At 73.0% G+C, this 115,343-nt stretch carries 92 protein-coding genes, 1 pseudogene and 1 riboswitch (1 of these 94 cut by a window edge); of the genes and pseudogenes, 58 read left to right on the top strand and 35 right to left on the bottom strand.

Annotation, left to right across the window (positions count from 1 at the left end; genetic code table 11):
- The 5 genes from ACF08W_RS11190 to ACF08W_RS11210 all read left to right on the top strand — a co-directional run.
- Positions 1–489, top strand: partial view of a serine/threonine-protein kinase gene (locus tag ACF08W_RS11190; RefSeq protein ID WP_392279098.1) — the end only. 1,473 nt of this gene lie to the left of the window's left edge; only the last 489 of its 1,962 coding nucleotides appear in the window; its start codon lies beyond the left edge, outside the window; it ends in the stop codon at positions 487–489.
- Between the two features lie 223 nt (positions 490–712).
- Positions 713–3,304, top strand: a complete 2,592-nt coding sequence (locus tag ACF08W_RS11195; protein WP_392279099.1) for a serine/threonine protein kinase — start codon at positions 713–715, stop codon at positions 3,302–3,304.
- Positions 3,305–3,452: 148 nt separating this feature from the next.
- A complete protein-coding gene (locus tag ACF08W_RS11200; RefSeq protein WP_392279100.1) occupies positions 3,453–5,147 on the top strand; it encodes a serine/threonine-protein kinase in 1,695 nt (564 codons plus the stop codon).
- 114 nt (positions 5,148–5,261) lie between these two features.
- Positions 5,262–6,890 carry a succinic semialdehyde dehydrogenase gene (locus tag ACF08W_RS11205; protein WP_385208370.1) on the top strand — a complete coding sequence of 543 codons (1,629 nt, stop codon included), beginning with the start codon at positions 5,262–5,264 and terminating at the stop codon, positions 6,888–6,890.
- A gap of 52 nt (positions 6,891–6,942) precedes the next feature.
- Complete coding sequence (locus ACF08W_RS11210; protein ID WP_392279101.1) at positions 6,943–8,772, top strand: GMC oxidoreductase; 1,830 nt, start codon at positions 6,943–6,945, stop codon at positions 8,770–8,772.
- 322 nt (positions 8,773–9,094) lie between these two features.
- Here ACF08W_RS11210 and ACF08W_RS11215 read toward each other — a convergent pair whose 3' ends face one another.
- Positions 9,095–9,424 carry a chorismate mutase gene (locus ACF08W_RS11215; protein WP_392279102.1) on the bottom strand — a complete coding sequence of 110 codons (330 nt, stop codon included), beginning with the start codon at positions 9,422–9,424 and terminating at the stop codon, positions 9,095–9,097.
- A 344-nt stretch (positions 9,425–9,768) separates the two neighbouring features.
- Between ACF08W_RS11215 and guaA the strand changes: the two genes are divergently transcribed.
- From guaA to ACF08W_RS11240, 5 genes are all read left to right on the top strand, one after another.
- Positions 9,769–11,355, top strand: coding sequence for a glutamine-hydrolyzing GMP synthase (guaA, locus tag ACF08W_RS11220; protein ID WP_352273581.1), 1,587 nt, complete (start codon positions 9,769–9,771; stop codon positions 11,353–11,355).
- Positions 11,356–11,481: 126 nt separating this feature from the next.
- The gene (locus ACF08W_RS11225) at positions 11,482–12,090 is read left to right on the top strand and encodes a Uma2 family endonuclease (RefSeq protein ID WP_392279103.1); all 609 of its coding nucleotides are present in this window, start codon (positions 11,482–11,484) and stop codon (positions 12,088–12,090) included.
- Between the two features lie 111 nt (positions 12,091–12,201).
- Positions 12,202–12,984 (top strand): class II aldolase/adducin family protein, encoded by a 783-nt coding sequence (locus ACF08W_RS11230; RefSeq protein ID WP_352273580.1) that lies wholly within the window; start codon positions 12,202–12,204, stop codon positions 12,982–12,984.
- Between the two features lie 112 nt (positions 12,985–13,096).
- Positions 13,097–14,365, top strand: a complete 1,269-nt coding sequence (locus ACF08W_RS11235; RefSeq protein ID WP_352273579.1) for a hypothetical protein — start codon at positions 13,097–13,099, stop codon at positions 14,363–14,365.
- Positions 14,366–14,450: 85 nt separating this feature from the next.
- Complete coding sequence (locus tag ACF08W_RS11240; RefSeq protein WP_352273578.1) at positions 14,451–14,960, top strand: DoxX family protein; 510 nt, start codon at positions 14,451–14,453, stop codon at positions 14,958–14,960.
- Here the strand turns inward: ACF08W_RS11240 and ACF08W_RS11245 are convergent.
- Positions 14,867–15,130, bottom strand: coding sequence for a hypothetical protein (locus ACF08W_RS11245; protein WP_392279104.1), 264 nt, complete (start codon positions 15,128–15,130; stop codon positions 14,867–14,869). The genes ACF08W_RS11240 and ACF08W_RS11245 overlap by 94 nt on opposite strands.
- Positions 15,117–16,454: a PspC domain-containing protein gene (locus ACF08W_RS11250; RefSeq protein ID WP_352273576.1), complete on the bottom strand. Its 1,338-nt coding sequence runs from the start codon at positions 16,452–16,454 to the stop codon at positions 15,117–15,119. The genes ACF08W_RS11245 and ACF08W_RS11250 overlap by 14 nt, the downstream gene beginning before the upstream one ends.
- A 154-nt stretch (positions 16,455–16,608) precedes the next feature.
- On the opposite strand from ACF08W_RS11250, the gene ACF08W_RS11255 reads away from it, so the two are divergent.
- Together ACF08W_RS11255 and ACF08W_RS11260 are read left to right on the top strand one after the other, a co-directional pair.
- On the top strand, positions 16,609–17,904 hold the full coding sequence (locus ACF08W_RS11255; protein WP_392279105.1) for a PspC domain-containing protein: 1,296 nt from the start codon (positions 16,609–16,611) through the stop codon (positions 17,902–17,904).
- Positions 17,888–18,586: a response regulator transcription factor gene (locus ACF08W_RS11260; protein ID WP_352273574.1), complete on the top strand. Its 699-nt coding sequence runs from the start codon at positions 17,888–17,890 to the stop codon at positions 18,584–18,586. Before ACF08W_RS11255 ends, ACF08W_RS11260 begins: the two co-directional genes overlap by 17 nt.
- Positions 18,587–18,608: 22 nt before the next feature.
- On the opposite strand, the gene ACF08W_RS11265 is transcribed toward ACF08W_RS11260, so the two are convergent.
- The gene (locus tag ACF08W_RS11265) at positions 18,609–19,370 is read right to left on the bottom strand and encodes a GNAT family N-acetyltransferase (RefSeq protein ID WP_392279106.1); all 762 of its coding nucleotides are present in this window, start codon (positions 19,368–19,370) and stop codon (positions 18,609–18,611) included.
- Positions 19,371–19,448: 78 nt separating this feature from the next.
- Positions 19,449–20,495, bottom strand: coding sequence for an NlpC/P60 family protein (locus tag ACF08W_RS11270; protein ID WP_392279107.1), 1,047 nt, complete (start codon positions 20,493–20,495; stop codon positions 19,449–19,451).
- Positions 20,496–20,811: 316 nt separating this feature from the next.
- Here ACF08W_RS11270 and ACF08W_RS11275 point away from each other — a divergent pair, with 316 nt between their 5' ends.
- Entirely contained in the window at positions 20,812–21,165 is a 354-nt protein-coding gene (locus tag ACF08W_RS11275; protein ID WP_385208400.1) for a hypothetical protein, read from the top strand.
- Between the two features lie 100 nt (positions 21,166–21,265).
- Here ACF08W_RS11275 and ACF08W_RS11280 read toward each other — a convergent pair whose 3' ends face one another.
- A complete protein-coding gene (locus ACF08W_RS11280; protein ID WP_392279108.1) occupies positions 21,266–22,420 on the bottom strand; it encodes an NlpC/P60 family protein in 1,155 nt (384 codons plus the stop codon).
- 169 nt (positions 22,421–22,589) lie between these two features.
- A riboswitch (cyclic di-AMP (ydaO/yuaA leader) is annotated at positions 22,590–22,731 on the bottom strand.
- Positions 22,732–22,968: 237 nt separating this feature from the next.
- Here ACF08W_RS11280 and pcrA point away from each other — a divergent pair.
- Positions 22,969–25,410 (top strand): DNA helicase PcrA, encoded by a 2,442-nt coding sequence (pcrA, locus tag ACF08W_RS11285; RefSeq protein WP_392279109.1) that lies wholly within the window; start codon positions 22,969–22,971, stop codon positions 25,408–25,410.
- Positions 25,411–25,469: 59 nt separating this feature from the next.
- Here the strand turns inward: pcrA and ACF08W_RS11290 are convergent, their stop codons facing one another.
- Both ACF08W_RS11290 and ACF08W_RS11295 read right to left on the bottom strand, forming a co-directional pair.
- Positions 25,470–27,110 carry a M23 family metallopeptidase gene (locus tag ACF08W_RS11290; protein WP_392279110.1) on the bottom strand — a complete coding sequence of 547 codons (1,641 nt, stop codon included), beginning with the start codon at positions 27,108–27,110 and terminating at the stop codon, positions 25,470–25,472.
- A 321-nt stretch (positions 27,111–27,431) separates the two neighbouring features.
- Positions 27,432–28,346 (bottom strand): lipase family alpha/beta hydrolase, encoded by a 915-nt coding sequence (locus tag ACF08W_RS11295; RefSeq protein WP_392279111.1) that lies wholly within the window; start codon positions 28,344–28,346, stop codon positions 27,432–27,434.
- A 331-nt stretch (positions 28,347–28,677) separates the two neighbouring features.
- On the opposite strand from ACF08W_RS11295, the gene ACF08W_RS11300 reads away from it, so the two are divergent.
- Positions 28,678–29,091 (top strand): cobalamin B12-binding domain-containing protein, encoded by a 414-nt coding sequence (locus tag ACF08W_RS11300; protein ID WP_352273566.1) that lies wholly within the window; start codon positions 28,678–28,680, stop codon positions 29,089–29,091.
- Between the two features lie 394 nt (positions 29,092–29,485).
- Here ACF08W_RS11300 and ACF08W_RS11305 read toward each other — a convergent pair whose 3' ends face one another.
- Both ACF08W_RS11305 and ACF08W_RS11310 read right to left on the bottom strand, forming a co-directional pair.
- Complete coding sequence (locus ACF08W_RS11305; protein ID WP_392279112.1) at positions 29,486–31,078, bottom strand: DUF5691 domain-containing protein; 1,593 nt, start codon at positions 31,076–31,078, stop codon at positions 29,486–29,488.
- 78 nt (positions 31,079–31,156) lie between these two features.
- Positions 31,157–32,557, bottom strand: coding sequence for an SWIM zinc finger family protein (locus tag ACF08W_RS11310; protein ID WP_392279113.1), 1,401 nt, complete (start codon positions 32,555–32,557; stop codon positions 31,157–31,159).
- A 133-nt stretch (positions 32,558–32,690) separates the two neighbouring features.
- Between ACF08W_RS11310 and ACF08W_RS11315 the strand changes: the two genes are divergently transcribed.
- From ACF08W_RS11315 to sucD, 6 genes are all read left to right on the top strand, one after another.
- A complete protein-coding gene (locus ACF08W_RS11315) occupies positions 32,691–33,182 on the top strand; it encodes an MmpS family transport accessory protein (protein ID WP_392279114.1) in 492 nt (163 codons plus the stop codon).
- 162 nt (positions 33,183–33,344) lie between these two features.
- Positions 33,345–34,451, top strand: a complete 1,107-nt coding sequence (locus ACF08W_RS11320) for an AAA family ATPase (RefSeq protein WP_392279115.1) — start codon at positions 33,345–33,347, stop codon at positions 34,449–34,451.
- Positions 34,448–36,907, top strand: a complete 2,460-nt coding sequence (locus ACF08W_RS11325) for a DUF5682 family protein (RefSeq protein WP_392279116.1) — start codon at positions 34,448–34,450, stop codon at positions 36,905–36,907. The genes ACF08W_RS11320 and ACF08W_RS11325 overlap by 4 nt, the downstream gene beginning before the upstream one ends.
- Complete coding sequence (locus ACF08W_RS11330) at positions 36,904–38,112, top strand: vWA domain-containing protein (protein WP_392279117.1); 1,209 nt, start codon at positions 36,904–36,906, stop codon at positions 38,110–38,112. The genes ACF08W_RS11325 and ACF08W_RS11330 overlap by 4 nt, the downstream gene beginning before the upstream one ends.
- 347 nt (positions 38,113–38,459) lie before the next feature.
- Positions 38,460–39,641 (top strand): ADP-forming succinate--CoA ligase subunit beta, encoded by a 1,182-nt coding sequence (gene sucC / locus ACF08W_RS11335; RefSeq protein ID WP_352273559.1) that lies wholly within the window; start codon positions 38,460–38,462, stop codon positions 39,639–39,641.
- Between the two features lie 21 nt (positions 39,642–39,662).
- On the top strand, positions 39,663–40,547 hold the full coding sequence (sucD, locus tag ACF08W_RS11340) for a succinate--CoA ligase subunit alpha (RefSeq protein WP_385208433.1): 885 nt from the start codon (positions 39,663–39,665) through the stop codon (positions 40,545–40,547).
- Positions 40,548–40,662: 115 nt separating this feature from the next.
- Here sucD and ACF08W_RS11345 read toward each other — a convergent pair whose 3' ends face one another.
- Positions 40,663–41,634 (bottom strand): sigma factor-like helix-turn-helix DNA-binding protein, encoded by a 972-nt coding sequence (locus ACF08W_RS11345; RefSeq protein WP_392279118.1) that lies wholly within the window; start codon positions 41,632–41,634, stop codon positions 40,663–40,665.
- 116 nt (positions 41,635–41,750) lie between these two features.
- Between ACF08W_RS11345 and ACF08W_RS11350 the strand changes: the two genes are divergently transcribed.
- Positions 41,751–43,292, top strand: a complete 1,542-nt coding sequence (locus ACF08W_RS11350; protein ID WP_392279119.1) for a DUF6350 family protein — start codon at positions 41,751–41,753, stop codon at positions 43,290–43,292.
- On the opposite strand, the gene ACF08W_RS11355 is transcribed toward ACF08W_RS11350, so the two are convergent.
- Positions 43,282–44,085 (bottom strand): hypothetical protein, encoded by an 804-nt coding sequence (locus tag ACF08W_RS11355; protein WP_392279120.1) that lies wholly within the window; start codon positions 44,083–44,085, stop codon positions 43,282–43,284. The two genes, ACF08W_RS11350 and ACF08W_RS11355, sit on opposite strands and share 11 nt — an antisense overlap.
- 333 nt (positions 44,086–44,418) lie before the next feature.
- On the opposite strand from ACF08W_RS11355, the gene purN reads away from it, so the two are divergent.
- Positions 44,419–45,075, top strand: coding sequence for a phosphoribosylglycinamide formyltransferase (purN, locus tag ACF08W_RS11360; protein ID WP_352273554.1), 657 nt, complete (start codon positions 44,419–44,421; stop codon positions 45,073–45,075).
- Positions 45,062–46,615 (top strand): bifunctional phosphoribosylaminoimidazolecarboxamide formyltransferase/IMP cyclohydrolase, encoded by a 1,554-nt coding sequence (gene purH / locus ACF08W_RS11365; protein WP_392279121.1) that lies wholly within the window; start codon positions 45,062–45,064, stop codon positions 46,613–46,615. The genes purN and purH overlap by 14 nt, the downstream gene beginning before the upstream one ends.
- A 67-nt stretch (positions 46,616–46,682) precedes the next feature.
- Here the strand turns inward: purH and ACF08W_RS11370 are convergent, their stop codons facing one another.
- Positions 46,683–47,414 carry an RDD family protein gene (locus tag ACF08W_RS11370; RefSeq protein WP_392279122.1) on the bottom strand — a complete coding sequence of 244 codons (732 nt, stop codon included), beginning with the start codon at positions 47,412–47,414 and terminating at the stop codon, positions 46,683–46,685.
- Between the two features lie 225 nt (positions 47,415–47,639).
- On the opposite strand from ACF08W_RS11370, the gene ACF08W_RS11375 reads away from it, so the two are divergent.
- From ACF08W_RS11375 to ACF08W_RS11385, 3 genes are all read left to right on the top strand, one after another.
- Positions 47,640–48,503 (top strand): bifunctional methylenetetrahydrofolate dehydrogenase/methenyltetrahydrofolate cyclohydrolase, encoded by an 864-nt coding sequence (locus tag ACF08W_RS11375; protein WP_352273551.1) that lies wholly within the window; start codon positions 47,640–47,642, stop codon positions 48,501–48,503.
- A 20-nt stretch (positions 48,504–48,523) separates the two neighbouring features.
- Entirely contained in the window at positions 48,524–49,165 is a 642-nt protein-coding gene (locus ACF08W_RS11380) for a DUF3017 domain-containing protein (protein WP_392279123.1), read from the top strand.
- Positions 49,166–49,640: 475 nt separating this feature from the next.
- On the top strand, positions 49,641–50,630 hold the full coding sequence (locus tag ACF08W_RS11385) for a malate dehydrogenase (protein ID WP_352273549.1): 990 nt from the start codon (positions 49,641–49,643) through the stop codon (positions 50,628–50,630).
- A 184-nt stretch (positions 50,631–50,814) separates the two neighbouring features.
- Here ACF08W_RS11385 and ACF08W_RS11390 read toward each other — a convergent pair whose 3' ends face one another.
- Both ACF08W_RS11390 and ACF08W_RS11395 read right to left on the bottom strand, forming a co-directional pair.
- Positions 50,815–51,579: an isocitrate lyase/phosphoenolpyruvate mutase family protein gene (locus ACF08W_RS11390; protein ID WP_392279124.1), complete on the bottom strand. Its 765-nt coding sequence runs from the start codon at positions 51,577–51,579 to the stop codon at positions 50,815–50,817.
- A gap of 32 nt (positions 51,580–51,611) precedes the next feature.
- The gene (locus ACF08W_RS11395) at positions 51,612–52,130 is read right to left on the bottom strand and encodes a carboxymuconolactone decarboxylase family protein (RefSeq protein ID WP_352273547.1); all 519 of its coding nucleotides are present in this window, start codon (positions 52,128–52,130) and stop codon (positions 51,612–51,614) included.
- Between the two features lie 47 nt (positions 52,131–52,177).
- Between ACF08W_RS11395 and ACF08W_RS11400 the strand changes: the two genes are divergently transcribed.
- From ACF08W_RS11400 to ACF08W_RS11410, 3 genes are all read left to right on the top strand, one after another.
- Positions 52,178–53,608 carry a PLP-dependent aminotransferase family protein gene (locus ACF08W_RS11400; protein WP_392279125.1) on the top strand — a complete coding sequence of 477 codons (1,431 nt, stop codon included), beginning with the start codon at positions 52,178–52,180 and terminating at the stop codon, positions 53,606–53,608.
- A gap of 110 nt (positions 53,609–53,718) precedes the next feature.
- A complete protein-coding gene (locus tag ACF08W_RS11405) occupies positions 53,719–53,994 on the top strand; it encodes a hypothetical protein (RefSeq protein ID WP_352273545.1) in 276 nt (91 codons plus the stop codon).
- 5 nt (positions 53,995–53,999) lie between these two features.
- Positions 54,000–55,181 carry a glutathionylspermidine synthase family protein gene (locus tag ACF08W_RS11410; RefSeq protein WP_385208459.1) on the top strand — a complete coding sequence of 394 codons (1,182 nt, stop codon included), beginning with the start codon at positions 54,000–54,002 and terminating at the stop codon, positions 55,179–55,181.
- Positions 55,182–55,201: 20 nt separating this feature from the next.
- Here ACF08W_RS11410 and ACF08W_RS11415 read toward each other — a convergent pair whose 3' ends face one another.
- Both ACF08W_RS11415 and rocD read right to left on the bottom strand, forming a co-directional pair.
- Positions 55,202–55,960: an SMI1/KNR4 family protein gene (locus ACF08W_RS11415; protein WP_392279126.1), complete on the bottom strand. Its 759-nt coding sequence runs from the start codon at positions 55,958–55,960 to the stop codon at positions 55,202–55,204.
- 74 nt (positions 55,961–56,034) lie between these two features.
- Positions 56,035–57,240, bottom strand: coding sequence for an ornithine--oxo-acid transaminase (rocD, locus tag ACF08W_RS11420; protein ID WP_392279127.1), 1,206 nt, complete (start codon positions 57,238–57,240; stop codon positions 56,035–56,037).
- A gap of 186 nt (positions 57,241–57,426) precedes the next feature.
- On the opposite strand from rocD, the gene trpS reads away from it, so the two are divergent.
- Entirely contained in the window at positions 57,427–58,440 is a 1,014-nt protein-coding gene (trpS, locus tag ACF08W_RS11425) for a tryptophan--tRNA ligase (protein ID WP_352273541.1), read from the top strand.
- A 115-nt stretch (positions 58,441–58,555) separates the two neighbouring features.
- Positions 58,556–59,146: a 2'-5' RNA ligase family protein gene (locus ACF08W_RS11430; RefSeq protein WP_352273540.1), complete on the top strand. Its 591-nt coding sequence runs from the start codon at positions 58,556–58,558 to the stop codon at positions 59,144–59,146.
- A gap of 34 nt (positions 59,147–59,180) precedes the next feature.
- Here ACF08W_RS11430 and ACF08W_RS11435 read toward each other — a convergent pair whose 3' ends face one another.
- On the bottom strand, positions 59,181–60,005 hold the full coding sequence (locus ACF08W_RS11435; protein WP_385208470.1) for a decaprenylphospho-beta-D-erythro-pentofuranosid-2-ulose 2-reductase: 825 nt from the start codon (positions 60,003–60,005) through the stop codon (positions 59,181–59,183).
- Positions 60,006–60,105: 100 nt separating this feature from the next.
- Positions 60,106–61,467 carry an FAD-binding protein gene (locus ACF08W_RS11440; protein WP_392279128.1) on the bottom strand — a complete coding sequence of 454 codons (1,362 nt, stop codon included), beginning with the start codon at positions 61,465–61,467 and terminating at the stop codon, positions 60,106–60,108.
- Positions 61,468–61,624: 157 nt separating this feature from the next.
- On the opposite strand from ACF08W_RS11440, the gene ACF08W_RS11445 reads away from it, so the two are divergent.
- A complete protein-coding gene (locus tag ACF08W_RS11445) occupies positions 61,625–62,650 on the top strand; it encodes a YihY/virulence factor BrkB family protein (RefSeq protein WP_392279129.1) in 1,026 nt (341 codons plus the stop codon).
- Here ACF08W_RS11445 and ACF08W_RS11450 read toward each other — a convergent pair.
- On the bottom strand, positions 62,598–63,863 hold the full coding sequence (locus ACF08W_RS11450; RefSeq protein WP_385208479.1) for a D-alanyl-D-alanine carboxypeptidase family protein: 1,266 nt from the start codon (positions 63,861–63,863) through the stop codon (positions 62,598–62,600). The two genes, ACF08W_RS11445 and ACF08W_RS11450, sit on opposite strands and share 53 nt — an antisense overlap.
- A 121-nt stretch (positions 63,864–63,984) precedes the next feature.
- On the opposite strand from ACF08W_RS11450, the gene ACF08W_RS11455 reads away from it, so the two are divergent.
- The 3 genes from ACF08W_RS11455 to ACF08W_RS11465 all read left to right on the top strand — a co-directional run bounded on the left by ACF08W_RS11455 (position 63,985) and on the right by ACF08W_RS11465 (position 67,353).
- Positions 63,985–64,230: an SCO4848 family membrane protein gene (locus ACF08W_RS11455; protein ID WP_385208481.1), complete on the top strand. Its 246-nt coding sequence runs from the start codon at positions 63,985–63,987 to the stop codon at positions 64,228–64,230.
- A gap of 60 nt (positions 64,231–64,290) precedes the next feature.
- Positions 64,291–65,607, top strand: a complete 1,317-nt coding sequence (locus ACF08W_RS11460) for a metallophosphoesterase (RefSeq protein ID WP_392279130.1) — start codon at positions 64,291–64,293, stop codon at positions 65,605–65,607.
- 189 nt (positions 65,608–65,796) lie between these two features.
- On the top strand, positions 65,797–67,353 hold the full coding sequence (locus tag ACF08W_RS11465) for an ABC transporter substrate-binding protein (protein WP_385208487.1): 1,557 nt from the start codon (positions 65,797–65,799) through the stop codon (positions 67,351–67,353).
- Positions 67,354–67,447: 94 nt separating this feature from the next.
- Here ACF08W_RS11465 and ACF08W_RS11470 read toward each other — a convergent pair whose 3' ends face one another.
- The 7 genes from ACF08W_RS11470 to ACF08W_RS11500 all read right to left on the bottom strand — a co-directional run bounded on the left by ACF08W_RS11470 (position 67,448) and on the right by ACF08W_RS11500 (position 73,104).
- Positions 67,448–68,176, bottom strand: a complete 729-nt coding sequence (locus ACF08W_RS11470) for a TetR family transcriptional regulator (protein WP_392279131.1) — start codon at positions 68,174–68,176, stop codon at positions 67,448–67,450.
- Between the two features lie 49 nt (positions 68,177–68,225).
- The gene (locus tag ACF08W_RS11475; RefSeq protein WP_352273531.1) at positions 68,226–68,747 is read right to left on the bottom strand and encodes a hypothetical protein; all 522 of its coding nucleotides are present in this window, start codon (positions 68,745–68,747) and stop codon (positions 68,226–68,228) included.
- Between the two features lie 206 nt (positions 68,748–68,953).
- Positions 68,954–69,712, bottom strand: coding sequence for a succinate dehydrogenase iron-sulfur subunit (locus tag ACF08W_RS11480; protein ID WP_352273530.1), 759 nt, complete (start codon positions 69,710–69,712; stop codon positions 68,954–68,956).
- Positions 69,712–71,466: a succinate dehydrogenase flavoprotein subunit gene (gene sdhA, locus ACF08W_RS11485; protein ID WP_352273529.1), complete on the bottom strand. Its 1,755-nt coding sequence runs from the start codon at positions 71,464–71,466 to the stop codon at positions 69,712–69,714. Before sdhA ends, ACF08W_RS11480 begins: the two co-directional genes overlap by 1 nt.
- Positions 71,467–71,495: 29 nt before the next feature.
- On the bottom strand, positions 71,496–71,972 hold the full coding sequence (locus ACF08W_RS11490; RefSeq protein WP_352273528.1) for a succinate dehydrogenase hydrophobic membrane anchor subunit: 477 nt from the start codon (positions 71,970–71,972) through the stop codon (positions 71,496–71,498).
- A 5-nt stretch (positions 71,973–71,977) separates the two neighbouring features.
- Positions 71,978–72,358: a succinate dehydrogenase, cytochrome b556 subunit gene (sdhC, locus tag ACF08W_RS11495; RefSeq protein ID WP_266913134.1), complete on the bottom strand. Its 381-nt coding sequence runs from the start codon at positions 72,356–72,358 to the stop codon at positions 71,978–71,980.
- Positions 72,359–72,585: 227 nt separating this feature from the next.
- Positions 72,586–73,104, bottom strand: a complete 519-nt coding sequence (locus tag ACF08W_RS11500; RefSeq protein ID WP_352273527.1) for a 2-oxo-4-hydroxy-4-carboxy-5-ureidoimidazoline decarboxylase — start codon at positions 73,102–73,104, stop codon at positions 72,586–72,588.
- 377 nt (positions 73,105–73,481) lie between these two features.
- On the opposite strand from ACF08W_RS11500, the gene ACF08W_RS11505 reads away from it, so the two are divergent.
- Positions 73,482–75,071, top strand: a complete 1,590-nt coding sequence (locus ACF08W_RS11505; protein ID WP_392279132.1) for a glycoside hydrolase family 20 protein — start codon at positions 73,482–73,484, stop codon at positions 75,069–75,071.
- 129 nt (positions 75,072–75,200) lie between these two features.
- Entirely contained in the window at positions 75,201–75,980 is a 780-nt protein-coding gene (locus ACF08W_RS11510) for a DUF4328 domain-containing protein (RefSeq protein ID WP_392279133.1), read from the top strand.
- A gap of 52 nt (positions 75,981–76,032) precedes the next feature.
- Here ACF08W_RS11510 and ACF08W_RS11515 read toward each other — a convergent pair whose 3' ends face one another.
- From ACF08W_RS11515 to ACF08W_RS11525, 3 genes are read right to left on the bottom strand one after another with little or no spacing between them, the layout of a single operon-like run.
- Entirely contained in the window at positions 76,033–83,262 is a 7,230-nt protein-coding gene (locus ACF08W_RS11515) for a MupA/Atu3671 family FMN-dependent luciferase-like monooxygenase (protein WP_392279134.1), read from the bottom strand.
- Positions 83,259–86,630, bottom strand: coding sequence for a type I polyketide synthase (locus ACF08W_RS11520; protein ID WP_392279135.1), 3,372 nt, complete (start codon positions 86,628–86,630; stop codon positions 83,259–83,261). Before ACF08W_RS11520 ends, ACF08W_RS11515 begins: the two co-directional genes overlap by 4 nt.
- Positions 86,630–87,892 carry an MFS transporter gene (locus ACF08W_RS11525; RefSeq protein ID WP_392279136.1) on the bottom strand — a complete coding sequence of 421 codons (1,263 nt, stop codon included), beginning with the start codon at positions 87,890–87,892 and terminating at the stop codon, positions 86,630–86,632. The genes ACF08W_RS11520 and ACF08W_RS11525 overlap by 1 nt, the downstream gene beginning before the upstream one ends.
- Before the next feature lie 330 nt (positions 87,893–88,222).
- Here ACF08W_RS11525 and ACF08W_RS11530 point away from each other — a divergent pair, with 330 nt between their 5' ends.
- Positions 88,223–88,480 carry a hypothetical protein gene (locus ACF08W_RS11530; RefSeq protein ID WP_392279137.1) on the top strand — a complete coding sequence of 86 codons (258 nt, stop codon included), beginning with the start codon at positions 88,223–88,225 and terminating at the stop codon, positions 88,478–88,480.
- Positions 88,481–88,563: 83 nt separating this feature from the next.
- Here ACF08W_RS11530 and ACF08W_RS11535 read toward each other — a convergent pair whose 3' ends face one another.
- Entirely contained in the window at positions 88,564–89,145 is a 582-nt protein-coding gene (locus ACF08W_RS11535; protein WP_392279138.1) for a Uma2 family endonuclease, read from the bottom strand.
- A 342-nt stretch (positions 89,146–89,487) separates the two neighbouring features.
- Here ACF08W_RS11535 and ACF08W_RS11540 point away from each other — a divergent pair, with 342 nt between their 5' ends.
- Both ACF08W_RS11540 and ACF08W_RS11545 read left to right on the top strand, forming a co-directional pair.
- Entirely contained in the window at positions 89,488–90,267 is a 780-nt protein-coding gene (locus tag ACF08W_RS11540; protein WP_385208513.1) for an RNA polymerase sigma factor, read from the top strand.
- Entirely contained in the window at positions 90,246–91,400 is a 1,155-nt protein-coding gene (locus ACF08W_RS11545; RefSeq protein WP_392279139.1) for a hypothetical protein, read from the top strand. The genes ACF08W_RS11540 and ACF08W_RS11545 overlap by 22 nt, the downstream gene beginning before the upstream one ends.
- Positions 91,401–91,558: 158 nt before the next feature.
- Here the strand turns inward: ACF08W_RS11545 and ACF08W_RS11550 are convergent, their stop codons facing one another.
- Positions 91,559–92,485 (bottom strand): L,D-transpeptidase family protein, encoded by a 927-nt coding sequence (locus ACF08W_RS11550; RefSeq protein WP_392279231.1) that lies wholly within the window; start codon positions 92,483–92,485, stop codon positions 91,559–91,561.
- A 217-nt stretch (positions 92,486–92,702) separates the two neighbouring features.
- Here ACF08W_RS11550 and ACF08W_RS11555 point away from each other — a divergent pair, with 217 nt between their 5' ends.
- The 6 genes from ACF08W_RS11555 (at position 92,703) to ACF08W_RS11580 (ending at position 100,887) form a co-directional block, all read left to right on the top strand.
- Positions 92,703–94,283 carry a methylmalonyl-CoA mutase gene (locus ACF08W_RS11555; RefSeq protein WP_392279140.1) on the top strand — a complete coding sequence of 527 codons (1,581 nt, stop codon included), beginning with the start codon at positions 92,703–92,705 and terminating at the stop codon, positions 94,281–94,283.
- An 83-nt stretch (positions 94,284–94,366) separates the two neighbouring features.
- Entirely contained in the window at positions 94,367–95,068 is a 702-nt protein-coding gene (locus ACF08W_RS11560; RefSeq protein WP_392279141.1) for a class I SAM-dependent methyltransferase, read from the top strand.
- A 110-nt stretch (positions 95,069–95,178) separates the two neighbouring features.
- Complete coding sequence (gene leuE / locus ACF08W_RS11565; RefSeq protein ID WP_385208528.1) at positions 95,179–95,838, top strand: leucine efflux protein LeuE; 660 nt, start codon at positions 95,179–95,181, stop codon at positions 95,836–95,838.
- A gap of 448 nt (positions 95,839–96,286) precedes the next feature.
- Entirely contained in the window at positions 96,287–97,804 is a 1,518-nt protein-coding gene (locus tag ACF08W_RS11570; RefSeq protein WP_392279142.1) for a hypothetical protein, read from the top strand.
- Positions 97,801–100,152: a glycosyltransferase gene (locus tag ACF08W_RS11575; RefSeq protein ID WP_392279143.1), complete on the top strand. Its 2,352-nt coding sequence runs from the start codon at positions 97,801–97,803 to the stop codon at positions 100,150–100,152. Before ACF08W_RS11570 ends, ACF08W_RS11575 begins: the two co-directional genes overlap by 4 nt.
- 276 nt (positions 100,153–100,428) lie before the next feature.
- Positions 100,429–100,887, top strand: a complete 459-nt coding sequence (locus ACF08W_RS11580; RefSeq protein WP_392279144.1) for an NUDIX hydrolase — start codon at positions 100,429–100,431, stop codon at positions 100,885–100,887.
- A gap of 59 nt (positions 100,888–100,946) precedes the next feature.
- Here the strand turns inward: ACF08W_RS11580 and ACF08W_RS11585 are convergent, their stop codons facing one another.
- Positions 100,947–102,344, bottom strand: coding sequence for a polysialyltransferase family glycosyltransferase (locus tag ACF08W_RS11585; protein WP_392279145.1), 1,398 nt, complete (start codon positions 102,342–102,344; stop codon positions 100,947–100,949).
- Positions 102,341–103,321, bottom strand: a complete 981-nt coding sequence (locus ACF08W_RS11590) for a glycosyltransferase family 2 protein (protein WP_392279146.1) — start codon at positions 103,319–103,321, stop codon at positions 102,341–102,343. The genes ACF08W_RS11585 and ACF08W_RS11590 overlap by 4 nt, the downstream gene beginning before the upstream one ends.
- Before the next feature lie 208 nt (positions 103,322–103,529).
- Here ACF08W_RS11590 and ACF08W_RS11595 point away from each other — a divergent pair, with 208 nt between their 5' ends.
- The 10 genes and pseudogenes from ACF08W_RS11595 to ACF08W_RS11640 all read left to right on the top strand — a co-directional run bounded on the left by ACF08W_RS11595 (position 103,530) and on the right by ACF08W_RS11640 (position 113,622).
- Positions 103,530–104,870, top strand: a complete 1,341-nt coding sequence (locus ACF08W_RS11595) for a DUF6716 putative glycosyltransferase (protein WP_392279147.1) — start codon at positions 103,530–103,532, stop codon at positions 104,868–104,870.
- Between the two features lie 20 nt (positions 104,871–104,890).
- Positions 104,891–106,126: a cytidylyltransferase domain-containing protein gene (locus ACF08W_RS11600; protein ID WP_392279148.1), complete on the top strand. Its 1,236-nt coding sequence runs from the start codon at positions 104,891–104,893 to the stop codon at positions 106,124–106,126.
- A 50-nt stretch (positions 106,127–106,176) separates the two neighbouring features.
- Positions 106,177–107,109 carry an N-acetylneuraminate synthase family protein gene (locus tag ACF08W_RS11605; RefSeq protein ID WP_352273507.1) on the top strand — a complete coding sequence of 311 codons (933 nt, stop codon included), beginning with the start codon at positions 106,177–106,179 and terminating at the stop codon, positions 107,107–107,109.
- Between the two features lie 11 nt (positions 107,110–107,120).
- The gene (locus tag ACF08W_RS11610; RefSeq protein WP_352273506.1) at positions 107,121–108,176 is read left to right on the top strand and encodes a hypothetical protein; all 1,056 of its coding nucleotides are present in this window, start codon (positions 107,121–107,123) and stop codon (positions 108,174–108,176) included.
- A 132-nt stretch (positions 108,177–108,308) separates the two neighbouring features.
- A complete protein-coding gene (locus ACF08W_RS11615) occupies positions 108,309–108,632 on the top strand; it encodes a hypothetical protein (RefSeq protein ID WP_352273505.1) in 324 nt (107 codons plus the stop codon).
- A gap of 192 nt (positions 108,633–108,824) precedes the next feature.
- Positions 108,825–110,636, top strand: coding sequence for a LamG-like jellyroll fold domain-containing protein (locus ACF08W_RS11620; protein ID WP_392279149.1), 1,812 nt, complete (start codon positions 108,825–108,827; stop codon positions 110,634–110,636).
- Positions 110,637–110,868: 232 nt separating this feature from the next.
- A pseudogene (locus ACF08W_RS11625) lies at positions 110,869–110,976 on the top strand (nucleotidyltransferase domain-containing protein); the annotation flags it as partial.
- An 89-nt stretch (positions 110,977–111,065) separates the two neighbouring features.
- Complete coding sequence (locus tag ACF08W_RS11630) at positions 111,066–111,494, top strand: nucleotidyltransferase domain-containing protein (RefSeq protein WP_392279234.1); 429 nt, start codon at positions 111,066–111,068, stop codon at positions 111,492–111,494.
- A gap of 280 nt (positions 111,495–111,774) precedes the next feature.
- Positions 111,775–112,758: an RHS repeat-associated core domain-containing protein gene (locus tag ACF08W_RS11635; protein ID WP_392279150.1), complete on the top strand. Its 984-nt coding sequence runs from the start codon at positions 111,775–111,777 to the stop codon at positions 112,756–112,758.
- Between the two features lie 447 nt (positions 112,759–113,205).
- Entirely contained in the window at positions 113,206–113,622 is a 417-nt protein-coding gene (locus ACF08W_RS11640; RefSeq protein WP_392279151.1) for a hypothetical protein, read from the top strand.
- A 180-nt stretch (positions 113,623–113,802) separates the two neighbouring features.
- Here the strand turns inward: ACF08W_RS11640 and ACF08W_RS11645 are convergent, their stop codons facing one another.
- Positions 113,803–114,309: a MarR family winged helix-turn-helix transcriptional regulator gene (locus ACF08W_RS11645; protein ID WP_392279152.1), complete on the bottom strand. Its 507-nt coding sequence runs from the start codon at positions 114,307–114,309 to the stop codon at positions 113,803–113,805.
- Positions 114,310–114,373: 64 nt separating this feature from the next.
- Here ACF08W_RS11645 and ACF08W_RS11650 point away from each other — a divergent pair, with 64 nt between their 5' ends.
- Positions 114,374–114,901, top strand: coding sequence for an SgcJ/EcaC family oxidoreductase (locus tag ACF08W_RS11650; protein ID WP_392279153.1), 528 nt, complete (start codon positions 114,374–114,376; stop codon positions 114,899–114,901).
- Positions 114,902–115,343 lie beyond the last annotated feature (442 nt).

The following is a 115,343-nucleotide window of genomic DNA, read 5'->3' on the forward strand; positions in this document are numbered from 1 at the left end:
GGCAAGGAGGACGGCAAGCAGGGCGACGCGCTGCCGGACGACTACCGCAAGGTCACCAGCAAGAAGTTCCACTTCAGCCTGGCCATGCCCGAGGAATTCCGGTTCGACAAGATCGCGGGAGCCAACTCCGGCGCCATCTACAACGAGGACGGCGACTACCCCCGCATCCAGATCGACTTCACCCGTTCCCCCGGCGGCGACGCGGCCGGGGCCTGGAACGCCGCGCGGGCCGGTGTCGCCGCCACCAGCAACGGCTACCGCCACCTGGGCATAAAGAAGGTCGACTACAACGGCTACCCGACCGTCGCGGACTGGCAGTTCGAGCGCAACCAGCAGGGCCACCGCATCCGGGTGCTCAACCGGGGCTTCAAGGTCGACTCCTCCCACGGCTACGCGATCATGATCAGCTGCAAGGCCGACAAGTGGAACGACGAGGAGTGCCGGACGCTGCGCAGGACCGCGTTCGACACCTTCAAGCCCCTCGACTGACCGGGGCCCGCCCGCAACGGGCGGGTGGCGGCGGCCGGGATACGGGGACCCGGCGGCACGGCCGCCGCTCGCCCCGTATCGTGGGGGCCGAGGGCCGCATGCGGCCGACCGGCCGTACCGACAAGTCAACCGCGGGGTGTGCCGCCCCTGTTGACGGGTAGACCGCGGCCAGGGACCGGCACGGTCTTCGTGGCTGGGGGACAGCGCGCTCTGGGGAGGCGTCGTGGACGACTACGCGGGTCGGGTGCTCGCCGACCGCTACCGCCTTCCGCTGTCTTCGGACGACCTGTACGAAACGGTCGAGACCCGGGCGTTCGACACCTACAGCGGGCAGGAAGTCCTGGTCCGGCAGGTGCCGTTGCCCGAGGTGGTGGACGCCGAGGTGCTCGACGCCGACGGCCCGGCCCCGGCCGCCGGTCGGCCCGGTGCCCGGGGCGCGGGCGGGCCCGTCGATCCGGTCGTCCGGCGTGCGGTGGAGGCGGCGCGGGAGGCGGCCCGGGTCCCCGACCACCCCCGGCTCGACCAGGTCTTCGACGTGTTCGCCCAGGAGGGCTCGCTCTGGATCGTGAGCGAGCTCGTCGAGGCCCGCCCGCTCGCCGCCCTGCTCGCCGAGCGCCCGCTCACCCCCTTCCGGGCCGCCGAGATCGGCTCCGACGTGCTGGCCGCCCTGCGGGTGCTCCACGCCCACGGCTGGACCCACCGGAACATCACCGTCCGTACGGTGCTGATCTGCGACGACGGCCGGGTGGTGCTGACCGGGCTGGCGGCCGGGGCGGCCGAGGAGGCGCTCTGCGGATACGTGTCGACCCCGGCCACCGAGGACGACGGATACGGCGCGTACGACGACGAGCGCGGCACGTACGACGAGTACGGCGACGCGTACGACGCCGAGGGCGAAGGCGCCGACGGTGACGACGGCGGCGGGTTCGACGAGCGGGACGGCGGGCTCCGCGACGGGAGCGGGTTCGCCCGCCCGGCGCCCGACGCCGGGCCGGCCGGGATCTTCGCCCCGCCCCGGCCGCTGGTGCCGCCCGCCCCCGCTCCGCCGGCCGAGATGCCCGCCCCGCGCGACCCGGCGGCGATAGAGCCGTCCCGGCCGGAGACGGGCCGGGGCGCGCCCGAGGACGGGGCCGCGCCGGCCCGGGCCGGGCGCCCCGGAGCCATCGCCGCGTACCGGGCCGGTGCCCTGGCCGCCGCCCGGGTCAGCGAGGACCGGCGGCGCGCCGAGTCGGAGGAGACCGGCAACCTGCCGGTGCAGCGCTCCGTGCGACCGGCGGAGGCGGACCGGACCGACCAGTTCCGGAAGATCCCCGCGGGCGGCTCCCAGGCCCTGCCCGTGCAGCGGACCGCGCAGCCTCCCGCCCGGCCTGCCGCCCCGCCTTCCGCGCAGCCGGAGCGGGCGGGCGGCTGGGACGAGGACGGCACGGGCGGCCGTACCGGCTCCGGCTACCGGGGCCCCGCCACCCCGCTCGCGGCCGAGCGCGCCCGGCAGACCAGGATCGCCGTGGTCGGCGCGGTCACCGAGCGCTGGGCGCCCGAGCAGGGCGGCCCGGTCCACGAGAACTGGCGGCTGGCCCCGCCGATCGGCCCCGCCACCGACCTCTGGGCGCTGGGCGCCCTGCTCTACCGCGCGGTCCAGGGCCATGCCCCGTACCCCGAGGAGAGCGCCGCCGAGCTCGTCCAGATGGTCTGCGGCGAGCCGCCCGCCTTCGCCGAGGAGTGCGGTCCGCTGCGCCCCGTCGTCGAGTCCCTGCTGCGCCAGGACCCCACCGAGCGGCCCGACGTCGAGGAGCTGAGCGGCTGGCTGCGCTCCCTGGTGCGCTCGGCGCCCGAGCCGGAGGCCGGGCTGGACGTCGTACCGCTGCCCTCCGCCGACACCGGCCGGCTCCCCGTCGTGCGGCGCCGGGGCGAGCTGGTCCGCCGGCGGCGCGGCAAGGGCGCCGCCCACGGCCGCCACCGGCACGCCCGGGGGAGGGCCGAGCGGCAGGAGACGCCGCTCAGCGAACTGCTCGACCAGCCCGCCCGGCCCCCCGAGCCGCCCCACCCCTCGTACGAACCGCGCGAGCCCAGGCCCTCGAAGGCGCCGCGCACCCCGTCCCGCTCCCGTTCCGGGGACGACGACGGCGGGCGCTCGCCCCGGCGGCTCGGGCGGCTGCTCCTGGTGCTGATCCTGCTGGTGCTCGTCGCCGCCGTCGCGTACGCCGTGGTGTTCATGCCGAAGGCGGGCGAGTCCGGTCCCGGCGCGGCCGCCCCGGGGGTCTCCGGTACGCCGGAGCCGGGCACCGGCGGGCAGGACGGCGACACCTCCCCGGCCACGCCCGGCGAGCAGCAGCCGCAGACCAGCCGCTCCGCCGCCGCCCTCGCCTCCGGCTACACCCTCCGCAAGGACCCCGAGGGGTTCGAGGTCGGCGTCCTCAAGGGCTGGCAGCGCACCCCGGCCAACGCGGACCGTCAGATCCGCTACGGCAGCGGCGGCTTCAGCCTGCTCGTCGTCCCCGGCCGGGACGCCGTCGAGTCCGCGGGCGGCGACCCGCTGGCGTACCAGGCGGACAAGGAGCGGGAGTTGCAGCAGTTCCGCGACTCCGAATGGTCCGGGTCGAGCGGGCTGCGCCGGATCGACGTGGGCCGACAGGCGATGGCGGAGGGCCAGTTCACCTGGCGCGACGCGGCCGGCCGGTCGGTGTACGCCCGCAATCTGGTGATGGTGGTCAACGGCCGCTACCACGTCGTCCAGGTCATCGGCCCGGAGGGCGAGCGCGACAAGGTGACGGAGATCTACGAACAGGCCATCGCCTCCTACCGGGTGACGGGCTGACGCCTCTGCGTACACCGCGCGCCCCGATCCGGGCCACCGGCGGAGCGACAAGCATCACAGTGCGGTCTCTTGGGTGGTGCGAGGTTCCGTGGCCGCTGGTCCGCTCCGTAATCTGGCAGCCGAGTAAACGGGGCGGGGCGGGGATGACGTGGACCGATCACAGAGCACGGAAGCGGGACTGCTGCTGGCCGGGAGGTACCGGCTGGGCGAGGTTCTCGGGCGCGGCGGCATGGGGAAGGTCTGGCGCGCACACGACGAGCTCCTGCACCGTACGGTCGCGGTCAAGGAGCTGACCGCGGCGCTCTACGCCGCCGAGGCCGACCGGGCCGTGCTGCACGCCCGTACGCAGAAGGAGGCGCGCGCGGCCGCCCGGATCACCCACCCGGGCGTGGTGACCGTGCACGACGTCCTGGAGTACGACCAGCGGCCCTGGATCGTCATGCAGTACGTGGACGGTCCCTCGCTCGCCGACGCCGCCAAGGAGAGCGGCGAGGTGGAGCCGCGCGAGGCCGCCCGGATAGGTCTCCACGTCCTGAGCGCCCTGCGCGCCGCGCACGCGGCGGGGGTCCTGCACCGCGATGTGAAGCCGGGGAACGTGCTCCTCGCCAAGGATGGCCAGGTGCTGCTCACCGACTTCGGGATCGCCGCCATCGAGGGCGACTCCACCATCACCCGGACCGGCGAACTGGTCGGCTCCATCGACTACCTGGCGCCCGAGCGGGTCCGCGGCGCCGACCCCGGCCCCGCCTCCGACCTGTGGTCGCTGGGCGCCACGCTCTACACCGCGGTCGAGGGCGGCTCGCCGTTCCGCCGTACGTCCCCGATCTCCACCATGCAGGCGGTCGTCGCCGAGGAGCCCCCGCCGCCCCGCCGGGCGGGCGCGCTGGGCCCGGTGATCACCGCGCTGCTGCGCAAGGAACCGGACGAGCGCCCGTCGGCCGCCGAGACGGAGCGGATGCTGCTGGACGCCATGGAGGGGCGCGAGCCCGTTGCGGCGCAGGCGTACGTGCCGACGCAGGTCGTTCCGGACGAGATGCTGCGCTCCCTGGGGCCGGACGGCTCCGGCACCACGCGGCTGCCGCAGCAGGCGGCCGAGGCCCCGCCCGCCGTCCCCACGCCGACCGCCGTCGGCCCGGCCGCGGCCCCGGCCCAGGCACCCCGGCGCGGCCGCTGGCGCACTGCCGTCCTGGTCGTGCTGGCCGCGGCGCTGGTCGGCGGCGGGGCGGGGCTCGCCGCGATGAAGCTCTCGGACCGTGCGGACAGGAGCACCGAGCGGGGCGCGGCGGCCGCCGGCCCCGTCGACATCGGGGACCCCGCGCCGCCGAAGTCCCAGTCGCCCGAGCCCGGCAAGAGCCCGGAAGGCACGAAGAAGCCCAAGGCCGTACCCGACGGCTGGCACCGGGTGGACGACCCGGAGGGCTTCAGCCTGGCCGTGCCCGACGGCTGGGAGCGCCGGACGGAGGGCAACCAGATCGACTACACCCCGGACGGCGGGCTGCACTACATCCGGATCAGCGTCGACCCGTCGCCCGACTTCGACAACCCGTACGCACACGCGCAGAACCTGGAGCGGCAGCTCGCCGAACGGCTCCCCAGCTATCAGCGGCGGGCCCTGGAGTCCAACATCTACCGGGACCAGCCGGGGGCGGTCTGGGAGTTCTCCTGGACCGAGACCAAGAACCACTCCGGTCCGCGCCACGCGATCGACCAGCTCTACTTCGGCGAGAACGGCGGCCCGGAGTACGGGCTGTACATGACGGGTCCGGAGGAGGACTGGGAGACGACGCGGGAGCAGTTCGACACGATCCTGCGCAGCTGGCGCGCCCCGGAGGGATCCGGCTGAGATCCCGCTGATCAGGGGCTTTGTTGCCAGTGATCGCTGGCTCGTTTGTGGGGAGTGTGAAAACCCGTTACCCACGGGTACCCAAAGCGTGCGGCTGGACGTACTCTCGCCCTCATGACGGACTCGCAGGCCCCTACGTCCACCTCCGCCGCCCCGCTCGGCACCAACCCGGTGGCCGCCGCCCCCAAGGGCGCGCGCACCGCCGCCGATGTGGTGACCCCGGAGGTGGTCGCCCAGCTGACCCGGGGGGTGGCCGGTTCGGGCCGCACCGCCAACCACACCCCCTTCACCGGGGAGAAGCTGGCCGACCTCCCGGAGTCCACTCCCGAGGACGTGGCGGACGCCTTCGCGCGGGCCCGCGCCGCCCAGCCCGCCTGGGCCGCGACGCCGGTCCGCGCCCGCGCCGCCGTCCTGCTCCGCTTCCACGACCTGGTGATCAGCCGCCAGGCCGAGGTGCTCGACCTGATCCAGCTGGAGACCGGCAAGGCCCGGCTGCACGCCCACGAGGAGGTGCAGGCCGTCGCCGTCGCGGCCCGCCACTACGGGCGCCGGGCCGCCGCCTACCTGAAGCCGAAGCGGCACACCGGGGTCGTCCCGACCCTCACCAAGGTCACCGAGCTGCGTCAGCCGCGCGGCGTCGTCGGCCAGATCGCGCCGTGGAACTACCCGCTGGAGCTGTCCGTGGGCGACGCGCTGCCCGCGTTCGTCTCCGGCAACGCCGTCGTGATGAAGCCGGACACCGAGACCGCGCTGACCGCGCTGTGGGCCCGCGACCTGCTGATCGAGGCCGGGCTGCCCGCCGAGGTCTTCCAGGTGGTCATCGGCGAGGGCCCGGTGGTCGGCCCCGAGGTCGTCAAGCACGCCGACTACGTCTCGTTCACCGGCTCCACCCGCACCGGCCGCGAGGTCGCGCAGGGCGCGGCGGCCCGGCTGGTCGGCGTCTCGCTGGAGCTCGGCGGCAAGAACGCCATGCTGGTCCTGGAGGACGCCGACGTGGAGAAGGCCGCGGCGGGCGCCGTCCGCGCCTGCTTCTCCTCCGCCGGGCAGCTCTGCATCTCCATCGAGCGGCTCTACGTCCACGAGTCGATCGCCGACGACTTCGTGGCCCGCTTCGCCGCCCGCACCAGGGCCATGCGGCTCGGCAGCTCCCTCGCCTACGGGGCCGACATGGGCTCGCTGGTCGGCGAGCGCCAGCTGGAGACCGTCACCCGGCATGTCGAGGAGGCCGTCGAGAAGGGCGCCACGCTCGTCGCGGGCGGCGTCGCCCGCCCCGACATCGGCCCGCTGTTCTACGAGCCGACCATCCTCGACGGCGTCGAGGCGCCGATGGCCGTCTGCGGCGAGGAGACCTTCGGCCCGGTCGTCTCCGTCTACCGCTTCACCGACGAGGACGAGGCCGTCGCGCAGGCCAACGCCACCCCGTACGGCCTGAACTCCAGCGTCTGGACGAAGGACTCCCGGCGCGGCCACCGGGTCGCCGCCCGGCTGCGGACCGGCACCGTCAACATCAACGAGGGCTACGCCCCCGCGTACGGCAGCGTCCAGTCACCGATGGGCGGGATGAAGGACTCCGGTCTCGGCCGGCGGCACGGCTCCGAGGGCATCCTCAAGTACACCGAGGCGCAGACCGTCGCCCAGCAGCGGCTGATGCCGCTCGCCCCGTCCTTCGGCATGGACGACGAGAAGTACGCCGCGTTCATGAGCACCAGCCTCAAGGTGATGAAGGCGTTCCGTCTGCGCTGACCCCGCGCCCCTCCCCGCCGCACCGCCCGCCCGTTCCGCACCGAGGAGAGCCATGTCCCAGGACAGCCCTGCCCAGAACCGGTCCGCCGCTCCGGAGGCGGGCGGTGACGACGCCGCCTACGACTACGACGTGGTCGTGATCGGCTCGGGCTTCGGCGGCGCGGTGTCGGCCCTCCGGCTGACCGAGAAGGGGTACCGCGTCGGCGTGCTGGAGGCGGGCCGCCGCTTCACCCGCTCCGAACTGCCCAGGAACTCCTGGGACCTGAAGAACTTCCTGTGGGCCCCCACGCTCGGCCTGTACGGCATCCAGCGCATCCACCTGCTGGGCAACGTCATGGTGCTGGCGGGCGCGGGCGTCGGCGGCGGCTCGCTGAACTACGCCAACACCCTCTACGAGCCGCTCGCCCCGTTCTTCGACGACCCGCAGTGGAAGGACATCACCGACTGGCGCGAGGAGCTGGCCCCGTACTACGACCAGGCCAAGCGGATGCTGGGGGTCCGGATCAACCCGACCATGACCCCCTCCGACGTCCATCTGAAGGCCGCCGCGCAGACCATGGGCATCGGCGACACCTTCCACCTGGCACCGGTGGGCGTCTTCTTCGGGGACGGCGAGGACGGCGACGGCACGGCGCGGGCGAAGCCCGGCGGCGAGGTCCCCGACCCGTTCTTCGGCGGCGCCGGCCCCTCCCGCAAGGCCTGCACCGAGTGCGGCGAGTGCATGACCGGCTGCCGGCACGGCGCGAAGAACACCCTCAACGAGAACTACCTCCACCTCGCCGAGCGGGCGGGCGCGGTCGTCCACCCGATGACCTCGGTCGTCGCCGTCACCGAGAACACCCGGGGCGGCTACGCCGTCAGGACCCTCCCCACCGACAACCGGAAGAAGGGGAAGGGGCGGACGTTCACCGCCCGCAAGGTCGTCGTCGCCGCGGGCACGTACGGCACCCAGACCCTGCTGCACCGGATGAGGGACACCGGGCTGCTGCCCCTGATCTCGCCCCGGCTCGGCGAGCTGACCCGTACCAACTCCGAGGGCCTGGTCGGCGCGCAGACCACCGACCGCCGCTACCGGAAGAAGCACGGGACCGCCCGGGCCGACTTCACCAAGGGCGTCGCCATCACCTCCTCGGTCCACCCGGACGAGAACACCCACATCGAACCCGTCCGGTACGGCAAGGGCTCCAACTCGATGGGCGCGCTGACCGTCCTCCAGGTGCCGTACGGCGCGCACCGGGTCCGCCGCTGGCTGCTCGAACTGGTCAAGCACCCCACGCTCGCCGCCCGGTCGCTCTCCAACCGCCGCTGGTCGGAGCGGACCATCATCGGGCTCGTCATGCAGTCGCTCGACAACTCCCTGACGACCTACCGCAAGCCCCGCGGCCTCGGGAAGGGGCTGCTCACCGCCCGGCAGGGACACGGCGCCCCCAACCCGACGCAGATCGAGGCGGCGACCCGCGGCGCCACCCTGATCGCCCAGGAGATCAACGGCTTCGCCGGGTCCAACGTCGGCGAACTGATGGGCACCCCGCTCACCGCGCACTTCCTCGGCGGCTGCCCGATCGGCGCCAGCGCCGAGGACGGGGTCATCGACCCGTACCACCGGCTCTACGGGCACCCCGGCATCTCCGTCGTCGACGGCTCCGCGGTCTCCGCGAACCTCGGGGTCAACCCCTCGCTCACCATCACCGCCCAGGCCGAGCGCGCCATGTCCTTCTGGCCCAACAAGGGCGAGGCCGACCAGCGCCCGGCCCAGGGCGAGGCGTACACCCGGCTGACCGCCGTCGAACCGCGCTCCCCGGCCGTGCCGAAGGACGCCTTCGGCGCGCTGCGGCTGCCGTTCCTCGGAATACCGGCCGTGCCGCCGAAGAAGAAGCCGTAGCCCGTTCCGTACGGCCCTGCGGATGAGGCCATGGCCCCCGCGCATGCGGAAACGGCCGGCCCCGGGCGTCCCCGGAGCCGGCCGTTTCCTGGGGTGACCGGACTGCTGTCCCCTGCCGACCGGTCACGCACGCCGGGGCGCGGTCCCACGGCGCACCTTTCGAATGCGCCACACGCTCCGGCGGAGTCACGCGTGGTGCGCCTCCCGGGGCTGTCCCCGGTCGGCACCGTCACACACCGGGACCAACGAATCCGCGCCGGAACCGGTCACGCGCCGTACGGGTGAGAGCCCGTCCGAACGCCCGCCCGAACCCCTCGGACGGTCAGGCCCGGCCGCGGCACAGCTCCAGCAGCGTCATGGCGAGCGAGGTGCCGGGCTTGCCGAGCGCGTTCCGGTACGAGCCGAGGATCTCCATCTCGCGGGAGAGGTTGATCCGGCGGCCGCCCGAGGTGATCCGGGCCTCCTGGATCACCGCCGAGACGGCCATCCGCTCCTGGACGAGCCCGATGATCCGGTCGTCGAGGATGTCGATCCGGGCCCGCGCGTCGTCGATCAGCGCGGCGGCCTCCTCGGTGTGCGCGCCGGTCTTCTCGGCAGTGGCCTTCCCAGTGGCCGTCTTCTCGCCGGTGGCGGTGGTGGTGATGCTGCTCATGGTGGTGGCTCCTCGATGGGTGCGGGCCCCGAGCCGAACGGTCCGTAACGCCAAGACGCCCCGGGCCTTTCGGCCCGGGGCGCCTGGAACGTTGCTGGGATCAAGCAACACGACCATGGCAGCCGGCGGGCCGGGTGCCATAGGTAAAGACGAAGGTCGTGTGCTGAAGCATGCGACCAGTATGGCCCGCCCGGCGCGGCCGGACCAACACGGCGCCCGGATGCTGAGACGCCCCGTCCGGGGTGCGGCCAGGGGCGGCCCTGGACGGGCGGGAAGAAGCCGGACCCGGCGACCCCGGTAGAATCGACCTATACAGACCCCCTTTCACCGCCGGAAGGCCGCCCGTGCCAGCAGCACCCCCCGCCGCCCCCGACACCGCCACCGACGTGGTGCTGGTCGTCGACTTCGGCGCGCAGTACGCCCAGCTCATCGCCCGCCGTGTCCGTGAGGCCCGGGTCTACAGCGAGATCGTCCCGTCCACCATGCCGGTGGCCGAGATGCTGGCCAAGAACCCCCGGGCGATCATCCTCTCCGGCGGCCCCTCCTCGGTGTACGCCGAGGGCGCCCCCTCGCTCGACCGCGCGATCTTCGAGGCCGGCGTCCCGGTCTTCGGCATGTGCTACGGCTTCCAGCTGATGGCCACCACCCTCGGCGGCACTGTCGACGACAACGGTGCCCGCGAGTACGGCCGCACCCCGCTCACCGTCTCCAAGAGCGGCTCCACCCTCTTCGAGGGCACCCCCGCCGAACAGTCGGTCTGGATGTCGCACGGCGACGCCTGCTCCGCCGCCCCCGAGGGCTTCACCGTCACCGCGTCCACCGACGTGGTCCCGGTCGCCGCCTTCGAGAACGACGAGAAGAAGCTCTACGGCGTCCAGTACCACCCCGAGGTCCTGCACTCCACCCACGGCCAGCAGGTCCTGGAGCACTTCCTCTACCGGGGCGCCGGCATCGAGCCGAGCTGGACCACCGGCAACGTCATCGAGGAGCAGGTCGCCGCGATCCGTGCCCAGGTCGGCGACAAGCGCGCCATCTGCGGCCTCTCCGGCGGCGTCGACTCCGCGGTCGCCGCGGCCCTCGTCCAGAAGGCCATCGGCTCCCAGCTCACCTGCGTGTACGTCGACCACGGCCTGATGCGCAAGGGCGAGACCGAGCAGGTCGAGAAGGACTTCGTGGCCGCCACCGGCGCCAACCTGAAGGTCGTCGACGCCAGCGAGCGCTTCCTGAAGGCCCTCGCCGGGGTCTCCGACCCGGAGACCAAGCGCAAGATCATCGGCCGGGAGTTCATCCGCGTCTTCGAACAGGCGCAGCTGGAGATCCTCCAGGAGGACGGCCCCGAGGTCGCCTTCCTCGTGCAGGGCACCCTCTACCCGGACATCGTCGAGTCCGGCGGCGGCACCGGCACCGCCAACATCAAGTCGCACCACAACGTGGGCGGCCTCCCCGACGACATCGAGTTCCAGCTCGTCGAGCCGCTGCGCCAGCTGTTCAAGGACGAGGTCCGGATGGTCGGCCAGGAGCTCGGCCTGCCCGACGAGATCGTCCAGCGCCAGCCGTTCCCCGGCCCCGGCCTGGGCATCCGGATCGTCGGCGAGGTCACCAAGGACCGGCTCGACCTCCTTCGCGAGGCCGACGCCATCGCCCGCGAGGAGCTGACCGCGGCCGGTCTGGACCGCGACATCTGGCAGTGCCCGGTGGTCCTGCTCGCCGACGTCCGCTCGGTCGGCGTCCAGGGCGACGGCCGCACCTACGGCCACCCCATCGTGCTGCGCCCGGTCTCCTCCGAGGACGCCATGACCGCCGACTGGTCGCGTCTGCCGTACGAGACCCTCGCCCGGATCTCGACCCGCATCACCAACGAGGTCGCCGACGTCAACCGCGTGGTGCTCGACGTGACGAGCAAGCCGCCGGGGACCATCGAGTGGGAGTGACCTCCGCCTGAGGTCGTTCCTCCAGGTCAACGCCGATGCCGTCGCCCATTCGTCTGGGCGGCGGCATCGGTGTTTGAGCTGGGTACGCCGGCTGAGGAGACGAGACTCTGCCCCATGGGAGCAATCATGAGCGCCGCACCCGGGCCAAGCCTTGAGCAGCAGCGGTACCGGTGGCCCGTCCCGCCCGAAGGTGGATGGAAAGCGGACGACCTCGACCGGATTCCGGGCCTCCCGCCCCACACCGAGCTGATCGACGGGAGTCTCGTTCTCAGGAGTCCGCAGCGGAAGTTCCACACCCGAACGATGTGGTTGCTGGAGCAGGCGCTGCTCGCCCATCTGCCGCCCGACCTCGATGTCGACCGGGAGATGACGATCAGGATCGACGAGCGGAACCGTCCGGAGCCCGACCTGCTCGTCCATCGGGCCGACGCGGACACGGGAGCCGACCGGATCTGGTACGAGCCCGAGGACGTCGTCCTGGCCGTCGAAGTGGTGTCGCCCGATTCGCGGGACCGTGATCGCGACGTCAAGCCGCGCAAGTACGCCGCCGCCGGAATCCGGCACTTCTGGCGTGTGGAGGCGGACGCCAGCGGGCTGCCTACCGTGTACGTGTACGAGTTCGACCCCGCGCTGAAGGCGTACACACCGACCGGCATCCACCACAACAGGCTCAAACGGGATGTTCCTTACCTGATCGACGCGGACCTCACCGGGATCTACCGCCGAGGCAGGTAGCCGGCCGCTCCGCCCCAGGTTCCGCGCGGGATCCGCGGCCCCGGCCCTGGTCACTTGGGGAGACCGGCGGTACCTTCCGGTTTCCCACGACCGGGATTCCGAGGAGCCGCCATGACCGAGTCCGCACCCGCCCCCGCCCCCGTACCCGTGGACCGGCTCCACTTCGCGATGCCGCCCGTGCACGGCTCCCCGGCCGAGGAGCGCGCGTACCGCAAGGAGCGGCTGGCCGGGGCGCTGAGGCTGTTCGGGCAGTACGGCTACGAGGACGGCGTCTCCGGGCACATCACCGCCCGCGACCCGGAGTTCCCCGACTGCTTCTGGGTCAACCCCTTCGGGGCCCCGTTCGACGGACTCGCGCCGGACGAGCTGATCCTGGTCAACGGCGACGGGCAGGTCGTCGAGGGCCGCCGCCACGTCAACCAGGCGGCGTTCGCCGTCCACGCCGCCGTGCACCGGGCCCGCCCGGACACCGTCGCCGTCGCGCACACCCACTCCGTGCACGGCCGGGCGCTGGCCGCCCTCGGCGAGCTGATCGAGCCGATCACCCAGGAGTCCTGCGCCTTCTACGAGGACCACGTCCTGTACGACGCCTACACCGGGGTCGTCGTCGACGAGGAGGAGGGACGCCGGATCGCCGCCGCGCTCGCCGGGCACAAGGCGATCGTGCTGCGCAACCACGGACTGCTCACCGTCGGCGACTCGGTGGACGCGGCCGCCTGGTGGTTCATCTCCCTGGAACGCGCCTGCCAGGTCCAACTGGCCGCGCGGGCCGCCGGGAAGCCGGTGCGGATCGGCCACCGGGAGGCGCTCGCCACCCGGGACCAACTGGGCAGTGACCTGGTCGGGTGGATCAACTACCAGCCCCTCTGGCAGCGGATCAGTCGCACATTCTGACGGTACGCCCCCGGAGCGTGCCCCGATGCGGCCCGGAGTCCCGCCGTACGGCACAATTCGCTGCAATAGCAGCCGAGTTGGCTGCACCGGGCTGGAGAGGGCGGCGTTCCCAGTGGTGTTGGACGAGGCGAGGGCGGGCGGCGCCCACCGGGGCGGCTGCACCTGCGGCGACTGCCCGCACGGGGCGCGCGAGGGCCACCGGCGCGCGGTGGCCGCCTTCCTGGCCAAACGGGACGGGTTCGCCGCCGGTCAGGGGCTGCCGCCCGGCGTCGCGCAGTCCGTCTCCGCGACCCGCCAGTGGGTCTCGGACGAGCTGACCCAGTCGGCCAGGACCGTCGCCGAACGCGGCCGCGAGGAGGGCGACGCCTGGCTGTACCGGGTCTGGCGGCGCACCCTGATCACGGTCTGGGGCGCCCTCGTCCTCCTCCTCGTCGGGGAGTCGGTCACCGCCATCGGCGCGGGCTGGACCAACGCCCGTACGGCGGGGCTGCTCGCCGGGCTCGTCACCGCCGCCCTGCTCACCGGCGCCGCCCACCTCCACCGCGCCCGCGGCGGCCTCCTCGCCCCGCTGATCGGCGAGGACAACCGGCTCTCCACCTCCCGGGCCGTCGCCGTCTCCTGGGTGCTGCTCGCCGTCTTCTCCGTGCTCGTCCTGGCGCTCCAGCTGGCCGGTGCCTCCGGGCACGCCGAGCGCGACGCGCTGATCGAGGGGCTGGACCTGGCCCGGAGCGCGGGGGTGGTGACCGTGCTGGCGCTGGTCTGCGCCGTCGCCGTCGTCGTCCGCCGGGTGGTGACGGTACGGACGCTGTCCGGGCGGCTGCAGAAGCTGCGGGCGGACCGGCCGCGCGCCGCCGACCCGTTCACCGACGACTCGGGGCGGGCCAGCTTCACCGATGTGCAGTACCTGCTGATCAGCACCGTCGCCGTGGTGTTCGCCGCGGTCCGGCTGGCCCGGCGGCCCGAGCAACTGCCGGACCTGCCCTGGGGACTGGCGCTCCTGGTGACCGTCTCGGCGCTCGCCTACTTCGCCGGGAAGTACGTGGAGGGCGGCCGGCCGGTGATCCTCTCGGTGGTCCGGGCCCGGGAGGCCGGGGACCTGGACGCGCCGGTGCGCACCGGCGACGACATCGAGATCCGGGGCGCGGGCTTCGTACCGCCCGGCGCCGGCACACCGGACCGGCTGGCCCGGATGGTCGTCCGGATCGGCCGGGTCCATGTCCACGTGCCGCTGATCCCGGTCACCGGTGGCTTCGCCAACCCGACGGACGGGGTCCTCACCGTGCCGGTCCCGGTCGAGGTCGAGCCGGGCGTGGTGGAGGTGCAGGTGGTCACCGCCGCCGGGGTGGAGACCAACGCGGTCGAGATCGAGGTGACGGACTGACACCGCCTCCGACGACGCGTTCCCCGCGCACGCTGCGTAAGGTCGGGGGTGCGGGGACAGGCCCCGGGGAAGGCGGAGCAGGCACATGCAGGGATACGGAGCGGGCGTACGCGGCCTCGGTGAGCGGCGGGGGCTCAGGGAGACGGCACGGGAGCACGCCCTGCTGCCGCTGCGGTTCTTTCTCGGCATCACCTTCGTCTACGCCGGGCTCGACAAGCTGACCGACCGTTCCTTCTTCCGGGCCACCGGCCCCGGCTCCATCGGCGAGACCATGCACGCGGTGCGCGACTCGTCCGCGATCCCGGCCCTGGTCGACCTCGCGCTGAAGAGCCCCGGCACCTTCGGCTACGCCATCGCCATCGGGGAACTCCTCGTCGGCCTCGGCACCTTCTTCGGGCTGTGGGGGCGGCTCGCCGCGCTCGGCGGTGCGCTGATCTCGCTGAGCCTGTGGCTGACCGTCAGCTGGGCGATCACCCCGTACTACTTCGGCAACGACCTGGCCTATCTCATGGGCTGGCTGCCGCTGGTGCTCGCCGGGTCCGGGGCGTTCTCCCTGGACGCCGTCCTGGCGGCGCGGCGGCGACGGATCAGGTAGCTCGCCCAGGTCACCAGGGTGGCCAGCCAGAGCCCGCCGAAGAACAGCGGGAGGAAGAACGTCCAGGGGGCGTCCCAGTAGCCCGCGGCGTCCGCCGCGTACCCCACCGCCAGGGCGATCATGACCAGGCCCGCCACCGCCCGTCCGGGGCGGATCTCATGAATCGGCACGGGTGACCTCCAGCTCTCCGATGCTCATGTCGAGCCGCAGCTCGACCGTACCGGCCGGTTTGCCGCCGGGGGGCGGGGGCAGGGTCCGGTGCACCTCCTGGGCGGGGTTGATGCCCGCCTCGTGGCCGATCCCGTCCGCCAGCCCGCCGAACCGGTTCACCGGCAGCGCGATGTCGCCCACGGCCACCCGCGCCGCCACCTTCACCGTCACGTCCTTCGGTACGACGACGACCGCGCGGCCGGCCCCGACCTTCACGGCGGTGGTGACCGTCTCGCCCTCGGGGACCGTGAGCCCGGTGAGGTCCAGCCGGGCGTCCCCGGTGCCCAGCCGGTACTGCGGCTGGACCGCCGCCACCGAGGCGGGCCGCCAGGTCTCGCGCACCCAGTGGGTGCTGATGTCCTTGGGCAGCGCGGCGGAGCCCACCAGCAGGACGGCGGTGACCATCGCGAGCAGCACCGTGCCGAACCCGGTCCGGCCCAGGAACGAGCTGACCACCATCCCGAGGCCGAACACCGCCAGCGCGGCGGCCAGCCCGAACTGCAGGCTCGTACCGAACGGCCGGCCCTCCCAGGTCAGCCCCGTCCCCAGCCCGCCCGCGATCAGCGCGCACAGGAAGACCGCCCCGCCGATCGAGGCCGGGCCGCGGGTGCCGCGCTCCGGCCGGGGCGTGCGGAACGGGGAGTCCGGCGTGCCCGCCGGGCGGTCCGCGCGCGGCGGCAGCACCGCGTCGGCCGGCCCCCACAGATAACCGGCGCCGACCGGCCCCGTCGTCCCGTCCTTGACGATCGGGTCGCGCCACCACGACGGGCTGCCCGGCGACGGGGGGGCCCGCACCTCCGGCGGCGCGTCCGGCACCGCCTGGGCCGCCGCCGGCCGGTGCGGATCCTCGGCCGCCGCGGTCCTGCGGTTCTGCGTCCACACGGCGAAGCCGACGACCGCCAGCGACAGCAGCGCGGAGAACGACAGGGTGCCGCCGTTGCCCAGCATCGACAGGAAGAGGCCGCAGCCGATCAGCGCGAGGAGCACCGCGACCAGCGAGGCGCCCTCCACCCGGCCGGACAGCAGCCTGCGCGCCTCGTTCTCCTCCTCGCCGTCCGCCGGGATCAGCAGCCAGGCGAAGCCGTAGAAGATCAGCCCGATGCCGCCGGTCACCGCGAGCACGCCGAGCACGATCCGGAAGATCACCGGGTCGACGTCGCAGTACCGCCCGAGCCCGCCGCACACCCCGGCCACGACCTTCTGCCGCGGGGTACGCCGCAGCAGGGGCGGAGGAGCGGGGGGCGGCGGCGCGGCACCGGGGGCGGCGTCCTGGGGAACGGTCATGGCTCCATGGTGACCGCCCGCCGCCCCGACCGGGACCGGGACCGACCCTGGCCGATCCCTGATATTGGTCCCGGGCCCCGCCAGCCCCGAGGGCCAAGACCTTAGGGGGCCGACCCTGATGCCCCGGCCCGCGCGGGCATGTGACGATCGGTGCATGCCCGCCACCACCCGAGCCCCCGGCTCCCGCCCCGCAGACCTTGAGGAGCCGCCGCCGCGGAAGCTGTACCGCAGCGCCGACGGGCGGTTCCTGGGCGGGGTCGCGCGCGGCCTGGCCGGACATGTCGGGCTGCCCGTCGTCTGGGTGCGGTTCTTCTTCGTCGGCCTGTTCTTCGCGGACGGGTTCGGCGCGGTCCTCTACGCCGTGTTCTGGATCGTCGTCCCGCTCGGGGTCGGCGGGGTCGAGGCGCCCCGCCCGGTCTTCGAGACCGGCCCGGACGGCCGCCGCCGATTCCGCAAGCCCGACAAGGGCCAGGTCTTCGCACTGATCGCGCTGTTCTTCGGCGGTCTGGTCTTCGTCGGCAACGTCGACATGAGCAGCGGCGCCAACCGCTACGTCTGGCCCGCCGTGCTGATCGGCGGCGGCTCCGTCCTCGTGTGGCGGCAGGCCGACAACGCCCGCCGCGCCCGCTGGATGGAGGTCGGCCGCCGCCGCCGGGTCCTGCACCTGGCCCGGGGGCTCGCCGGGGTCGCCCTGGTCGGGGTGGGCCTGGCCGTCTTCGTCGTCGTCCGTGGCTCCGCCGCGCAGCTCGGCAACGTCCTGACCGCCGCGATCGCCGTGCTCACCGGCATCGCGCTGCTGGCCGGCCCCTATCTCGTCCGGATGACCCAGGACCTCTCCGAGGAACGCCTGATGCGCATCCGGGCCCAGGAACGGGCCGAGGTCGCCGCCCACGTCCACGACTCGGTGCTGCACACCCTCACCCTGATCCAGCGCCGCGCGGAGGACGCCGGGGAGGTCCGCAGGCTCGCCCGCGCCCAGGAACGGGAGCTGCGCAACTGGCTGTACAACCCCGAGGGCACCGGCAAGGACGAGGACGACGAGCCCGAGACCCTCGCCGAGGCGGTCAAGCGCGCCGCCGCCGAGGTCGAGGACAAGCACGGCGTCCCGCTGGAGGTGGTCGTCGTCGGCGACTGCCCGCTCGACGAGAAGCTCGTCGCGCAGATGCAGGCCGCGCGCGAGGCGATGGTCAACGCCGCCAAGTACGGTGGCGAGGGCGGTGCCGTACAGGTCTACGCGGAGGTCGAGGGCCGCACGGTCTTCGTCTCGGTCCGCGACCGGGGGCCGGGCTTCGACCTGGACGCCGTACCGGGGGACAGAATGGGCGTACGAGAATCAATCATCGGCCGGATGCAGCGCAACGGGGGCACGGCGCGGCTGCGTTCGGTGCCCGGCGGGGGCACGGAGGTCGAGCTGGAGATGGAGAGGGCGAGCGATGACCATGACCACTGAGGGGGCGGCCGGCGGCCCGGAGCGCCGGGTACGGGTCGTGCTCGTCGACGACCACCGGATGTTCCGCACCGGCGTCCAGGCCGAGATCGGCCGCACGGAGGAGACCGGCGTCGAGGTGGTCGGCGAGGCCGCCGACGTCGACCAGGCGGTCACCGTCATCACGGCGACCCGCCCCGAGGTCGTCCTCCTCGACGTCCACCTGCCGGGCGGCGGCGGCGTCGAGGTGCTGCGCCGCTGCTCCTCGCTGATGGGGGCCGTCGACAACCCGGTGCGGTTCCTGGCGCTGTCCGTGTCGGACGCCGCCGAGGACGTCATTGGGGTCATCCGGGGCGGTGCCCGGGGCTACGTGACCAAGACCATCACCGGCGCCGACCTGGTCGACTCGGTCTTCCGGGTCCAGGAGGGCGACGCGGTGTTCTCGCCCCGGCTGGCCGGTTTCGTCCTGGACGCCTTCGCCTCCACGGACGCGCCGCCGGTCGACGAGGACCTGGACCGGCTGACCCAGCGCGAGCGCGAGGTGCTGCGGCTGATCGCCCGCGGCTACGCGTACAAGGAGATCGCCAAGCAGCTGTTCATCTCGGTGAAGACGGTCGAGTCGCACGTCTCGGCGGTGCTGCGCAAGCTCCAGCTCTCCAACCGGCACGAGCTGACCCGGTGGGCGACGGCCCGGCGGCTGGTCTGAGCCGCCGGACCCCACCGCGACATCAGGCCGGGTCGAGCGAGATGTTCAGCTTCTCGCCGATCCGGTCGAAGCCGATGCCCGCGTAGATCCGCTCCACGGCGTCGTCGGCCGGCTCCAGCCAGACCACCCGGCAGCCGCGCTCGAACGCGGTGGCCGTCAGGTGGGCGGAGAGCGCGGCGCCGATGCCCCGGCGGCGGTAGGCGTCGGCGACGGCCAGCCCGGCCAGCTCGGTGAGGCCGTCGACCGCTACGGAGCAGCCGCCCGCGCCGACCGGTACGCCGTCGAGCGTGGCGAGGGCAGCGACGCCGCCGCCCTCGGCCGCCGTGCGCAGCCACCGCGCCGTGCCCTCCTCGGGCTCGCCGGTGCCGCCGTAGCCGTGGTGCTGGACGAGCGCGGCGGTGGCGAACCCGTCGTCGGTGGACGGCTCGTCGATCGCGAGCTCCGGCACCGGCTTCGGCATCCGCAGCCCGCCCGGGACGCAGGCCATGATCGGGGCCCGGTTCTCGACGGTGAACCCGGCGGCCAGCAGCGCGGGTTCGACCGCGGGCGCCGAGCCGGGCAGGAACTCCAGCCGGGGCAGCCGGTCGTGCGCCCGGAAGGCGGCGATCAGCGCGTCGATGTCCTCGGCGGTCGGCTCCGCGTCCTGGTCGGGTATGGCGTAATTGGCGTACTTGAGGGACCAGTCGGGGTTGTACCGCACGGTGAACGGCCCGACCCGGAGGTGGTCCGGGGAGCGCTGGGCGAGCGTGCGGGCGTGGGTCTGGACGTCGGCGTCCACGGGCATGTCGGTTCGTCCTCGGGCCGGTTGATCGGTGGTGGGCCGCCGCCGTGGCGGCGGACGGCCCGGACCGGCGTCGGGAGCCTATGCCACCCGGGTCGCCCCGGCGAAGGGCATCTGGTCGATCGGGGCGACCCGGACCGGGGTGCCGGGGCGCGGGGCGTGGATCATCTGCCCGTTGCCGATGTAGAGCCCGACATGGCTGATGCCGGAGAAGAAGAACACCAGGTCCCCTGGGGCGAGTTCGGAGCGGGAGACCCGCCGCCCGGCGTTGATCTGGGTGTACGTCGTCCGGGGCAGCGAGACCCCGGCGGAGCGCCAGGCGGCCTGGGTGAGCCCGGAGCAGTCGAAGGAGGAGGGGCCGGTGGCGCCCCATACGTACGGCTTGCCGAGCGCCCCGTACGCGAAGGCGACGGCCGCGGCGGCGCGGGCGCTGGGTGCCTGGACGGAGCCGCGCGGCAGGGAGCGGGAGGCGCGGCCCGCCGAGCCGTGGTCGCTGTTCTCGTACGAGGAGCGCTCGGTCGGGGTCAGGCGGTCGAGGAGCCGCCGGGCCTCCGTCAGCCGGGCGGTGATCGTCGCCTTGCTCTTCCTCAGCTCGGCGCGGCGGGCGGTCAGGTCGGCGAGCCGGCCCTTGGCCTCGGCGCGGAGCGTGGCGATCCGGGCGACCTGGTGGCGGACCCGGTCGAGCGCGACGGACTGGCGGTCGGCGATCCGGTCCAGGTAGGAGGCGCGCTCCAGGTACTGGTCGGGGTCGGAGGAGAGCGCCAGCTGCACGGACGGGCCGAGGCCGCTGGTGCGGTACTGCGCGGCGGCGAAGGCGCCCAGCGCGTCGCGGGAGGCGTTGAGGCGCTCGGTGCGGCGGGCGGCCTCGTCGCGCAGGTCGTCGAGGGCCTTCTCCGCGGCGGTGGCCTTCTCCTTCGCCCCGTTGTACCGCTCGGTGGCGATCTCGGCCTCGTGGTACAGCCGGTCCACCTCGGACTTGACCTGGGCGGGGGTGCGCTGCGGTTCGGCGTGGGCCGCGGGGCCGGGCAGTGCGGCGGCGGTGGCGGCCCCGGTGAGGGCGAGGGTCGCCGCGGTGCGGGCAGCAGGGCCGGTGTACAGGCGCTGCTTGGGTTTTCGATGCGCTGCCACGGGGGCGTGCGTCCTTCCTGACGACTGCCCGACGGGGGGTACCGGCGGGCCCGCCGGTACGTTCGGCGGAGTGGCCGGTCCCGTCGGGGCGGGGCGCCCGGTCCGTCAGTGACGCTAAACCCGGGACACGGGCCGGAGTCGTAATGACGCATATTGCTCGTTTTTGGCGTGGCAATGCCGTCGATTGATCGGAAAAATTACGCCAGAGTCACGCAATTGGTACAGGTGTGAGTCAAGCGACACGGAGGCGTGTTTGCCCGGTGAAGGTGGACCTGCCTGTCGGGGGGTGGTATAGCCCTGGCTAGGCTGCGGCCTCATGGACGTACTCATTCATGTCTTCGTCGCCCTGCACATCATCGGCATCGCCTCCCTGCTGGGTGGATTCCTCACCCAGATGAAGGCGATGGGCGCGGGCGCGGCCCGATTCGTCCCGGCGATGCTGCACGGTGCGCTGACCATGCTGGTCACCGGTATCGCGCTCGTCGGGATGCGCGAGGCCGACGGCGGCCACGTGAACAACATCAAGATCGGAGTGAAGCTGCTGATCCTGGTCGTCATCCTCGCGCTCGTCTACATCAAGCGGGACGAGGAGAAGGTCGACAAGGGCGCCTTCGCGGCGGTCGGCGGGCTGACGCTCGCCAACATCTTCATCGCCACGCTCTGGGTCTGACCCCGCTCCCGGCTGCCGGGCGGACCCGGCAGCCGGTGCACGGTGCGCGCGCCTCCGTCATGGAAGCCGCCACGGAACCCGTCGTGGGCCCCGCGGTGGACTACGCCGGGCGCACGCTGCCGTAGATCGGCATGTAGTAGATCGACTCCTCGCGCACGTTCGCCCCGGGCTTCGGCGCGTGGATCATCATCCCGTCGCCCTTGTAGATGCCGACGTGGCTGATGTCGTCGTAGAAGAAGACCAGGTCACCGGGGCGCAGATCCGCCGTCGCGACCCGGGTGCCGATCTTGACCTGGTCCCAGGTGGTGCGCGGGATGTCCACACCGGCGGCCTTCCAGGCGGCCTGGGTGAGCCCGGAGCAGTCGTACGACGCCGGGCCCGTCGCGCCCCACACGTACGGCTTGCCGATCTGGGCGCGGGCGAAGGCGAGGACCTGCTCCGCCTTGCTGCTGGTGCCGCTGCCCGTGCCGGATCCGGTGCCCGTTCCGGTCCCCGTGCCGCCGGACTTCTTCGCGTCCTCGGCGGCCTTGCGGTCGGCCTCGGCCTTGGCGGCGGCCTGCCGCTTCGCCAGCTCCTCGGCCTTCCGTGCCGCCTCCGCCTCCTTCTTCCGCTCGATCTGCGCGAGCCGCGCCTTCTCCTCGGCGGTCAGCTTCGACAGCAGTGTGCGCGCCTCGGACAGCTTCGTCCGGACGTTCTGCTTGCTGGTGCGCAGATCGGCCTGGGCCGTCGTCAGCGTCTCCAGGCTCCGTACCGCCTCGGCCCGCTTCTTCGCGGTCTTCTCCTGCTGGACGCGGAAGTCCGTGACCGCCTTCTGCTGGCGATCGGTCATCCGCCGCATCAGCTGGCTCTGGTCGAAGTACGACTGCGGGTCGTCGGCCAGGAAGAACGTGGCGGTCGGCGCGATGGAGCCGTTGCGGTACTGCGCGGCCGCGAAGGCGCCCAGCGTCCTGCGGGCCTCGTTGAGCTTGTCGGTGCGCTGGGCGACGTCCTCCAGCAGGGCGTCGACCCTGGCGCGCTGGGCGGAGGACGCCTCCTTCGCCTGGTTGTACTTCTGGGTCGCGGTGCCCGCCTGCCGGTAGAGGTCGTCCACCTGCTTCTGGACGTCCTCGACGCTCGGCCTCGGATCCGGCGCGGCCACCGCGCTCTGCGTGGAGAGCAGAGTCACGGACGCCAGGGCCGCGGTGGTGAGCCCGACGGCCGGTGCGGTGGAACGCACCCGGGCGCGCGGTTTGCGGTGCGATGCCAAGAGGGGCATCTCCTTCCGTGGACCGCCTGCCGGGACAGGGCGTTTCGTTTGGATCAGGCCGGGCTCGCGTGCCCCGGTGCTGCGCCTCGCCGCGTTGTCGTCACTCGCCGACGCTCCGCGTCGACTCCCTCCTCCGCCTTGCGATCCACAGCACCGGACCCCGCTCCCTGATCCGGCCTGATCCAAACGAAACGCCCCGGCTGTCGGGTTCGGGCGAACGGAAGGCTGCCCTACGGTCCGCGTGGGGGTTATGGACCGATTCACCCCGATAGTGCATGGTGGGTCCCCGGCTCCGGACTCCCGTACGGGCAGCCCGGATTCGGCGCGGGCGCCCGTTCGGCGTGGGTCGCCGCAAGGGGGTCGGGCCGCCCGGTCGAGCACGCTAGCCAACCCGTGGTGCCACTGGGAAGGTTGATGTTCGAAATGCCCGATACATTTTCGTGACCTGCGTGACAGGGGTCCGGATGCTCACCCCGCGTGGGCCCCCGCTGCCGCTCCGTACCGTCTCCCGGAACGCCCGCCGGGCGCCGGGGGCCAGCCCGTAGACTCGACAAGCGATGAGCAGCCTCTTTGACGACAGTTTCCTGGCCGGCCTCCAGCACTCGGAGGAAGAGCCCCCGCCGCCCCCCGAGGACACCGCGCCCGAGGTGGTGCCGGAGGGGCTGTTCGAGGGCGTGTTCGATGGTCCGCCGCCCCGGGACGCCTACTACCGCGACGGCGCCCCCCGCCCCGTCATCGACCCCGAGGCACTCCTCGACGGGCTGAACACCGAGCAGCGCGCCGCGGTCGTCCACGCCGGCTCCCCGCTGCTCATCGTCGCCGGGGCCGGCTCGGGCAAGACCCGGGTGCTGACCCACCGGATCGCCCACCTCCTCGCCGAGCGCGGGGTGCACCCCGGCCAGATCCTGGCGATCACCTTCACCAACAAGGCCGCCGGCGAGATGAAGGAGCGCGTCGAGCAGCTCGTCGGACCGCGCGCCAACGCCATGTGGGTCATGACCTTCCACAGCGCCTGCGTCCGCATCCTGCGCCGCGAGTCCAAGCGGCTCGGCTTCACCTCGTCGTTCTCGATCTACGACGCGGCCGACTCCAAGCGGCTGATGGCCCTGGTCTGCCGCGATCTGGACCTCGACCCGAAGCGCTTCCCGCCGAAGTCGTTCACGGCCAAGGTCTCCAACCTGAAGAACGAGCTGATCGACGAGGAGACCTTCGCCGGCCAGGCCGCCGACGGCTTCGAGAAGACCCTCGCCCAGGCGTACGCGATGTACCAGTCCCGGCTGCGCGAGGCCAACGCGCTGGACTTCGACGACATCATCATGACGACGGTCCACCTGCTCCAGGCGTTCCCCGACGTCGCCGAGCACTACCGCCGCCGCTTCCGCCACGTCCTGGTCGACGAGTACCAGGACACCAACCACGCCCAGTACACCCTGGTCCGCGAGCTGGTCGGCCCGACGGGCGAGAACGACGCCCCGGCCGAGCTGTGCGTCGTCGGTGACGCGGACCAGTCGATCTACGCCTTCCGCGGCGCTACCATCCGCAACATCCTCCAGTTCGAGGAGGACTACCCCGACGCGACGACGATCCTCCTGGAGCAGAACTACCGCTCCACGCAGACGATCCTCTCCGCCGCCAACGCCGTCATCGAACGCAACGAGAGCCGCCGCCCCAAGAACCTCTGGACCAACGCCGGCACCGGCGCCCGGATCACCGGCTACGTCGCCGACACCGAGCACGACGAGGCGCAGTTCGTCGCCGACGAGATCGACCGGCTGACCGACGCGGGCGACGCCAAGGCCGGTGACGTGGCGGTCTTCTACCGCACCAACGCGCAGTCCCGCGTCTTCGAGGAGATCTTCATCCGCGTCGGCCTGCCCTACAAGGTCGTCGGCGGAGTGCGCTTCTACGAGCGCAAGGAGGTCCGCGACATCCTGGCCTACCTGCGCGTCCTCGCCAACCCCGAGGACACCGTCCCGCTGCGCCGCATCCTCAACGTGCCCAAGCGCGGCATCGGCGACCGTGCCGAGGCGATGATCGACGCGCTCTCCCTGCGCGAGAAGATCACCTTCCCGCAGGCGCTGCGCCGGGTCGACGAGGCGTACGGCATGGCCGCCCGCTCCGCCAACGCCGTCAAGCGGTTCAACACGCTGATGGAGGAGCTGCGCACGATCGGCGAGTCGGGCGCGGGTCCCGCGGTGGTCCTGGAAGCGGTCCTGGAGCGTACCGGCTACCTCGCCGAACTCCAGGCGTCCACCGACCCGCAGGACGAGACCCGGATCGAGAACCTCCAGGAACTCGCCGCGGTCGCCCTCGAATTCGAGCAGGAGCGGGGCGAGGCGGGCGAGGAGGGCGCGGGTACGCTCGCCGACTTCCTGGAGAAGGTCGCGCTCGTCGCCGACTCCGACCAGATCCCCGACGAGGACGAGGACGGCTCCGGCGTCATCACGCTGATGACCCTGCACACGGCGAAGGGCCTCGAATTCCCGGTCGTCTTCCTGACCGGCATGGAGGACGGCGTCTTCCCGCACATGCGGGCCCTGGGGCAGACGAAGGAGCTGGAGGAGGAGCGGCGCCTCGCCTACGTGGGCATCACCCGGGCCCGCGAGCGGCTCTACCTGACCCGGGCGGCGATGCGCAGCGCGTGGGGCCAGCCGTCGTACAACCCGCCGTCCCGCTTCCTGGAGGAGATCCCGGACCAGCACCTGGACTGGCGGCGGAAGGGCCCGATGGCCGCCTCGGCGGGTCCGACCTCGGGGATCACGTCCTCGCTCTCCGCCTCCCGCGCCCGCTCCGGCCCCTCGGGCTTCGCGACCCGGCGGACCTCGGACAAGCCGACGATCACGCTGGCCGTCGGGGACCGGGTCACGCACGACCAGTTCGGGCTCGGCACGGTGACGGCGGTCGAGGGCGTCGGCGACCAGGCGAAGGCCACGGTCGACTTCGGTGACGAGCGCCCGAAGAAGCTGCTGCTGCGCTACGCCCCGGTCGAGAAGCTGTAGGCGGAGAAAACGCGGAGGGGGCCCGAGCGTGTTCGCTCGGGCCCCCTCCGCGTTGCGGTTCAGGTCGGGTTGACGCCGTGGCTGCGCAGCCACGGCAGCGGGTTCACCGCGGCGCCGCCGCCGGGCCGTACCTCGAAGTGCAGATGCGGGCCGGTCGAGTTCCCGGTGTTGCCCGAGTACGCGATGACGTCACCGGCCTTGACCGGGCCCGAGCGGATCCGGGTGCTGCTGAGGTGGCAGTACCAGGTCTCGGTGCCGTCGGCCATGGTGACGATCGCCATGTTGCCGTACGCGCTGTTCAGCTGGGTGCGCACGGTGCCGTCCGTCGCGGCCATCACGGGCGTGCCCTCCAGCACCGGGAAGTCGATGCCGGTGTGCACGGACATCCAGTTGATGCCCGCCTGACCGAAGTACGCGCTGAGTCCGTGCTGCTTGACCGGCAGCACGAACTTGGGACGCAGCGCCTCCTTGCGGGCGGCCTCCTCCTCGCGCTTCTTCTTCTCGGCGGCCTGCCGTTCGCGCAGGTCGATGCGCTCCTGGGTGCGGCTGGCGCGGTTGGCGAAGTTCTCCGCGTTGGCGCTGAGCTTGGCGAGCTGGGTGTCCAGCTTGTTGTTGGCCTCGGCGGGCTTGACGGAGTCGGCCGCCGCCAGCGCCGTGGTGTCGTCCTTCTTTTCGTCCCCGCCGAGCCCGCCGACCGAGGCCGCGGCGATCCCGGCCACGCTCATCACGCACGCGGACGGAATGGCGACGGTCAGCAGCGCGGAACGCTTCGCGGGCGTACGACGACGGCCGCGGCCACCGCCCCGGGTGGCGGGGCGGTCGGGGGAGCGGCGCGGACCGGACGCGAGCTCGGTGCTCTCCAGCCCGTCGGGACCGTCCGCCGCATCGAGGTCGTCGGCGCCGCCGTCCGTCCCGTGGGTGCCGTCCGTGATGCCGTCCGTGGCGTCGGTGTCGCTCGCGCCGTCCGGGGCGTAGGGGGCGTACGGGTCGTACGCGTAGGAGGCGGTCCGGTCGGCGTAGGGCTCGTACTCGGCGTAGTCGTCGCCGTGCGCGGGGTGTGCCTCGGGTGCGGGGTGTGCCTCGTGCGGCAGCCGCGCGGTCTCCATGGTCTGCGTGAGCTGCTGGTCGAAGGCGGGCTCGGGCGCGGGCACGGTCGCGGCGCCGGTGTTCCAGGCGGTGGCGTCGTAGGCGCCGGTGTCGTACGCGGCCGTGCTGTTCATCGCCGCGTCGTTCATGGCCCAGTGGCCGTCCGTGGACCAGCTGCCGGTGTCCCACTGCCCGGTGCTCTCCGGGGAACCCCCCTGGGCCGGGATGCCGGGGAAGACTGCGGTGGAGGTGGTGGCGTCCGTGCCGTAGTCGGCGGTCGTCCAGACGGCCGTGGTGCCGTAGGCCGGGCCCGTCGTGTACTGCGGCTCCGCGTGCTGCGGCTCCGGGTAGTGGGGCTCCGGGTACTGCTGCGCCTCGGGCTGTGTGGCGTACGGGGCGTAGCTGTCGTACGAGGCGGTCGGGTGCGCTCCCGTGTCCCACTGGGTGGAGTCGTACTGGCCGCTGTACCCGTCGACATGGCCGACGCCGTAACCGCCGCCGTACGTGCTGTCGTGACCGGCCTGGAACGAGCCGAAGAGCGGATCGCCGTGGAAGCCGCCGGTCGCTCCGCCGTCGTGCCCGGCGTACCCGGCGTCGGGGTGCTGGTCGTTCACCAACTTCTCTCTCGCCTCGGCAGCAGGACCTGTGCTCGGGGGTCCGGTGGGGGAATCCCAGGGGGAGCAGTGGCCGCGACTGTACCCGCCGCTACCTGGCGTCGACAATCTTCCACGGGTCCCGGCGGCTCAGGAAACGGGCAATCGGCCGCCTTTCGGCGGCCCGCGCACAGACCCTTGGCTCTATGTTCGAAGGCTGTTCTATTTGCAGCGTCACTGTCGGTTGCGAAGGCAGGGTCGGCGACGGGGTCCGGACGTTCCTGCGGCCTGCGTGGCCTGTGTGGTCCATGGGACTGGTGGGGTCTGTGGGGTCTGTGCGGCTCAGGCTGCTCCCGCGTCCTTGGCGGGGCCGGTCGCCGGGCCGCCGGATTCCTCCAGCGCCTCGCGGATCGCGGCGACCACGGTCGGGTGCACCGGCAGTGCGAGGTGGCCGATGCCGGTGACGCGTACGTTCTCCGCGTCCAGGTCGGGGTGGTCGATGCGGGCGGCCTCGGGCGGGACGATCACCCGGTCCAGCTCGCCCCAGAAGCTCACGAAGCGGGTGCGGCAGCCGGGTGCGGGCAGGCGCAGCTCCTCGATCGGCGCGGACCCGGTGCGCATCTGCCGCACGATGGGGTGGGCGCTCGCCAAGGGGGCGACGGCGGTGCCGCTGTGCGGGGTGCCGAGCGTGACCAGGGTGCGGACCCGCTGGTCGCCGCCGAGCCGCTGGACGTAGTAGCGGGCGATCAGCCCGCCGAGGCTGTGCCCGACGATGTCGATCTCCTGGTGCCCGGTGCGGGCGCAGATCTCCTCGACATGCCGCCCGAACAGCTCGGCCGCAGTCCGGATGTCGCAGGTCAGCGGGGAGTAGTTGAGCGATTCCACATGGCGGTGGCCGCGCTGGGCGAGGGCCCGGCGCAGCAGGACGAAGACCGAGCGGTTGTCGATGAAACCGTGCACCAGGACGACCGGGGGAGGCTCCTCGCCGGCGGGCGGGGCGGGGGCCCGGGCGGGCGTTCTGGCGGAGGCGCGGCCGGTGGCGGCGGGGCCGGTGGTGGCGGTGGAGGGTTCGGCCGGGCACGGTGCGTTCCGCCGTTCACCGGTGATGCCGGTCGGGTAGAGGAGTACATGAGCCGTGAGGGCCACCAGCTCCAGGGCGGTGGCCTTCAGCAGCGCGCCGGACGGCCCGGTGGGACGCGGCCCCGGACCGAGCGGCGGGGGGAGCGGCAGTGACGGAAGAAAAGGCAGGACCTTCATGGCCGACCTCCGGCTTCGACGAGCGGGGGAGGCGGCTGTGCGGTCACCGGCGCGCGGTACGGACGGACCGGCGGACCGGGCCGGCCGTACCACCGCGCCGTGCGGCTGACGGCACGCTGGTACGGGCGACCTCGTCGCGGCTCCCCTGGCGACCGGACCCCGCACGGCTGGCGTGCCGTGTGCGTACGGGGGGCGGTGCCCGGTGAACATGTCCCACTGTGTGATTTCCCCCTCCCCGTCCACCGCGAAACGACGGCTTGCGGGATGCTGTAGATAACGTTCGTTCACATCCCCGGCCCTTCAGGCGCGGGAGAGGTATGTGGAGGCAGTGATGGGTGTGACCGGTCCGATCCGTGTGGTGGTGGCGAAGCCGGGGCTGGACGGCCATGATCGCGGGGCCAAGGTGATCGCTAGGGCGCTGCGCGACGCGGGTATGGAGGTCATCTACACCGGGCTGCACCAGACGCCCGAGCAGATCGTGGACACCGCGATCCAGGAGGACGCCGACGCGATCGGCCTCTCGATCCTCTCCGGCGCGCACAACACCCTGTTCGCCAAGGTCATCGAGCTGCTGAAGGAGCGCGAGGCGGAGGACATCAAGGTCTTCGGCGGCGGCATCATCCCGGAGGACGACATCGCCCCGCTGAAGGAGCAGGGTGTCGCGGAGATCTTCACCCCGGGCGCCACGACGACCGCGATCGTCGAGTGGATCAACGCGAACATCCGCCACCACGCGGAAGCCTGACCTTCCCGGGCCGGGCCCTCGCCTGGGCCTTTCCCCGGCCCGGGCCCTGATTCGGCCCGGCCCGGCCCGGTCCCGGGGCCCGCTCATGGCTCGTCCGGTCCCGTTACTGGACGGTCCTGGTCGGACCCGGTCGGATCCGTCCGGTCTTGGTTCCCGGCGGGGTATGCCCTCGGCCTCGGCCGTGTGCCCGGCGGGATCAGTCCTCGGGCTGTTCCCGCCGGTCCGGCCCGGCCTGATCGGGCCTGGCCGGATCCGGTTCGCCTCGGCCCGTGCTTGGGCCCTCGCGCCGGCCATTACTCCGTCCCGCCCGGTGCCTGTTCCGCCTGGTTCCTGTCTCGCCCGGTCCTTGGTCTGGCCGTACCGGTACCGGCAGACCAAGGACCGGGCGTGATCGTCAGGGCGGGGTCAGCTCCGCCACCATCTCGGCGCGCATTCGCAGCGTGGAGACGAGCCGCTGGAAGGCCTCGGACCAGTAGCCGCCCGCACCCGGTGAGGCGTCCGCCGACTCGTCGGGCGTGGTCGTCAGGACCTCCAGGCGGTCCGCCTCCGCCGGGTTCAGACAGCGCTCGGCCAGGCCCATCACACCGCTGAAGCTCCACGGGTAGCTGCCCGCGTCCCGGGCGATGTCCAGCGCGTCCACGACCGCGCGGCCCAGCGGACCGGCCCAGGGGGTCGGGCAGACGCCCAGGAGCTGGAACGCCTCGGACAGTCCGTGCGCGGCGATGAACCCGGCGACCCAGTCTCCCCGCTCGGCCGCCGGGAGTATGCCGAGGAGCTTCGAGCGCTCGGCCAGCGACGACGTTCCCGGGCCGCTCGACGGCGGGGCGGCCGGGGCGCCGAGCAGCGCGCGGGCCCATGCGGCGTCCCGCTGCCGTATCGCCGCCCGGCACCACGCCGCGTGCAGCTCCTCGGCCCAGCCGTCCGCGACCGGGAGGGCGACGATCTCCCGGGGGGTGCGGTGGCCGAACCGCGCGGACCAGGTGGCGAGCGGCGTCGCCTCGACGAGCTGGCCGAGCCACCACGACCGTTCCCCCCGGCCGGACGGCGGCACCGCCACCACACCGTCGCGCTCCATCGCCCCGTCGCACTCGTGCGGGGCCTCCACGGCGACCGATGGTTCGTCGCCGGTGAGATCCGGGCTCACGCAGGACAGCGCCCGGGACGCCATCCGGGCCCCGAGCGCCGACTCCGGCAGGGCGGAGAGCAGCTCGGCGGCGGTGGAGCGGACATTGCGGCTGCGGTCGGAGAGCGCCTGCTCCAGGAAGGGCTCGTCCACGGGGGACAGCCCGGTGCGCAGCGAGTCGACGAACATCAGCCGGTCCTCGGCCCGCTCGGTGGCCCAGGTGGAGGTGAGCAGCGTCAGCGCTCCGGCGGGGTCGCGTGCCCTCAGGGCCGCGAGCAGCGCGACCCGCTCGGCGAACAGTCCCTCCTCCCACAGCCGGACGACCGCCCCGGAATCCGCCGGGAGGGGGCGCGGCGCTCCGGCGGACGCGCCGCGCAGGGCGAATCGCCACTCGGGATTCAACCGGGCCAGCCACAGCCCGCGCGGGCCCGCGAAGGCCAGCACCTGCGGCCGCAGGTCGGTCCGGGCCCGGGCCGCGTCGAGCAGGGCCGGGAGCAGTTCGGCCGGGGCCCGGAAACCCCGGCGGTTGGCGGCGGCCAGCCACTGCGGGATCAGCTCCGTGAGGTCGGGGGCCGCGCCGCGCCGCCCGCCCGAGCCGCCCGGTGCCGATCGGTCGGCCAGCAGCTGGGCGAGTCTGCGCCGCGCGGCCGGGGGCGGTGTGGGCCGTGGGTCGGCGGGCGCCGTTCCGGGCCGGTCGGCGGCCGGGGCGGGCAGCAGCCCCGCCCGCCGCCGCACGGTGTGGGCCGCTGCCGCGTCGAGCAGTCCGGCGGGCCCGCCGCCCCCGGTGGGCGGGCGGCGGTCGGTACCGAGGAGCGCCGTGGTGACGAGCTCCTCCCACGGGGCGGATGCGATGGTGCCGGGCATGGATGGTCCCCCTTCTCGTCCTCGTCCTCGTTCGTGTTCATTCGGTCGTGGTCACTCGGTCGTGCTCGACCGGTCGGGTCAGACGAGCGGTACGGGCCCGCCCGTGCCGTCGTCATCGACCCCTTTGGGCCAGGCCGCGTACGGGTCGAAGCCGCGGTGGCCGCACTCGCCGAAGACCGTGACCGGGGAGCCGCCGGAGAGCGCGGCGAGCTTCCACAGCCCGGGCCGCGACAGGGCGGCCGGGGCGACCGGCAGCCCCCCGCCGCCCGCCGCGTCCAGCAGTTGCCAGCCGTCCCCGGACGGGACGGGTATGACCGCGCGCAGCGTCACCGGCCAGGCGTCCAGCCAGGGATCCTCCCGCAGCGCCTCGCCGTACGCGCCGACCGCCTCGGCCGCCGTGCCGCCCGGCGGGGGCGTGGCTGCCCGCTCCACCACCGTGAACTCCCCGGCCGGCTCGGCCCGGAGCCGGCCGGTGCCCGGGCGGAACATCAGCCCGGCGTCGACCGTGGCGCCCACCGGCAGGGTCAGATCGGGGGAGCGGCCGGCCGCCCCGAAGGAGAGCAGCAGTGCCGTGCGGCCCGTTCCCCTTCCGTGCAGCCAGACGCGACGCGTGACGATCCTGCCGTCGGAGGTGTCGTACTGGGCGAGGACCAGCCACTCGTCCCGGACCGGCGGGCCCTCGGCGGGAGCCGTCAGCCCCACGCGCGTACGGACCGTGGCGGCCAGCGGTCCGGGCAGCCGGTCGACACCCAGCCAGGCTCTGTCCAGCAGATGCAGCAGCGCGCACTCCTCCAGCAGGCGCACCGGCCAGTCCGGGCCGGAGGCCGGGACGGCCCCCAGCTCCCGCACCCGGGCCGCCAGCCCCGGGGCCTGGGCGTCGACCATCCGGGCCGCCGTCTCCTCCCAGAACGCGTAGCCCGGCCGACCGGCCCCCGCCAGGCCGGTCCGCAGCAGATCCGCCAACCGCTCCTCCAACTCCTGGGCTCCGCCGGTGATCCGCGCGGCCCGGCGCTCGGCCCGCCGTCCGGCGGCCTCCGGGTCGGCCGGGCCCGTGGCCGGGGCGGTGCCCGCCGCGCTCCGCTCCGGCCGCCCGGCCGACCGGTCCCGGCGCCCGGCCAGCCACTCGGCCGCCCAGTCCGGCACCTCGCCCCCGGGCGGCACCGATCCGTCCGACGCCCAGACCAGCAGCAGACCCAGCGCGTGCTTGCACGGGAACTTCCGGCTCGGGCAACTGCACGCGTACGCCGGGCCCGTGGTGTCCACCACCGTCCGGTACGGCGTGCTCCCGCTTCCCTCGCACAGCCCCCACACCGCCCCCGACCCGTCGCAGCCGTGACCCGACCACGGACCGGCCGCACCGAGCTTCGTCCCCGCCCGGCGCGACGCGTCGTCAGGAGCGAGGGCCAGTACCTGCTCCACCGTCCAGCGCGCCACCGGCCCGGCGGTGCGCGTGGTTTCTCCCCCGTGAGATAGCAGCATGGCAACGACGGTAGAGCGCCCCACTGACAATCGCCCTGACCTGCTGATTCGCCGTCATGCACGCCACTTGACTTGACCTTTCCTTTGCGATTCTCTGCGGGTATCAGACCCATCGATCCGGGGGGATCCAGCCATGAGCCGCACCATTCGCCCCATCCGCACCACGGCCCGCACCACGGCCCGCACCACGGCCCGCGCCGCCGCCTGCGCGGCCGTCGTCCTCGGTCTCGGAATCGGCCTCACCGCCTGCTCGGACACGGCCGAGAAGGTCGACAGGTCCGTCGACGAGGCCGTGGGCGACGCCGTGGACGAGGTGGTCGACGAGAAGTACGAAGTCACCTACGAGGTCACGGGATCGGGCGTCGACGAGATCCAGTTCCATGTCGGCGGCGGCAAGGCCATGGACCCGAAGATCGAGAAGGTCGCATCGCCCACGCTGCCCTGGCGCAAGACCGTCACCCTGCGCGGGATCACGCCGCCCGGCGTCACCCCGATCGTCCTCGACGCGGACGGGGCCGGGGTCACCTGCTCGATCACGTACAAGGGCAAGGTGATCGAGGAGGGGAAGGGGAAGGACATGCTCGCCGCCGGCGGCTGTGTGGCCGTGTCGCCGGTCGTCGGCTGACCGCGGGTCAGCAACGCTGCGGCCGACCCCGATCCGGTCCGGCGGCCGGTCGGGGCCGGCTGTCCGGGCCGGTCCGGCGGCCGGTCGGGGGCGATTGTCAGTGCCGTGGTGCACGGTGGAGAACGCATCGGGTCGACCGACCCGGAGGGGGGATCCACGACCGTGTCCGAATCCACTGCCACCGCCGGCGCCCAGGCTCTCCGACCGCATGCCGAGGACGCCTTCGCCGACGAGCTCAAGGCCCTCGCCGCAGCCGACGACCGCCCGCGCCCGGCCCGTTGGCGGCTCTCCCCGTGGGCCGTCGCCACCTACCTCCTCGGCGGCACCCTGTCCGACGGCACCGTGATCACCCCTAAGTACGTGGGCCCGCGCCGCCTCGTCGAGGTCGCCGTCACCACCCTCGCCACCGACCGCGCCCTGCTGCTCCTCGGCGTTCCCGGAACGGCCAAGACCTGGGTGTCGGAGCATCTGGCCGCCGCCGTCAGCGGCGACTCGACCCTGCTCGTCCAGGGCACCGCGGGCACCCCCGAGGAAGCCCTCCGCTACGGGTGGAACTACGCCCGGCTCCTCGCGCACGGCCCCAGCCGCGACGCCCTGGTGCCCAGCCCGCTGATGCGCGCCATGTCCGAGGGGATGACGGCGCGCGTCGAGGAGCTGACCCGCATCCCCGCCGACGTGCAGGACTCGCTCATCACGATCCTGTCCGAGAAGACGCTCCCCGTGCCCGAGCTGGGCCAGGAGGTCCAGGCGGTCCGCGGATTCAACGTCATCGCCACCGCCAACGACCGCGACCGCGGGGTCAACGAACTGTCCAGCGCCCTGCGCCGCCGGTTCAACACCGTCGTGCTCCCGCTGCCCGCCACGCCCGACGCCGAGGTCGACATCGTGTCCCGCCGGGTCGACCAGATAGGCCGCTCGCTCGACCTCCCGTCCGCCCCCGACGGCGCGGCCGAGATCCGCCGCGTCGTCACGGTCTTCCGCGAACTGCGCGACGGGGTCACCACGGACGGGCGCACCAAGCTCAAGTCCCCGTCGGGAACGCTGTCCACGGCCGAGGCGATCTCCGTCGTCACCAACGGCCTCGCCCTCGCCGCCCACTTCGGGGACGGGGTGCTGCGCCCCGGGGACGTCGCGGCGGGCATCCTCGGCGCGGTCGTCCGCGACCCGGCGGCCGACCGGATGATCTGGCAGGAGTACCTGGAGACGGTGGTCCGGGAGCGGGACGGGTGGAAGGACTTCTACCGCGCCTGCCGAGAGGTCTCCGCATGACCGGGACCGGGCACCCCGCGGCGGGGACCGTGCGCCCTGCGGAACGCCCGCCCGGGCCGCTGCTGTTGGGCGTCCGGCACCACGGTCCCGGATCGGCGCGGGCCGTCCGGGCGGCGCTGGACGCCGCCCGCCCGCGGGCCGTGCTGATCGAAGGCCCCCCGGAGGCCGACACGCTGCTGCCGCTCGCCGCCGACGAACGGATGCGGCCACCGGTCGCCCTGCTCGCCCATGTCGTCGGCGACCCGGGGGAGGCGGCGTTCTGGCCGATGGCCGCGTTCTCGCCCGAGTGGGTCGCCCTGCGCTGGGCCCTCGACCACGGCGCCGAGGTCCGGTTCATCGACCTTCCGGCGGCACACTCCCTGGCCATGAACCGGGCCGAGGCGGAGGCGGCGGACGGCCCCGGGCGCGTCCCCGTCGACCCCCTCGCGGTGCTCGCCGAGGCGGCGGGCTACGACGACCCCGAGCGCTGGTGGGAGGACGTCGTCGAGCACCGCACCGGGGGCGGCGGAACGGCGGACCCCTGGGCCCCGTTCACGGTCCTCGCCGAGGCGATGACCGCCCTGCGCGAGGCGTACGGCGACGGCGGCCACCCCCGCGACGCCGTGCGCGAGGCGTACATGCGCGTCCAACTGCGCAAGGCGGCCAAGGAGTTCGGCGAGGACATCGCGGTCGTCTGCGGCGCCTGGCACGTCCCCGCGCTCGCCGCGCGGACCACGCTCACCGCCGACCGCGCCCTGCTCAAGGGCCTGCCCAGAGTCCGGGCCGAGCTGACCTGGGTGCCCTGGTCGCACCGCAGGCTCGCCCGCAGGAGCGGCTACGGGGCGGGCATCGACTCGCCCGGCTGGTACGGGCACCTCTTCGAGGCCGGGGACCGCCCGGTCGAGCGGTGGATGACCAAGGTCGCCGGCCTCCTGCGCGGGGAGGACCGGTTCGTGTCGTCCGCCCATGTCATCGAGGCCGTCCGGCTCGCCGCCGCCCTGGCCGCGCTCCGCGGCCGCCCGCTCGCCGGTCTGACCGAGACGACCGACGCGGTCCGGTCCGTGATGTGCGACGGCTCCGACGTACCGCTCGCGCTCGTCCACGACCGGCTGGTCGTCGGCGAGGCCCTCGGCGAGGTGCCGGACGACGCCCCCGTCGTCCCCCTCCAGCGCGACCTCACCCGCCAGCAGCGCACCCTCCGGCTCAAACCGGAGGCGCCGGAGCGGGAGCTGGAGCTCGACCTCCGCAAGGACAACGACGCGGCCCGCAGCCGACTGCTGCACCGGCTCCGCCTCCTCGGCGTCGACTGGGGCGAGCCCGCCACCGGCCGGGGCGCCACCGGCACCTTCCGGGAGAGCTGGCGGCTGCGCTGGGAGCCCGAGCTGTACGTACGGGTGGCGGAGGCGGGCATCTGGGGCACCACCGTGCTCACGGCCGCCACCGCGAGGGCCGGGGCCAGGGCCGCCGGGGCGACCGCGCTCGCCGAGATCACCGCGCTCGCCGAGCAGTGCCTGCTCGCCGGGGTCCCCGACGCGCTGCCCGGCGTGATGCGGGCCCTCGCCGACCGCGCCGCGCTCGACGCCGACGTCGGCCGCCTCGCCGAGGCCCTGCCCGCGCTCGCCCGTACCCTGCGCTACGGCGACGTGCGGTCCACCGACACCGCGGCGCTCGCCGAGGTCGCGGCCGGTCTCGCCGAGCGGATCTGCGTCGGGCTGCCCCCGGCCTGCACCGGCCTGGACACCGAGGGCGCCGCCACCATGCGGGACCGTCTCGACGGCGTCCACGCCGCGATCGGCCTGCTCACCGGCGCCGCCGCCACCCGCACGGACGCGAAGCCGGACACGGCGGAAGGCGCGGGGGAGGACGGGCTGCGCGAGCGCTGGACGGCCGTGCTGCACCGGCTCGCCGCCCGGGACACGGTCGCCGGAACCGTCCGGGGCCGCGCCGCCCGCCTGCTCCTCGACGAGGGACGGCTCGCGGAGGGCGAAGCGGCCCGGCTCATGGGGCTCGCCCTCTCGCCCGGCACACCCCCGGCCGACGCCGCGGCGTGGATCGAGGGCTTCGTCGGCGGGGCGGCGGGCGGCGGCATGCTGCTCGTCCACGACGAACGGCTGCTCGGCCTGGTCGACGCCTGGCTCACCGGCGTGCCGGCCGACCTCTTCGCCGATGTGCTGCCCCTGCTGCGCCGCACCTTCTCCGCATACGAACCCGGCGTCCGCCGCACCCTGGGCGAGCTGGTGGCGCGCGGCCCCCGCGCCGGGAGAGCCGGGGGAGCGCCGGGCGCCGGTGCCGGGGCGACGGTGCCCGGATTCGGGCCGGAGACGGACGCGGCCAGGGCCGACGCGGCCGAGGACGTGGTCCTCCTGCTGCTCGGCACCGGCACCGGCACGGCCACCCCCTCCGACACCCCCGCCGGGACCGCTTCCGGCACCGGCACCGACACCGACACCGAGGAACAGTGGGGGGCGACGGCATGACGACGAACACGAACACCCCTGACGCCACGAACACCGCGAACGACGAACGGCTGCGCCGCTGGCGGCTGGTCCTGGGCGGGGACGGCGCCGAGGGCACCGGCCGCGCCCTCACCGGCCGCGACGCCGCGATGGACGCCGCGCTGAGCGCGCTCTACGGCGACGGGGGAGCCACCGGCGCCCGGAACAGGACCGGCCGCGCGGCCGGGCTCGGGGCGTCCGCCCCCTCCGTGGCCCGCTGGCTCGGCGACATCCGTACGTACTTCCCGAGCACCGTCGTCCAGGTCATGCAGCGCGACGCGTTCGACCGGCTCGGCCTCGCGGCGCTGCTGCTGGAGCCGGAGATGCTGGAGGCGGTCGAGCCCGACGTCCACCTCGTGGGCACGCTCCTCTCGCTCGGCAGGGCCATCCCCGAGACGACGAAGGAGACCGCGAGAGCGGTGGTCCGCAAGGTCGTCGAGGACCTGGAGAAGCGGCTCGCCTCCCGCACCCGGGCCACGCTCACCGGCGCGCTCGACCGCTCGGCCAGGACCGACCGGCCCCGCCACCACGACATCGACTGGAACCGCACCGTCCGGGCCAACCTGAAGAACTACCTCCCCGAGTACGGCACCGTCGTCCCCGAACGGCTCATCGGCTACGGGCGGGCCGCCCGGTCGGTGAAGAAGGACGTCGTCCTCTGCGTCGACCAGTCGGGTTCGATGGCCGCCTCCGTGGTCCACGCCTCCGTCTTCGGCGCGGTCCTCGCCTCCATGCGGACCCTCCGGACCAGGCTCGTCGTCTTCGACACGGCGGTCGTCGACCTCACCGACCAGCTCGACGACCCTGTCGACGTGCTCTTCGGGACCCGGCTCGGCGGCGGTACCGACATCAACCGCGCGCTGGCCTACTGCCAGTCGAGGATCACCCGCCCCGCCGACACCGTGGTCGTGCTGATCAGCGACCTCTACGAGGGCGGGATACGCGACGGGATGCTGAAGCGGGTCGCCGCGATGAAGGCGTCCGGGGTGCAGTTCGTGGCCCTGCTCGCGCTCTCCGACGAGGGCGCGCCCGCCTACGACCGCGACCACGCGGCGGCGCTCGCCGCCCTGGGCGTGCCCGCCTTCGCCTGCACCCCGGACCTCTTCCCCGAGGTGATGGCGGCGGCCATCGAGAAACGGCCGCTGCCCGTACCGGCCCTCGCGCCGGACGAGGAGGCCGGCCACTGAGGGACACCGGAGCCCCGAGCCCACACGCACATCCGCACCCGCGTCCGCGGGCCCGCGCCGGCCGCCGCCGTCACCCCAATGGCACCGCGCGGCGCACCGCCCGGTGCGGGGGCGTCCGGCCCCGCCGCTCCCCGGGGCCCAGCAGGGTCTGTGACCGTAATCACCGCTCGGGCGCTATCTGTGATTTAGGGTCCTGCGGGCCTCAGGGATAACCTGCGAGATGGACATGCCGCGTGCCGGGCTCACCGTGTGCGCCTTCCTGGTGACCGCGCAGTCACGTTTTGCCCCTCGCGACACGCCCACGCAGAAAACCAACCGCGAGACCATTGATTAAGGGACGGACGCGCGTGGACCTGTTCGAGTACCAGGCGAGGGACCTCTTCGCCAAGCACGGTGTACCGGTGCTGGCCGGTGAAGTCATCGACACGCCTGAGGCAGCCCGCGAGGCGACCGAGCGGCTGGGCGGCAAGTCGGTCGTCAAGGCGCAGGTGAAGGTCGGCGGCCGTGGCAAGGCCGGTGGCGTCAAGCTGGCCGCCACCCCCGACGAGGCGGTCGCCCGCGCGACCGACATCCTCGGCATGGACATCAAGGGCCACACGGTCCACAAGGTGATGATCGCCGAGCTGTCTCCGGAGATCGAGGCGGAGTACTACGTCTCGTACCTCCTCGACCGCACGAACCGCACCTTCCTGGCCATGGCCTCGGTGCAGGGCGGCATGGACATCGAGGAGGTCGCGGAGAAGACCCCCGAGGCCCTCGCGAAGGTCCCGGTCAACGCCGTCGAGGGCGTCACGATCGAGAAGGCCCGCGAGATCGTCGCCCAGGCCGCGTTCCCGGCGGAGGTGGCCGAGAAGGTCGCCGAGGTCCTGGTGACGCTCTGGGACACCTTCGTCGCCGAGGACGCCCTCCTCGTCGAGGTCAACCCGCTGGTCAAGACCAAGGACGGCCGCATCCTGGCCCTGGACGGCAAGGTCTCGCTCGACGAGAACGCCGACTTCCGGCAGCCCGAGCACGAGGCCCTCGAGGACAAGGCCGCGGCCAACCCGCTCGAGGCCGCCGCCAAGGCCAAGAACCTCAACTACGTCAAGCTGGACGGCGAGGTCGGCATCATCGGCAACGGCGCCGGCCTGGTCATGTCGACCCTGGACGTCGTCGCGTACGCCGGTGAGAACCACGGCAACGTGAAGCCCGCCAACTTCCTCGACATCGGTGGCGGCGCCTCCGCCGAGGTCATGGCGAACGGCCTGGAGATCATCCTCGGCGACCCGGACGTCAAGTCCGTCTTCGTCAACGTCTTCGGTGGCATCACCGCCTGCGACGAGGTCGCCAACGGCATCGTCCAGGCGCTGGAGCTGCTCAAGTCCAAGGGCGAGGACGTCAACAAGCCGCTGGTCGTGCGCCTCGACGGCAACAACGCGGAGCTGGGTCGCAAGATCCTCTCCGACGCCAACCACCCGCTCGTTCAGCGCGTGGACACCATGGACGGCGCGGCCGACAAGGCCGCCGAGCTCGCCGCGGCTGCGAAGTAAGGGACGAGGGACTCCAACACCATGGCTATCTTCCTCACCAAGGACAGCAAGGTCATCGTCCAGGGGATGACCGGCGCCACCGGTATGAAGCACACCAAGCTCATGCTCGGTGACGGCACCAACATCGTCGGTGGCGTGAACCCGCGCAAGGCCGGCACCTCCGTCGACTTCGACGGCACCGAGGTCCCCGTCTTCGGGACCGTCGCCGAGGCGATGGAGAAGACCGGCGCCGACGTGTCCGTCCTCTTCGTGCCGCCGGCCTTCGCCAAGGCCGCCGTCATCGAGGCGATCGACGCCGGGATCCCGCTCGCGGTCGTCATCACCGAGGGCATCGCCGTCCACGACTCGGCCGCCTTCTGGGCGTACGCCACGTCGAAGGGCAACAAGACGCGGATCATCGGCCCGAACTGCCCCGGCCTGATCACCCCCGGCCAGTCCAACGCCGGCATCATCCCGGGCGACATCACCAAGCCCGGCCGCATCGGTCTGGTGTCCAAGTCGGGCACGCTGACCTACCAGATGATGTACGAGCTCCGTGACATCGGCTTCTCGTCCGCCGTCGGCATCGGTGGCGACCCGGTCATCGGTACGACGCACATCGACGCCCTCGCGGCGTTCGAGGCCGACCCCGAGACCGACCTGATCGTGATGATCGGCGAGATCGGCGGCGACGCCGAGGAGCGTGCGGCCGACTTCATCAAGGCCAACGTCACCAAGCCGGTCGTCGGTTACGTCGCGGGCTTCACCGCCCCCGAGGGCAAGACCATGGGCCACGCCGGCGCCATCGTCTCCGGCTCCTCCGGCACCGCCCAGGCGAAGAAGGAGGCCCTCGAGGCCGCCGGCGTCAAGGTCGGCAAGACGCCGACCGAGACCGCCAAGCTCGCCCGCGAGATCCTCGGCGCCTGACCGCTCCCGCACCGCTCGGAGCGTCACCGCACAGACGGCGCGGGCCCGTACCCCTCGGATCGAAGGGGTACGGGCCCGCGCCGTTTTTCCGTCTCCGGGCGTCCCGGCGTCCCGGTCAGCCGGTGCCGGGGACCAGCCGCGCCGGGCCCTGGAAGAGTTCGCCGCGGAGCTTCTTCTCCAGGCTCAGCTCCCGGGGCTCCGGCTCGCGGGGGCCGCCGCGTGGCGGCACCCCGCCGATCCGCTGGGCGGGCGCCGCCGGGGTCTCGTGCCGGGTCGGGGCCGTCGCCAGGGTGAACAGCGTCAGCCCGGCGAGCAGCAGGGTGAACCAGAAGGTCGCCCGGGTCCACCGCCTGGCCCTGCGCTCGCTGTCCGTACGGACCCGGACGGGCGTGGGGAGCGGGCCGGGGGACGGGGACAGGGCGAGCGCGCCGAGCCGTTCGGCCAGCGGCGCCGGGTCCCCGGCGGCCCCGTCGCCGCCGACCGGCGCGGGCACCAGCGCGTCGATCGCGGCCCGCGCGTTCAGCAGCCGGTTCGCCGCCGCCGGGGTGCTCGCCTCCGTCTCCGCCGCCGTCTCCGGCAGCCCCAGGCCCAGGCCGTCGTGGAGCACCAGGGTGCGGCGGTAGCAGGGCGGCAACGCGAGCAGCGCGTCGAGCAGGGCATGGGCGGCGGGTTCGGGCGGGGGCGGGTCGGGCCTGCGGTGCGCGCGGCGCAGCCGGTGCCAGGGCGACAGGGCGTACTCGTACCCGGCCGCCCGTACCCACCCGACCGGGTCCGGGTCCACCGCGACCTCGGGCCAGTGCTCCCAGGCCAGGGCGAAGGCGCGGGCGACGGACTCCCGGGCGAGGGCCCGGCGCCCGGTCAGCAGGAACGTCTGGTGGAAGAGGGCGGTGGCGCAGTGCGCGTACAGCGCGTCGAACGCCTCGGCGGACCGGTCCCCCGCGCCGGGGGGATCGGCGGGGGCGGGGCCCTCGGTGTCCGGGGCTCCGGAGGCACCGGGGACGGTGGTGGTGACAGAGGTGGGCTCGGTGTCGGGGGTTCCGGTGGGGGAGGGGCGGTCAGAGGGGGTGTTCGTCGGACGCCGCGTCATGCGGGTCCCTCCAATGGGCTACACCACGGAATAAAGCACATAAACATATATTGGGCGACACAGCGGGTATTCGACTGTTACGCGCATTAGGCGCGTGTCGTTGGCAGCATGGCCGTGTGAGCCAAGTAACCGAAAGCGCCCCGATGTTGTCGGCGGATCAGGGCAGGTCCGCCGCGTTCCCCCTGGCCCTGCTGCGGGGAGCGGTCGCGGCCGGGCTCGGGCTGGGCGCGGTCACCGTTCTCGTCCTGGCGTTGTGGATCAGCTCGCCGGACTCCGGGGAGAGTTCCGGGAGCGCCCTCCACACGGCGGCGGCGCTCTGGCTGCTCGCCCATGGCGCCGAGCTGGTCAGGGCCGGTACGCCGAGCGGGGTGCCCGCTCCGGTGGGGGTGGTTCCGCTGCTGCTCGCCGTGGTGCCGGTGTGGCTGGTGCACCGCGCGGCGCGCGACGTCCTGGTGCCGGACGAGGAGCGGCCCGCCCTCTCGGCGCCGGTCGGCCTGGCGGCGGTCGTCGGCGGATATCTGCTGGTCGGCGCGGCGGTCGCGTACTACGCGCGGGGCGGTGCGCTGTCCGTGCACCCGCTCGCGGCGCTCTTCCCGGCGGTCGCCGTGGTGGCGGGCGCGGCGGCGGCCGGGGTCTGGACGGCGGCCGGGCATCCGGTCGCGCTGCCCGCCGGAGCCCCGGCGGCCCTGCACCGGGCGCTGGCGGGCGGCCGGCTCCGGGAGCGCGCGGGGACGGTGTGGCGCGCGGCGGCGGCCGGGGTGGCGATGCTGGTCGGCGGCGGCGCGCTGCTCGTCGCGGTCGGGCTGGTGTGGCACGCGCACCCGGCCCGGCAGGCGTTCGTCCAGCTCTCGGGCGACTGGTCGGGCCGGGTCGCGGTGCTGCTGCTCGCGGTGGTGCTGGTGCCGAACGCGGCGGTGTGGGGTGCGGCGTACGGGCTCGGTCCCGGCTTCGCCCTCGGTACGGCGTCCACGGTCACCCCGCTGGCCTTCTCCGGCCGCCCGGCGCTGCCCCGTTTCCCGCTGCTGGCCGCGGTGCCCGCCGAGGGCCCCGGGACGCTCCCGAACTGGGCGGCGCTCGGGGTGCCGGTCGCGGCCGGGGTGACCGTCGCCTGGTTCACGGTGCGGCGGGCCGCGCCGCCGTACTGCGAACGCGAGGAGGCGTGGGGCCCGGGGGCGACCGCGCTGGCGGCCGCGGTCGCCGGGATCGGGTGCGGGATCGGTACGGCGGTGCTGGCCGCGGCGGCCGGGGGGCCGCTGGGGAGCCGGGCGCTGGCGGAGTTCGGCCCGGTGTGGTGGCTGACCGGCGCGGCGGCGGCGGCCTGGGTGGTGGTGCTGGGCGTGCCCGGCGCGCTGCTGCTGCGGTTCTGGCGGCTGCGGGGGCCGGTCCGCAGCGGCTGGTGGTGGCTGACCGGCGCGGTGCCGGCGCGCGAGCGGGAGCGGGCGCGGGCGTGGGAGAAGGCGCGGGCGCGGGAGCGGGCCGCGGCGTACGCGTCCGCCGCGGCCGGCTCCGGCAACGCCGGGACGCCGTCCGCCCCCGTCGCGGACCCGGGCCTCGCCCCGTACGACTTCCTGCCGGCCGACCCCTGGTACGGGCGGACGGCCCGGCCCGAGGAGGCCGGACCGTCCGGGAGCGCGGGAGGGGCTGGGCTCAGTCCCTGACGCCGAAGAGCGGCTCCAGCGGCTTCGGCAGCTGGTCGTTGCAGGACAGCTGACCGGCCTTGGTCAGGGCGTCGTTCACACAGGTGTAGTAGTCGCGGTAGACGAGCTGCACGGTGAAGGTCATGGCGACGATCGAGAGCGCGATCAGCGCCGTCACCAGGCCGCTGACCGCCGCCGTGGTCTGCTGCCTACCGCCGACCGGGGCCGCCGGGGCGCCCGGCGCGGCCCCCGGTGCCGGGGTCGCCGCACCGCCCGCGGCCGGGCTCTTCGGCTTCGACCGGAGCGAGCTGATCGCCCAGTACACCGCGAGCGAGCCGAGCAGCAGGGCGATCTCCGGGAGGTCGAAGAGCGCGAAGAAGAAGGCCCACATGCCGCAGAGCAGCGCGTAGCGCGCCCGGCGCTGTGCGGGGTCGGTGGGGTCCCAGCGCAGCCCGCCCGGGGTGCCCTCGGGGCCGCTCTGGTTGCCGCCCGTCCCGCCCTGGCCCGGGCGGCCGCCGAAGCCGCCGCTCTGCCGGCCGGGCTGGCGGCTGCTCCACTGGCCCCAGGCGGGCCGGTCCCCGGAGGAGTCCTCACCGTTCCCGGAGCCGTCCTTCGAGCCGTCCTTCCGGCCGTTCCCGTCGCCCTTCGCGACGTTCACCGGGCGGCGGGGCTGCCAGGGCTGGTCGGGCCGGTTCTCCGGCGGCGGGGCGAAGGGGTTGTCGTCGCTCCCGCCCGGACCCCTCCCGCCCTGGGAGGAGGCGTCCCGCTCGGGCAGCGGCTGGCGGAAGGCGGTGCGGCGGCGTCGGTCCGGCATGTGGTGAACGTCTTCCCCATCTCGTCATTTCCGCCCCGTGGACGGTTCGCTGTCCCCTGACGCTACCTCCCGGCCGGGAGCCGCCGAAAGCTGGGAGCGCGGCCGGAACGCCGGTGGCCGCGGCGCCGGACCGGCCACCGCCGCCCGGGGCCGCCGACCCCCGTCCCACGGGGGCCCGCCGCGGTGCCGGTATCGTTGCTGGCGGTCGGCCGGTTCGTAGAGTTCCCCGTATCGAGGGGCTCGGTTCTTTCGTACGACCGTACAAATCAGCGTCGCGCCGCTCCCCGACGTGGGCGGAGCGCGCCGGAACACCACGCGAGAAAGGGCCCAGCCGTGGCCTCCCCGCCCCCCTCCGCCGCCCCGGCACGCCTGGTCGTGCTGGTCTCCGGTTCGGGTACGAATCTCCAAGCCCTGCTCGACGCCATCGGTGACGATCCCGAGGGCTTCGGCGCGCGGGTCGTCGCGGTCGGCGCCGACCGCGACGGCATCGCCGGTCTCGAACGGGCGGAGCGCGCCGGCATCCCGACGTTCGTCCGCCGGGTCAAGGACCACGCCACCCGGGAGGAGTGGGACGCCGCGCTCGCCGCCGCGACGGCCGAGCACCGCCCGGACCTCGTGGTGTCCGCGGGGTTCATGAAGATCGTGGGGCGGGAGTTCCTCGCCCGCTTCGGCGGCCGGTTCGTCAACACCCACCCCGCCCTGCTCCCCAGTTTTCCCGGTGCCCACGGGGTGCGCGACGCGCTCGCGTACGGCGTGAAGGTCACCGGCTGCACCGTCCACTTCGTCGACGACGGCGTCGACACCGGTCCGATCATCGCGCAGGGCGTGGTCGAGGTGACCGAGGAGGACTCGCCGGAGGGCGAAGCCGCTCTCCATGAACGCATCAAGCAAATCGAGCGCAAGCTGCTCGTCGAGGCCGTGGGGCGGCTCGCCCGCGACGGCTATCGCATTGAGGGACGAAAGGTTCATCTCGGTCATGTCGGTGAATAAGCCCATCCGTCGCGCCCTGGTCAGTGTCTACGACAAGACGGGGCTCGAAGACCTCGCACGCGGTCTGCACGAGGCGGGTGTCGAGCTGGTCTCCACCGGCTCCACCGCCGGCCGGATCGCCGCCGCCGGTGTCCCGGTCACCAAGGTCGAGGAGCTCACGGGCTTCCCCGAGTGTCTCGACGGCCGCGTGAAGACGCTGCACCCGCGCGTCCACGCCGGCATCCTGGCCGACCTCCGCCTGGACACCCACCGCGAGCAGCTCGCCGAGCTCGGTGTGGAGCCGTTCGACCTGGTGGTCGTCAACCTCTACCCGTTCAAGGAGACCGTGGCCTCCGGCGCCTCGGCCGACGAGTGCGTGGAGCAGATCGACATCGGTGGCCCGTCCATGGTCCGCGCCGCCGCCAAGAACCACCCGTCCGTGGCCGTCGTCACCAGCCCCGCGCGGTACGCCGACGTCCTGGCCGCCGTCAGGGCGGGCGGCTTCGACCTGACCGCCCGCAAGCGGCTGGCCGCCGAGGCGTTCCAGCACACCGCCGCGTACGACGTCGCCGTGGCCTCCTGGTTCGCGGACGACTACGCCGCCGCCGACGACTCGGGCTTCCCCGACTTCTTCGGTACGACGTACCGGCGCGAGAACGTCCTGCGCTACGGCGAGAACCCGCACCAGCCCGCCGCGCTCTACACCTCGGGCGCCGGCGGCCTGGCCGAGGCGGAGCAGCTGCACGGCAAGGAGATGTCGTACAACAACTACACGGACACCGACGCCGCGCGCCGGGCCGCGTACGACCACACCGAGCCGTGCGTCGCGATCATCAAGCACGCCAACCCGTGCGGCATCGCGATCGCCGACGACGTCGCCGAGGCGCACCGCAAGGCCCACGCCTGCGACCCGCTGTCGGCCTTCGGCGGGGTCATCGCCGTCAACCGTCCGGTGACCACCGCGATGGCCGAGCAGGTCGCGGAGATCTTCACCGAGGTCATCGTCGCCCCGGCCTACGAGGACGGCGCCGTCGAGATCCTGGCCCGCAAGAAGAACATCCGGGTGCTGCGCTGCCCGGACGCCCCGGCCGCCCCGGTCGAGGTCAAGCCGATCGACGGCGGTGCGCTGCTCCAGGTCACCGACCGCCTCCAGGCGGAGGGCGACGACCCGGCCAACTGGACGCTGGCCACCGGCGAGGCGCTGGGCGAGGCCGAGCTGAGGGAGCTGGCCTTCGCGTGGAAGGCGTGCCGCGCGGTCAAGTCCAACGCGATCCTGCTGGCCAAGGACGGTGCCTCGGTCGGCGTCGGCATGGGCCAGGTCAACCGGGTCGACTCCGCGAAGCTGGCCGTGGAGCGGGCGGGCGAGGAGCGGGCGCGCGGTGCGTACGCCGCCTCCGACGCGTTCTTCCCGTTCCCCGACGGGCTGGAGATCCTGACCGCCGCGGGCGTCAGGGCGGTGGCCCAGCCGGGCGGTTCGGTCCGTGACGAGCTGGTCGTCGAGGCCGCGAAGAAGGCCGGCGTGACGATGTACTTCACCGGCACGCGCCACTTCTTCCACTGAGGTCCCACGCACGAAGGGCCGGAACTCCTCGCGGAGTTCCGGCCCTTCGTGTCGTGCGCGGGGTGCGTTACTTCTTGACCACCAGCGTGCCGGCGGCACGGTCGTGCCAGCCCTGGAGCTTGCCGGAGTTGTCGAAGAACGGCGAGAGGTAGACCAGCAGCGCGCCGATGTAGCAGAGGAAGACACCGACGATCGGGATGATCCAGCGGATGAAGCCGGAGCCGAGGCCCGGGTTCATGCCGGTGTTCTCCTTGACGACCTTCAGGCCGAGGGCCATCTTGCCGAGCGTCTGGCCGAGCAGCGAGATCATCAGCCACTCGTAGAGCAGCGTGATCAGACCGAAGATCGCGATCATGCCGAACATCGTGGCGATGACGCTGCCGCTCGCGTCGTTCACACAGGCCTGGTAGCCCGGGTCCAGGGAGCTGCCGCAGTTCTCGATGTCCTTGGCGGCGCCCATCGCACCGGCGACACCGATCGCGCTGAGGATCGTGTAGAGCACGCCGATGATCACGCCGTCGAGGGCGCGGGCGCCGAGGCGACGACCCATCGAGGCGACCTGGACGGTGCCCAGCACGGGGACGTTGATGTAGCCGTTGTTGGCCTGGAGGGTGCCCGGGGCCTGGGGCGGGTAGCCGTAGCCCGGCTGACCCTGCGGGGGCTGCTGCGGGTAGCCGTAGCCCGGCTGACCCTGCGGCTGCTGCTGCGGGTAGCCGTAACCGGGCTGGCCCTGCGGCGGCTGGCCGGGCTGCTGGCCGTACGGGTTGTTCGGGTTCGGGTTCGGGTCGCCGAAACTCATCTGGGCGTTCCTCCAACGTGCACTGCGGGGACGATGCGGCCGCACGGAGGAAAGAAAGGTCAGTGGTCCGCCCCCCGGTACTACTGCGGCACTGCGGCCATAATCGTTATAAACAGAATGTAAGTTTGTCCAGTCACGGTCGGGGCTTGTTGCGCAAGTGCAACATCACGCCACTGAAGGCGGCCGAATTGGTACCGGGGCGGGGTCATCCGAGAGGATGGGGACATGACTGCCCAGATTCTCGATGGCAAGGCCACCGCAGCCGCGATCAAGTCCGATCTCACCGTCCGTGTGGCGGCCCTCAAGGAACGGGGCATCACCCCGGGCCTGGGAACCCTGCTGGTCGGGGACGACCCGGGCAGTCGTTGGTACGTGAACGGCAAGCACCGCGACTGCGCGCAGGTCGGCCTCGGCTCCATCCAGCGCGAACTCCCCGACACCGCCACCCAGGAGGAGATCGAGGCGGTCGTCCGCGAGCTGAACGAGAACCCCGACTGCACCGGGTACATCGTGCAGCTCCCGCTCCCCGACGGGATCGACACCAACCGCGTCCTGGAGCTGATGGACCCGGCCAAGGACGCCGACGGCCTGCACCCGATGAACCTCGGCCGCCTGGTGCTCAACGAGCCGGGCCCGCTGCCGTGCACCCCGCAGGGCGTCGTCCAGCTCCTCCGCCACCACGGCGTCGAGATCAAGGGGGCGAACGTGGTGGTCGTGGGCCGGGGCGTCACCATCGGCCGCCCGATGCCGCTGCTGCTGACCCGCCGTTCGGAGAACGCCACCGTGACGCAGTGCCACACCGGTACGCGTGACCTCTCCGCCCACCTCAAGCAGGCCGACATCATCGTGGCCGCCGCCGGGGTGCCGCACATCATCAAGCCCGAGGACGTGAAGCCGGGCGCCGCCGTGCTCGATGTCGGCGTCAGCCGGGACGAGAACGGCAAGATCGTCGGGGACGTCCACCCGGGCGTGGCCGAGGTCGCCGCCTGGATCTCCCCGAACCCCGGCGGCGTCGGCCCGATGACCCGCGCCCAGCTGCTCGTCAACGTGGTCGAGGCGGCCGAGCGCAACGCCGCCGCCGCCGGCTGACCCGATCCGGAGGAAACCCCATGGGTGCTGCTACGAGCCCGGCCGACCGGGCCGCCGAGACGGGCGGCCCGTCCGCGCGCCCGCCCCGGTCCCCGGAGACGGCGAGCGGGTCGCACGTGCCGGACGCGGACGAACGCGCGGCGGACGGGACGTCCGGGGCCGACGGGACGTCCGGGGCCGACGGGGCGACCGCGGGCCAGGACGATTCGGCCACGGGTGCGGACGCGGGCGGATCGGCCGCGGCCGGGGGGCCCGGCGGCGCGCGCCGCTCGCGGCGGTTCCCCTTGTTCACCCGGGACACCGCCCGCCCCGAGGGCGGTGGCCGGGCCGCCCCCGGCGACGCGCCCGCCCCGGCCCGGCAGTGGCCGCTGCTCGCGGTGCTCTGCACGGCCGGGATCGGGTTGCTGATCGTGGCGGTCGACCCCTTCGCCGAGGCGTTCCGGGTCGGCACGATGCTGATCGGCTGCGCCCTGCTCGGCGGTGCCGTGCTGCGGCTCGTGGTGCCGTCGGTGGGCATGCTGGCGGTGCGGTCCCGCTTCACCGACCTGGTGACCTACGGGCTGCTCGGCTTTCTCATCGTGATGCTCGCGCTGGTGGCGCAGCCGAAGCCGTGGCTGGACATTCCGTTCCTGGAACAGGCCGTCCACTTCACCATCCGCTGATCCGTACCCGGCCCGGTGCCCGTCCCCTCCCCCGAGCGGGACGGACACCGGCTGACGGGGCCCACCAGGGCGCGCGGCCCTGCCGGGTGGTGGTCGAGCGTTCCCGCCCCGTCCGGATTCAGCCTGGTCGACGGGGTGGGGCGGAACAAGGCATGGCCAGGGCCTGTGGCACGGAAGTGACCATTCCGCCACCGTGTGAGCGTCCGGCAACGGAGCGTTCCGGGCCCGGTGGCGGGGCGGCCGGGTGACACCGCCCGTGCGGCGGCCGGTGCGCGGTGGCGGGCCGGGGGCCGTGCCGGATTCGGCCGGGTGAGCGCTGTGTGACCGCTTGTGCGCGGTGCCACAGGGGGCAGAGCGGCCGGGACCTTCCGGGTCGGATAGCCTGACCGCTGGATATCTCTTCACATCAAGATTCAGGGATGTCCAGCACCAGGGGCCAGGAACCCCCACCGCCAGCTGTCTAACGGAGATCGCCATGACCCGCACTCCCGTGAATGTCACCGTGACCGGCGCAGCCGGCCAGATCGGCTACGCGCTGCTCTTCCGCATCGCCTCCGGCCACCTGCTCGGCCCGGACGTGCCGGTCAACCTGCGTCTCCTGGAGATCCCGCAGGGCCTGAAGGCCGCCGAGGGCACCGCGATGGAGCTCGACGACTGCGCCTTCCCGCTGCTGCGCGGCATCGAGATCACCGACGACGCCAACAAGGCGTTCGACGGTGCCAACGTCGCCCTGCTCGTCGGCGCCCGCCCGCGCACCAAGGGCATGGAGCGCGGTGACCTGCTCTCCGCCAACGGTGGCATCTTCAAGCCCCAGGGCAAGGCCATCAACGACAACGCCGCGGACGACATCAAGGTCCTCGTGGTCGGCAACCCGGCCAACACCAACGCGCTGATCGCCCAGGCCGCCGCCCCGGACGTCCCGGCCGAGCGCTTCACCGCGATGACCCGCCTCGACCACAACCGGGCGATCTCGCAGCTGGCCGCCAAGACCGGTGCCGCCGTCTCCGACATCAAGAAGCTGACGATCTGGGGCAACCACTCGGCGACCCAGTACCCCGACATCTTCCACGCGGAGATCGCGGGCAAGAACGCCGCCGAGCTCGTCAACGACGAGGCGTGGCTGGCCGACACCTTCATCCCGACCGTCGCCAAGCGCGGCGCCGCGATCATCGAGGCCCGTGGCGCGTCCTCGGCCGCCTCCGCCGCCAACGCCGCCATCGACCACGTGCACACCTGGGTCAACGGCACCGCCGCGGGCGACTGGACCTCCATGGGCATCCCGTCGGACGGCTCCTACGGCGTGCCGGAGGGCATCATCTCCTCCTTCCCGGTCACCACGGAGAACGGCACCTACAAGATCGTCCAGGGCCTGGAGATCAACGAGTTCTCCCGTGCGCGCATCGACGCCTCGGTGAAGGAGCTCACCGAGGAGCGCGACGCGGTGCGCGAGCTCGGCCTGATCTGATCCCCGATCCGGCCCGTACGCCCTTGACGCGTACCCCCGTCGCCCCCGGCAGCACTCCGCAGCCGGGGGCGACGGCTGTTCGGGGTCACGTTCTTTTTACGGGTGCCCCAGGAGTCCCGGGACGGGGTGCGCCCCGCCGCCGGTACGGAGCGACGCCGCGCACCCGGCCCCGCGCGGACGGCCGCTACCCGTGCCGCAGCTCGTCCGCGAACCCGCGTACCGCCGCCATGGCCCGCCGCTGGAACCAGGGCCCGAAGGTGATCCGGGTGGCGCCCAGCCCGCCGAGGCGGCGCGGGGCGGGACCGTCCGGCCGGGCGAGCGCGTTGAGCGGTCCCGGGACGGCGGCGGCCAGCCGGGGCAGCGCCTCGGGCGGGGCCATGATCGGGTACACGCACTCCGCGCCCGCCGCCACGTACAGCAGCGCCCGGCGCACCGTCTCCGCCTCCCTCCCCGGATCCGTTCCCGGGGAACCGGGCGAGCCGGGCGAGCCGGGCGAGCCGTGGACGTACGTGTCGACGCGGGCGTTGACGAAGAGGGCGTCGCCCGCCGCCTCCCGGACCGCCGCGAGCCGGTCCGCCTGCCGCTCGGCCTCGACGAGCACGCCGTCGACCGAGTCCTCCAGGTTGCAGCCCGCGGCCCCGCTCTCCAGCAGCCGCTCCACCAGCTCCTCCGGCGGCAGCCCGTACCCCGCCTCCACGTCCGCCGAGACCGGCACGGAGGCCGGGACGGCCCGGACGATCCGGGCCACGGCGGCGAACATCTCGGCGGCGGGCGCCGCCCCGTCCGCGTACCCCAGCGCGTCCGAGACGCCCGCGCTGGGCGTCGCCAGGGCCGGGAAGCCCGCCTCGACGAAGGCGCGGGCGCTCGCCGCGTCCCACGGGCCGGGCAGGACGAGCGGGTCGTCCGGGGTGCGGTCGTGGTGCAGGGCGCGCAGGGCGGCGGCGGTCACGCGGGGCTCCTTCGGGCGGGGCGGGCGGTGGATCAGTGGTTGAGGTCGCCCGGCGTGTAGTGGCCGGGGACCATGCGGGTGGTCACCGCGAAGCGGTTCCACACGTTGATCGAGACGATCGCGGCGATCAGGAAGGAGAGCTCGGCCTCGTCGAAGTGCTCGGCGGCCCGGTCCCACACCTCGTCCGGGACGAAACCGTCGGTCAGCACGGTCACCGCCTCGGTCAGCTCGATCGCCGCGATCTCCTTGGGCGTGTAGAAGTGCTTCGACTCCTCCCAGGCGCTGAGCTGGATGATCCGCTCGATGGACTCACCGGCCGCGAGCGCGTCCTTGGTGTGCATGTCGAGGCAGAACGCGCAGTGGTTCAGCTGGGAGGCGCGGATCTTCACCAGCTCGCCGATGACCGGGTCGAGTCCCTTGCGGGCCGCCCCGTCCAGCCGGACCGCCGCCCGGTAGACCTCGGGGGCGTGCTGGGCCCAGGACTGCTTCAGACGGGGGGTGTGCTCGGGGTTGCGTCCGGTGGCGGGTGCGGTGTTCTCGTTCGTCGTCATGACTACGACACTAAGGGCGTGGTGGCACATGGGTATGGTCCATTCCCATGACGGAATCCTGGGCCACTTTCGGCGCCGACCTGCATCTCGACACTACCGGCTCGACCGGGCTGCGGGCCGGACTCATGCATGCCCTGCGGGAGGCGGTACGGACCGGCCGGCTGGCCCCCGGCACCCGACTGCCGTCCTCCCGGAGCCTCGCCGCCGACCTGGGAATGGCCCGCAACACCGTCGCCGACGCCTACGCCGAACTGGTCGCCGAGGGCTGGCTCACCGCCCGCCAGGGCTCCGGCACCCGGGTGGCGGCGCGGTCCGAGCCGCGCCGCTCGGCCACCCGGGTGGTCCGGGCCCGCCCGGTCGGCGCCCGGCCCGTCCACAACCTGCGGAGCGGATCACCCGACCTGGCGACGTTCCCCCGGACCGAGTGGCTCAAGGCGGCCCGGCGCGCCCTGGCCGCCGCACCCCACGATGCCTTCGGCTACGGCGATCCGCGCGGCCGCATCGAACTGCGCACGGTGCTCGCCGACTACCTGGCCCGCGCCCGGGGCGTCCACGCCGACCCGGAACGCATCATGATCTGCGCCGGATTCGCGCAGGCCCTGAGGCTGATGGGGGACGTGCTGCGCAAGCGGCGGGTGCGGGACGTGGCCGTCGAGTCGTACGGCCTGTTCCTCCACCGCGACCTGCTCCGGGACTCCGGGCTGCGGCTGCCCTGCCTGCCGGTCGACGGGTTCGGGGCGAGGACCGGCGAGCTGGCCGGGATGCGGGGCGTGGGCGCGGTCCTGATGACGCCCGCGCACCAGTTCCCCACCGGGGTCCCGCTGCACCCCGACCGCCGGGCCGCCGCGGTCGACTGGGCGCGCGCCACGGGCGGGCTGATCCTGGAGGACGACTACGACGGCGAGTTCAGGTACGACCGCCAGCCCGTCGGCGCCCTTCAGGGACTCGATCCCGAGAGCGTGGTGCACCTGGGAACGACGAGCAAATCACTCGCCCCCGGGCTGCGGCTGGGGTGGCTGGTGATGCCGGAGCGGCTGGTGGGGGAGGTGTGCGAGGCCAAGGGGGTGAGCGACTGGTCGTCCAGCGCCCTGGACCAGCTCACGCTCGCGGAGTTCATCGCGTCGGGCGCGTACGACCGCCATGTGCGCGCGATGCGGCTGCGCTACCGGCGCCGTCGCGACCAGCTCGTGGCGGCGCTGGCCGAACGCGCCCCGCACGCCCGGGTCAGCGGTATCGCCGCCGGGCTGCACGCCGTGATCGAACTGCCCCCGGGCGCCGAACCGGCGGCGCTCCGGGCGGCCGCGTGGCAGGGCCTGGCGCTGGAGGGGCTCAGCCGCTTCCGCCACCCGGACGCGGAGCCCGAAGGGGACGCGCTGGTCATCGGCTACGGAACCCCCACCGACAGCGCCTGGGCCGGCGCACTGGACGCGCTCTGCCGCGTACTGCCCCCGGATCCGGAGGCCGCGACGGAGAGGTAGACGCGGAGCGAGACGGCCCGAAAGACCCGGGGTACCGCCCGTCCCTCGCGGGCCTTTAATCTGACGAGCAGCCATATTGGCTCGATTCGTACGGCGGGGGAGACGGAAAGATGGCCAAGCGCAGGCTGAGGTCGAGCACCGTGGTGCTCGGAGGCATGGGGGTGCTCGCCGCGATGGTGACCTCCTGCGGCTCCGAACCGGACAAGCGCTGCGTCGACCGGCTGACCCAGGACAGACTGCCCAGCTACGAGTGCAAGAACAGCGGCGGCAAGGGCTCGTACTACTACGGCGGCAGCAGCAGGAACGGCAAGGTCGAGGGCGGCAGCTTCGACAAGTCCGCCGTCGAGCGCGGCGGCTTCGGCTGCTCCGGCAGCGGAGGCGGCTGACCGCCATGGAACGCCGCACCACGCAGCCCCGCCCCGACTGGCAGCGGACGGTGGAGGAGCAGGGGGTCGTCTTCCCGCTCACCCGCTACCCGGACGGCTCGCTCCGGCCGTACTGGGACGAGAGCGCCTACTACGTCTTCCCGCCGGCCGAGGTCGAGGCCCTGGAGGAGGTCGTCGAGGAGCTCCACGCCATGTGCCTGGCCGCCGCCGGCCACATCGTCGCGGAGGACCGGTTCGCCGAACTCGGCATCACCGACCGCCGCCTGGCCGACCTGGTCGCCCGCTCCTGGCACTGCCGGGACCGACTGCCGTCGCTGTACGGCAGGTTCGACCTCTGCTACGACGGCGGCGGCCCGGCGAAGATGCTGGAGTACAACGCGGACACCCCCACCTCCCTGGTGGAGGCGGCGAGCGCCCAGTGGTTCTGGATGGAGGACCGCTTCCCGGGCGCCGACCAGTGGAACTCGCTCCACGAACGGCTCGTCGCGGCCTGGCGGCGACAGGCGCCCCTGCTGCCGCCCGGCCCGGTCCACTTCGTGCACACCGAGGGCGACGAGTCGGGCGAGGACCTGATGACCGTCGCCTATCTCCGGGAGACCGCCGAGCAGGCCGGCCTCGACACGGAGGCGCTCGCCATCGAGGCGATCGGCTGGGACCGGCTGAGCGGGCGGTTCGTCGACGAGCGGCTCCGCTTCGTCCGCAGCTGCTTCAAGCTGTACCCGTGGGAGTGGCTGGCGACCGACCGGTTCGGCCCCCGGGTGCTGGACACCCTCGACAACGGCGGCGGCACCGGCACCACCTGCTGGATCGAGCCCGCCTGGAAGATGCTGCTGTCCAACAAGGCGCTGCTGGCGATCCTCTGGGAGCTCTACCCCGGCCACCCGAACCTGCTGCCCTCCTACCTGGACGGCCCCCGCGAGCTGGCCGGAGCGGGCGGGTACGCGGCCAAGCCGCTGCTCGGCCGCGAGGGCGCCGGGGTCACGCTCCACGAGCCGGGCGCGCCCGCCGTGCTCCGGGACGAGCCGTGCTGCTACCAGCAACTCGCGCCGCTGCCCGACTTCGACGGCAACCGAGTCGTGCTCGGCGCCTGGGTCGTGGAGGACGAGGCGGCCGGTCTCGGTATCCGTGAATCGGCCGGCCCGGTCACCGACGCGTACGCCCGCTTCCTGCCGCACGTCATCCTCTGAGAGCGCCCCGGCCGGGCGGGTCAGCCGAGCGGCGCGCCCGCCCGGAGCCAGCCGGCCAGGTCGTCCGTCACCCGCTCGCCCGCCCCGGTGACGTCGCCGCTGATCGCGCCGAGGCCGAGCCGGTGCACGGAGGCCCGGTCGCGGCCGTGGTGGCGCATGAGCAGGCCGTCGCCCCCGCTGTCGTCCCCGACCAGCGTCCAGCCGGGCGCGTACCGGGCCACCTCGAAGGTCTCGTTGCGCTCGGGCAGGGAGTGCGGGCCGTAGAGGTGGACGCCGTTGTCGAGAAGGACGCCCGGCGTCGACCGCCACAGCCGGGCGACCGACGGGTTGGGCCCCTCCCGCAGCCCGCGCAGCAGCGCCGCCCGGACGGCCAGGAACCCGGCGAAGGACTCCGCGAACGGGTACTCCTCCCCGTCCATGCCGTCCCGCACGACCACCGGGTACTCGCCGGGCCCGGCCTCGCCCGTCCGGCCGAGGGCGAAGTGGTAGGCGTCACCGCCGTCCGGTTCGGCCGCGAAGCACAGCCGGTCGCCGTCCAGCCGCCAGGGAGCGGTGAGCGACTCGTGGGCGTCGGCGGGCCCGATCGAAGCGATCTCCGCGCGCCCGGCCCGCCCGTGCCCGTACGCGGACAGCCACCAGCGGTACGACGGCGGCAGCGGGCCGACCCGCGCCTCCGCCGCCCCGATCAGCTCCTCGGACGGCGGGGCGGGGACGGCGCGGCGGCCGAAGCCGGGCGAGGCGTCGACCAGCTCCCGCAGCAGTGTCGGATCAGGTCTCACGGGCCGGAGTCTGCCAGCCGGCCGCGCCCGCGCGACAGGGCGGGACCGGTCCGGGACCGGCCCCGCGCGGCCGCTCAGCCGCGCAGCACCGCGCGCAGCTGCTCCAGCCCCCAGTCCAGGTCCTCCTTGCTGATCATCAGGGGCGGGGCGATCCGGATCGTCGAGCCGTGGGTGTCCTTGACCAGCACCCCGCGCTCCATCAGCCGCTCCGAGATCTCCCGGCCGGTGCCCAGGTCGGGGGCGATGTCGACGCCGGCCCACAGCCCCCGGCCGCGCACCTCCGTCACCGTGCCGCCGCTCACCAGCAGCCCCAGCTCCCGGTGCAGGTGCTCGCCCAGCTCGGCGGCCCGCTCCTGGTACTCGCCGGTGTCCAGCATCGCGATGACCTCCAGCGCGACCGCGCAGGCCAGCGGGTTGCCGCCGAAGGTCGAGCCGTGCTCGCCCGGCCGGAACACGCCGAGCACCTCCCGGGAGGAGACCACCGCCGACACCGGGACCACCCCGCCGCCCAGCGCCTTGCCGAGCACGTACATGTCCGGCACGACGCCCTCGTGCTCACAGGCGAAGGTCTTCCCGGTCCGGCCCAGCCCGGACTGGATCTCGTCGGCGACGAACAGCACGTTCCGCTCGCGGGTGAGCTCGCGCACCCCCGCGAGGTAGCCCGGTGGCGGCACCAGCACCCCGGCCTCGCCCTGGATCGGCTCCATGAGCACCGCCACGGTGTTCTCCGTCATCGCCCCGCGCAGCGCCGTGAGGTCCCCGTACGGCACGATCTCGAACCCCGGCGTGTAGGGGCCGAAGTCCTCCCGGGCCTCCGGGTCGGTGGAGAAGCTGATGACGGTCGTCGTCCGGCCGTGGAAGTTGTTGGCGGCGACGATGATCTTCGCCATGCCGTCCGGGACGCCCTTCACCCGGTAGCCCCACTTGCGGGCCGTCTTCACGGCGGTCTCCACGGCCTCCGCGCCGGTGTTCATCGGCAGCACCGCCTCCATGCCGCACAGCTCGGCCAGGCGGGTGCAGAAGTCGGCGAACCGGTCGTGGTGGAAGGCGCGGGAGGTGAGCGTCACCCGGTCCAGCTGGGCCTTGGCCGCGTCGATCAGGCGCCGGTTGCCGTGGCCGAAGTTGAGCGCCGAGTATCCGGCCAGCATGTCCAGGTAGCGGCGGCCCTCGACATCGGTCATCCAGGCCCCGTCCGCCGACGCGACGACGACGGGCAGCGGATGGTAGTTGTGCGCGCTGTGCGCCTCGGCGGAGGCGATGGCGGTTTCCGTGCTCGACACGGGGTCTCCGTTCGTCGTGGGGCGGGGCGGATGGTGCGGGGCGGGGTGGTGCCCACTTTGTATCGTCGGTCGGATCCGGGGCCGGGAAACCTGCGGACACCGGCGCGCCAGGCGGGCCGGGAACCAGCGGACACCGGCGTGCCGGGCCGGTCGGGGGCTGCCGCCCGCACCTGAGACAATGGGCCCATGGCCTCTGAACGCCCCCGCGTGCTCTCCGGAATCCAGCCCACCGCAGGCTCTTTCCACCTCGGCAACTACCTCGGCGCGGTCCGCCAGTGGGTGGCGCTGCAGGAAACCCACGACGCCTTCTACATGGTCGTCGACCTGCACGCGATCACCGTCCCGCAGGACCCCGCGGAGCTGCGGGCCAACACCCGGCTCGCCGTCGCCCAGCTCCTCGCCGCCGGTCTCGACCCGGAGCGCTGCACCCTCTTCGTCCAGAGCCACGTCCCCGAGCACGCCCAGCTCGGCTGGGTCATGAACTGCCTGACCGGCTTCGGCGAGGCGTCGCGGATGACGCAGTTCAAGGACAAGTCCGGCAAGCAGGGCGCCGACCGCACCACGGTCGGCCTCTTCACGTACCCGATGCTGATGGTGGCCGACATCCTGCTGTACCAGGCCGACCAGGTCCCGGTCGGTGAGGACCAGCGCCAGCACCTGGAGCTGACCCGGGACCTCGCCGAGCGGTTCAACGGCAGCTACGGCTCCACGTTCACCGTGCCGGACCCGTACATCCTGAAGGAGACGGCGAAGATCTACGACCTCCAGGACCCGTCGTCGAAGATGAGCAAGTCGGCGCCGACCCCGAAGGGTCTGATCAACCTTCTGGACGAGCCGAAGGCCACCGCCAAGAAGGTGAAGAGCGCCGTCACCGACACCGACACGGTGATCCGCTTCGACCGTGCGGAGAAGCCCGGCGTCAGCAATCTGCTGACCATCCTCTCGACACTCACCGGGACCGGAATCGCGGATCTGGAGCAGAACTACGAGGGCAAGGGCTACGGTGCGCTCAAGACCGACCTCGCCGAGGCCGTGGTCGAGTTCGTCACACCCTTCCGGACCCGTACGCAGGAATATCTGGACGACCCGGAGACGCTGGACTCGATCCTGGCCAAGGGAGCCGAGAAGGCCCGTGCCGTCGCGGCCGAGACCCTGGCCCTGACGTACGACCGGATGGGGCTCCTGCCCGCGAAGCACTGAGGCGGAGGAGAGTCCAACGACCCTGGCGGTTTCCCGGCCCCAGGCGTCACACTGGCGACGGAAGTCGGCGGTGGCCGAAAACAGGCCATCGTGCAGCGAGCATGAGGAGGACGATGTGGGGACCGTAACGCTCGGCGTTTCGATCGCGGTCCCGGAGCCCTACGGCAGCCTGCTCCAGGAGCGGCGCGCGAGCTTCGGGGATCCTGCCGCGTACGGCATTCCCACCCACGTCACCCTTCTCCCACCCACCGAGGCACAGGCGGCCGACCTGCCCGCGATCGAGGCGCACCTCGCCCGGATCGCGACGGCCGGCCGCCCGTTCCCGATGCGGCTCTCCGGTACGGGGACCTTCCGCCCCCTCTCGCCGGTGGTCTTCGTGCAGGTCGTCGAGGGCGGCTCGGCCTGCTCCTGGCTGCAGAAGCGGGTCCGGGACGCCTCCGGGCCGCTGGTGCGCGAGCTCCAGTTCCCGTACCACCCGCACGTGACCGTGGCGCACGACATCGCCGAGGCGGCGATGGACCGGGCGTACGCGGAGCTCGCCGACTACGAGGCGAGCTGGACCTGCGGCTCCTTCGCCCTGTACGAGCAGGGCGAGGACAGCGTCTGGCGGAAGATCAACGACTTCCCGTTCACCGCCGGCGGCGCGGGTACCGCGGTGCCCGCGCAGAGCGGCTGCGGCGCGGACGAGCCCTCGCTGCACGGCTGAAACCCCGCGGCCCGGGGGCGCGCCTCACGCGGCGCTACAGCGGCAGGCGCCGGAACAGCGGGCGCGGCACATGCCGCAGCGCCGACATCACCGCCCGGAGCGCGCCCGGTACCCACACCGTCTCCGAGCGCCGCCGCAGCCCCGTCACGATGGCCTCCGCCACCGCGTCCGGGGTCGTGGTGAGCGCCGAGGACTCCAGGGGCGCGGCGGCGAACCGGGCCGGGGCCGACAGCGGGGACCCCGCCGCCCGCACCGGTACGGGCACCGGCCCGGCGGCCGGTTCCGGGCGGAGCGCGCCGGGGCGTACGACCATCACATGCACCCCGGTCCCGTGCAGCGCGTCCCCCAGCCCCTGGGTGAACGCGTCCAGCCCCGCCTTGCTGGACCCGTAGATGAAGTCGGCGCGGCGGACCCGCTCGCCCGCCACCGAGGAGAGCACCACCAGCGAGCCGTGCCCCTGCGCCTGGAGCGCTCCGGCGCACACCAGCCCGGCGGAGACCGCCCCGGTGTAGTTCGTCTGCGCGACCCGCACCGCGGCGAGGGGTTCCTCCTCGTCACGCCCCTGGTCGCCCGCGATGCCGAAGGCGAGGAGCACCAGATCGATGTCGCCCCCGGCGAAGACCTCACCGAGCACGGCCTCGTGGGACGCGGAGTCGAGGGCGTCGAAGGCAACCGTGCGGACGTCCGCGCCGCGGGCCCGCAGATCGGCGGCGGCCGCGTCGAGCGCGGGGGAGGGGCGCCCGGCCAGATGGACCGTACGGGTCCGCAGGGCGACCAGCCGCCGGGCGGTGGCCAGGGCGATCTCCGAGGTGCCGCCGAGGACGAGCAGGGACTGCGGGGCTCCGAAGGCGTCCTTCACGGGAACACTCCTTGCAGGCAGAGGGGGAGGAGGGGGAGGCAGAGGGGGCAGGGGAGACGAAGAGACGGGGGCACGGGACGGACGGGGCGCGGCGAGGGGGTCAGAGCGACAGGCGGCGCGAGAGGTCGGAGCGGAAGGCGCCGCCCGGGTCCAGTTCGGACCGCAGCTCCCGGAACTCCGCCAGCCTCGGGTACATCGCCGCCAGCAGCTCCGGCCGCAGCCGGGAGTCCTTCGCCAGGCAGACCCGGCCGCCGGCCGCCGCCACCTCCGCGTCCAGCCCGTCCAGGAACCGGTCCAGGCCGGGCAGCGCGGCCGGCAGGTCGAACGCGAGCGTCCACCCCGGCACCGGGAACGACAGCCACCCCGGGCCGCCCGGGCCCAGCCGCTTGAGCACCGCGTGGGACGCCGGGCAGCGCCGCTGGGCGATCCGGCCCACGATCCGGCGCAGCGCCTCCTCCCGGCCGTGCCCGACCACGAACTGGTACCGCACCGATCCGGCGCGCCCGGGGCCCCCGCCCCACCGCCGCGGTCCGTCCTGAGGCTGGAAGAACGCGCCGAGCCGCTGGAGTTCACCGACCCGGTACCGGGGCGCGGCGCGGTACCGGACCTCGCTCAGCAGCCCTCCGCCGGCCCCTCCGGATCCGCCGCCGGGCAGCGCCCGGGGCACGAGCGCGGACCCGGCGGGCAGCGGTCCGGGCCGGAACGAGAGCGGCACCCGCCGGGCGTACGCGGGGAGCGCGTCGCGGGGGACGTGCTCCGCCCGGGTGAGGACGGCGCGCCCGGTCGCCCGGCCCCGGGCGTGGAGGTCGACCCAGGCGGAGGAGTAGCGGTAGCGGTGGTCCCCGGAGCAGAGCCGGGCCAGCAGGTCGTCCAGGTCGACGGCGCGTTCGGTGTCGACCGAGAGCCAGGGGCTGCCGACCCGGCGGCAGCGGAGCGTGGCCGAGAGGATCACCCCGGTCAGACCCAGCCCGCCGGTGGTCGCGTCGAAGAGGTCGGTGCCCGGCCGGACCGTACGGAGTTCGCCCCCGGCGGTCAGCAGCTCCAGCTCCTGGACGTGCCGGGCGAAGGAGCCGTCGAGGTGCTGGTCGAGCCCGTGGGCGTCGGAGCCGATCGCGCCGCCCACCGTCACCCGGCGGGAGGCCGGCGCGGCCGGGACGAACCAGCCGAGCGGCAGCAGCAGTTCGGCCAGCCGGTGCAGGCCGAGCCCGGCCTCGCAGACGACCACCCCGGACCGCGCGTCGATGGTGCGGACCCGGTCCAGCGCGGTCATGTCGAGGACGGAGCCGCCCGCGTTCTGCGCCGCGTCGCCGTGGGCCCGGCCGTGGCCCCGGGCGATGGAGCCGCGCGGCCCGCAGCCGCGGACCGTCGCCACCGCCTCCTCGTACGAACGCGGACGGAAACGCAGGGCGGTCGTCGGGGCGGTACGGCCCCAGCCGGTCAGGGACACGGTGTCGACGGACATGACGGTGACCGTATCGCCCGGGAAAACCCTTTTGAGGTATTTGTTACAACACTCGCCGGTATGGCGCAGCGAAGAAAGATCGGCCCGCACGGTGACCGGGGGCTGATTCCGTTCTCCGCGTTCGGTATTCCGTGTTCGGAAGGGTAGGCGTTACGGCATGGACTGGCTGAAAAACCTCCCCGTCATCGGGCCGATCGTCACCCGGCTGATGGCGACACACGTCTGGCGCTCCTTCGACCGGCTCCAGCAGGTCCACTGGACCAGGCTCGCCGCCGCGATCACCTTCATCAGCTTCCTGGCGATCTTCCCGCTGATCGCGGTCGGCGCGGCGATCGGTGCCGCGCTGCTCACCCCGGAGCAACTGCACCGGATCGAGGCCAGGCTCGTCGAGCAGGTGCCCGGCATCTCCGACCAGCTCGGCATCGAGAACCTGGTGGCCCACGCGGGCACGGTGGGGCTGGTGGCCGGTGCCGCGCTGCTCCTCACCGGGATCGGCTGGATCGGCTCGATGCGCGACTGTCTGCGCGCCGTCTGGGGCCTGGACGACGTGGACCTCGGCAATCCGGTGCTGCGCAAGCTCAAGGACGCGGGGCTGCTGCTGGGCCTGGGCGGGGCGGCGCTCGCCACCTTCGCGGTGTCGTCGGTCGGTTCGGTCGCCGTCGGCTGGGCGGCGGAGCTGCTGGGCATCTCGGACCGGGGCGCGGGCGGGGTGGTGCTGCGGGTGGCCGCGCTGCTGGTGGCGGCGCTCGCCGGATTCCTGCTGCTGCTCTACATGCTGACGCTGCTGCCCGGCGTCGAGCCGCCCCGGCGCAGGCTGCTGGTGGCCGGGGCGATCGGCGCGGTCTGTTTCGAACTGCTGAAGCTGCTGCTCGGCAGCTACATCAGGGGCGTGGCGGCGAAGAGCATGTACGGCGCCTTCGGGGTGCCGGTGGCGCTGCTGCTGTGGATCAACTTCTCGGCCCGGCTGCTGCTGTACTGCTCCGCCTGGACCGCGACACCGAGCCGCCGCGAGCTCGCCGGGAAGGGCGGGGACGAGGACGGCGACGGCGACGGCGGTGGCGGGAACGAGGGCGGTGGGAGCGGCGACGGCGACGGTGGCGGGGGCGCCCACCGGGCGGCGCCCCCGTCCGTCAGTCGTGGGAACGGCGGCGCATCAGGTCCGGCAGCGGCCAGCGCCGGTTGACCAGGAACGCCCCGCCGGCCAGCAGCACCAGGACGCCCCCGGCGATGCCGAGCGCGACCCCGACGCCGCCCCCGTCCTGTTCGGCCGCCACGGTCTTCGACCCGCTTTGCGCGGGACCGTTCTGGCCCGTGGCCTCGCCCTTGCTCTGCTCGCCGGTCGCGCCCTTGCCGGTCCCGGAGCCGGTGTCGGCGGACTTCGGGGCCACCAGTTCACCGACCGGGGTGACCTTGCCGCTCGCGCCGAAGCCCCAGTCGAGGAGGTCGGCGGCCTCCTCGTAGACGGCGTGCGGCTTGTCGGACGAGGGGTGCATGACGGTGACGAGCAGCACCTTGCCGTCGCGCTCGGCGACCCCGGTGAAGGTGTTCCCGGCCTGCGTCGTGTAGCCGTTCTTGACGCCGGCGATGCCCTTGTACGGGGTGACGCCGCCGGCGCCGGTGAGCAGCTTGTTGGTGTTCTGGATGGCGAAGGTCTCGCGCTTGCCGTTCTTCTTCATCTCGCCGGGGAACTGCGCCTCGGCGGTCGAGCAGTACTCCCGGAAGTCCGCCTTCTGCAGCCCGCTGCGGGCGAACAGCGTCAGGTCGTACGCGCTGGAGACCTGGCCGGGCGCGTCGTACCCGTCGGGCGAGACCACCTTCGTGTCCAGGGCCTGGAGCTCCTCGGCGTGCGTCTGCATGGCGTCCACGGTCTTGGGGACGCCGCCGTACATCGAGGACAGCACGTGCACCGCGTCGTTGCCCGAGCGCAGGAACACCCCGAGCCACAGGTCGTGGACCGTGTAGGTGAGCTTCTCCTTGATCCCGACGAGGCTGCTGCCCTCGCCCACCCCGGCCAGCTCCTCGTCCGTGACGGTGTGCTTCAGGGTCTTCGGCTGGAGCGAGGGCATCACGGTGTCCGCGAAGAGCATCTTCAGCGTGGAGGCGGGGGCCAGCCGCCAGTGCGCGTTGTGCGCGGCGAGCACCTCGCCGTTCTCCGCGTCCGCCACGATCCAGGACCTGCCCGTGAGCTCCTTCGGCAGCACCGGCGCGCCCGGCCCGAGCTCGACCTGCGTACCGGCCCGGCCCAGCAGCTCGCCACCGACCTGGGACATGCCCGAGGGCGGCTTCGGCTGGTCCTTGGAGGTGTCCTTGCCGGCCGCCGATGCCGGGGTCGCGGCGAAGGAGGTCAGCAGGGCGGCGGAAGCGACCATCAGGGCGGTCTTCTTGAGAACAGGCACGAGCGGAAACGTACAGGGTGAAGATATGAAAATGCGTCCGGATGGCTTGAACCGCCGGACGTTACGCCGGGACGGCCCACCCCGGCCACCCCGGCCGGAACGCCCCGGAGATACTGGGGCCATGAAGCTCAGCCGCCCCGTCTCCTGGTTCCTGCTCGCCTTCGGGGTGTGGAGCTGGTTCATCTGGATCACTTTCGTCAAGAACCTGTGGAAGGACGGCAGCGGACTCGCCTTCGACGACGCGGGTGACCCGACTGCGTACTTCTGGGTGCATCTGCTGCTCGCCATCACGTCCTTTCTTCTGGGGACGGCCATCGGCGTGATCGGGTTCCGAGGCGTCAAGGCGCTGCGCCGCGAAGGCGCGTAACGAGCCGTACCACCGACCGGCCGTACGTCGGAGGCGGCCGGCCGACCGACTGGAGGACACATGGCAGTGGCGGGTCTCGCGGTGATGGTGGTCGTGGTGCTCGCACTGCTCGCCGTGGTCCACCGCTACCTCTGGCGCCGGTTCGTCGGTGACACGACGGCGCAGGGGAGCGTCCCGCGCCGGATCGGCACGGTGGCGGCGTACGCGCTGCCCCTGCTGAGCGTCGGCGCGCTGGTCGCCGGGCGGGCGGGGGCGCCCTTCTGGCTCCAGCGGGTGCTGGCCTGGCCGGGCTATCTGTGGCTGGCGGCGGTGCTGTACCTGACGCTGGCGCTGCTGGTGGGCGAGGCGGTACGGCCGCTGCTCCGCCGGGCGCTCGCGGCCCGGGCGAAGAAGGAACGGACTGCCGAGCGGGCGGAACCGGCGGACCGCCGGGACCCTTCGGCGCCGGTCGCCGGGTCCACCGCTTCGCCGGACCGCCAGGAATCCGCGGCGCCGGCCGCGGGGCCCGCCACCCTCCTCGCCGAGCCCCCCGCCCCGCCCCGCCCCGAACTGCCCAGCAGGCGGCTCTTCGTCGCGCGGGCCGTCGGCGGGGCCGCCGCCGTCGCCGGGCTCGGCACGGTCGGGTACGGCACCTACGGGGTGCTGCGCGGGCCGCGCGTCAAGCGGATCACCGTCCCCCTCGCCAAGCTGCCGCGAGCCGCGCACGGCTTCCGGATCGCGGTCGTCAGCGACATCCACCTCGGCCCGATCCTCGGCCGCGCCCACACCCAGCGGATCGTCGACACCGTCAACCGGACCCAGCCGGACCTGATCGCCGTCGTCGGGGATCTCGTCGACGGCACCGTCGCCGACCTCGGAACGGCCGCGGAACCGCTCGCCGGGCTCCGCTCCCGGCACGGCGGCTTCTTCGTCACCGGGAACCACGAGTACTACTCCGGTGCCGCTCCCTGGGTCGACAAGGTGCGGGAACTGGGCCTGCACCCGCTGGAGAACGCCCGGGTCGAGATCGGCGGGTTCGACCTCGCCGGGGTCAACGACGTCGCCGGTGAGAGCGAGGGGCAGGGCCCCGACTTCGCCCGCGCCCTCGGCGACCGCGACCGCGCCCGCGCCGCCGTCCTCCTCGCCCACCAGCCCGTCGTCATCCATGACGCCGTCGCCCACGGGGTGGACCTCCAGCTCTCCGGACACACCCACGGCGGCCAGCTCTGGCCGGGCAACTACCTGGCAGATCTGGCCAATCCCACCAGCGCCGGACTCGACCGGTACGGCGACACCCAGCTCTACGTCACACGCGGCGCGGGCGCCTGGGGCCCGCCGGTCCGGGTCGGGGCGCCCTCCGACATCACCGTCGTGGAGCTCGCCTCGCTCCAGGCGTGACGCTTCGTGACCACATGGTTTCGGACTCCTTTGTGGCACCAAAGGTTTCAACTGCCGAACAAAAGGCTATGAGTCACAGTTTTGGTCTTCCCGATGTGAAAATCGTGTGATTGGGTGAACGCCTGAGCATGCGGTGATGTGCGTTCCTGCGCGCGACACCGAGGTGGGGCGTAAGGGAGAGCACGGCAGATGCGGTCGATCCGGGCACGGATTCTCGCGGTTATCGCGGTTTTGGTCATCGCAGGCGTGGTCGCCTGGCAACTGCTCCCCTCGGACGAGGTGAACAGCGATCCCGTTGGCGTCGGGACGACCGACGAGGTCACCTCGCTCGACCCGGCGGGGGCGTACGACGCCGGCTCCTGGGCGCTGTACAGCAACATCTACCAGTCCCTGCTGACCTTCAAGTCCGGTGCGGTCGTGCCGCAGCCGGACGCCGCCGAGAGCTGCCAGTTCATCGGCCAGAAGCTCCAGACGTACCAGTGCAAGCTCCGTGACGACCTGACGTTCTCCAACGGGCGGAAGATCACCGCCGAGGACGTCAAGTTCTCCATCGAGCGCATGATCAAGATCAAGACGGACGTCGGCCCCTGGGTGCTCTTCCCGAGCCTCAAGAACGTGGTCGCCGAGGGCCGCACCATCACCTTCAACCTCTCCTCGCGCGACGCTACCTTCCCGCAGAAGCTCGCCACCGGCGCCGGTTCGATCGTCGACCGCGAGACCTACCCGGCGGACAAGCTCCGCAAGGGGAACACGGTCGACGGCTCGGGGCCGTTCCTGCTGAAGGCGTACCGGGCGGGCGAGATCGCCGAGCTGGTCCCCAACCCCCGTTACAAGGGCGCGCTGACCAAGACCGGTGTCCCGGTCACCGTGCACTACTACAAGACCCCGGACGACCTCGAGAACGCCTGGAAGGCCAAGAAGGTCGAGGTCACGCACCGCGAGCTGCCGCCGACCACCCTCTCCGAGCTGAACCCCGGCGACCCCGACCTGCGCGTCACCGAGGCGGACAGCGCCGAGATCCGCACCATGGTCTTCAACGTCCGGCCCGGCTCCCCGCTGGCCGACAAGAAGGTCCGGCAGGCCGTCGCCGCGATCGTCGACCGCGGACCGCTGGTGAGCAAGATCTACAAGGGCACGGTGGAGCCGCTCTACTCGCTGATCCCGCAGGGCTACATCGGGCACAGCACCCCGTTCTTCGACGCCTACCCGGCGCCGGACCCGGCGCGCGCCAAGCAGCTCCTCCAGTCCGCCGGCGTGCAGCTCCCGGTGACCATCGATTTCGGCTACCGCGGCGGCAGCGAGGCGTACGACAAGGAGACCCAGGAGCTCCGGCGCCAGCTGGAGGCCGACGGACTGTTCAAGCTGAACATCCACTCGGTCGGCTGGCAGAAGTTCCAGAAGGACTACGCCTCCGGCAAGTTCGACGCGTACACGGTCGGCTGGCTCCCCGACTACCCGGACCCCGACACCTTCAGCCAGCCGCTCGTCGGCGCCGACAACAGCCTCCACAACGGCTACTCCAGCAAGAAGGTGAACACCCTCATCGCCGACACGCTCCAGTACAGCGACCGCGGGCGCACCTCGGCCGACTTCAAGGAGCTCCAGGCGCTGGTCGGCGAGGACGTGCCGCTGCTCCCGCTCTGGCAGAAGAAGGACTACGTCGTCAGCTCGAAGGACGTCTCCGGCTCGCAGTACCTCTCCGACGGCACCGGCATCTGGCGGCTCTGGGAGCTGAAGCACATCTGACGCGTCCGCACGACGCGGCACAGGAGGGGGCGGCCTCCGGCACCGGCCGGGGCCGCCCCCTCCGGCATGTCTCCGGCACCTCCCCGCGCACGCCCTACGCGCCCTGCGTGCCCCGTACGCGCCCTGCCGCGGCGCCGGGCAGGAACTCCTCCAGCACGCCGTGGATCTGCCGCACCAGCGGCCGCAGCAGCCGGAACCGGGTGAGCGCGACGGCCCGGGCGATGATCGGGGTGCCCCGCTCCACCAGGCGGCGGCTGCGCCCGGTGTGCTCCGTGCAGTCGTACACCCAGTACAGCACCAGGCCCATCTGCGACAGCCACATCAACTGCGGCAGCAGCTCCGCCAGTTCGGGGTCGGCCTTGGTGTCCGCCCCGGCCAGGCACTCCCGGTGGATGGAGATCGCCGCCTCCCGGGCCGCCACCGACTCGGCCGAGAACGGGCTGAGCGGGCTCTCCGGGTCGGCGGCGTTCTTGAAGAACTGGGCGGCGAAGCGGTGGTACGGCTCCGCCACGTCCAGCCAGGTGAGCAGCACCCCGCGAAGACGCGACGCGAGATCGCGCTCCCCCTCCAGGACCGGCCGGACGGCCGCCGCGTGTTCCGCGGCGAGCCGGTCGTAGAACCCCTGGACCAGGTGCTCCTTGTTGGTGAAGTAGTAGTAGGCGTTTCCCACGGAGACGCCGGCCTCCTGGGCGATGGCCCGCATCGTCGTCCGGTCGTAGCCGCGCTCCTGGAAGAGCCGCAGCGCCGTTTCGAGGATGAGTGTGCGGGTCTGCTCGCTCCGGGGGGTCCGGGTTTCCTTCACGTCCTTCGCTTCCTTCACCACGATCCCCGAGGGTATCCGGTGCGGGGCGCGCCGACCGTCCGGGCGGACCTCAGATGCTCATCGCCCGAGCGGTGTTGACCTGGGCCATCACCATCGGGAAGGTCTCCGGGCCGAGCGCCGGGAGCATCGTGGAGTGGGTCCGGCCGTCGCTGACCACGGTCACCTGCACGAAGCCGGTCGTCTGCTTCTCCTTCATCAGCAGGAACAGCAGACCGACCAGGCAGAACAGCGCGAAGACGATCGCGAGCACGATCGCCACCGTCGGGATCTTCTCCTCGGTGCGGGTCAGGTCGGTGGCCGTCCACACCGCGCCCTTGAGCGGCATCGAACCGCTCGGGGTGACGATCTGGTCGTTGACCACGGCGATGTCACCGAGGACCAGCGCCGGCATCCCCGCACCCGGCACCCCCGCCCCGGGAAACGCGCCCGGCATCCCCGGCTGCGGCGCCATGCCCTGGCCCGGGTGCGGCGGCACGCCCTGCCCGGCCGGCGGGGGCACGCCCTGGCCGGGCTGCTGGGGCTCCGGACCCCACTTGTACGATTCGTCCGCGTACGGATTCGGATCGCTCAACGTTCCCCGCTCTCGGTCGGTCCTGTGCCCCGGGCCTGCTGCACCGGCGGCGGTGAACCGGTGGCGGGCTCCCGGTTCTGGTTCCGGTTCCGGCGACGGTTCCGCATGACCGTACCGCCAGTGGGGGACGGAACGGCAAGAGGCCCCTTCCCCGCGGTGCCCACCGCGGGGAAGGGGCCTCCTGGCACTGCCGTACCGGTCGGCGGTCAGAAGCGGCGCGTGATCAGCGCCCGCTTGACCTCCTGGATCGCCTTGGTGACCTCGATGCCACGCGGGCAGGCGTCCGTGCAGTTGAACGTGGTGCGGCAACGCCACACGCCGTCACGGTCGTTGAGGATCTCCAGGCGCTGCTCGCCGCCCTCGTCGCGCGAGTCGAAGATGAAGCGGTGCGCGTTGACGATCGCGGCCGGGCCGAAGTACTGGCCGTCGTTCCAGAACACCGGGCACGACGAGGTGCACGCGGCGCACAGGATGCACTTGGTGGTGTCGTCGAAGCGCTCGCGGTCCTCGGGGGACTGCAGGCGCTCGCGGGTCGGCTCGTTCCCCTTGGTGATGAGGAAGGGCATGACGTCGCGGTACGCCTGGAAGAACGGGTCCATGTCGACCACGAGGTCCTTGAGGACCGTGAGGCCCTTGATGGCCTCGATCGTGATCGGCTTCTCCGGGTTGATGTCCTTGATCAGCGTCTTGCAGGCGAGCCTGTTCTTGCCGTTGATCCGCATCGCGTCGGAGCCGCAGATGCCGTGCGCGCAGGAGCGGCGGAACGTCAGCGTCCCGTCCATGTCCCACTTGATCTTGTGAAGGGCGTCGAGGACACGCTCCTTCGGGTCGATCGAGACCTGGAAGTCCTCCCACACGGCCTCGTCGGAGACCTCGGGGTTGAACCTGCGGATACGGAAGGTCGCCGTGATGTACGGCGAGGCGGCGGACTGCGCCTCGACCTTGTCCAGAGTCGGGGTTGCCATCAGTACTTACGCTCCATCGGCTGGTAGCGGGTCTGGACGACGGGCTTGTAGTCGAGCCGGATGGACTCGGTGCCGTCGGCCGCGACCTCGCGGTACGCCATGGTGTGGCGCATGAAGTTGACGTCGTCGCGGTTCGGGTAGTCCTCGCGGTAGTGACCGCCGCGGGACTCCTTGCGGGCCAGCGCGGAGGTCGCCATGACCTCGGCCAGGTCGAGCAGGTTGCCCAGCTCGATGGCCTCCAGCAGGTCCGTGTTGAACCGCTTGCCCTTGTCCTGGATCGACACGTCGAGGTACCGCTTGCGCAGCTCGGCGATCTTGTCCACGGCCGTCTTGATGGTCTGCTCGGTGCGGAACACCATCACGTTGGCGTCCATGCACTCCTGGAGCTCCTGGCGGAGCGCGGCGACGCGCTCGGTGCCCGTGGAGTTCCGCAGCCGCTCGACCTGGTCGACGACCTGCTGCGCCGGGTCCTCGGGAAGCGCGACGAAGTCGCTCTTCTCGGCGTACTCGGCGGCGGCGATGCCCGCGCGGCGTCCGAAGACGTTGATGTCGAGCAGCGAGTTGGTGCCCAGGCGGTTGGCGCCGTGCACGGAGACACAGGCGACCTCGCCGGCGGCGTACAGGCCGGGGACGACGGTGGTGTTGTCGGCCAGCACCTCGCCCTCGACGTTGGTCGGGATGCCGCCCATGGCGTAGTGCGCGGTCGGCTGGATCGGGATCGGGTCCGTGTAGGGCTCGATGCCGAGGTACGTGCGCGCGAACTCGGTGATGTCCGGGAGCTTGGCGTCCAGCTGCTCCGGCGGCAGGTGCGTGAGGTCGAGGTAGACGTGGTCGCCCTCGGGACCGCAGCCGCGGCCCTCACGGATCTCCGTGTAGATGGAGCGGGACACGACGTCACGGGACGCGAGGTCCTTCATGACCGGCGCGTACTTCTCCATGAAGCGCTCGCCGTCCTTGTTGCGGAGGATGCCGCCCTCACCGCGGGCGCCCTCCGTCAGCAGGATGCCCATGCGCCAGATGCCCGTCGGGTGGAACTGGAAGAACTCCATGTCCTCCAGCGGCAGGCCCCGGCGGTAGCAGGCGGCCTGGCCGTCACCGGTCAGGGTGTGCGCGTTCGACGTCACCTTGAAGAACTTGCCGGTGCCGCCCGAGGCGTAGATGACCGACTTCGCCTGGAAGACGTGGATCTCGCCGGTGGCCAGCTCGTAGGCGACGACGCCGGCGGACTTCTTGACGCCGTCCTCCTCGACGACCAGCTGGTCCAGGACGTAGAACTCGTTGAAGAACTCCACGCCCTCCTTGACGCAGTTCTGGTACAGCGTCTGGAGGATCATGTGGCCGGTGCGGTCGCCCGAGTAGCAGGCGCGGCGGACCGGGGCCTCACCGTGGTTGCGGGAGTGACCGCCGAAGCGGCGCTGGTCGATCCGGCCCTCGGGCGTACGGCCGAAGGGCAGGCCCATCTTCTCCAGGTCGAGGACGGCGTCGATGGCCTCCTTCGCCAGGATCTCGGCGGCGTCCTGGTCGACCAGGTAGTCGCCGCCCTTGATCGTGTCGAAGGTGTGCCACTCCCAGTTGTCCTCCTCCACGTTGGCCAGCGCGGCGGCCATGCCGCCCTGCGCGGCGCCCGTGTGGGAGCGGGTGGGGTACAGCTTGGTGAGCACCGCGGTGCGGCTGCGCTTCGTCGACTCGATGGCCGCGCGCATACCGGCGCCGCCGGCGCCGACGATGACGGTGTCGTACTTGTGGATCTGCATGATTTCCTCTGGTCCCTCTGGCCCGGCGCCTAGCGGATGTTCGGGTCGAAGGTGAAGATCACCAGCGTGCCCAGCAGGACGGTGAAGACCGTGGCGGTGTACAGGAGCATCTTCAGCCAGAAGCGGGTGTTGTCCCGTTCGGCGTAGTCGTTGATGACCGTACGGAGACCGTTGGCGCCGTGCAGCATGGCCAGCCACAGCATCCCGAGGTCCCACAGCTGCCAGAACGGCGAGGCCCAGCGGCCCGCGACGAAGGCGAAGCCGATCTTGGACACGCCGCCGTCCAGCACGAGCTGGATCAGCAGGTGGCCCAGGACCAGGACGACCAGGACGATGCCCGACAGGCGCATGAAGAGCCAGGCGTACATCTCGAAGTTGGTGCGCGAACCCTTGGGGGTCTTGTCGGTGCGCTTGCGCGGCGGCTCGATGACCGGGGCGGGGTTGTCGACGTCGTACAGGGAGACACCCTCGACGGAGCCGATCGCGGCGGAGGACTCGGTGGACATGGGCCTCAGCTCCCGAAGACTGCGCGTACGGCGTGACCGAGGACCGGGTACAGCGCCCCGACCATCAGCACGATCCAGATGCCCACGACCGACCAGAGCATCTGCTTCTGGTAGCGCGGGCCCTTGGCCCAGAAGTCCACGGCGACGATGCGCAGACCGTTCAGCGCGTGGAAGAGAATCGCGGCCACCAGGCCGTATTCCAGCAGTGCGACGATCGGCGTCTTGTACGTGGCCACGACGTCGTCATAGGCCTCGGGGGAGACGCGGACGAGAGCGGTGTCCAGGACGTGTACGAACAGGAAGAAGAAAATGAGGACACCGGTGACTCGATGAGCCACCCAGGACCACATGCCTTCCCGGCCGCGGTACAGCGTTCCAGCCGGCACGGAAGAACCCTCCGGGAGCGGGGATTGGGGTCGGCCGGCTTGACTGTCGGTCTGACCCGGCCGGGTACGGTCCACCGGCCCCGGCCATCGTAGCGACGCATTGTCGGTTCGTTCGCGCGGGGGCCCGCGGTGTGATCAAAGTGGCAATCAAACAGGCACGGACGGGCTAGAACGGACCGCTCGGCCCGGCAAACCGGTCACCTGACCGGTCCGTCGATGCCATTCCGTTACGAACCCGATACCAGGTCGATGATGCGGCCCCGGGCGAGTCGGCGCATCTCGTCGGCGCTGACGACCCGCTCCTGGTCGTGCTCGTGGCCCAGCCGGGCCCGGATCCCGGCGAGCACCTGGTCCGGCTGCTCGGCCGGCTCCAGCCCGTCCAGGCACATCACGAAGACATGGCCGAACCGCGACTCGTACGCGGCGTGCGCGGCCCGCAGGGCCAGATGGGCGGAGTGCGGCGCGCCGTCGTGCAGACCGGGGGAGACCTCGGCGGCGAGCGCCTCGGAGAGGTCCGCGGGAGCGAGGTCGTACCCCGCCTCGTCGGCCGCGGCGAGCAGCGAGTCCAGATCGGGGTAGGGGCGGTGGGCGGTCAGCCGCTGCGCCCAGCGGTGGCTTCCGCAGCAGTCCATCAGGGCGGCCTCGGCCTCCGCGGGCGGCACCGTGTTGAACACGTCGAGCCCGGGGGCGGAGCCGGGGCCGGAACTCTGGGCGGGTACGGCCGTCCGGGTGGCCGGTTGACGCAATTGCTCCGGGAGGCCGGCGCGGGGTTCGCTGGACCTGGACAGCGTGGGCTCCTCGGATCAGCGGCATCTGTGACCCTGGGGCGGTGGCGGCGGAGGGGACCGGGCAGATGCGGGACGAAGGGGGCGAAGGGAGATACGAATGGTTCTCAAAGCTAGCGATCAGGGGCAACGCACGTCCGACAAATGCGCGAACTTCACCCGGACGGGAGAGTTTCGGAACGTCCGGTGAACCGTAGACCAGGAGGGCGGAGAAGCTGTCCGCCCGGCGCCGCCCGGCGTTTCGCCCGGACGGCCCCCGCGCACCCGTACACCCGTCCACCCGGTGCTCCCCGCACCCTCGCCCCCCACACTCCCGCAGACAACGGAGGACTTTGACGATGTCGCCCTCACGCGGCGCGCTCGTGGCCGGTACGGCCCTCACCGCGGCGGCCGCCGCGGTGATCGCGGTCGTCGCCTGGCCGGAGGGCTCCGGTGCCGGACCCGCCGGCCGGGAGACGGACGTACGGGTCGCCACCCCCACGCCCACCCGCAGCTACCCGCTCTCCACCGCGCCCCGCACCATCCCCGCCGTCCGGGAGCACCGCCCGGCCCACGGCCCCGGCTGGCGCCCCGGCCCGGACGGCGGGGTCGTCGTCGCGGGCGGCAGCGGGGCGCTCGCCGACGAGGGGCGGCTGCTGGCCGGCGAGCTGAAGATCCACTACCGGGGCGAGGTGCCCGCCCGCGCGGGCGACGTGGAGCTGGCCCTCGCCCCGGGCGGCGCCCCCGAGTCGTACACCCTCGGCGTCCGCGACGGGCGGGTCCGGATCAGCGGGCCCGACGAGGCCGGGGTCTTCTACGGGACCCGCACCCTGAAGCAGTCGGTGCGCGCCGACGGCACGATGCCGGAGGGCGAGGTGCGCGACCGCCCCGACCGGCCGCAGCGCGGCCTCAACCTCGACATCGCCCGCAAGCACTACACCGCCGCCTGGATCGAGGACCGGCTGCGCGAGATGGCCGACCTCAAGCTCAACCAGCTCGGCCTGCACTTCTCCGACGACCAGGCCTTCCGCATCGAGTCCCGCACCCATCCCGAGGTGGTGTCGCCCCAGCACCTCACCCAGGCGGAGGTACGGCGGATCCTCGCCCTCGCCGCCCGGCTGCACATCCAGGTCGTCCCGGAGATCGACTCGCCGGGCCACCTCGGCGCGGTCCTCCGCGCCCACCCCGACCTCCAGCTCCGCAACGCGTCGGGGGCGCGGAGCACCGGGTCGCTGGACATCTCCAACCCCGGCTCCGCCAAGCTCGTCGACGAACTCCTCGGCGAGTTCACCGGGCTGTTCACCGGCTCCTACTGGCACCTGGGCGCCGACGAGTACCTCGCGCTGATGGCCCGCGACCCGGCCGCCTCCTACCCGCAGCTCCAGGCCGCCGCCCGGCGGAAGTACGGGGCGGCCGCCTCGATCAAGGACCTGACGACCGGCTGGCTGAACGACCGCGCGGCGGTGGTGCGCCCGCACGGGAAGAAGCCCAAGGCGTGGAACGACGGCTTCTTCCGCGACGGGACCGTCCGCGCCGACAAGGACATCGAGGTCGAGTACTGGACCGGGAAGGAGTACGGGGCCCGCCCGCCGGAGGAGTACCTGCGCGAGGGGCGCCGGGTGGTGAACCTCAACGACGAGTACCTCTACTACGTGCTCGGCCAGCCCAACAACTTCGTCTACCCGACCGGCGAGCGGATCTACGAGCAGTGGACCCCGCTGGTCCTGCGCGGCACCACCCCGGTACCGGCGTCCTACTCCGGGCAGATCCTCGGCGGCCGGTTCGCGGTCTGGGGCGACCTCCCGCAGGCGCGGACCCCGCAGCAGGTGGCCGACGGCATCCAGATGCCGCTGCGCGCCGTCGCCCAGAAACTGTGGGTCCCCGGAAAGCCCGCGCTGAGCTGGGAACGCTTCCGCGCCCTGGCGGACCGGATCGACGCGGCGGGCTGAGCCGCGATTCCGGTGGACAGGGCGGCGCGCAGCGCCTACGTTCCGGAAGTCGTGCGGTCCGGGGAGGGGCGCACGCTTCCGCGTGCGCGCCACGCGTCCGCGTACCGAACCATGGGGGGTTCCGTTTTCATGCTCTGCTCCACCTGCCGTCTCAGACCGCCGGTCACCGGGGGCGGACGCTGCGCGGTCTGCGCCGGTGCCGCGGCGGCCCCGGCCTTCCACGCGCCGCAGCAGTACCTCCGCTCGCCCGAGGGGCTGGCCAAGGCCGTCGTCGTCCTGCTGTCGGTGGTCGCGGCGGCGGACGTGCTCGCCGTGGCCGCGGGGGCGAACATGCGGCGGCTGATCACGGCCGCGATGGCCGACTACGCCTCGGTCAGTGACAAGGAGGCGGAGCTCGCCGACAACCTGTACGCGGGGGCCGGGGGGCTCCAGGCCCTCGCCTTCCTGGCGACCGCGGTCGTCTTCCTCGTCTGGTTCCACCGGGTGCGGCACAACGCGGGGATCTTCGACCGGTCCATGCAGCCGATGCGGCCCGGCTGGGCCATCGGCGGCTGGTTCATCCCGATCGCCAACCTGGTGCTGCCGCGCCGGATCGCGGGCGGCATCTGGACCGCGAGCGCCCAGACCAACACCGACGGCAGCTGGCGCCATGTCCCGGCCACCGTGATGAACCTGTGGTGGGGCGTCTGGATCGGCTCGCTGCTCCTCTCCCGGTTCGCGCAGCGCAGATACATGGCCGCCGAGTCGCCGCAGGAGATCGTGGACGCGGCCGGTCTGGTGATGGCGACCGACGCGCTGGACATCGTGGCCGCCGTGCTCGCCGTCCTCTTCGTCCGCAAGCTCACCCGGATGCAGGGCGAGCGGGCGGCCCTCGGCGTGTACCCGCTCGGCACGGGGCCCGCGGCCTGAACCCGGACCGGACCGGGCGGAGGCGTCCGCGCCCCGCCCGGTCCGGTGCCGGTCAGTCCGCCGGGCCGGCGGGCGGCTGCCGGGTCTCGTCCCGCAGCAGTTGTACGTAGTCCCGCGTCCAGGACTCGACCGTGGCCCGGTCCCACAGGTCGGCCGAGTACTCCACGGCGCAGTGGAGCACGTCGTCGACCGGGGTCAGCACCACGGTGAGCTCCGACCGGGACGCGGCCGCGGCGATCTCCGTGACCGTGGTGGTGAGCCCCGGCAGTTCGATCCCGGTGTCCAGCGAACTCTCGTAGGCCAGGTTGACGCTCAGGGTCTGCGGCAGCACGACGCCCTTGCGTTCCTTCATCGCCGGTGCCACCCGGCGCGGCGGCATGGCGTTCTCCATGCCCAGGATCGTCGTCCGGGTCACCCGGTCCGTCAGCTCCGCGAAGGTCCCGGCGCACGCGTCGCGGACCCGCAGGGCGAAGCCGATGGCCGTGCACCCGACCAGGGACTCGAACGCGCGGCTCTCCCGGCCCGCGTAGGAGACGTTCATCATCACGTCGTCCTGCCCCGACTTCGCCGCGAGCAGCCGGCCGAGCGCCGCCGCGGTCACCACGAAGGGGGTCGTCGCCCGGCGGGCGGCCAGCCGTTCCACGGCGGCCCGGACCTCGGCGTCCACGGTGAACTCGACGATCCCGCCCCGCCCGCTGAGCTGCTCCGGCCGCGGCCGGTCCAGCGGCAGGTCGACGGAGAAGGGGGCGTCGACCAGCTCCTCCAGCCAGTACTCCGTGCGGCGGGCGGCGGTCGCCGCGTCGTGGGCGGCCTGCCAGTGCGCGTACTCCAGGTGCTGGGGCGCCTCGGCGGACAGGCCGTGGCCGGTCCCGGTGACGTCCGCGCGATAGAACGCGGAGAGCTCCTTGAGCACCGTGGTCAGGGCCCATCCGTCGCAGGTGCAGTGGTGCACGACGAACAGCAGCACCCACTCCTCGGCGCCGGTGCGCAGCAGCCGGGCGGAGATCATCTCGCCCTCGAAGATGTCCAGCGGGGTCTCGGCCGTCAGCTCGGCGAGCCGGTCCACCTCGGCCCGCCGCTCGGCCTCGGGCAGCGCGGTGAGGTCGTCGACCGGCAGGTCGAAGGGGCGGGGCTCCAGCACCTCCTGCCGCCAGGACTCCGCGCCCTCCCGTACCAGGCGGGTACGCAGCCCCTCGTGACGATCCGTCAGTTGCTGGAGGGCGGTGCGCAGGGAGCCGGGGGCCAGCGGCCCGGAGAAGGCGATCCGCAGGGCGACGTTGTAGACCTGCGGTCTGGAGTGCTGGGAGTGCACGGTGGCGAAGCGTGCCTGCTGGTGGTCGGCCGGCCCGGAGCGGACGACCCTTCTCGCCCCGGCGCCCTGTACGAACGCCGTCATGGCGCGCAGAGTGGGCTCCTGGTAGAGGCGCGAGAGCGGGTACTCGATGCCCCAGGCCTCCCTGATCCGGTTGACCAGCCTCATCACGGTGAGCGAATGCCCGCCCAGGTCGAAGAGGGAGACGTCCGGGTCGATCGCCGAGGCGGTGAGGTCGAACTCGGCCGCCCAGAGCGCCCGCAGCCCATCCTCCGCGGCGGTGCGGGCAGCGGACTCCGGCCCGGCCGCGGCTTCCGGCTCCGGCCGGTCGGCCGCGGGGAGCTGCGCCCGGTCCACCTTGCCGTTGGCGGTCAGCGGCAGCTCGTCCAGTACCCGCCAGACGCGCGGCACCATGTACTCCGGCAGGTGCTGGTGGAGTTCCCCGGCCCAGGCGTCCGTACGGTCCTCGCCCGGCTCCTCGGGCACCACGTAGGCGGCCAGGAAGGTCTCGCCGTTGGACCTGCGCAGACCGGTGACGGCGGCCCGGCGGACCCCGTCGAGCCGGGTCAGCGCCCGCGCCACCTCCTCCGGCTCGACCCGGAACCCGCGGATCTTCACCTGGTCGTCGGTGCGGCCCACGAAGACGAGGTGCCCGTCCGCCGTCCAGCGGACCAGGTCGCCGGTGCGGTAGTGACGGTCCTCGGCGCCGGACGCGGCGGTGAACCGTTCCCCGGTGAGGTCGGGCCGGTGCAGATAGCCGTCGGCCACCCCCGGTCCGCCGACGAGGAGTTCGCCCACCGCGCCGACCGGCACCGGCTTGTCCGACGGGTCCACCACCCGCACCGAGACGTTGTCGACCGGGCGCCCGATCGCGATCGCCTCGGGGCCGGGCCCCGGCGCGACCGTCCCGGCGACGCACAGCACGGTCGTCTCGGTCGGGCCGTAGACGTTCACCGTCTCGTAGGGGGCCTCGGGGCGGGGCCGGGTCCTGAGCGCCTCGCCGCCCAGCAGCAGATGGCGCAGCGGCGGCTGGTCGGCCGCGGGCAGCCGCAGCACCTCCTCGCCCAGGGCCGTCGGCAGGATGCTGAACGAGATCTTCCGGTCCGCGTACCACCGGGCCAGGGCCAACGGGTCGCGGCGGACCCGCTCATCGGCCACGACGAGCGTGGAGCCCGCCGTCAGCGCCGGCCAGATCTCCACGAGCGAGGCGTCGAAGCTCTGGCCGCACACGACGGCGCTGCGGTCGTCGGCGGTGAACGCGAACCGCTCGTGGTGCCACTGGCAGAGGTCCACGAGGCAGCGGTGGGTGAGCACGACGCCCTTGGGCGTGCCGGTGCTGCCCGAGGTGTGGACGACGGCGAACGGAGCGGAGGGGGAGACGGCCGCGTCGGGCCCGGGTGCCCCCGTCGGCCCGGCGTCCGCGACGGCGTCCGGGGCGACGACGGCGACCGACGCGGGCAGCTCCAGCTCCTTCGCCCCGGCCGCGTCGCTGATCACCGTACGGGCGCCGCTCGCGGCGATCACCTGGGCGGCGCGGACCCGGCCGAGCGACGGGTCGAGCGGTACGTACGCGCGACCGGACCGGGCCACCGCGAGCAGCGCCACGACGAGCTCCGCGGAGCGCGGCAGCCATACGGCGACCACGGGCTCCCGCTCCCCGTCCACCGGCCGCGCGGCGAGCACGGCGGCGAGCCGCCCGGACCGTTCGTCCAGCTCCCGGTAGGTCAGTACGGCGTCCTCGCCGATCACCGCGGTCCGCCCGGGGTGATCGGCCGCCCGCCGGGCGACCCAGCCGTGCACGGTGGTGTCGGCGACCGGCCGGACCGGGCCGCGCAGCCAGCTCTCCGGCACCTCGTCGCCCTCGGCCACCGGGCGCGCGAGCAGCGACAGCGGGGCGGCGGGCCGGTCGACGGCGGCGGCGAGCAGTTCGCGGAAGACCGTGAAGAACCGGTCGACGGTGTCCGGGTCGAACAGGTCGGAGTTGTACTCCAGATGGCAGCGGATGCCCTCCGGGCGGTCGGTGAAGTACACCGTCAGGTCGGTCAGCGCCTTGTCGGGCCCCTCGTCCAGCGCCTCCGCCTCGATACCGGGGAGGTCCAGGCGGAACGGTTCCGCCGACTGGAACTCGGCGCACACCTGGAACACCGGCGTACGGTCCGTCCGGCGCGGCGGCGCGATCGCCCGCACCACCTCCTCGAACGGGGTGCCCGCGTGGTCGTACGCGTCGAGCGCGACGGCGCGCACCCGTTCCAGCAGCGTCGCGAACCCGGGATCGCCGGTCAGGTCGACCCGCAGGGCGAGGGTGTTCACGAAGAAGCCGATCAGCTCCTCGGCCCGCTGCGGCCGGTCCGAGACCGGGATGCCGACGACGATGTCCTCCGCCCCCGTGACCCGGTGCAGCATCGCCGCCCACCCGGCCACCAGGGTCATGAACAGGGTGGCGCGCCGGTCGCGGCCCACCCCCCTGACGCGTTCGGACAGGCCGGGGTCGAGGGTGCGGAAGACGGCGCGGCCGGCGGAGGTCATCTCGGCGGGCCGGGGACGGTCGGTGGGCAGGTCGAGGACGGGCAGGTCGCCGCCGAGCACCCGCGTCCAGTGGGCCAGGTCCCGCGCGGCGTCGGGGCCGCCGGCCGCCGCCCGCTGCTCCCGCGCGTGCTGGACGCAGCTCCAGGTCAGCTCGGGCAGGACGGCGGGGGTGCCGTCGCGCTCCGCCCGGTAGAAGGCGGACAGGTCCCGGCACAGGACGGTCGCCGAGGCCGCGTCGACCACGATGTGGTGGAAGGACATGACCAGGACGTGCTCGTCGGACCCGGTCCGTACGAGGCGGCTGATGAACAGCGGGCCGTTCTCCAGGTCGAAGCGGCGGGCGCTCTCCGCCGCCAGCACCTCCCGTACGGCCTCCTCGGGCCGGGACGTGCCGTCCACCACCGCGAAGTCGGGCCCGGCCGTCTCCCGCACCAGTTGGACCGCCGAGTCGCCGGCCGGGCGGAAGACGGTGCGCAGCCCCTCGTGGCGGTCGACGAGCCGGCGCAGCGCGGTGTGCAGCGCCCCGGTGTCGAGCGGGCCGCGCAGGCGGACGGCCTTGACCTCGTTGTAGGCGGTGCGGCCCGGGAGCAGCCGCTCCAGGAACCAGATCCGCTCCTGGCCGGGGGAGAGCGGGGCGGGAGCGGGGGCGTGGGCCCGGCGTTCGCGGTGGCGGCGGCGCAGGGCGTCGAGCCGGGGGAGTCCGGCGCGCAACTGCTCCCCGGAGACGCCGAAGTCGACCAGGGCGACGATCTCGTCCGCCCCGGCGTCGGTGACCGCCTCGACCACCGGCAGGACGGTGTCCACCGAGCCGATCAGGGCCCGCTGGTCGCAGTAGCGGCCGTAGGCGCGGCGGAAGACGACGTCCAGGTCGTCCTCGCTGAGCGACCGCAGATCGGTGGTGGCGCCCAGGCTGTGGGTGACCCCGCTGAACAGGGAGAGCGAGGCCCGCATGTACCGGGACATCGGGGCGAACGCCTCGGCCCGGGCGGTGTCGTGGTCGTCGGCGAGGTAGGTGTGCAGCAGGACGGCGATCCGCCCGGCGGCCGGGTCGAGGCCGTGCCGGGCCCGTGCGGCGCGGTAGCGGGCGATGTTCTCCCGGAGCTGGTCGACGTCCTGGGTCATCAGGTTGGTCACGATGCCCAGGTCGTGCGCCCCGGCGCGTTCGAAGGACTCGGGGTTGCCGACCACGGCCGTGTAGAGCGGTGGCATCTCCTGGACGGGGCGGGGGAAGAGCCGGACCTCCCGTTCGCCGTCCCCGGTGGTGCGGCGCAGCGGTTCGCCGCGCCAGAGGCTCCGTACCTCCTCCAGCCGGTCGTACATCTCCTGCTTGTGCGGGCCGAAACGTTCGGGGAAGAAGACGAAGTCGTTGGCGTTCCAGCCGCTCGCGACGCCGAGGCCGACGCGCCCGCCGGAGAGGTTGTCCGCCATGGACCACTCCTCGGCCACCCGGATCGGGTCGTGCAGCGGGAGCACGACCGAGCCGGCGTTGAGGCGGATGCGCCGGGTCTCCCGGGACAGCGCGGCGGCCAGGACGGCGGGGTTCGGGAAGAGGCCGCCGAAGGAGTTGAAGTGCCGTTCGGGCATCCACAGCGCCTCGAAGCCGTGCTCGTCGGCGAACCGGGCGGCCTCCATGAGCAGTTCGTAGCGGCCCTCCCGCGGGCCGGTGCCGTCCTCCGGCTCCGGGTAGTCGCCGAAGAAGTAGAGGCTGAAGTCCGCCCGGCGCGGCGCGGCGGGGGCGGCCGGGGCGGTCACGGGTGCGGGGGCCTCGACCGGAGCGGGGGCCGGTGCGGGGGCAGGGGTGGGGGCCTCCACCGGAGCGGGGGCCGGTGCGGGTGCGGTCCGGGCGGGCGCGGCCGCCGGGGCGAGGACTCTGCCGGTACGGAAGAACCCGGCGTTCCGCAGCTCCGTCAGCGACCCCCGTACGGCGTCGGCCACATGGGCGATGTCGTCGTCGGTGTGTGCCGTGGAGAGGAAGAAGTTGCGCCACTCCCAGACGTGCACGCCGCGCAGCATCAGGTGGTAGTAGAGGAGCTCCATGTCGGCGCGGTGCTCGAAGCGGAACTGGGAGCCGAACCAGCCCATCCGCAGCGGGAATTCCTCCGCCTCGAAGAAGCCGTTGAGCCCGGTGGCCAGTTCGGCCGTACGGGCGTTGAGCCGCTGCTGGAGGCCCGGGCCCCGCTCCTTGAGATGGGTGAGCACGGCGTGCGCGGCGGTCATCGACACGGGGTGCTGGAGGTAGGTGCCGCCGAAGAAGGTGGTGTCGGCGGTCGGGCCGCTGTCGTCGCCGTAGCTCCAGTAGCCGCCGTCGACCCCGTCCAGGATGTCGGCGCGGCCGGCGATCGCGCCGATGGGGAAGCCGCCGCCGAGGAGCTTGCCGTAGGTGGCGAGATCCGGGGTGACGCCGTAGAGCTCCTGGGCGCCCCGGAGCGCGGGGCGGAAACCGGTCAGCATCTCGTCGAACATGAGCACGATGCCGTGCCGGGCGGTCAGTTCGCGCAGTTTGCGGACGAACGCGACGGGCTGGAGCGAGGGGTGTCTGCTCTGCACCGGTTCGATGATCACCGCCGCGATCCGGGCCGCGTCCCGCTCGATGGCGTGGAGGGATTCCTCGCTGCCGTACTCGAGGACGGTCAGCTCGGAGACGGCGCTCTGCGGGATGCCCCGGGAGACGGGCACGGTCCGCTCCGGGGCGCCGTGTCCGGCGTCCCGGCCCAGCACCTGGTCGGCGTGGCCGTGGTAGGCGCCGGTGAAGGTGACGATCCGGTCGCGGCCGGTGGCGGCGCGGGCCAGCCGGATCGCCGCCGCGTTGGCCTCCGTGCCGGAGTTGGCGAAGGCCACCCGTTCCATCCCGGTCAGCTCGCACAGCAGCTCGGCGGCCCCGCCCGTCTCGACGCTGCGGGGGCCGAGCCGGATGCCCCGGGAGAGGTGCTCGTGCACGGCCTCCCGAACGAAGTCGGGCTCGTGGCCGAAGAGGAGGACCCCGAAACCCATGGTGATGTCGGTGTAGGCGTTGCCGTCGATGTCCTCGATCCGGGCGCCCGCCGCGCGGCGGGCCGCCACGGGGTAGAGCATCTCCTTGGTCGACCTGCGGTATCCGACGATCGCCCGGCTGTCGGCGAGCCGGCGGCGGTGGCGCTGGGCCAGCTCCTTGGAGGCCGCCGTCCGCGCCGTGTACCGGCGTACGAGGTCGTCGAGGTGGTCCTGCTGGGCGCGGGGCGAGGTGGCGCGGACCATGCCCGCGTCGGGGGAGACCACCACGCGCGGCCCGTGCGCCCGGGGCTGCGGCGGGTCGGGCTGCGGTGCGTCGGGCTGCGGTGTGCCGGCGGCCGGGGCCGGGGCCGGGGCCTGCCGGGCGTCGATCCGTGCGCCGATGTCCCGGGTGAGCTCCGCCATGGCGGCCAGCTCCCGGTCGAGGGTGGCGCCGAGGCTCTCCTGCTCGTTCACCGGGCCACCTCTCCGTCCGGTACGGCCGGGTGCGCGCCCTGGAGCGCGAGCAGTTGGGAGAGCTGGGAGATCTGGGTGAGCATCTGGAGCTGGATCTGCGAAAGCTGCTGGACCCGCCGGGTCAGGTCCAGCAGCTCCTGCCGGGTGACGGAACCGGCGTCCGCGACCGCGGCGTGCGCGACGGGCGGCGCGGAGTCGACCGGCGGTACGGGAATGGCGGCCGGCGGTACGGGGACGGCGGCCGGCGGTACGGCAACGACTGGCGGCTGCGCGGGCAGCGGCGCGGGCACGGGGGCGGACACCGGCACCGGAGCGGAGACGGGTGCCGGGGCGGGGGCCGGAGCGGGAGCGGATATCGGCCCGGAGGGCGCCGCCGCCCCCGGCTCCCGGGGCAGCCGCGCGGCGACGAGTTCGGCGAGCAGCCGCGGCGTGCCCGTCTCGTCGAACAGCTCCCGCATCGTGACCCTGACCCGGTGCTCCTGCTCGATCTCCCGGAGCACGTTGATCATCAGGAGCGAGTCCGCGCCGAGATCGAAGAACGGGGTGTCGGGGACCGAGGTGAGGTCCTCCCCGAAGGTCCTGGAAAGGACACCGAGGATGCTGTCCAGCAGCCGCCTGGTCTCCGTCGCCTCTGATGCCATGGTGCGTTCCTCTCTCGCCGGGGAAATGGATGCGCGGGGGCCGGGCGGGGCGCCGACCCAGTGGTGCCGGTGCTGGAAGCGGTAGCCGGGCAGCGGGACGCGCCGCCCTCCGGTGCCCGCCAGGAACGTCTCCCAGCGGAGCTCCGCCCCCGCGCAGTGCAGCGTCGCGGCGGCGCCGAAGAGCGCGGTGAGTCCGGTGGTCCGGTGCAGGGACGGCGTCGCCCGCACCCCGGGAAGGGCACGGCGAGCCAGGCTGCTGAGGGTGGTGTGCGGGCCGATCTCCAGGAGCACGTCGGGCCGTTCACCGGCCAGGGCGCCCAGCGCGGCGTCGTAGCGCACCGGCTCGCGGGCCTGGCGGAGCAGGTACTCCGGGTCCGGTGTCCAGCCGGGTTCGCGGACCCGGCCGTCGAGCGAGCCGACGAAGCGGGTCCGCACCGGCGCGAAGGGGGTCTTCGACAGCACCGTCGCGAACGCGTCGAGCATCGGCTCCGTCGTCGCGGTGTGGAACGCCCGGTCGACCGCGAGGCGTTCGTACGGGACGGACCGCCCGTCGAGCGCGGCGCACAGCCGCCCCACGTCCGCCACCGGACCGGCCAGCACCTGGGACCGCTCCCCGTTGGTCGCGGCGAGCTCCACGCCGGGGTGCGCGGCGGCCAGCTCCCCGGCCGCCTCCCGGGACAGGGCCACCGCCACCATGGCGCCCGGCACGCAGCGCTCCCGCATCAACCGGCCCCGGTGCGCCAGGAGTTCCAGCCCGTCCTCGACAGTCAGCGCCCCGGCCGCGTACAGCGCCGCGTACTCGCCGACGCTGTGCCCGGTCACCGCCGACGGTTCGACGCCCGCCTCCGCCCAGAGCCGGACCAGGGCGCACTGGAGCGCGAACAGGGCGGGCTGCGCCGTCGAGGTCGGCCAGACGGCCCCCGGCGCGCCCGCCCCTCCGCTCCCGTCGAGGAGCCCGGCCAGCAGCGGTTCACCGGTGAGGCGCCGGTGCGCGTCCTCGCAGGCGTCGAGGACCTCCCGTACGACGGGGAACCGCTCGTACAGGCCGGCCGCCGCCCCCGGGCGCAGCGCCCCCTGACCGGTGAACTGGAACGCCACCCGGGCGGGCCCGTCCCCCGGCGCGACGGGATCCGCCGCGTCGGCGCGGGCTCCGGGGCCGGTGAGCCAGGTGTCGAGGGCGTCGGCCAGCGCGGCCGGGGTGGCGCCCCGGACCGCGATCCGGTGGCGGCCGTGCGAGCGCCCCAGGGCGGTGGTCGTGACGAGGTCCGCCGGGGACAGCGCGGGGCGCCGGCGCAGCACGTCGCGGAACGACCGCGCGTTGTCCACGAGGGCCTCCCGGCTCGTCGCGGAGACCAGGAGCACGTCCGGCGGGGGGAGGACGGCGGCGGGGCGCGGCCCGGGGTCGGGGGCCTCCTCCAGGATCAGGTGGACGTTGGTCCCGCCGACGCCGAGCGAGGTGACCCCGGCCCGCCGGGGGGTGCTGCCGTCGGGCCAGGGCTGGGCGGCGGTCGGCGCGTAGAACGGGCTGTCCGCCAGCCCGAGCAGCGGATTGGGTTCGGTGAAACCGGCGATCGGCGGGATCACCCCGTGCTTGAGGACCAGCAGCGTCTTGACGAACCCGGCCAGCCCGGCGGCCGCGTCGAGGTGCCCGATGTTGGCCTTGACGGCACCGAGGGCGCAGTAGCCGGTCCGGTCGGTGTCCTGCCGGTACGCCGCGCCCGCTCCCGCCAGCTCGATGGGGTCGCCCTTGAGGGTGCCGGTGCCGTGGGTCTCCAGATAGCCGATGGTCCCCGCGCCGACGCCCGCGTGGTCCAGCGCCCGGCGCACGGCCCACTGCTGGCCCCGCGCGCTGGGCGCCGCGAACGCCTTCTTGCTGGAGCCGTCGTTGCACACGCCCCAGCCCCGGACGACGCCGTGCACGGTGTCGCCGTCCGCGAGCGCCCGGTCCAGCCGCTTCAGGACGACGGCGACGACGCCGTTGCCCCCGACGGTGCCGTTCGCGGCCGCGTCGAACGCCCGGAGCCGGCCGGACCTGGAGAGGATCGAGCCCTTGACGTAGTGGTAGCCGAGGACCTGCGGCACGTGGACGGCGCTGGCGCCGACCAGGGCGACGTCGCACTCGTCCAGCAGCAGCGACTGGGCGGCGAGCTGCACCCCCACCAGCGAACTGGAGCAGCCCGTCTGCACGTTGACGGCGGGGCCGGTGAGGCCGAGCCGGTAGGCGACCCGGGTCGCGTTGAAGTCGGTGAAGTTGCCCACCATGACCTGCATGCCGGCCAGCCAGTCGCCGATGTCCTCGTTCGGCAGCACGTTGTTGAGCAGGTAGGACTGCATGTTGTACAGGTGGTAGCCGGCGCTGGCGTAGACCCCGATCCGCTTCCCGTCCCGCTCGTCCGGGTAGCCGGCGTTCTCCAGGGCGTGCTGGGCGCACTCCAGGAACAGCCGGTGCTGGGGGTCGGTCAGCCGGGCCTCGCGGGCGCTCATCCCGAAGTGCCGGGCGTCGAACCCGGCGATGTCGTCCAGGACGGCCGAGGCGCCGACGAAGTCGTCGCGCCCGTACAGCTCCTCGGGAACGCCCGCGTCCTTCAGCTCGTCCCCGGTGAAGCGGGTGAACCGGTCCTCGCCGTCGCGCACGATGCGCCACAGCTCCTCCGGGGTGTCCGCCCCCGGCAGCCGGAAGGCCATCCCGACCACGGCGAGACGGGGGTCCGGTGCGCGGCCGTCCATCAGGTGCTCCCTTCGCGTACGACGTCGCCGCCGGGTTCGTGCGACGGCTCGGGGCCGTCGGCCGCCGGGGCGCGGCGGCGCAGCACGAGCAGGGCCAGCAGGGCGAGGCAGAGGACGATGGCGAGGCCGTGCAGGGCGCCGACCACCCGGAACGGGGAGAAGGACTCCAGCAGCGCCCCGCTGACCAGCATCCCCAGCCCGAACCCTGCGTTCTCGGCCGAGGCGGACAGCCCGAAGAGGCGCCCGCGCTGCTCGTCCGGGACCGCCTGGAGCCGGGACACGTAGACGACCTCGGTGAATCCGTCCGCCACCCCCGCGACGAGCGCCGCGGCGAGTACCGGCACGGTCGGTAGCCCGCTGAACACGACGATGAACGCCGCCGACATGACACAGGCGCCCACCGCGAAGGCCCGCTCGCCGAAGGTGCGCCCGGTGCGGCGGGTGTACCGGGACAGCGCCTGCTGGGCGATGATCGTGCCGACCGCCCAGACGGCCCAGAACCGGCTGACGAAGGTGGCCGGATGGGCGGGGTCCAGCAGGCTGGAGTAGACGGGCAGCGCGACGTTGTGCGAGGAGGACCCCAGCCCGTCGACGGCCCGCACGGCGATCATCGCCAGCAGCAGCGGCGCCCCGGCCCACAGCAGCCGCAGGGACGCGGACGGGGCGTCCGGCGCGGCCTCCCCGCCGCCCCCGGCCGTCTCGGACCGGGCCCGCGTACGGATCGGCAGCGACAGCAGCACCGAGGCGGAGACCAGGAACGTCGCCGCGTCCAGGGCGAACGCCACCGTGTACCCGAGCTGCGCCACCACCACCCCCGCCGAGGCGAAGCCCGCGATCATGGCGAGGGAACGGCCGGTGACCAGCAGCCCGTTGGCGCGGGTCCGGTGTTCGGCCCCCACGATTTCCGGGATGCTGCTGCGCAGCGCGACCTGGGAGAGGGTCGAGCAGCTCCCGGTGACCACGGCCAGGCAGTACAGCAGCGAGACCCGGCCGGCCTCCGGGGCCAGCAGCAGCACCAGCAGCGCCAGCGCCTGCCCGAGGTCGGCACCCACGATCAGCCGCTTGCGGTCGTACGACGAGACGAGCCGCCCGCTGACGAACCCGGCGGCCACGCTCGTCCCCAGCCGCACCGCCATGAAGAGCCCCGCGGCCAGGGCGCTGCCGGTGACGTGGTAGACGAAGACGTTCAACGCGACCATGTTCAGGTAACTGCCGTACGCGGAAACACCGTTACCGAGTACGAGCAGCCGGAAATGCTTCATGCGCGACCTTCCGGAGGGCACGGGAGGACCGGGCGCCGGTTGCTCGCGGCCCCGACCTCACGATCCGGACCGCACGCCCAACACCCCATCCGTCCCATGGAGTTCACTGATTCGCACGTGTACCTGCCAACACTGTCAAGCTTCGACCGCCGATCGTACGGCGACAATGTGCCAACGGCATAGCACCGGTGTTCTGCCGGTCGCCCGCCGGACCCGCCGGCCCGGGCACCTGTCGGCCGACACCACCCGGTGGCTGTCCACGCAGTGACAGGCCCCCGTCCGGACCATCACACTGATGCGATGGGGAGAGAGAGCCAGTCATCGGTGCCTATGACCACGACCGACTCACCGTTGACAGGGCGCGAGATAGCGCTGAGCTGGCTGATCTGGGGGGCCGAGGCCCACGACCTCACCGGGGCGTACGCCCACCTGGAGGCGATGGCCGCGAGCCAGGAGGCCGACGCCGTCGTCGCGGTGCGGTTCGTCACGGCATCGGACACATACACGAGAAACGGTTTCCTCACCGGCGAGTCGATCGAGACCCGGACGGTCTACCAGGCGTACGGCACCGCCGTCCGGTACGCCTGACCGGGCCGCGCGGCCCGCGCGGGCCGCTTGGGCCGCTGTGGTGATGCCGGACGGAGGGGGCGGGGCTCTCCGCGATGGCCCCTTCAGCCGCTTCGGCGGGGCGTGAGCGCGTCGAGGTCGACGTCGATCACGAAGGGCACCGGGCGCCGGAGGGAGCCCCGGAAGATACCGGCGGGCGCGTAGGAGCCCGTGGGTTCATCGAGTTCGTAGACGTGGACGGCAGGGCTGCCGTCCTCGTCCTCGACGCACCAGTAGTGCGGGATGCCGGCTTCCGCGTACTTGTGGAGCTTGACCGTACGGTCGCGGTGGGCGGACTCGGGGGAGACGACTTCCACGACGAGCTTCACGTGCTCCGGCGCGTACCAGGTGCGGTCGGGGTCGTAGGGCAGGTCCGTCAGCAGGAGGTCGGGCTCGGGGCGGTTGCGGGCATCGAGGCGGATCGTCATCTCACGTTCGACCTCGATACCGGGCGGTGCCTGCGCCATGAGCGTCGTGGTCAGCGCTGTGACGAGACGGCCGTGCCAGGACCGCTGGGGCGACATCATGAAAACGAGGGCTCCGTCGATCAGCTCGGTGTGGCGCGGGGCCTCGGGCAGATGGTCCAGGTCCTCCGCGAACCAGCCCTCCGCGCGGGGCGGGCGCATCCAGTCGGGCAGTGCGGTCATGCCTTCACGGTAGCGGCTGTGCCCACGGCGGGCCCCGTGCTCCGTGGAGCCCCGGCCGCCCACCACGCGTGCGTCCGTGGTGTGGGGCGAAATGAAAACGACCGGGGCCGCCACCCCCCACAGGAGAGGCCCCGGTCGTCTTCGCGGGGACGTGGAACGACCCCGTACTCCACTCAGCGCCGCCGTCGCGATTTCTGTCACACCCCACCGGGGGGCGGAATGTTGCGGGTTGTACAAGACGTGGACGCGGGCCCCGCCGAGGACGTAGCGTGCTGAGTCGCGCGGCGTGGCGCGGCAGTGGTGACCAGCTGCGATTCAGGACAGCAGAGCAGGGTTGAGGGAGTGCTGGGGGACGACGCGGAGCTGACCGCCGCGGTACTCGCGGCGCAGGACGGGGACGAGGACGCCTTCCGTTCTGTGTACCGCGCTGTGCAACCGCGGCTGCTGGGCTACATACGGACGCTGGTGGGGGAGCCGGACGCCGAGGACGTGGCGTCCGAGTCGTGGCTGCAGATCGCCCGGGACCTCGACCGGTTCAGTGGCGACGCCGACCGTTTCCGCGGCTGGGCGGCGCGGATAGCCCGCAACCGCGCGCTGGACCACATACGGATGCGTGGCAGGCGGCCCGCGATCGGCGGCGACGAATCGGAGCTGACCGAGCGGCCCGCCGAGTCCGACACCGCGGGCGAGGCGATGGAGGCCCTGGCCACCGGCCGCACCCTGTCGCTCATCGCCCAGCTGCCCCGGGACCAGGCCGAGGCCGTGGTGCTCCGGGTGGTGGTCGGCCTGGACGCCAAGAGCGCCGCGCGGACGCTGGGCAAGCGACCCGGCGCAGTGCGCACCGCCGCGCACCGCGGCCTGAAGCGGCTCGCCGAGCTGCTGCGCACGGACGACGACACCACCGGCGACGGGGGCGATTCCGGCGACGGCGCGGACACCCGCCACGCGCACGCACACCCGCACCCGGCCCCGCACGTACACCCGCATCCGCACGCGCAGCAGGGCCCGGTGGCCCGGACGGCGGAACTCGACGGGATGCCCGCCCAGCGCCCGGCCCGCAACGGCCTGGTGGCGCCGGCGGGTGTGACGCATTCGCGTCCGTGGACGCAGAAGGACATGTGATGGCCGACGAGCGGTACGAATGGCTTGACAAGGAAACCGCGGAGCGACTGCTCCGGGGTGAGCCGGTCGACCCCGTCGAAGGCCCGTCGGGCAGGGATGCCGAGAAGCTGGCGGCCGCGTTGGAGGCCGCCGCCCGCACCGCCCGCCCCGCCACCACCGAACTGCCCGGCGAGGCCGCCGCGCTGGCCGCCTTCCGTGCGACGCCCCGGGCCGCGCGGGCGCGGGGCGCCGCCGACGGCACGGGCGTCCGGGCCGGGACGCTGGATCCGGTGCGCATCGGGCCCGCCCCGGCCGCCGGTCCCGGGCGGGTGCGCCGGCCGCGCTGGAGCCGTCCGGTCCGGCTCGGGCTGGTCGCCTCGTTCGCGGGGTGCGCGCTCGGCGGGGTGGCCGTGGCGGCGGGGACCGGGATCCTTCCGGTCCCGTTCGGCGGGAGTGCGCAGCCCGCCAGTTCCGTATCGGCCGCGGCGACGCCCGAGGGGCTCGCGCCGGATTCCGCCGGGGAACCGCCCGCGAAGCCGTCCGCCTCCCCGGACACCGGCACCACCACGTCCCCCGCGAGCCCCTCCGCCCCCGGCCACGAGTCCGGAGGGCCGGGCCGGTCGAAGGGCCCGGGCGACGACACCGGCCAGGACGGGGGGACGGACGACGGCAGCGGCCGTACGCCCGGCTCCGTCGACAGCCACCGGACCGGCCGGCCCGGGGACTCCGGCACCAACGCCTGGTACGCCAAGGCGGTCCAGGCCTGCCGCGACTACCGCGCCGGGAAGCTGGGCGAGCAGCGCAGGCGCCAGCTGGAGGAGTTGGCGAAGGGGGCCGCCAACCTGGACCGTTTCTGCGACCGGCTCCTGGGGGAGTCCGGGGACGGGCAGGGCGACGACGACAAGGGCGGCGGCAGCGGCAGCGGAAACAGCGGCGGCGGGAACGGCAACAACGGGAACGGCAACAGCGGAAACGGCAACAACGGCGCGGGCAGCGGCCGGGGCGACGACCAGGGGGACGACGAGGACGGCCGGAACAGCGGCATCGGCTACACCGCCTCGCCCACCCCGCCCGGAACCCCCGGCGACGCCACGGGGTCCGGCTCCCCGGTGCCCTCCGGGGCCGCGGACATCCTGTCGGCCCGCGGGGTGTGACACTTTTCGGCCCCGTGACGCTGAACAGAATGAGCCGACTGGTCATCGGCCGCGCGTGAGCCGGGGTTCCCCCCGTACCTACGGCTCGGCGCACCCGGCGCGGGCGGGACGTATTCCCCCTGTCCCGCCCGCGCCATCTCTCCGCCCGACCGCCGTGGTCACCCGTAGACCACGACCTTGTCCCCGTTCTTCACCTCGTCGAAGAGCGCGGCGATCCTGGCCTTGTCCCGGACGTTGACGCAGCCGTGCGAGGCGCCGGCGTAGCCGCGGGCCGCGAAGTCCGCCGAGTAGTGCACCGCCTGGCCGCCGCTGAAGAACATCGCGTACGGCATCGCCGTGTGGTAGATCGTCGACACATGGTCGCGGGACTTCCAGTAGACGGAGAAGGTCCCCTCGCGGGTCGGCGTGTACTGGGAGCCGAAGCGGACGTCCATCGACGAGACGACGCGGCCGTCGATCATCCAGGAGAGCGTCCGGCTGTTCTTGCTGATGCACAGGACCCGGCCGGTCAGACAGCGCTTGTCCGGCTTGGCGACCGGCCGGGTGGTCGGCGGGTCCAGTTCGGTGGCGGTCGGGACACGGGTCATGCCGAGCAGTTTCTGCCAGGTGAGGGTGTCGGTCCGGCCGGTGCGGACGAGGCCGCGCTTTCCCTGGAAGGAGCGGACCGAGGCGGCGGTGACGGAGCCGTAGTAGCCGGTCGGGTCGCGGTCGAAGTGGCCGATCTGCCGTAGCCGGGCCTGGAGTTCGCGCACCCGCTCGCCTTGGGACCCGTCGGCCATCAGCGTCTCGCCCTGCGGGTCGGGGGTGGGGGACGGCGGCTCCGAGGTCTCCGGCACCCCGGGGACCTCCGGCGCCTCGGGCGAGGACGCGGCTGCGGTCGGGGTCGGGGCCGGTGGTACGGGCGGCTCGGCGTCCGGCGTGCCGGTGGCGGCGGACCGTTCCGGAGCCGGTGGCGCCGCGTGCGGCTGCCCGACGGCCTGGGCCGTGCAGCCGGCCGTGGCGGCGGCGACGGTGAGCGCGGCGAGGACCGCCAGGGCCCCCGTACGGCCCCGTCCGCCGGAGCCCGCCGTACCCGCCCGTGTCAGGGCCGGTCCCGCGGTGTCCGTGGTGCCCGCGGTGCTCGAAGTGCCGGTGTTGCCCGTGCTGTCGGTGGTGCTGGTGGTGCGGTCCCTCATCTCTCTGCCCCCTGCGTCCGGTGTGTGTCCGGTGTCCCTGGACGGATTCCCGCCCTGCCCGGTCGCCAAAGCCCGCGCATGATGGGAAGGCGGGGATCGGGATCGGCTTCGGCGGGAGGTACGGCGGATGACGCGTGGGACGGAGTCGGGGCTGCCCGTCGAACCGGTCTACGGGCCGGACGCGCTCGACGACTGGGACCCCGGCGAGAAGCTGGGCGAACCCGGCACCTACCCCTTCACACGCGGCGTCTACCCCACGATGTATACCGGCCGCCCGTGGACGATGCGGCAATACGCCGGATTCGGTACCGCCGCGGAATCCAACGCCCGTTACCGGCAGCTGATCGCCGACGGCACCACCGGCCTCTCCGTCGCCTTCGACCTGCCCACCCAGATGGGCCACGACTCGGACGCGCCGATCGCCTCCGGCGAGGTCGGCAGGGTCGGGGTGGCGATCGACTCGATCGACGACATGCGGATCCTGTTCGACTCCATTCCGCTGGGCCGGGTCTCCACGTCGATGACGATCAACGCCCCGGCCGCGCTCCTGCTGCTCCTCTACCAACTGGTCGCCGAGGAACAGGGCGTACCGGCGGCCGAGCTGACCGGCACCGTCCAGAACGACGTGCTCAAGGAGTACATCGCGCGCGGCACGTACATCTTCCCGCCGGGGCCCTCGCTGCGCCTGGTCGCCGACACCTTCCAGTACTGCCGGACCGAGATCCCGAAGTGGAACACCATCTCGATCTCCGGCTACCACATGGCCGAGGCCGGGGCCACGCCCGCGCAGGAGATCGCGTTCACCCTGGCCAACGCCATCGCGTACGTGCGGACCGCCCTCGCGGCCGGGATGGCCGTCGACGACTTCGCGCCCCGGCTCTCCTTCTTCTTCGTCGCCCGTACGACGCTGCTGGAGGAGGTCGCCAAGTTCCGGGCAGCCCGCAGGATCTGGGCCCGGGTGATGAAGGAGGAGTTCGGCGCCCGCAACCCCCGGTCGCTGATGCTGCGCTTCCACACCCAGACCGCGGGCGTCCAGCTCACCGCCCAGCAGCCCGAGGTCAATCTGGTGCGGGTCGCCGTCCAGGGACTGGCCGCCGTCCTCGGCGGCACCCAGTCGCTGCACACCAACGCCTTCGACGAGGCGATCGCCCTGCCCACCGAGAAGTCCGCCCGCCTCGCCCTGCGCACCCAGCAGGTCCTCGCGTACGAGACGGACGTCACCGCCACCGTCGACCCGTTCGCCGGTTCCTACGCCGTGGAGCGGATGACCGACGACATCGAGACCGCCATCGTCGAGCTGATGGACCGCGTCGAGGCGATGGGCGGCGCGGTCCGCGCGATCGAGCACGGCTTCCAGAAGGGCGAGATCGAGCGCTCCGCGTACCGGGCGGCCCTGGAGACCGAGAGCGCCGAGCGCGTCGTCGTCGGCGTCAACCGCTTCCGGGCCGACGCGGAGGAACCCTACGCACCCCTCCGCGTCGACCCCGCGATCGAGGCCCGGCAGACCGCCCGCCTCGCCGAACTGCGCGCCGAACGCGACCAGGACGCGGTCGCCGCCGCCCTGACCCGGCTCCGCACGGCCGCCGGGGGCGGCGACAACGTCCTGTACCCGATGAAGGACGCGCTCGCCGCCCGCGCGACGGTCGGCGAGGTCTGCGACGCGCTGCGCGAGGTGTGGGGCCGGTACGTCCCCGCGGACACCCTCTGAACGGGGAACCGGACCCCTCGCACGAGGGGGCGTGCGGGTGGGATGTCCCGGAGCCGGCCCGCTCCCGGGCCGCGCGCGCCAGGATGGTGCGGGTGACGCCCACCACCGCAGACCTCTGGCACCACTACGGCCGTGTCCGTGCCGAGCGGGACCGCACGGTGCCGGACACCTTTCATTGGCTCTGGATGCAGGACGGGGGGCCCGGCCCCGAGATCCTGGGCGACCTGACGGGCAAGGTCGTCGGCGACCTCGGTGCAGGATCCGCCCGGCACGCCGCCCACCTCGCCGTCCATCGCGCCCCCGCCCGGGTCGATGCCGTCGATGCCTCGCCCGCGCAGTGCGCCATGGCGGACGACCTGTTCGGCCGCCTCGCGCCGCGTCTGCGCATCGTCCGGTCCGACGCGCTGGAGCACGCGCGGACGGCGGCCGACACCTACGACGTGCTGTACAGCGTCTTCGGCGCGCTCGACTTCACCGATCCGTCCGAACTGCTCCCGGCAGCGGCGGCCGCGCTGCGTCCCGGAGGGAGGCTGGTCTTCTCCACGCTGGGCCACTACCTGGGCGGCGCACCCGCGCAACCCGACGCCGTGCCCGCCGACATCCCGGCACGAACCCCGGAGGGGGAGGAGACGACGATGCGCCGCTGGGTGCTCCAGGAGCACGTCTGGACGGAGCTGCTGGCCGCGTCCGGGTTCACCGGGATCGGCGTCGACAGGCTGCCGCCGGACGACAGTACGGCTCGCGGCGCGGACACTCTGCTCGTGACCGCTGTCCGGCGTACCTGAGCGGTCGGCGAGGTCGTGGGACCGGTACGCCGTCCCCGCGGACACCCTCTGAACGGGGAACCGGACCCCTCGGACGAGGGGGCGTGCGCGGGCGTGCGACACTCCGTCCCATGCTGGGTGTCATCGACCTTCCGACCTACCTCGCCGGCCTGGTGCTGATCGTTCTGCTGCCCGGGCCGAACTCGCTGTACGTGCTCTCCGTCGCCGCCCGGCGCGGGGTGCGCACCGGGTACGCGGCGGCCGCCGGGGTGTGGACCGGGGACACCGTGCTGATGACGCTGTCCGCGCTCGGCGCCTCCTCGCTGCTGCGGACGACGCCGGTGCTCTTCGCCGTCGTCAAGTACGCCGGCGCGGCCTACCTCACCTGGCTGGCCATCGGCATGCTGCGCACCGCGCTGACCATGTGGCGCGAGCGGCACCGGCGGGTGGCCGAGCTGTCCGAGGAGGCGGGGGAGGGGACCGCGTCGACGGAACGGCCCTACCGGCGGGCGCTCGTGGTCAGCCTCGTCAACCCGAAGGCGATCCTCTTCCTGATCTCCTTCTTCATCCAGTTCGTCGACCCCGCGTACGCCTATCCGGCGCTCTCCTTCCTGGTACTGGGCACCCTGCTCCAGATCGCCAGCTTCCTCTACCTCTCCGCGCTGATCTTCGGCGGCACCCGGCTCGCCGCCGCCTTCCGCCGCCGCAAGCGCCTCTCGGCCGGGGCGACCTCGGCGGCCGGGCTGCTCTTCCTCGGGTTCGCGGTGAAGCTCTCGCTCAGCGGCGTGTGACCGGGGCGGACCCGGACCGGGCCGCGCACGGCACCGGCCCCGCGACGCCCCCGCCCGCCCGGCCAGCACCGCCGTCCGCACCGCGTACGCGACCCCCGGGGCGCGGGGCACCGGCCCGGCCCGCGCGGACGGGCCGCGACCGATCGTCGCAAGTGCCGGAGCGCGCCGCCCAACGCGTCGACAGGGCCCCGACCTGCGGGGTCGGTGCGCCGTTTTCCGTTCCGACAGGGCGAGTTCATCCGGAGGCCGTTCAGCTTTCCTAGCGTGGCCCGGAACCGATCCAGCGCGCCGCGCATCCGCCCGCCCGGGCCGGATGCGCCCCGGGGTGTCCGACGCATGCCTGCGGCGTCGCACTCGTTCGCCGGACACCCCCTCGGCGCGCGCCCGGTGACGTGACCGTACGCCCGGACCGCCCCTCCCCCCACGGGCACCAGACGCTTGGAGCGCCATGAGAGAAGCCCGCACCCGCCCGCCACGGCAGCGCGAGGCGGCCGACGCGGAGAGCGTCGCCGTCCGGCACGCCTCCGTCGACCCGACCGATGTGGAGGTGTGTCTGCGCGCCTGTGCCGCGCACAGCACCAAGCTGGTCGCGGGGCTCGACCGCCGGCGCACCGCCCTCGCCGAGGCGCTGCGCCAGCTGCTCGCCACGTACGCCGCCCAGCCCGCCGCCGCACCCGCCCCGGCCGCCGCCTCCGCCCTCGCGCTGATCCGCCGCACCGGAAAGCCGGGCAGCGGCTCCGCGGCCCTCCCCGACGCCCTGGTCGACCCGCTGCTCACGGTCGGCAACAAGGCCCTGGACTGCGGTTACGAGGACGAGCTGAAGCTCGCCCTGCGCATCGCCGACACCGTCCTCACCCAGCGCAAGGGCTCCCGGGCCGGCTGGCGGCTGCGGGCCAGGACACTGGAGGCGATGGGCGCGGAGGCCGCCGCCGTCGAGGCGTACGAGCGCTACCTCTCGTTCACCAAGGACGACGGCTTCGGCGTCGCCAACCGGATCGCCGGGATCCGGGCCGGTGGGGAGCGCCAGGACGAGCTGCTGCGCCGCCTGGAACGCGACTGCCCGGCCGCCGCCGAGTACGCCGACCGGCCCGTCACCGAGTCCTGGGCCGAGGGGCTCGCCCGCCACGCCCGGGGCGACCTGGCCGGGGCCGAACCCCGCCTCGTCGGCGCCCTGCTCGCCCAGGAGCGGTCCGGCGCCCCGGTCCAGGAGATCCAGGAGGCCGCCGGCCAGTACCTGGCCCTCGCCCTGGAGACGGCCGGCACGGACCCGGCGGCCCTCGCCCGGATCACCGTGCTCGCCGGCCTCTACGCCGAACAGCGCCGCAACCGGATGCGCGGCCCGGTCCCGGACCCCACCTTCGGCGGCGTCACCTGGACCACCGTCGGCGAGTTCCGCAACCGGATCGCCGGAAAGACGATCTGCCTGATAGCCAACTCCCAGCGCGTCGGAACCAGTTCGATGGGCGAGGAGATCGACGACTACGACCTGGTCGTCCGCTTCAACTCGTACCGGATCGACCCGGCGGCCACCGGACGGCGCACCGACATCCACGCCACCATCCACAAGCACGGCTTCAACTGGGACCAGAAGGTGCACACCCGGCTGGTCTTCGGCGGACTCGCCAACGACTGGAAGCACTCCCTGCGCAACCGCCTGGTCCCCGGCGCCCAGGAGTACCTGGGCGACGAGTCGCTGCGCTGGCCGCTGCGCGACCTCGGCCGGGTCGGCACCGACGTCTGGCCCGCCATCCCCACCAGCGGCTTCAACATGCTGTGGCTCCTGGACCACCTCGACGTCAGCAGCCGGATCGACCTGATCGGCTTCGACTTCTACGAGAGCGGGGCCTACCGCCTGGCCGACGCGATGAAGATGCCCATCACCTCCGTGCACGAATACACCAGCGAGAAGGCGTGGGTCATGGAACGGGCCCAGGACGTCACCGACATGAGGATCCGACTGCGATGACGACGACCGCCACACCCCCGTCCGCGGCGGCCCTCCCCGCCCCGTCCGCGACCGCCAACCCGCTCACCGGCAAGCGCAGGGTCGCCTTCGCCAGCTTCGTCGACGAGAACTACCTCCCCGGCTTCCTCGCCCTGCTGCGCAGCCTGGCCCTGTCCAACCCGAACGTCTGCGAGGACTTCCTCGTCCTGCACGACGGACTGCGCCCGGCCTCCGTCGCGCGGATCCGGGCCCTGCACCCGCGCGTCGACTTCCGCCGCGTGGACGCCGACCACTACGACTCCTACGCCAAGGGCGACCAGGACAACTACCTGGTCCGCAAGGCGTACTTCATCCTCGACATCTTCAAGGTCCGCGACTACGACACCGTGATCACCCTGGACACCGACATGGTGGTCCTCGGCGACCTCGGCGAACTGCTCGCCCTGCGCGACGGACTGGCCGCCGTACCGCAGTTCTTCTACGGGCAGCACAAGCTCAACAGCGGACTCCTCGTCATCCAGCGGGAGTTCCTGAACGACGCGTTCTGCACCCGGATCGACGAGGTCGGCCGGGCCGGCACGTACGAGCTGGACAAGCACGACCAGGGCATCCTCAACGCCGTGCTCGACGGCGACTTCGTCCAGCTCGACTCCCGCTACAACTTCGTCAAGCGGCGACTCTCCGGCGACCTCCCGGTCCCCGAGTCCACCGCGATCCTGCACTTCACCGGGCGCCACAAGCCCTGGCAGGGCGGCGAGGCCGGGTACGGCGAGGCGGAGGCCCGCTGGCGCGACTTCGAACTGTCCGACGCCGACTTCCACGCCGCCTACCTGGAGCTGCCCGGCGCCAAGCACCACGACCTGCTGGTCCACTACGGCACCCCGCACGTGGCCCGCACCGGCTCGGTCGAGGCCGCCCGCAAGGTCGCCGCCGCCCACATCGCGGCCGGCGAGTACCAGGAGGCCGTCGACCTGCTGGGCCGGGTCACCATCCCGGTCGACGAGTCCTGGCCGCACGAGGTCCTCGGGCACGCCCTGATGAGCGTCTCCCGCTACGAGGAGGCCCGCGCCCGGCTGCTGCTCGCCACCGCCGCCCCCAACCGGGCAGCGACCGCCTTCGCCCGGCTCGCCCAGATCTCCTGGATCCACGGCGACGACGAGGAGGCCGCCGCGTACGCCCTCAAGGGCCTCTCCGTCGACCCCACGCACCGGGCCAACCGCCTGATGCACCTGCGCACCGCGGACGCCACCCCGCCCGTGGAGGGCCCCGCCGCCGACCAGCTCGCCCATGTCGCCTTCTACATGGAGCGCCAGGGCAACGCCGGGGACAAGCTGCTCCCCGAGAGCGTCCGGCTGGCCTTCGGCCGGGACACCGGCCCGAGGCGCTGGCACTCCGTCCACGCCCACCGGCTCTTCGACGAGGCCGCCCTGGAGCGGGTCAACCAGCGCCGGGGCCTGGTCATCGGCGGCGGCGGCCTCTTCATCCCGGACACCGCGCCCAACGGCAACAGCGGCTGGCAGTGGAACGTCCCCGGGAAACTGCTCGACCGGATCGACGTACCGGTCATGGTGTACGCGGTCGGCTTCAACGCCTTCGACGGCCAGGCGTACGGGCACGGCCGCGAGACCTTCCTCGCCAGCCTGCGCACCCTCGTCGAGCGGGCCTCGTTCTTCGGGCTGCGCAACCACGGCTCCATCGAGAAGGTCCGCGCCCTGCTGCCCGCCGCGCTCCACGACAAGGTGCGCTTCCAGCCCTGCCCGACCACGGTCACCCGGCAGTTGGTCGACGGCTGGACCGACCCGGACCGGCGCGAGGACACCGTGCTGGTCAACGCCGCCTACGACCGGGCCGGGCTCCGCTTCGGCCACGACTACGACCACTTCCTGCGCGAGATGGCGACCGCCGTGCGCGGGCTCGGCGAACACGCCGAGGTGAAGTGCGTCGCCCACTCGCTGGACGACGAGCGGATCGCCTTCGACCTGCGGCGCGAGCACGGGATCTCGCTGCCGGTGATCGCGATGTACGACTTCGACAACGACGCGATCCGGGACACCTACGCCCGGACGAAGCTGGTCATCGGGATGCGCGGGCACGCCGGGATGATCCCGTTCGGCTGCGGGACGCCGATCATCAGCCTGATCTCGCACCCGAAGATGGCCTACTTCCTCGCCGACATCGACCGCCCCGAGTGGGGCATCTCCGTCCACGACCGGCACCTCGGCGCCCGGCTCGTGGAGCGCGCCGCCGGACTCCTCGACGACCACGCGGCGACCGTCGCCGACGTCCACGCCCGCCAGCGGGAGCTGTGGAAGGTCACCGAGGCCAACGCGGCCGACCTGCGGGTGATCCTCGGCGGCGCCGCCTTCTGACGGCACCGGGAGCGGGGGCGGGGCGGGGCCGGACGCGTGGTGTCCGGCCCCGCCCCGTGCTCTCGGTGATCACCCGCTGTTCCGCACCCCCGGGGCCCTTCTGCCCGGCTACGCTGACCAACGGAGTCCGGCCGCCGACAGCTTCGTCAACGCCCGGCGTGTGCACGGCAGCACGGTGAAGCTTCCGGTGTGGCACCGCGACCACGATCTCCGCCTCGCCGATTCGTACACCGCGGCCATCATCAAGGTCGCCGCACACCACAAGGAACTCGTGACGTGAACGTACCCGTCGACGCCGCCCTGCTGGGCGAGCTCCTGCACGCCGCCGACGCCGACGGCATCACCAAGCACGTCGTCGGCGCCGTCGTCCCCGACGGGGAAGGCAGGGTGTTGCTGTTGCACCGCTCCGCCGACGACTACCTGGGCGGTCTGTGGGAGCTTCCTTCCGGCGGCGTCGACGCGGGCGAGAGCCTGACGGAGGCCCTTCGCCGCGAAGTCGCCGAGGAGACCGGACTGGCGGTCACCGGGATCGGGGCCTACCTCGGGCACTTCGACTACCTTTCCGGGAGCGGCAGGAAGACCCGGCAGTTCAACTTCGTCACCGCCACCACCCAGGAGAGCGACACGATCGTGCTCACCGAGCACGACGCGCATCTGTGGGCCGACCGCGCGGAGCAGGAGCGGGTTTCCGGCGCCGTGCGGTCCCTTCTGGCCGTCTGGCGCGAGGAAGCGTGAGGGGTTCGGCCGGACACCCCGTGCCGACCGGAACCCGCTCCCTCGTCCGTCCGGTCCTCTCAGCGGCGCACCACCCGCCGCCGCACCGTGCGGGCCACCCGGCGCACCATCGCGTTGCGGGGGAGGAAGGCGAGCTGGGCCGGGACCGCGCCCGGGAGGGCCAGTGACGTCAGCCGCCGGCGCTTGAAGTACCGCCAGGTCGCGTCCGAGAGGTGGGCGGCCAGATAGCGTTCGGCGGCCGGGCGGAGCTCCGGGTAGATCTTCGGCTGCATCGCGAAGCCGACCGCGGTGACCAACTCGGTCAGCCCGTCCGGGGTGTCGTCCGCCGGTCCGTCGCCCGCCGCCGCCCGTTCGACGGCGTCCCGGTCCGTCACCTCCGGGACCAGCGCGTCCACCAGCGTCACCGGCACCCGGTTGCTGTTCTCGTACGGGGCCAGCCGGTCCAGCAGCAGTTCCGTGCCGACCCGGGCGACCGGCAGCCCGTAGAACGCGGAGGCGGTCAGCAGCGCCGTCGAGAAGCAGCCCACCACCAGCGCGGGCCGCATCCGCAGGTACAGCACCTCGGCCAGGACCGGCGCGGGCAGCACCTCCTCGTCCAGGACCGTCAGTTCGGCGCCGAGCCGCCCCGCCTCCTCGCGGAGCGCGTCCGACCACTGCGCCGGGGCCGTCGGGTGCGGCTTGAAGACCAGCCGGGTGTGGCCGAGCGCGACCGCGCCGCGCATCATCCGCAGGTGCAGTCCCTCCTCCTCGGCCGCGCTGATCAGCCCCAGCGCCGAGAGGTACTGGCCGAGCAGGAGCGCGGGACCCGGCCCGTCCGGCAGCCCGCTCCCGGTGCCGTACCCGGCCCCCGGGGCGTCCGCCAGCTCGGCGAGCACCTTTCGGAACGCCTCCGTCGGCACGACCTGCGGCGCCACCCCGAACTCGGTGAGCAGCAGCGGCCGCAGCCCCGGCACCAGGTCCAGATGGAGCAGCCGGCGCACCCGGGTGCCGGTCAGCGGATCGAGCTTGTTGCGGGTGGGGCCGTAGCTCATCAGCCCGTCCGCGTACACGTCGAGCGGGGCACCGGTGAAGATCTGCGCGACCGCCTGCGCCGGGTTGACCTGGATCGACTCCACCGCCAGCTCGACCCGGTCCTCGCCCAGTCCCCAGGCGAGGCGCAGATGGCGCTCCCACAGCGGTACGTCGTCGGGGCGCGGCTCCCAGCCGCCCGGGTGGAACGGGGCGATCGTGGTGTTCCACGACACCACGTCGTCGAAGCGGCCGCGCAGCGCGTCGAAGCCCGGCATCGTGTCGAGGGCGGGGGTCGTCTCCGGCACGGCGGCGTTGTTCGCGACGAGCAGGATGCGGCGGTCGGCGTCCGGGAAGCAGCCCGCGTCGAGCGCGGCGGCCAGGGTGGCGGTGCCGTAGAGCGTGGAGGCGAGGAAGATCTGGGTGGTACGGGACCGGGAGGCGTTCACGCGGCCGTCACCTCCTTGCCGGCCGGGCGGCGCCGCAGCCGGCGCAGCAGGGTGGCGCGTTCCACGTCCATCGAGTCGAGGGCCTCGTCGAGCACCTGCTGCGGCATGCGCCTCAGCGCCGCGCCGCTCATCGATTTCAGCGTGCGGGCCACGGCGGGTTCGAACCTTTCGATCGAGTTCACATGGTGGAAAATGATCGCGCAATAGGTGCGGACCGCTTTCGGGAGAAGCGATTTCGCGTCACGGTCCTCGGCGGTTTCCCGGATGACCTGGTCGAATGAGCGGATGAAATCCAACTGGCGTACGTCGCCGATCTGCGTGAGCGAAGAGGCGACACCCCGCCGGTAGAAGATCCCGAGAAGTCCGAGGACCGCGAAGGAATCCGCCTCGCGGTGCAGCCGCCAGATCCACGGACGGTCCTCCGCGGTGCGCAGCCCGTCCGTGAAATGCAGCAGCCCGCGGTCCAGCAGGCGCCGGTGGTACAGCCCGGCCCAGGCGTACGGGTAGTCGACCGAGGTGGTCCGCGCGGCGGGCAGGATCGCCTCCCTCGGGTCCATCACCTCGTCGCGTCGGCCGTGCGGGACCCGGTGCACGGTACGGGTGCGGGACTCGACCTGGACATGGTCCGTCCGTACGAATTCGCACCCCAACTCCTCTGTTCGGGCGAGGAGTTCGGCGTAGTAGCCGGGGGCGGTCCAGTCGTCGCCGTCCAGGAACGCGAGGTACTCGCCGCGCGCCGCGTCCAGACCGGTGTTGCGGGCGGTGGCCAGCCCGCCGTTGCGCTCGTGTCTGCGGACGACCACCCCCTCGATCTCGTCCTCGGCGCGGCGCAGGACGTCCGCGGTCCCGTCGGTCGAACAGTCGTCGACCAGGATGAATTCGAAGTCCTCGCGGGCATTCGCCCGCAGACTTCGCAAAGTGTCGGGGGCGTATGCCCGCACGTTGTAGAACGGCACGATGACCGAGAGCTTAACCACCCCGCCACGCTAGGAGCGGGCCCGTCATTTGCCCTGACCCCGGGAAGGACGACGGGTGAACGACGAATGTCGGAATGATGAACCGGGCCGGAGCGGGGGGATCGGTGTCCTCTTTGTGAGGGCGATTCGCCGAGCGTCGTCGGGCTGTTAACCAGCTGTTGCCGTGACGTTGGGCCGCGAATCGAAATGGCTTCCTAGCGTCTGGGACGTGCCCCCACGTACCGAAAAGACGACCGCCCTCCGGGTAGCCGTGCTCGCCGACTCCGACACCCGGTGGAAATGGGGCGCGCTCACCGCGCGCCGCCTCACCGCGGGCGATCCGGCGCGACGCGTCGAGATCACCGGACTGCTGCTGCGCGGCCGGGCCACCCCGACCCCGCGCCAGCTCGCCGAGGTCGGCGACGTCGGCATCGAGACCGCCCGGGTGCGCGAGGTGACGGCCGTCGAGTTCCTGCACACCGTGCGGGACGAGGGGTACGACGTCGTCGTCCTGGCCCTCGTCGGCGGCGGCGTCCAGGCGATGCTGCACGGCCTCGCCGCCCTGCGGCTGGAGTCCCGGCCGGCCGTCGTCACCGGCTACGTCGGCGTCGTCTACGAGAAGCTCGCCGACGGGCTGCTGCTGCGGCACGGCGCGGACATCGTCCTGGCCAACTCCCGCCACGACGCCCACCGCTTCCGCGCCGTGTACGAGGGGGTCGGCGCCGACGCCTCGGCCGTCACCGAGGCCGCCCTGCCCTTCCTCGGCGGCGCCCCGCACACCCCCGAGCCCGACCGCGACACCGTCGTCTTCGCCGCCCAGCCCTCCGTGCCGGCCTCCCGCGCGGACCGCACGTACCTGCTGCGCCGACTCGTCGAGCACGCCAGGCTGCACCCGAACCGCGAGGTCCTGCTCAAGCTGCGCTCCAAGCCCGGCGAGCACACCACGCACATCGAGGAACTCCCGTACCAGCGGCTCGCCGAGAAGCTGCCCGGCGGCCTCCCGCCCAACTTCCGCCTGGTCTACGGGCACATGGGCGAGGTCCTGGACCGCACCGACCTCCTGGTCACCGTCTCCTCGACCGCCGCGCTGGAGTCCCTGCACCGGCGGATCCCGACCGCGATCCTCACCGACCTCGGCGTCCGCGAGGCCCTGGGCAACCACCACTTCGTCGGCTCCGGCCTGCTCACCTCCTGGGACCACCTCGACGGCGGCCTGCGCCCCGGACCCGACCCCGACTGGCTCGCCGGCCAGGGCGTCGCCGCCGACGGCACGTACGCCACCGCCTACGACCACGCCCGCGCCCGCGTCGACGCCCTGCTCGCCGCCGGACCGCTGCCCGCCCTCGCGCCCTACTACACGCCCGCCACCGCCCCCGGCTACCTCCCCGGCATCCTCGCCCGCCACCACCTCGCCCCCGACGGCCACCCGCTGCCGGGCGCCGGACGGCCGCGCGAGACCGGGCGGGTCCGCGGCGCGGTCCGCGAGGCGGTCCGGGAAGCGGCACGCGGCGCCTACCGGCAGGGCGTCCAGCGGGTCGCCCCGGTGATCCGACGGATGGGCGAGCTGTGAACACCACCTCAGGAGCAGAGATGACCCCGACCCCCACCGTGCTCGCCGTGATCCCCGCCCGCGGCGGATCCAAGGGCGTACCGGCCAAGAACCTCGCCCAGGTCGGCGGCGTACCGCTGGTCGCCCGCGCGGTGCGCGCCTGCCTCGCCTCCCACGAGGTCACCGACGTCGTCGTCACCACCGACGACGCGGCCATCGCCGACGCCGCCCGCGCCGCCGGGGACGCGTCCGCCACCCCCGCCCGGCTGCACGTCGTCCAGCGCCCCGCCGCCATCGCCGGGGACAGGGCCAGCAGCGAGGACGCGGTGCTCCACGCGCTCGACGCGTACGAGGCCGACGGCGACCGCCGGGCCGACGTGGTGCTGCTCGTCCAGTGCACCAGCCCCTTCCTCCGGCCCGAGGACATCGACGGGGTGGCCGCCGCGGTCGCCCGGGACGGCGCCGACACCGCCGTCACCGTCGCCCCCTTCCACGGCTTCCTCTGGCGCGACGGCAACGCGATCGAGGAGGGCAACTACGGCGTCAACCACGACAAGTCCGTACGGCAGATGCGCCAGGACCGCCCCGAGGACCTCCTGGAGACCGGTGCCGCGTACGCCATGGACGTCCAGGGCTTCCGCACCCACCGTCACCGCTTCTTCGGCCACACCGCCCTGGTCCGTACCGACGCCGCCCGGGTCCTGGAGATCGACGACCCGCACGACCTCGACCGCGCCCGCGCCCTGGCCCCGCTGCTCGACCCGGCCCCGCTGCCCACCCTCGACGACGTCGACGCGGTCGTCCTCGACTTCGACGGCACGCAGACCGACGACCGGGTGTTCATCGACTCCGACGGCCGCGAGACCGTCGCCGTCCACCGGGGCGACGGCCTCGGCATCGCCGCCCTGCGCAAGGCCGGACTGCCGCTGCTGATCCTCTCCACCGAGCAGAACCCGGTCGTCGCCGCCCGCGCCCACAAACTCCGCGTCCCGGTCCTGCACGGCATCGACCGCAAGGACCTGGCACTCAAGCAGTGGTGCGACGAACACTCCGTCGCGCCCGAACGTGTCCTCTACGTGGGCAACGACGTCAACGACCTGCCCTGCTTCGCGCTGGCCGGCTGGCCCGTCGCGGTCGCCGGTGCCCACGACTCGGTCCGGGCGGCCGCCCGGACCGTCACGACCACCCCCGGCGGCTTCGGCGCCATCCGCGAGATCGCGGCCTGGCTGCTCGGCCCCACCCTTACGACCACCACGACCGCCAAGTCCCCCGAGTGACCCGGGACTCCCGCACCCGGCACACCGTCCCAGCTAAGGAAGCACATCTCATGAGCACCTCCCGTCTGCGCACCTTCGGCACCCGCACCGCCGGCCCCGGCCACCGCGTCTACATCACCGGTGAGATCGGCATCAACCACAACGGCGACCTCGGCAACGCCCTCGCCCTGATCGACATCGCCGCCGAAGCCGGCTGCGACGCCGTCAAGTTCCAGAAGCGCACCCCGGAGATCTGCACCCCGCGCGACCAGTGGGACATCGAGCGCGACACCCCCTGGGGCCGGATGACGTACATCGACTACCGCCACCGCGTCGAGTTCGGCGAGGAGGAGTACCGCGCCATCTCCGAGCACTGCGCCGAGCGCGGCATCGACTGGTTCGCCTCCCCGTGGGACACCGAGGCCGTCGCCTTCCTGGAGAAGTTCGACGTCCCCGCCCACAAGGTCGCCTCCGCCTCGCTCACCGACGACGAGCTGCTGCGCGCCCTGCGCGCCACCGGCCGCACGATCATCCTCTCCACCGGCATGTCCACCCCGAAGCAGATCCGCCACGCGGTCGAGGTGCTCGGCTCGGACAACATCCTGCTCTGCCACGCCACATCGACGTACCCGGCCAAGGCCGAGGAGCTGAACCTGCGGGTCATCAACACCCTCCAGCAGGAGTACCCCAACGTCCCGATCGGCTACAGCGGCCACGAGACCGGCCTCCAGACCACCCTCGCCGCCGTCGCCCTCGGCGCCACCTTCGTCGAGCGCCACATCACCCTCGACCGCGCCATGTGGGGCTCCGACCAGGCCGCCTCCGTCGAGCCGCAGGGCCTGACCCGCCTGGTCCGCGACATCCGCACCATCGAGCAGTCGCTCGGCGACGGCGTCAAGAAGGTGTACGAGTCCGAGCTCGGCCCGATGAAGAAGCTCCGCCGGGTCACCGGCGTCGTCGCCGAGAGCGAGGCGGCCCCGGCCGCCGAGCCGGTCGCGGTCTGACGGGCCGACCGGTGAACCTCGCCCTCGTCGAGAGCCCGGTCCAGCTCCTGAACGTCCTGGAGTGGGCCTACGCAGAGGGAGGCGACGACCGGGTCCTCACCGACATCACGGTCGTCGTCCTCCCCCCGGTCGACCCGATGTCGCGCGGCCAGCTGCGCCGGATGGCGGAGCTGGCCCGCGACGAGGGCATCACGGTCCGCTGGCAGGAGGCGCGCGGCGGAGCGGGCGCCCCCCTGAAGAGCCTGCGCGACCTGTCCGGACTCGTCCGCAGGGCCCGGCACGTCGTGATCGGCGACCCGTTCTCCCGGTACGTGCAGCTGCTGCTCACCCTGGTCCGGGCCCGCCACCTCACCGTGGTCGACGACGGCACCGCCACCATGGAGTTCGTCGCCCAGCTCGCCCGCGGCGAACGCCTGGTGCGCTGGCACCGCAAGGGCAGCAAGGGCCCGCGCGAACTGGTCCTGGCCCCGGTCACCGCCCGCGCCCGCAGCCGCTTCACCCCGTCCGCCGACCGTACGGTCGAGGTCTTCACAGCCATGCCGGTCGAGGCCCCGCCCGGCGTGACCGTCACCTCCAACACCTTCGCCTGGACCCGGGCCCGCTTCGGCCCGCCCCGGCTGACCAGGGGCGCCGACCTGGTGGGCACCTCGCTGGTCGAGACGGGCGTCGTCGACCAGGACCGCTACCTGGAGGCGGTGGGCGCCCTGGCCCGCACCCACCAGGCCACCCGCTACTTCGCCCACCGCCGCGAATCCACCGACAAGCTTCACGCACTGGAGGCCGCCACCGGACTGGAGATCGTCCGCCCCGACCTCCCCCTGGAACTCATCGCCCGCCGCGGCCCCATCGGCCGCACGGTCCTCAGCTTCCCCTCCACCGTCGTCCACACCCTCCCCCTCGCCCTCGCCGGAACCGAGGTGAAGGTCGCCGTCTGCGACATCGCCCCCGAATGGCTCCGCGACACCGCCTCCCCGCGCGCCCACGGCTTCCTCTCCGGCGTCACCGAGACCGCCCGCGACGTCCAGCGCCTGGCCCCGTGGCGCGCCACGGCGGTGACCGAGGCGTAACCCGCACCCCACACCCCCGGCCCGCCCACCCACCGGAACACCGGGGGCGGGCCCGGTCGTATCTTCGGGGCAGCACCAACGGGCGCCGCCGCACCGCGCCGCCGCACCCGTCGCCGCCGCAAGGGGAGTTCCGTGATCGTCGCCTTCGTCGTCTCCGCCGTCATAGCCGTGGGCTTCGTCGGCTACCTTGCCACCCTCTTCAAGCGCGACCACGACATCCGGTGGCACGGCCGGGACGTCCGGGCCCTGGTGGAGGACGTCCGCCACATCGGCACCAACGACGCCGGAAGCTTCGAGATCGCCTACCGCCTCTCCTGGCAGGAGGACGGCGAGAAGAAGACGGTGGAAGGCCGCGACACCATCCCGGCCCGCCGCTTCCCCCTGCTCCGGCCGGGCCACGAGACCGCCATCAGATACCTGGACGACCGGAAGATCATGTTCGTTTTCGACGCATAGGCGGATCCACCGGATCCACTCCCGTTAGGCGGCACATGACGGACATGTCCTTGACAAGATCATGAGGGCGTTGTTGCATGCGGCTCTGTTGTGCGCTGTCGGAAATCGGCGAATTGGAGTGGTGTGGTGCGTGTGCTCGTGAACAGACCTGACGGACAAGGGCGTGGGCGTGGCCGAAGACCCCTGGTGGCCGTGACGCTGACGACCGTGCTGGCCATGGGGGCGGTGCTCCCGGCCCTGTCCGAGGGGGTCGCGCAGGCCGCCTCGGCGCCCGCCGGGAGCGGACGCGGTGCCGAAGCCCTCGACACCCTGGTGATCAGCTCGGCCGAGTACCCCGACGACGGCAACTGGCACCAGGGCGTCGGCGACTACGGAAGCTTCACCTTCGCCTCGTCGGCCGCCGACGTGGTCAGCTACAGGTACCGGTTCAAGGGCGACGGCGGCTGGTCCACGGTCGACGCCGGGGCGCCGGGCGGCTCCGCGACGGTGACGTTCCTGCCGACGTCCGAGGGCGTGTGGTCTGTGGAGGTACGGGCCGTCGACGCGGACGGAAACCAGCGGGGAGTGCCCACGACTCACTACTTCCTCGTCTCCGACGGCCGGGCCCCCGTCGGCGGCTGGACCCTCGGCGACGCCCAAGGCTCCGGCTCGGCGGCCGGTTCGGGCACCTCGCCCGCCGCCGTACCGGGGACGGGCGTCACCTTCGGCGCCCGGCCCGGACCGCTCGGCGGGACCGACACGTACGCGACCCTCGACGGTACCGCGGACGCCTACCTGGACGCGGGGCGGCGCATCGTCGACACGGACGCCGGGTTCTCGGTCGGCGCGTGGGTCAACCTCCCCGAGGAGCCGACGCGGGACCAGACCGTGGTCAGCCAGGACGGTACGGACCGGCCCGGCTTTGAGCTGGGATACGACGCGGCCGCCCGGGGCTGGACGTTCCGCATTCCGTCCGGCGACCAGGGCTCCACCGGTGAGTGGAAGGCCACCGGCGGCAAGGTGGTCCCCGGCGTCTGGACGCGCCTCACCGGCACCTACGACGGCGTCACCGGCGAGATGCGGCTGTACGTGAACGGCACGGCGGTCCCGGCCACCGCGAAGCGGCCGGACCCGTGGAACGCCACCGGGAACCTGCAGATCGGCCGCAGGATCTCGCCGGAGGGCTACACGGCCCACCTCAAGGGCGGCATCGCCGACGTCCAGGTCCACGACCGGGTCGTGACCGGGGCCGAGAACGCCGAATCGGGCGGCCTCCAGCCCCGGCAGCTCGCCTACTGGGACGTGGACTCCGCGCCCGGCGGCGTCGCCCCGGAAATGTACGGCGGAACCGGGCTCACGCTCGGCGGCGGAGCTTCCATTTATACACCGGAACCGGGCAGTTGCAGCCCGGAGGCCGATCCGGAGTGCAACGAGCTGCCTGCCCCGGACCCGATGTGGGGCGACGGGCACCTGGTCCTCAACGGCACCGACGCCTACGCCACCCGCGCGGCCGGGCTGCTCGACAAGCGGGACGGCTTCACCCTGACCGCGCGGGCCCGGCTCGCCTCGCGCTCGCCCGCCGGGGACCAGACGGTCATGTCGCTGTCCGGCGCCCGGAACAGCGCGGTCGCCGTGGGCTACTCGGCCGCCGCCGGCCGCTGGACCCTCACGGTCACCGACGCGGACTCGGCCACCGCCACGCGCACCACCGTGAAGGCGAACGGTTTCCTGCCCAGCACCGGCACCACGGGAGACCACCTGGCCCTCGTGTACTCGGCCGCCTTCGGTGACGTGGTGCTCTACGTCAACGGCGTCGAGAGCGCCCGCCTGCCCTGGGACAACACCTGGGACCTCAGCACCACCGCACTCCAGGTCGGCCGCACGCTGAACGGCGACACCTCCAGCGACCTCCTCGCGGGTACCGTCGATGAACTGCGCGTCTTCCGGGGTGCGTTGGACGAGGGGCTCGTGAACCTCGTCAGGGGTCTCGCGGACGGCACGAGCATCGAGTCGACCCTGCCCTGACGGCCTGACCCCGCACCCCCACTGAGGCCCCGCCCGGAACGCACCGGGCGGGGCCGTCCTCTATGCGGGCTGTCAACTCATCTTGGTGGGCTGCGAGTTCAGTCTGAAGAGGTTTCCGCCCCGCCCCGCCCCGCCTCGCCCCGCCCCGTCCCGATGCCGGTGCCATCGGCCTCGCGCACCCCGGGAGCACCTGCCCGTCCGCGAGACCGAGGCAGGAACGTACGCTGCGATCATGGACGACCCCGTGCTCACCGCCCGCGATCTGGTGCGCGACCGCTTTCCCGCCACCCGGGCGGCCTTCCTCGCCGGCAGCGTGCTGACCAAGCGTCGTACGCCCACGTCCGACCTGGACATCGTGGTCCTCCTGGACGGGCCGCCCGCCCCCGTCCGGGAGAACCTGAGGTACGGCGGAATTCACCGCTGCTGGCCATGTGCGCCGACGGCATGCTCCTGGTGGACGCGGACGGGCTGGGCGCCTCGCTCCAGGACGAGGCGCGAAGGCGTTTGGCCGCGGGCCCGCCGCCGCTCTCGGAGCGCGAGCGCGACTACCAGCGGTACATCCTGACCGACCTGCTCGACGACCTGCGTGGCTGCGCCGACCCTGCGGAACGGGTGTACATGGTCACGCACATGCTGCAGCGCGCCTCGGAGTTGGTCCTCCTGGTCGGCGGGCACTGGCTCGGCGGCGGCAAGTGGTTGTCGCGGCGACTGGCCGAGGCCGACCCCGAGACGCACCGCGCGTTGTCCGAGGCCGCCGCGCAGGCGATCGCGGGGGACGCGAAGACCTTCGCCGATGCCGTGGCGGAGGTACTGGACCGGTGCGGCGGCCCCCTGTGGGACGGGTACGCCATCCGGTGAACCGGCCGGGCGCGGTCACGCCACCACCGCGGCTCCGTTCCGAGCGGGTGGCCGGGTGGCTGAGCGGTCACGGGGACGGCCCCTTCGAGCCGATGAGAACTCCGATCAGTCCGCCGACGGCTGCGCCGAGCAACGGACCGAGATAGGCAAGAGCGGGGACGTGGGCGATCGACTTCCTGCGGGGCATGGACGGAGACCGGAAAAACACCTCCGGCGGGACGAAGCCCGTCACCGTGAACCTCGACGCGGGCGAAGGCGACCCGGAGGCCGGATCACCGAGGTGTGGACCCAGCCCTTCACCACCTGCGCCACGGAACCGTCCGGCGGCCTGATCGGCGGCACGGCCCCGTACTGGCAGAGCTTCACGTACGACAAGTCCGGCAACCGGGCCACCGAGATCCAGCACGACCCCACCGGTGACACGGCCAAGGACACCAAGCGGACCTGCGCGTACCCGGAACCGGGTCAGCCGCAGGCCCACGCCCTGAGCGCCGTCACCCCGGTGGCTCCTTCGGGAACCACGACCGGCTCCTACACCTACGACGCGAGCGGGAACACCACCACTCGCCCCGGCCAGAAGCTGAACTGGGACGCCGAGAACCATCTCTCCGAGGTGACCGAGAACGGCAAGACCACCAGCTACGTGTACGACGCGGCGGGCAACCGTCTCATCAGCCGTACCAGCACCGAGGCCACGCTCTACCTGGGCAACACCGAGATCACGGTTCCCACCGGCGCCGACAAGGCGAAAGCGACCCGCTACATCGACCTCGGCGGCGGTCAGACGGCCGTCATCGCGGACGACGGCACGGTCTCCTTCACCATCGCCGACCACCACGGAACCGGCGAACTCGCCATCCAGGCCTCGGACCTGGCCCTCACCCAGCGTCGCACACTCCCGTTCGGTGCGACCCGTGGCACGAAGCCGGCCAACTGGCCCGGCACCAAGGGCTTCGTCGGCGGCACCGACGACACCAAGTCCACCGGCCTCACCCACCTCAGCGCCCACGAGTACGACCCCGAACTCGGCCGCTTCATCTCCGTGGACCCGATCCTCGACCTGAGCGATCCCCAGCAGATGAACGGCTACACGTACGGCAACAACAACCCCGCCACCCTCAGCGATCCGACGAGCTTGTGGATCGATGACGGAACCGGTCACAGTGAGCCCAGGCGCGACGGGAGGCCCTGCCGGGCCTGCGAGCCCCACTCCGGGGAGGTCTGCGGGTGGATCGGTCGGCGGCAGCGACAGCGGCGACGATGACGGGTCCACTCGATGCGACGCAGCCTGCCAGCTTGCTTTGGAGGCGTGGAAGAAGGGAGTGCCCGTCAAGGTTCCAGCGGTCCATTCGTACACCATCCTTTTCGCCTGGATCGTGGGTCTGGCACCTTCTTCCTGGCCTTTCGGGGAAGGAGGCGAGTTCACGGACCAAGTCAAGCGGCTGCGGTGGCAGGCCAGGTAGGGAAGCTAGCCCAGACGCTCGAAGACGGACTTTTTCTGCTGAGCGGTGGTAATTGGATGGACTCGGTCAACGAGGGGCGGTCGTTCAGCACCTCGAGTCTCGTCGTGGGCTCTTTTGCACTCTCGCGGCTCTCAGGGTGGTCTTCGATCGTGCTCTAAAGGCTTTCCCGGAGGGGCAGAAGCATGTGGAGATAAGCGTCACGTGGAGTGAGTGGATTGAAGTCCGTTAGTCGCATCGGGATGGGCGCCGTGCTGCTCGTTCAGATTCTTGGTGTCAGTGCTTGTTCCGCCGGGTGGGGTGGCGGATCCGGAATGCCGCCGGTTTCCGAGGGTGCCATTTACGGTTCCTGGAAAGGGGGTGGCGGGGAGTCTGTCGAGTTCGAACAAGGTGGTATTGTTCGACTTTTTGGATTCTCGTGCGCCGATCTTTTTCCTGACGGTTCCGGAAAGGGGAAAATTGACTCCGAAGGGAAATGGATGATCAAGAGCCCTAGAATGGGCGGGGAACCCTGGGTTGAAGTGACAAATTCTCGGTCGATGTGTGGAGTTGCAGAAGGCTCCGAGACGGGTTTCTACATCAGCGAAGAAGAAGGGAGCACTGTTCTCCACCTCAGGGATCCTGGGATGGATGAGGAGAGGCTAAACTTCTTCAAGGTGATGGAATGAGATAGCCTCAATTCTCACCCGAGGTGGGTCTGTGGTCAGCTGTGATGCTGAACCAATAGTCGAATCGGCCGTTTGCGGGCCTCGGCTGCGGATCTATGCCCCCGTCAACGCGTTGTTGGCGGGGGCGCGGTGTTTTGACGGTGGTTGATGTCGGAGTCGGCGGCTGTGGCCAGGCTGGCCTCACTCGCATGAGGATGCTGAAGGCGGCGACGGGCTGCGCATGCGGTGCCCGCGTCGGCCGTTGACCTCCGTCGTGGCCTCCCGGTACGCGTCGGTGGCGCGGGTGAAGTAGTCGAAGAGGACGGCGCGTTGCTCGGGGGAGTAGCCCTCGATGAGGGCGCCGATCCGCTCCCGGGCCGGGGTCATGGCCTCGTCCAGGCCGCCGGGGCGGGCGGTGGGTTCGACGACGACCTTGCGGCGGTCGTGGGGGTCGGCGGCGCGGTGGACGTAGCCGGCCTGCTCCAGGCGGTCGATCAGGCGGGTGGTCGGGCCGGTGGTCAGGCCGGTGCGGCGGCCCAGTTCGCCCGGGGTCATGGCGCCGTCCAGGGCCAGGATGTTGAGCGCGTACAGATCGGTGGCCCCCAGGCCGACCGCCTTGGCCCCGGCGTGGCCGTGCAGCAGTACGGCGCTGAGGTACCGCCGGTAGACGGCCCCGGCGTCCTCGGGCATCGGCTCGGACGTTGACACGCGATCCACCCCTCCCTAATCTCTTCTTTGGAGAAGAGAAATCCTCTGTGAAGTTAATTCCTGCGTGAAGTTATCACGAGAGGTCGTGGACCGCATGGACGTCCCGCCCGGCAATCGCACCGGCGCCGACACGGAAGCCGCCGTCACCGCCCTTCTGGGCCGCCTCGCCGCCGCTTGGAACGCGGGGGACGGGGCCGCCTACGGCGCCGAGTTCACCGCCGACGCCACGTACATCACCTACGTCGGCACCCTCTACACCGGCGCGGCCGAGATCGGCGCCGCGCACCAGGACCTGTTCGGCAGCCTCCTCAAGGGCACCCGGTTGGCGAGCGAGACCGTGGGCATCCGCCGCACCGGGCCCGGCACCGCCCTGGCCGTCACCCGGGGCGACGTCCACAAGGGCGCCCGGCCCGGCCGGCTCGGCAAGATCCAGACGTACGCCCTGGTTCTAGGGGCGGCGGGGGAGTGGAAGGTCGCCGCGTTCCAGAACACCCGGCGCCGACCCCTCCTGGAGAAGCTCTCCTTCCGTGCCCGGCCCGCCACCCGGCCCGCGCCCCGGGGCGTGTCGCTCGGCTTCGGCCGGGCGGCGTGACGTCACGTCACCCGGCGGAGGCTCGGCGGTCCCGCCCGCTCCGGAGTCGATGAAGGCTGAAAGCGTTCTCCCGTAAGAGGGCGGATGTCCGCGCGACCGCGTGCGGGTCGGGGCCTCGGTGGTGAGGTGAAGGCGCGGTATTCCGGCGTCACCCCCGGGTGTCGGCGCGCCCCTCCCCCTGCTGGCGCGACCGTGCGCGAGAGATCCCGGCCCTCCCGGGATGGGCGGGAGGCGGTGAAGCCGTAGGGTCCGGCAGTGGCGGGATCGTGAGTACGCTGCCACGCCCGAGGGTGAGGGGCGGCGGCTCCGTCCCAGGTGGAAGCGGCTCTGTCCGGCCCGCCGCAGGGCATGGCGGCGGGAGAGGGATGGTTTTGCGCCGATCTCACCGGGGGTGTTCGGGTCGGTGTGCCGTTCCGGGGGTCCGGGGGCGCCGGACCCCTCG

It is taken from the genome of Streptomyces sp. NPDC015144, from assembly GCF_043079735.1.
GTDB lineage: Bacteria > Actinomycetota > Actinomycetes > Streptomycetales > Streptomycetaceae > Streptomyces.

Bases quoted from the DNA above. Each gene is read 5' to 3' on its own strand.
- ACF08W_RS11205 (WP_385208370.1), top strand. From the start codon at position 5,262: ATGACGGACTCGCAGGCCCCTACGTCCACCTCCGCCGCCCCGCTCGGC.
- ACF08W_RS11210 (WP_392279101.1), top strand. From the start codon at position 6,943: ATGTCCCAGGACAGCCCTGCCCAGAACCGGTCCGCCGCTCCGGAGGCG.
- ACF08W_RS11215 (WP_392279102.1), bottom strand. From the start codon at position 9,424: ATGAGCAGCATCACCACCACCGCCACCGGCGAGAAGACGGCCACTGGG.
- ACF08W_RS11225 (WP_392279103.1), top strand. From the start codon at position 11,482: ATGAGCGCCGCACCCGGGCCAAGCCTTGAGCAGCAGCGGTACCGGTGG.
- ACF08W_RS11230 (WP_352273580.1), top strand. From the start codon at position 12,202: ATGACCGAGTCCGCACCCGCCCCCGCCCCCGTACCCGTGGACCGGCTC.
- ACF08W_RS11240 (WP_352273578.1), top strand. From the start codon at position 14,451: ATGCAGGGATACGGAGCGGGCGTACGCGGCCTCGGTGAGCGGCGGGGG.
- ACF08W_RS11250 (WP_352273576.1), bottom strand. From the start codon at position 16,454: ATGACCGTTCCCCAGGACGCCGCCCCCGGTGCCGCGCCGCCGCCCCCC.
- ACF08W_RS11255 (WP_392279105.1), top strand. From the start codon at position 16,609: ATGCCCGCCACCACCCGAGCCCCCGGCTCCCGCCCCGCAGACCTTGAG.
- ACF08W_RS11260 (WP_352273574.1), top strand. From the start codon at position 17,888: ATGACCATGACCACTGAGGGGGCGGCCGGCGGCCCGGAGCGCCGGGTA.
- ACF08W_RS11265 (WP_392279106.1), bottom strand. From the start codon at position 19,370: ATGCCCGTGGACGCCGACGTCCAGACCCACGCCCGCACGCTCGCCCAG.
- ACF08W_RS11275 (WP_385208400.1), top strand. From the start codon at position 20,812: ATGGACGTACTCATTCATGTCTTCGTCGCCCTGCACATCATCGGCATC.
- ACF08W_RS11280 (WP_392279108.1), bottom strand. From the start codon at position 22,420: ATGCCCCTCTTGGCATCGCACCGCAAACCGCGCGCCCGGGTGCGTTCC.
- pcrA (WP_392279109.1), top strand. From the start codon at position 22,969: ATGAGCAGCCTCTTTGACGACAGTTTCCTGGCCGGCCTCCAGCACTCG.
- ACF08W_RS11295 (WP_392279111.1), bottom strand. From the start codon at position 28,346: ATGAAGGTCCTGCCTTTTCTTCCGTCACTGCCGCTCCCCCCGCCGCTC.
- ACF08W_RS11300 (WP_352273566.1), top strand. From the start codon at position 28,678: ATGGGTGTGACCGGTCCGATCCGTGTGGTGGTGGCGAAGCCGGGGCTG.
- ACF08W_RS11305 (WP_392279112.1), bottom strand. From the start codon at position 31,078: ATGCCCGGCACCATCGCATCCGCCCCGTGGGAGGAGCTCGTCACCACG.
- ACF08W_RS11310 (WP_392279113.1), bottom strand. From the start codon at position 32,557: ATGCTGCTATCTCACGGGGGAGAAACCACGCGCACCGCCGGGCCGGTG.
- ACF08W_RS11315 (WP_392279114.1), top strand. From the start codon at position 32,691: ATGAGCCGCACCATTCGCCCCATCCGCACCACGGCCCGCACCACGGCC.
- ACF08W_RS11325 (WP_392279116.1), top strand. From the start codon at position 34,448: ATGACCGGGACCGGGCACCCCGCGGCGGGGACCGTGCGCCCTGCGGAA.
- ACF08W_RS11330 (WP_392279117.1), top strand. From the start codon at position 36,904: ATGACGACGAACACGAACACCCCTGACGCCACGAACACCGCGAACGAC.
- sucD (WP_385208433.1), top strand. From the start codon at position 39,663: ATGGCTATCTTCCTCACCAAGGACAGCAAGGTCATCGTCCAGGGGATG.
- ACF08W_RS11345 (WP_392279118.1), bottom strand. From the start codon at position 41,634: ATGACGCGGCGTCCGACGAACACCCCCTCTGACCGCCCCTCCCCCACC.
- ACF08W_RS11355 (WP_392279120.1), bottom strand. From the start codon at position 44,085: ATGCCGGACCGACGCCGCCGCACCGCCTTCCGCCAGCCGCTGCCCGAG.
- purH (WP_392279121.1), top strand. From the start codon at position 45,062: ATGTCGGTGAATAAGCCCATCCGTCGCGCCCTGGTCAGTGTCTACGAC.
- ACF08W_RS11370 (WP_392279122.1), bottom strand. From the start codon at position 47,414: ATGAGTTTCGGCGACCCGAACCCGAACCCGAACAACCCGTACGGCCAG.
- ACF08W_RS11375 (WP_352273551.1), top strand. From the start codon at position 47,640: ATGACTGCCCAGATTCTCGATGGCAAGGCCACCGCAGCCGCGATCAAG.
- ACF08W_RS11380 (WP_392279123.1), top strand. From the start codon at position 48,524: ATGGGTGCTGCTACGAGCCCGGCCGACCGGGCCGCCGAGACGGGCGGC.
- ACF08W_RS11385 (WP_352273549.1), top strand. From the start codon at position 49,641: ATGACCCGCACTCCCGTGAATGTCACCGTGACCGGCGCAGCCGGCCAG.
- ACF08W_RS11395 (WP_352273547.1), bottom strand. From the start codon at position 52,130: ATGACGACGAACGAGAACACCGCACCCGCCACCGGACGCAACCCCGAG.
- ACF08W_RS11400 (WP_392279125.1), top strand. From the start codon at position 52,178: ATGACGGAATCCTGGGCCACTTTCGGCGCCGACCTGCATCTCGACACT.
- ACF08W_RS11405 (WP_352273545.1), top strand. From the start codon at position 53,719: ATGGCCAAGCGCAGGCTGAGGTCGAGCACCGTGGTGCTCGGAGGCATG.
- ACF08W_RS11410 (WP_385208459.1), top strand. From the start codon at position 54,000: ATGGAACGCCGCACCACGCAGCCCCGCCCCGACTGGCAGCGGACGGTG.
- trpS (WP_352273541.1), top strand. From the start codon at position 57,427: ATGGCCTCTGAACGCCCCCGCGTGCTCTCCGGAATCCAGCCCACCGCA.
- ACF08W_RS11440 (WP_392279128.1), bottom strand. From the start codon at position 61,467: ATGTCCGTCGACACCGTGTCCCTGACCGGCTGGGGCCGTACCGCCCCG.
- ACF08W_RS11445 (WP_392279129.1), top strand. From the start codon at position 61,625: ATGGACTGGCTGAAAAACCTCCCCGTCATCGGGCCGATCGTCACCCGG.
- ACF08W_RS11455 (WP_385208481.1), top strand. From the start codon at position 63,985: ATGAAGCTCAGCCGCCCCGTCTCCTGGTTCCTGCTCGCCTTCGGGGTG.
- ACF08W_RS11460 (WP_392279130.1), top strand. From the start codon at position 64,291: ATGGCAGTGGCGGGTCTCGCGGTGATGGTGGTCGTGGTGCTCGCACTG.
- ACF08W_RS11465 (WP_385208487.1), top strand. From the start codon at position 65,797: ATGCGGTCGATCCGGGCACGGATTCTCGCGGTTATCGCGGTTTTGGTC.
- ACF08W_RS11480 (WP_352273530.1), bottom strand. From the start codon at position 69,712: ATGGCAACCCCGACTCTGGACAAGGTCGAGGCGCAGTCCGCCGCCTCG.
- sdhA (WP_352273529.1), bottom strand. From the start codon at position 71,466: ATGCAGATCCACAAGTACGACACCGTCATCGTCGGCGCCGGCGGCGCC.
- ACF08W_RS11490 (WP_352273528.1), bottom strand. From the start codon at position 71,972: ATGTCCACCGAGTCCTCCGCCGCGATCGGCTCCGTCGAGGGTGTCTCC.
- ACF08W_RS11505 (WP_392279132.1), top strand. From the start codon at position 73,482: ATGTCGCCCTCACGCGGCGCGCTCGTGGCCGGTACGGCCCTCACCGCG.
- ACF08W_RS11510 (WP_392279133.1), top strand. From the start codon at position 75,201: ATGCTCTGCTCCACCTGCCGTCTCAGACCGCCGGTCACCGGGGGCGGA.
- ACF08W_RS11520 (WP_392279135.1), bottom strand. From the start codon at position 86,630: ATGGACGGCCGCGCACCGGACCCCCGTCTCGCCGTGGTCGGGATGGCC.
- ACF08W_RS11525 (WP_392279136.1), bottom strand. From the start codon at position 87,892: ATGAAGCATTTCCGGCTGCTCGTACTCGGTAACGGTGTTTCCGCGTAC.
- ACF08W_RS11530 (WP_392279137.1), top strand. From the start codon at position 88,223: ATGACCACGACCGACTCACCGTTGACAGGGCGCGAGATAGCGCTGAGC.
- ACF08W_RS11535 (WP_392279138.1), bottom strand. From the start codon at position 89,145: ATGACCGCACTGCCCGACTGGATGCGCCCGCCCCGCGCGGAGGGCTGG.
- ACF08W_RS11555 (WP_392279140.1), top strand. From the start codon at position 92,703: ATGACGCGTGGGACGGAGTCGGGGCTGCCCGTCGAACCGGTCTACGGG.
- ACF08W_RS11560 (WP_392279141.1), top strand. From the start codon at position 94,367: ATGGTGCGGGTGACGCCCACCACCGCAGACCTCTGGCACCACTACGGC.
- leuE (WP_385208528.1), top strand. From the start codon at position 95,179: ATGCTGGGTGTCATCGACCTTCCGACCTACCTCGCCGGCCTGGTGCTG.
- ACF08W_RS11570 (WP_392279142.1), top strand. From the start codon at position 96,287: ATGAGAGAAGCCCGCACCCGCCCGCCACGGCAGCGCGAGGCGGCCGAC.
- ACF08W_RS11575 (WP_392279143.1), top strand. From the start codon at position 97,801: ATGACGACGACCGCCACACCCCCGTCCGCGGCGGCCCTCCCCGCCCCG.
- ACF08W_RS11600 (WP_392279148.1), top strand. From the start codon at position 104,891: ATGACCCCGACCCCCACCGTGCTCGCCGTGATCCCCGCCCGCGGCGGA.
- ACF08W_RS11605 (WP_352273507.1), top strand. From the start codon at position 106,177: ATGAGCACCTCCCGTCTGCGCACCTTCGGCACCCGCACCGCCGGCCCC.
- ACF08W_RS11630 (WP_392279234.1), top strand. From the start codon at position 111,066: ATGTGCGCCGACGGCATGCTCCTGGTGGACGCGGACGGGCTGGGCGCC.